Genomic DNA, 110489 nt, shown 5'->3' on the forward strand with positions numbered 1-110489 from the left:
CGCGATGAAGGTGCACGGGGACTTCAGCGCCGCTTTTCCCCAGCATGGAAGCGCACCAAGGTCCTGAGCCTTGAACTCAAAAACCATCCAGCCGTCACTCAACTCTGAATTAACAGACGGCTGCTTTCTGGATAATGCCCGCGCAGGCTGAATGGCGAGTATGGGGCGCGTAGCGGACGTGTGACAATGTTCCCGCTCCGAGCCGCAATGACCCAGGTAGCCAAGGCACCATTTCCTCATAACCAGTAATTTCGCGAAGTGGTCGATTTTGCCGTCTTTCGTGGCAATCTGATTAGTTCACTTCTTATGGGGCGCGAAATTCACCTCTTATGGGCGAAACGACAATCGAAGGCGCGGATCAGAAAGATGCGGATGATGGTGCCCGGGGACGGAGTCGAACCGCCGACACTGCGATTTTCAGTCGCATGCTCTACCAACTGAGCTACCCGGGCACGGGATGAAGGCGCGCTCTTAGTCGCGGGGTTGACCGCTGTCCAGCCCGCTTTGCAATTCTTCAGGATCGGCGGGGCGGCCGGGAATGCGATAGCCTTCGCCCAGCCATTGCAGCAGGTCGCGGTCCTTGCAGCCGCGGCTGCAGAATGGCTTGAACTCGGGCGCGGGCTTGGCGCCGCAGATCGGACAGATTGCTTTCATGTCGCTTCCACAAAACGGGTGCGCCCGCCGGTGCGGCGGTGGAGCTGTGCGATCCAGTCGGGCTCGCGCTCGATCCGGCGCAGCAGCGGCGCGGTGACAATATGGGTATCGGGTGCCGGCGGGGGAAGGCGTTCGAGCCGGCGCAGCTCCGCCCGCAGCGCCGCACCGACGGGATCGGCGGCGATCAGTTCGGGCAGCGACATGCGCGTCTTGCGCCGCACGATCTGGAGAAAGCCGAAGCCGTTCATCGCGGTGCGCTCGAACGGTTGTGGCAAGGCGGCGTCGATCGCCTCCCCCACCGCATTGCGTTCATGCTTGTTGGCGAGCGTCGGGAAATCGACCCCGACCGACCCGGCAATGTCGAGCCGCTCCATGGCCGCCGCAACGGCATGCGCGGCGTCGATCGACAGCGGGCCCAGCGGCGGGCCGCCATCGACATCGAACAGGTTCATCGCCGGGGTGAGCGACAGCAGCAGCGCGCCGCTGGCAAAGCGGATCTCGCCGGTGCGCGCTTCCTCCAGTACTTCGGACCAGCCCGCTTCCTCCAGCGCATCGGGTTCGTGCGGGTGACAGTGGCGGACGGGAAGGCCAGTGGCGGTGATGCGCGCGAGCAGATCTCGGCCGGGCGCGGGCGCGCTGTCTGGTGCGGGGACGGCCTTGGGCAGCTTGATCCGCCCGCGTTCGGCAACCGATTCGCGCACGATGCGGACGGCGAAGGACGCGCCCTGCGTCACCCCCTTGGGCAGCGGATCGCACAGCGCCTCCCCGCCATCGGGCAGCATCACCTTGCCGGTGCTGCGGTCGATCAGCTTGGCGATGGCGATCGTGTCGGCGCGCAGCCCGGGCAGTTCGATCCGCGCCTTGCGGATGGTGCCGCGCGCGACCAGCGCAGCGCGGTTCTCGCCGATTCCGGCCTCGTACAGCCACTCAGCCAAGCGGGTATCCAGCGCTCTCCAGCGACACGCGCGTGTCGTAGAGCGGCAGCCCGACCACGCCCGAATAGGTGCCGGAGATGAAGCGCACAAACGCCTCGGCACGCCCCTGAATGGCATAGCCGCCCGCTTTGCCCAGCCCCTCACCGCACGCGATATAGCGGTCGATCTCGGCTTCGCTCAGCCGCTTGAATGCAACCACCGTATCGGACAGGCGCACGCGGGCGCGGCCATCGAGGCCGATCAGGCACACCGCGGACAGGCAATGGTGGCGACGCCCCGACAATGCGGTCAGCAATTCGCGCTGCACCTGTTCGGTCTCGGCGGGCGGCAGGATGCGACGGCCGAGCGCGATGGTGGTGTCGCCCGCCAGCACGATTTCGTCATCGGCCCGCGCCACCGCGCGCGCCTTCGCCTCGGCCAGCCGCAGCGCATAGACGCGCGGCAGCTCGGCCTTCAACGGGTTCTCATCGATATCGGGAGCCGCCACGCGATCCGGCACGACGCCGATCCGCGCCAGCAAATCGCGTCGGCGCGGCGAGGTGGAGGCGAGGACGAGCCGCACAGGCCCGCCCTTATTTGAAGCGATAGGTGATGCGGCCCTTGGTCAGGTCATAGGGCGTCAGTTCGACGAGCACTTCGTCGCCCACCAGCACGCGGATGCGGTTCTTGCGCATCTTGCCGGCGGTGTGGCCGAGAATTTCATGGTCATTCTCGAGCTTCACACGGAACATCGCGTTGGGGAGGAGCTCCACAACGCGGCCGCGCATTTCAAGCAGTTCTTCCTTGGCCAAACAAACCTCTTGGTACGGATCGGAAAAGTCGCGGTGCCTTACTCTCCCCGCGCACAAAAGGAAAGCGCGGCGATGACGACGCGTGGAGCTGGGCAACAAATGGTTTCCCGCTGTTCGCTTGATGCGACGCGCGTTCGTCGCCAAATGGGGTCCATGCTGATCGAAACCGAACTGACGCCCAACCCGGCGACACTCAAATTCCTGCCCGGCCGCACCATGATGGACAGCGGCACGCGCGACTTTGCCACGCCTGAAGAAGCGGAGGTATCGCCGCTGGCCGATGCGCTGTTCCGCCTTGGCGATGTCACGGGCGTGTTCTTTGGCCGCGACTTCATCTCGGTCACCGCCGCGCCGGGCGTCGACTGGCCGGGGCTGAAGCCCGATGTGCTCGGCATCCTGCTCGACCATTTCAGCGCCGACATGCCGCTGTTCCGTCAGGGCAGCGCCGGGTTCAGCGTGCCGCCGCCCGAGTCCGACTTCACCGATGATCCCGAAGACGCCGACATCGTCGCACAGATCAAGGACCTGATCGAGACGCGCGTGCGCCCGGCCGTCGCCAATGACGGTGGCGACATCGTCTATCGCGGCTTCGACAAGGGCAAGGTGTTCCTGCAGATGCAGGGCGCCTGCGCCGGCTGCCCCTCCTCGACCGCCACGCTCAAGAACGGGATCGAACAGTTGCTCAAATATTATGTCCCCGAAGTCACCGAAGTGCGGGCCGTCTGATGGGCGCCCCGATCGACGACGCCGCGCTCGACACGCTGTTCCGCACCGCGCGCACCTATAATGGTTATCTGCCGGGCGAGGTGACACCGGCGGATATCGAGGCGATCTACGATCTGCTGAAGATGGGACCGACCTCGGCCAACCAGCAGCCGGCGCGCTTCCATTGGTGCCTGTCGCAAGAGGCGAAGGACACGCTCGCCGATTGCGCGACGGGCACCAATCCCGACAAGATCCGCGCGGCTCCGGCGGCAGTGGTGATCGGCATGGACCTCGATTTCCACGAAGAACTGCCTTGGCTGTTCCCGCATACCGACGCCAAGAGCTGGTTCGAGGGCCCGCAGGAAAAGCGGCGCGACAGCGCGTTCCGCAACGGCACTTTGCAGGGCGGCTATTTCATCATGGCCGCACGCGCGCTGGGCTGGGACACCGGGCCGATGTCGGGGTTCGACGCGGCCAAGGTCGAGGCCGCGTTCTTCGCCGACCAACCCTCGGTGCGGGTCAATTTCATCTCCACCCTTGGCAAGGGCGACCCCGCGACCATCTTCGGCCGCTCGCCGCGTCCGGATTTCGGGAAGTTCAACAAGATTGGCTAGAACGCTCGTCATCGAAACTGCCACCGCCGCCTGCTCGGTCGCATTGATCGAGGGCGGCGCGCTGATCGCCGAAGAACATGCCGAGGTCGGGCGCGGCCATGCCGAACGGTTGGTGCCGATGATCGCCGACCTGCCCGATGGCGGGCGCGCCGAGGCGATCCTGGTCGATTGCGGCCCGGGCAGCTTCACCGGCATCCGCGTCGGTATTGCGGCGGCGCGCGGACTGGCGTTTGGCTGGGGCGTGCCGGTCCATGGCTTTTCCTCGCTGCCCTTGGTCGCGGCGGGTGCGTTCGCGCGCAATCCGGGTATCGATGCACTGGCTGTAGTGCTCGAGGGAGGGCATGGTGAAGTATTCATGGCCGCCTATGACCGCCAACTCGCGCAGATCGCGCCCTTTGCGTCGCTGAAACCTGACGCCGCGCTGGCGCAGCTTGGCGACCGCGTCGCGATTGGCAATGGCGTCCGCCACCTGGCCGCGCTGCGCGACGATCTCGACCTGCGCGAGGCGCTGCCGCGCGCGGCGGATGCGCGCTTGCTTCCCGCTGCGCTCACCACATTGCCGCCGCGCCCGATCTATGGCCGCGCGCCGGACGCCAAGCCCAAGGCAGCATGAGCACCGCGCCCTGGCCGATCGAGATCGTGCACGGCCAGCCGGCCGATCTGCGTGCCGTGAATGCGATCATTTCCGAAGCGTTCGACCCCCGATTTGGTGAGGGCTGGACCCCCAGCCAGTGCATGGGGATGCTGGCGCTGCCGGGCGTGTGGTTCACTTTGGCGTGCATCGACGGGCGGCCGGTCGGCTTCGCGCTCGCGCGGACGATCTTGAACGAGGCTGAACTGCTATTGCTCGCCACCCTGCCGTCGATGCGGCGGCGGGGCATTGGCGGAGCATTGTTGCGCGCCGTAATGGCCGATGCACGCGATCGCGGCGCCGATCTGCTGCATCTTGAAGTGCGCGCGAACAATGATGCGGTCCAGCTCTATCGCAACGCGGGCTTTAGCAAGATTGGTGAACGTCGCGACTACTATCGCGGAAATGACGGCAAGGTGTTCGACGCGCACACATTTTCCAGATCGCTCGACTGATCATACCAAAAATCGGACGGAATGACTTGCAAAGCGCGGTGTGTGGCGTGATAGCGCCTGCGGCGGCACGTAATCTTATCGCCGCCGCGTTTATGTGAAAGGACGAAAATGGACACGCAGAATGACCTGCAGGAAACGCTGATCACGCTCACTGCGGATATTGTTGCCGCGCATGTGAGCAATAATAGCGTGGCGGTGTCTGATCTTCCGTTGCTCATTGCTAACGTTCATGGCGCGCTTACCAATTTGGGTAGTGCAAAGCCGGAACCCGAAGTGAAGAAGCAGGAACCGGCAGTGTCGATCCGCTCTTCGATCAAGCCGGACTATATCGTCTGCCTTGAAGACGGTAAGAAGCTCAAGATGCTCAAGCGTCATCTGATGACCCATTATCAGATGACCCCGGAAGATTATCGCGCCAAGTGGAACCTGCCGGCCGATTATCCGATGGTCGCCCCCAACTATGCCGAACAGCGCCGCACGCTGGCCAAGAAGATCGGCCTGGGGACCAAGCGCCGCAAGCGCTGAGCATGTTTGCCGGATGCGCTGCCGCGCGTCCGGTCGACGGCGCCGGCCTGCGCCCCACCGGCCACCCATGGAAACGAACTTCATCGGGTGGCCGGGGGGTGGTGCGGCGGAGCGTCCCGAGGCTTCCGCGGTGCGCGGCATCGACGGACCGGCGGCGCAGGGTGGTGCCGCAAGCGCATTCGGGTGCATCAAATTCCCGCCATCCCTTTTCCCCGGCGTCGCTTGACGCTACATCATCGCCATGAACCGCAAGATCGACCTTGAAGCGCTGTGTCATGAAAAGGGCCTGCGCATTACCGAACAGCGCAAGGTGATCGCGCGCGTCCTGTCCGAAGCGGACGACCATCCCGACGTCGAAAAGGTCTATGCCCGCGCATCGGCGATTGACCCGGGCATCTCGATCGCGACCGTCTATCGCACGGTCCGCCTGTTCGAAGAGGCGGGCATCCTCGACCGCCATGATTTCGGCGACGGCCGCGCCCGCTACGAACCCTCGCCCGAGGCGCATCACGACCATCTGATCGATGTCGAGACCGGCAAGGTGATCGAGTTTGTCGATCCCGAGCTGGAACTGCTGCAGAAGCAGATCGCCGAACGGCTGGGCTTCCGCCTGGTCGATCACCGCATGGAGCTGTACGGCGTCGCGCTTGAGCGCAAGCCCTGAGGCGATGCGCGACGGCGTCGATCCGCGGCGCCACGACGCCGCCCTTGGGCTGCCCACCCGGCTGACCGCCGCAGAGAGCTTTCGCTTCTGGCGGCGCGTCGGACTGTTGCTGCTTGCGGTGCTGACGCATGTGCCGATGCACTATTCGTGGCGGCTGTTGCGCCTGTCCTCGCCCTGGCCCCGTTGGTTCCTATGGCGCGCGGGGCGTATCGCTGGCGCACGCATTGAGGTGGTCGGCACACCGTTGCGGCGCGACGTATTCTATGTATCCAACCACTTGTCCTGGATCGATATTCTCGCGCTGGGTGGGTCGAGCGGGACCGCATTCGTCGCCAAGGCCGAGATCGGTGCCTCACCGGTGGTGGGCTGGCTCGCCGGTCTCAACCGCACCGTCTATGTGAAGCGCGAGAATCGCATGGGCGTGGCCGAGCAGATCAACGCGCTGCGTGACGCGCTTACCGAAAACTGGGCGATCACCGTGTTCCCGGAGGGGACCACCACCGACGGCAAGTCGCTGCTGCCCTTCAAGACCCCGATGCTGCGCGTGCTCGAACCGCCGCCGCCCGGCGTGATGGTTCAGCCGGTGCTACTCGATTATGGCGCCGTCAGCGAAGAGATCGGCTGGGTCGGCGACGAGGGCGGGATCAACAATGCCCGCCGCATCCTCTCGCGCAAGGGCAGCTTTCCGCTGCGCATCCACTATCTCGACCCGTTCGACCCGCATGACTTTCCGGGGCGCAAGGCGATCGCGGCGGAGAGCCGACGACGGATCGAAGATGCGCTGGTCGCGGCGCTGGGTGGGCCGTTGCGGCCGTTCGCCTGGACCGTTGCCCCGGTGAATTATAGGGGACCCGCTGAGTCCGCATAATCCGTCACCGCCGTCGCCGGCCCGTCTTCTGCACCACTGGCTCCATCGGCGCGAACACCACGCCTTCGGGCGACACCGACTGCGCGCCGGTCGATACCGGGATGATCACGTCGTTGCTCGACGTCACCACATCATAATCACCCGTGCGGAACGCGGCGAGATCGGCGCGCAGGAACGGCGGGTCGGCCCGCTTCGCCATCTGGGTCGGCGGCAGGCGGGGCACACCGCGACGGACGCGCGGATCGACGATCTCGTAATCCACCACCGACACGGCGGTGCCGAGCGCGGTCACCTCGAACAGCCGCCGCGCAAATTCGCGCGGAAAGCGGATACAGCCATGCGATGCGGGATAGCCGGGAAGTTGCCCGGCATGCAGCGCGATGCCCGTCCAGGTCAGCCGTTGCATGAACGGCATCGGCGCGTTGCTGTAGATATTGGAGCGGTGATGCACCCGTTTCTGCAGGATCGTGAACTCGCCCACCGGCGTCGCCTTGCCCGGCTTTCCGGTCGATACGGTCGAGGCCGCAATCAACACCCCGTCGCGATAGACATAGGCGACCTGGCCCGGGATGCTGATCAACAGGGTGACCCCGGACGCTCCGCCGGTCGGCTGAAAGGCGGCATCCTCGATCCAGGTCCATTGGCCGTTGCGCAGCAGAATCTCGTCCGCACCGCTGGGCATCACCTGCTGGGCCGCCGCCGGAAGCGGGACGCATAGCGCCAGCCCGATCGAAACCGCCCGCATTGTCCGCGCCACCGCAGACGCCATCCCTACACTCCATTGTTACGCGGGCGACTGCGCCTACTATCTATGGTTAACGCGGGCAGGACAAGGTGGTGCCATGCCGCTTTTTGCCGGTGCGCAGCGGTGCATGCGCTCACGGTCCGCTCGCTCCCGCACAGGATCGGCATTGCATCTGTGGCAGGGTGCGACATTATGCAGTGAAATCGGGGGGATAAGATGCGTCATTTCGTTGCTCCGCTGCTGGTCGCGGCGATGTTCGGGCCGCTGCCAGCATTGGCTCAGGCGGATGGAGTCGGGCGCGGCCCCGTCCCGGATTGGGTTGCGCCGTCCGCGCCCATGGCGGTTCCGGAAAATCCCGGCGGGCTGATCTTCGTGCGGCGACAGGATGTGCTGGTACGATTGGACGCAAAGGGACTGCACCAGCATTTCGGCTATCATTTCCGCATCCTCCACCCCAATGCGCTGCAGGCGGGAAATCTGTCGATCGCGTGGAACCCCGCGCATGGCGCACCCACCGTCCACATGATCCGGGTGCATCGCGACGGTCAGGTCATCGATGTGCTCAAAACCACCAACTTCGAGGTGTTGCGGCGCGAGGACCAGCTTGAGGCGATGATGCTCAACGGCGTCCTGACGGCAGTGCTGAAGGTCGCGGATCTGCGCGTCGGGGACGAGCTGGAAGTGGCCTTTACGACGCGGGTCAACGATCCGACGCTGGCGGGGCAGGATGCCGGATTGCTGATGCTCGGGCCGAACCCCGCGCCGGGGCGCTACCGGCTCGGGCTGAGCTGGGACAAGGGGCAGAAGCCTGCAATCAAGCTGACGCCCGACGTGACCGATATCGCGCAGCTGAGCGAACAGGGGCTTGAGCTGAAGTTCGACAACCCGCCTTTGATGGTGCCGCCAAAGGATGCGCCGGCCCGGTTCCAGTGGCAGCGGATCGTCGAGTATAGCGACTTTGCCGACTGGCAGGCGATCTCCCGCCATTTCGCGCCGCTTTACGTCAAGGCGGCGACGCTGGCCGATGGATCGGCGCTGGCGCGCGAAGCCGACCGCATCGCTGCGGCGCATTCCGATCCGCTGGAGCGGGCACGCGCGGCGCTGAAGCTGGTCCAGCAGGATGTCCGCTATATCTATGTCGGGCTCGACAGCGGCAATCTGACCCCCGCCACGGCCGAGGAAACCTGGCAGCGGCGCTATGGCGATTGCAAGGGCAAGACGGCCATGCTGCTCGCCCTGCTCGCCCGGCTCGGGATCGCGGCAGAGGCCGTTTTGGCCAATAACAGCGGCACCGATGACGGGCTCGACGCACGGTTGCCGAGCCCGCGCATGTTCGACCATGTGCTGGTCCGCGCGCGGATCGGGGATGGCGTTTACTGGATGGACGGCACCTTGCCGCCGGCCGCACCTCCGTCGACCACGCCGGTGCTGCCCTATCGCTGGGTTCTCCCGCTCAGCTCGGCGGGAAGCGGGATCGAGGCGCAGTCATGGTCGCCAGCGCAAACGCCGGATGAAATTCAGCTCGTCGATCTCGACGCACGCGCCGGATTCGACGCGCCCACCCGCGTCACCACGACCTCCATCGTGCGCGGCATCAAGGGCCTCCAACAACAGGTCCAGCTTTCGGGCCTGACCCCGGACCAGCTCACCGAAGCCTTTCGCCAGGAGATCATCGGCGACACCTGGCAAAGCGTCGAGGATGTCAAATGGCGCTATGACACAAAGGCCGGGGCCAGCGTGCTGACGATATCAGGGACATGGGCCCCCGATTGGGACGATGACGGCGGCGGCGAGCGATCCATGGCGCTGCCCGGCGGTGGCTTCAGTCCCCCCGAACGGCGGGTCCGCGCCGCGCAGCAGGATCAGACAATCCCCTTCTACAAGGAGCCAAGCTTCACCTGCCATGTCACGACGGTGCGCGTCCCCACATCGGCGCGGACCGGTGCCTGGACGACACGAGCGGGGTTCGACACGCGCATGTTCGGGATGAACTATTATCGCGCCTTCGACGTGCGCGGCGATACGATCCGCATGGTGCGCGGATTGCGGGTGGAACAGCGCGAGATCGACGCGGACGTGGCGCGCAAGGACAATCAGCGCATTGCCGGTTTCGACAACAGCATGGCCTGGATCACCTATACGCCCGGTGCCGCAAAGACCGCGCCGGTCACGAAAACCAAAGTGCCCGCGACCGACGAGATAGATTGGGTCATGGATTCGAGGGCATGTCTGGCGCCCGCCACCCAGCTCTGATTTCGGTGCGTTGCGGTCCCGATTTGCGACAGGCTTCGACCAGCCGCACCAGGTCTGCGGCGAACCGACGCCGAACTGTGGACTCCCTTAGGACGAATCGGCTGCGACCTGCGCTATAGTGGCTTTTACGGATAGCGAAGTTTGTGGGGGCACAGAGGACGCATGGACACGATCACCGACGCCGTGGCTTCGCGCCGCGCTTTCCTGAAGTCCGCCGGCATGATTGCCGGCACGGGCCTGCTCGCCGGCTGTGCCGCGCGCAGCGTGACGACTGCGGCGCTTCCCGCCGCCCCGGTTGCCGTCCCGCCGCCGGTCGCGGTGCCGGTTCCGGCGGCTCCGCGGTCGGTCAGCGCTCCACGCGGTATCCGCCCCGAATTGTTCCAACGCGCCGTCGCCGCGCTCCAGCTGCATTCCAGCCGCATCCGTCAGCAGGACCGCATCGCGATCGCCGATTTCTCGCTGCCCAGTTCGCGGCTGCGCTTCCATTTCGTCGATATGATCAACGGCGCGACGCGGTCGATGCTGGTCAGCCATGGCATCGGGTCCGACCCCGAACATACCGGCATGCTCCAGCGCTTTTCGAACGAGGTGAATTCGGAAGCGACGTGCGAGGGGGCGTTCCTTGCCGCCAACTATTATGTCGGCAAGCATCAGCTGTCGCAGCGGCTGATCGGCCTCGATCCGACCAACTATAACGCACTGGACCGCGCGATCGTGGTGCATGGCGCCTGGTATTCGAACCCCGACATGATCGCCAAGCACGGCAAGCTTGGCCGCAGCCAGGGCTGTTTCGCGGTGGGTGAGCGCGATCTCGACACGTTGTTCGCGCTGCTCGGCGAAGGGCGGATGATCTACGCGACCAAGGTCTAGGAGCAAGGATTGCTCCCCGCGCGTTGATCCCTCCCACAATCGGGAGGATCGCATGACCGAAACGCTGTACCCGGTGCTGCCCGACGACATCGACCGCGCCGCGCGCGACGTGTTGCAGGCTGCCTGCGACGCCAAGCTCAGCCTCGCCACCGCCGAAAGCTGCACTGGCGGCATGCTCGCCTCGCTGCTGACCGATGTTGAGGGGGTCAGCTCCGCCTTCGAACGCGGATTCGTCGTCTATTCGAAGGACGCGAAATGCGAGCTGCTGCATATCGCGCGCGATACCGTCGAGCGCTGCAACGCAGTCAGCCGCGAGGTCGCGGTGGCGATGGCGGACGGCGCGCTAAAGGCCAGCCATGCCGATATCGCGCTCGCCATCACCGGCTTTGCCGGACCCGGCGGACCGGATGACGAACCCGGCCTGGTCCATTTCGGCTGCGCCCGCGCCGGACGCGCCACTGCCCATCGCGCCGAACATTTTGGCGATATTGGTCGCGGACCGACCCGAATTGCCTGTATGCGCGTCGCACTGGAGATGATCGGCGAGGCAATCGACTAGTGGCAAAGCAGCGGTTCAATTCGATCCACGCGCATGGAATGGTGCGTGTCGGCGCCTGCACCCCGAGCGCGAGCGCGGGCGATATCGTCGCGAATACCGCATCGCACATCGCGCTGGCGAAACAGGGCGATGCGGCGGGAGCGGACCTGCTGCTGTTTCCCGAACTCGGCATCACCGGCTATGCGATCGACGACCTGCATTTGCAGGACGCCGTGCTGCGCGCCACCCTGCAGGGTCTGGCCGAACTGATCGCGGCGAGCGCGAAGCTCAAACCCGTCCTGCTGGTCGGCGCGGCGCTGGAGCGCAACGGGCGGCTGTACAACTGCGCGGTCGTCATCGCGCGCGGGCGCGTGCTGGGCGTCGTGCCGAAGAGCTATTTCCCCAATTACCGCGAATATTATGAGAAGCGCTGGTTCGCTTCGGGCATCGGCCTGTCGGGGACGATCGAGATCGCCGGGCAGACCGTGCCGTTCGGCACCGACCTCATCTTCGCCGCCAGCGACTTGCCCGATTTCGTGTTCCATGCCGAAATTTGCGAGGATTTCTGGGGTCCCCTGCCCCCGTCCACCTTTGGCGCGATGGCCGGGGCGGTGATCCTGTGCAACCTGTCCGCCAGCAATATCGTCATCGGCAAGGCGCGTGAGCGGGCGATGCTGTGCGCCGCGCAATCCGCGCGGACCGCCTCAGCCTATCTCTTCTCCGCATCGGGACCGGGCGAGAGCACCACCGACCTTGCCTGGGACGGCCAAAGCCTGATCTACGAACTGGGCGAACTGCTCGCCGCATCGGGCCGGTTCGACCTTGAGGACGAACTGATCACCGCCGATATCGATGTCGCGCGGCTGCGGCAGGAGCGGATGCGCTTTGGCACGTTCAACGACAATGCCGCCGCTGCGGGCCATCCCGAACAGCGCTTCCGCCGCATCGCGTTCGAGCATGCGGCGGGCTTCGCCGATATCGGGCTGCACCGCGCGATCCGTCGCTTTCCGTTCGTGCCGAACGCGCCCGAAAAGCTGGACGAGGATTGCTACGAAGCGTTCAACATCCAGGTCGAGGGGCTGCGCAAGCGCATGGTCGCGACCGGCAATGGCAAGCTGGTTATCGGCATTTCGGGCGGGCTCGATTCGACCCATGCGCTGATCGTCGCGGCCAAGGCGATGGACCGGCTTGGCCGGCCGCGTAGCGACATTCTGGGCTTCACCATGCCCGGCTTTGCCACCGGAGAGGGGAGCAAGGCCAATGCCTGGGCGCTGATGAAGGCGCTGGGCATCACCGCCGAAGAGATCGACATCCGCCCCGCCGCGCGCCAGCTGCTGACCGACATGGGCCACCCCTATGCCGATGGCGAGCCGGTGTACGACATCACGTTCGAGAATGTTCAGGCCGGGCTGCGCACCGACTATCTCTTCCGCCTCGCCAATCAGCGCGGCGGGTTCGTGGTCGGGACGGGCGACCTGAGCGAACTCGCGCTCGGCTGGTGCACCTATGGCGTCGGCGATCACATGTCGCATTATGCGGTCAATGCCGGCGTACCCAAGACGCTGATCCAGTTCCTGATCCGCTGGTGCGTCGCCACCAACCAATTCGATACTGAAACCGACGCGGTGCTCGAGGCGATCCTCGCGCAGGAAATCTCGCCCGAACTGGTCCCCGCCGATGCCAGCGGCGCGATGCAGAGCACCGAGGCGAAGATCGGGCCCTATGCGCTGAACGATTTCTTCGTGCACTATGTCGTGCGCCACGGGCTCGCCCCGTCGAAGATCGCGTTTCTGGCGTGGCATGCGTGGAAGGATGCCGATGCGGGCGAATGGCCGCTGGGCGTGCCGTCGCACCAGCGGGTCGCCTATAACCTCCCCACGATCCGCCACTGGCTGGAGAAATTCCTGATCCGCTTCTTCGCGCAGAGCCAGTTCAAGCGCAGCGCGATCCCGAACGGGCCAAAGGTCTCTGCAGGCGGCGCGCTGTCCCCGCGTGGCGACTGGCGCGCGCCGTCGGACGGGGTGGCGGGGCCGTGGCTCGATGAGCTTGAGGCGAATGTGCCGAAGGGATAATATGCGGCCATGAAAACCTTCCTTTGGGGCTTTCGTAGCGGCTGGCGGAATGTCGGGCAGCGACAACTGCACACGGCCCGGGTCGCCGGCTTCGTGCTCGGCGGCGGCGTCGCGATCTTCTGTCTTCTGGCTTAGGTCGCCAGCCGCTCCAACCCCGCGATCGTATCCGCTTCGTGCGCAGGCTTGTCGGTGCGGATGCGGCTGATCCGGGGGAAGCGCATCGCCAAGCCTGATTTGTGCCGCTTCGACGCATGGATCGAATCGAACGCGACCTCCAGCACCAGCGTCTTTTCCACCTCCCGCACCGGCCCGAACCGCGCGGTGGTATGGTTGCGCACGAAGCGGTCGAGCCATTTCAGCTCTTCGTCGGTGAAGCCGAAATAGGCCTTGCCCACCGGCAGCAATTCGCCGCCCTCGGTCCATGCACCGAAGGTGTAATCGGAATAGAAGGACGAGCGCTTCCCGCTCCCGCGCTGGGCATACATCAGCACGCAATCGGCGGTGAGCGGATCGCGTTTCCATTTATACCACAGCCCGACGCGGCGCCCGGCGACATAGGGGGAATCGCGCCGCTTGAGCATCACCCCCTCGATCGCCGCATCGCGCGCACCGGCGCGCAGTTCCTCCAGCGCGGCGAAATCCTCCGCTTTGATCAGCGCGGAGACATCGAAGCGTTCCGGGTCGAGCGGCGCGGCATAGGCCTCCAACCGCCCGCGGCGCACATGCCAGGGCAGTTCGCGCAGATCTTCAAGTCCGTCGAACAACAGGTCATAGAGGCGCACGAACGCCGGAAACTCAGCCAGCGTCTTGGCCGACACGACCTTGCGTCCCAGCCGCTGCTGCAAAGCGTTGAAGCTGCCCGCTTCGCCCCCCTGCGCCTCGCCGCGCACCAGCAGCTCGCCGTCGAGCACGCCGGGGGTCGCAAAGGCGCTCGCGACATCGGGGAAGCTGGCGGTAATGTCGTCGCCCGCCCGGCTGTAGAGCCGCGTCTCGCCCGCGACATGGACGATCTGGACGCGGATGCCGTCCCATTTCCACTCGGCGGCATAGTCGGCAAGATCGACCTGCGTTTCCTCCAGCGGATGGGCGAGCATGAACGGGCGGAACACCGGCACGTCGGTCGTGGTCGGCTGCGGCCCGCGCCCCTCGCCCCAGTCGAACAGTGGCGCATAGGGCGGGGTGAGGCCGTGCCACACCTCCTCCACCGCATCGACATCGACTCCGAACGCCTCGGCGAACGCGGTTTTGGCGAGCCGCGCCGACACGCCGACGCGCAAGCCCCCGGTGGCGAGCTTGAGCAAGGCATAGCGTTCGTCCGCCGCCAGCCGATCGAGCATCGCACCCAGCGCGGCGGGTGCGTCGGAGCGCGACAGGCTGGCGAGCCGGTCGACCACCGCGCCCAATGTCAGCGGTTCGGACTCGGGCGGCGGCGTCAGCGGCTCGGGCCAGATCAGCGCGACCGTTTCAGCGGTGTCCCCGACGAAATCGCGGCTCAGCTGGAAAAGGACCGGATCGACCCGCTCGCCAACCAGCGCGCGGATCGTCGCAGGCTTGACCGCTGGCAGGTCGAGCGTGCCGGTCAGCGCCGCCAGCCCCCAGCCGCGATCGGGGTCGGGCGTCTCGCGCAACCACGCGCCGATCAGGCGCAGCTTCGCATTGCGCGATCGCGTATAGATCAGCCGGTCGAGAAGGTCGGCAAAGGCGCGCATGGCACGCTCAACATGGCGTCGCGCCAACGGTTCCGCCAGCCCGTTCCCTCTCGCGCACATGTCCGGTTCACGCTAGCGTCAACATACCGGAAAGGTCGGCCCGCGATTCGCGCGCGCCGTGGGAGGGAATGTTTCGATGAAGACCCTGTTGCTTGCCGTCGCTCTGTCGGCCCTGCCGCTCGCCCCCGCTTCGTTCGCGCAAACTGCGCCGGCGCCGGCCGCCGCTGCCGCGAAGTATAATCTCGACACGCCGATTCAGGACATTGTCGCCGATCCGGCGGCAAAGGCCGCATTCGACGCAGCCCTGCCCGGCGTTTCGACGCATGAGAGCTATGAGATGTTCAAGACGATGAGCCTCAACCAGCTCAAGACCTACGCCGCCGACAAGCTGACCCCCGAAGTGCTCGCCAAGGTCGAGAAGGACCTCGCCGCGGTGAAGTGACTTTTTGATCCTCCCCCGCCAGGGGAGGTGTCAGCGCAGCTGACGGAGGGGAAGGACGGCTTCGAACCATCTCGGGCGGATACCCTTCCGCCCCCTCCGTCGCCTTCGGCGCCACCTCCCCCTGGCGGGGGAGGATTTTCCCGAAGCTCAATCCTCGCGCGTGATGTTGAGCGAGCGGGTTACGCGATAGTCGAGCACGCCGACCACGAAATAGACCGCCGCCTGAATCATTCGCGTCCAGAACCCGGTCCGCGCGCGGTGCAATTCCCGCGTCACCTCGAGCGAGCGCGCTACCTCTGCGTCGACATAGCTACGGACATGCGCCGCGAATGCCGCATCGTCGATCCGCAGCATCACCTCCAGATTGAGGAACAGGCTGCGCATGTCGAAATTGGCCGATCCGATCTGCACCTTGTCGTCGATCACGAACAATTTGGTGTGCAGCTTCGCCGGCAGATATTCGAATATCCTGACACCGCGCCGCAGCAGCCCGCGATAGGTAAATCGCGCGGCGTGCAGCGTCAGGTGGTTGTCGGTGATCGACGGCACGACCACGCGCACCTGCCCGCCGCGCCGCGCCACGCGACCGAGGCGCAGCAGCATCGCGGGGCTGGGAAAGAAATAGGCGGCGAGAATGTCGATCGCGCGCGCGTTCTTCATGTCCCGGCGCACCGCGCGCGCCCATGGGCTCAGCCGCCGCGTCGGCCCGCCGAGCAGCCAGCGCAACTGCCCCTCCGGCTCGCTCCATTGCTTGAGCGCGCGGCGCAGCGTGCGCATCGGCGCGCGCGGCCGCTTCGCCCAGCGCCATAGCGCATCGAAATAGCCGGTCATCCGCGCCGCCGCCGGCCCCGCGACCATCAGCCCCAGGTCGCGCCACCCGTCGCTGCCCGGCGCGCCGAAATAATCGTCCTGGATGTTGAAGCCGCCGATGATGATCCGTGCATCGTCGCTCTCGCCATCGGCCAACGCGATCTTCTGATGGTTGCGCAGCAAATAGCGCCGCCCCAGTCGCGGCTCGAAGAAGCACACGCGCCCGCCCGCCTCACGCAGCGGCGCAAAGAAGTCGCCATCATAGGCCGGGTCGCTGCCCAGCCCATCGACGATCAGCGTCACCTCGACCCCACGCGCGACTGCGGCGATCATCGCGTCGCGCACCCGCGCGCCCACCGCATCGTCGGTGTAGATATAATAGAGCAGCCGCAGCGAACTGCGCGCCCCGGCGATCAGCCCGAGCAGCGCGTCGAGCCGGCGCGGACCGGTATCGAGCAATTGCAGGCGATTGCCCGCGATCGCGAAGACCGGCTGGGGCGGCGGTTCGGGGGGCAGGCCCGCAGCAAAACCGGGCGGTGGATCGGTGGCCAGCTCCATCGCGCCGGGATTGCACGCTTTGCCGCCGCCGCGCCAGCCCGCACTGCATCGGGCGATTTCCTTGACTCGGCGGGGGACACCAACTAGATGGCCCCCTTTCCTGTATCTCTGCCCAAAGGAAGCGTTCCATGGCGCGCGTCACTGTCGAGGATTGCGTCGACAAGGTTTCGAACCGTTTCGATCTCGTGCTGCTGGCGGCCCAGCGCGCGCGTCAGATCTCTGGCGGCGCGGAGCTGACCATCGATCGCGACCGCGACAAGAACCCGGTCGTCGCGCTGCGCGAAATCGCCGAAGAGACGGTGCGTCCCGACCATCTCGAGGAAGCACTGGTCGGCAGCCTGCAGCGTGTGCAGATCGACGATGAGGAAGCGCCCGATGAAGTCGGCAGCCTCGCCGCATCGGCCGAGGCGCTGCGCCTCACCGCCGCTGCGCCGCCGCGCAACCAGAATCTGGGCGCCGATTACGACGGCTAAGCCGCGCGTTTTCGATGCCAGACGAAAGGCCGCTGCCCCACCGGGCGGCGGCCTTTTCGCGTTTTATAGTCGTTTTCGGCTAGGCGGCACCGAGCGGGCCGGTGCCAATTCAGCTCTGCTGAAAACGACTCTAGCGCGTGTCTTTGCTCCACTATGGCGCAAGCCGTTGAGTTTACGCTTGCCCCCTGTCGATCCGAATCGGACAGTATCGTGTCCGAATCGGGGGAGTCGGAAGGGTGGGCCAGACGATCCTGTTCGCAATCGACGGTATCGCACGCGAAGCGATGCTGTTCGCCGCGATCGGATTCCTGATCGGCGGGATCGACGACCTGCTGATCGATCTGGCCTATGGCATTGCCCGCATCCGTGCCCGGTTGCGGGGCGAAGGATCCCGCATCCTGGCCGTCTCGCCCCAGCCGATGGCCCTGTTCATTCCTGCCTGGGACGAGGCAGCGGTGATCGGCGCGATGCTGCGCGCGACCCTCACCCGCTATCGCGGCGCCGATTACCGCATCTATGTCGGCACCTATCCCAACGATTCCGCGACGATCGCGGCGGTGGCGGAGGTCGCAGCGTCCGATCCACGCGTCCGGTTGGTGATCGGCCCGACCCCGGGACCGACCACCAAGGCGGATTGCCTCAATGCGCTGTGGCGCGCGCTGCTGCGCGACGAGTCCGCGGGAGAGCCCTGCGCCGCGGTGGTGCTGCACGATGCCGAGGATCTGGTCCATCCCGATGAACTGGCGGTGTTCGCCGCCTGGCTGACCGACTATGACGCGGTTCAGTTGCCCGTCCAGCCACTGGCCGACGCGCACTCGCCATTGGTCGCCGGACACTATCTCGACGAGTTCGCCGAGAGTCACGGCAAGAACCTGGTCGTGCGCGAGGCATTGGGCGCGGCGATCCCGTTTGCGGGAGTCGGCTGCGCGATCCGCCGTGTGATGCTTGGCCGGATTGCCGACAGCCGCGGCGGGCAGCCCTTCGACGCCGCCAGCTTGACCGAGGATTATGAGCTGGGCCTGACCGTCGCCGCGTTGGGCGGGCGTACCCGCTTCGTCCGCGCGCGCGATGCAGCGGGAGGGCTGATCGCGGTGCGCGCCTATTTCCCGGCCAGCCTCAACGCGGCGGTGCGGCAAAAGGCGCGCTGGCTGACCGGCATCGCACTTGCCGGGTGGGACCGAGTCGGGTGGCAACGCGGTGGATTGATCGGCGAGCATTGGATGCGGATGCGCGACCGGCGCGCGACACTTGCGATTCCGGTACTCGCCATTGCCTATCTGGCGCTGGTCGCCTGGGGCGTGTCGCTGGTCGGACATTGGCTGGCCGGAACGCCGAGCCCGACACCAGATGCGCCGGTCGGCTGGCTGTTGGCGGTCAATGCCGGGCTGCTCGGTTGGCGGGTGGCGATGCGGGTTGCGTTCACCGGGGCTGCACACGGGCCGGTTCAGGCGCTGCTGGCCATCCCGCGCGTGCTGGTCGCCAATCTCATCGCGCTGCTCGCCGCGCGCCGGGCTATCGCGATCTATTGGCCCACGCTGCGCGGAGTCCCGGCGCGCTGGGACAAGACCGCGCACCACTTCCCCGACTCGAACAAGAACGCGGCGTGACCGCAGACACGCTGCCCGGCCGTGGTCGCCCACTGCGCTTCATCGCCACCGTGGCGGTCGGCTGGGCGGCACTGCGCGTCGCGCTGCTATGGCCCGAAGGCGCGAGCCTGCCCGAAGCGATCGAGGCGGCGATGCCGCTCCGGCCCGCTGCCGCAGCACCGGCGGTCGGCGTCCCCCACCCAGCGCCCCCGATGATCGCGCCGCGCCCGGTCCCGTTGCAGCCGGCGGTCGCGCACGTCGCCATCGACACCACCGCCACGATCGCGCCGTCGCCTCAGGCCAGCTTCGCGATGCTGAATCTGGTGTCCTTCGGCCCCGAGCGGGCCAGTGCGGGCACGGTCGCGCAGCTGCCGCGCATCCCTGCCCCGCCCGCGATGCTCGCACCCCGCGCGACGCCCGACCGCTGGCAGGCCAGCGCATGGCTCGCCACCCGACGCGGGGCGGGCGTGGGCGGAGCGCAGCTGGGCGGCGACCAGGCGGGGCTGCGCGTCGCGCGCACGCTCGACCGGCGCGGGCAGCTGGCGCTTTATGCGCGGGCGAGCACACCGCTTGCGGGAGCCGGGCGCGAGCTGGCACTGGGCGTGGAGTGGCGTCCGTGGCGCGCGCCGATGCGCTTCCTGGCCGAACAGCGATTTGCGCTGGGCGGCGGCACGTCCGGCCCCGCCGTCGCCGTTGTCGGCGGGGTCAGCGGCGTCGACCTGCCCTTTGCCTTCGCGCTGGAAGGCTATGCGCAGGTTGGCGCGGTCAAACGCGCGCGGGTCGAGCCGTTCGCCGACGGCGCGTTGCGCGTGACCCGCGCGGTAGCCGCTGCAGGCGAGGCGCGGCTGGCGCTGGGGGCCGGTGCCTGGGGCGCGGCGCAGCGCGACGCAGCGCGCATGGACATCGGCCCGACCGCCGTCACCACCGTGCCGATTGCCGGACAGTCGCTGCGCATTGCGCTGGACTGGCGCGAGCGCGTCGCCGGCGATGCCCGACCGGGTTCCGGCCCGGCGCTGACGCTCGGCGCGGATTTCTAGAGTTGGAATCAGCTTCGCTGAATTGCGGCACCAGCCCACAGCCGTTTCAGCCTTGCTGAAACAAACTATCCGCCGCGCGGCCTTCCGCAGTGCCGCGTGAGGGGCTAGGCAGAACATCCTCATGGACCTTTACCTTCCCATCGCAAGTCTGTCGGTCAACGCGCTGGTCATCGTGTTGCTGGGGCTTGGCGTCGGGATGTTGTCGGGCATGTTCGGGGTGGGCGGCGGTTTCCTGACCACCCCGTTGCTGATCGTCTATGGCATTCCCCCGACCGTCGCCGCAGCATCGGCAGCCAGCCAGGTCACCGGCGCGAGCGTGTCGGGCGTGTTCGCGCATTTCCGTCGCAACGGCGTCGACCTGCACATGGCATGGGTGCTGATCGGCGGCGGCGTGCTCGGCTCGGGCGCAGGCGCACTGCTGTTCCGCCTGCTTCAGGCGAGCGGACAGATCGATACGGTGATCGCGCTGCTGTATGTCGTGATGCTCGGGTCGATCGGCTGGCTGATGCTGTCCGAATCGCTGGGTGCGATCCGCTCGGCGCGGACCGGCGTAGCGACGCGCGCGCGACGGCGGCGGCATCACCCGATGGTCGCCGCGCTCCCGCTGCGCTGGCGCTTCTACCGCTCGGGGCTGTACATCTCGCCGCTCGCGCCGTTGCTGCTCGGCTTTGCCACCGGCATTTTGACGATGCTGCTGGGCGTTGGCGGCGGGTTCATCCTGATCCCGGCGATGCTCTATCTGCTCGGTATGCCGGCACAGGTGGTGGTCGGCACGTCGCTGTTCCAGATCCTGTTCGTCAGCGCGGCGGCAACGCTGGTCCATTCGGTGACGACCAAGGCGGTCGATATCGTGCTCGCCGCGTTGCTGCTGTTGGGTTCGGTGGTCGGCGCGCAGCTCGGTGCCCGCTTTGCCGCCCGCGCACGGCCCGAATATCTGCGCCTCGCCCTTGGTGCGATGGTGCTGCTCGTCGCATTGCGCATCGTGCTTGGCCTGGCCTGGCAGCCCGACGAAATCTACTCGGTGGAACTGGGGTGAGACTCCCGGCCCTCCTCCTCGCACTTGCCGCGCCGCTGCTGCTGGGTCAGGCCAAGCCGATCCTGGTCCCCGACGTGTCACAGCGCGAGATCGAGATCATCTACTCCTTTACCGGCGCAGAGCTGCTGCTGTTCGGCGCGATCGTTCAGCCGGGCAACACCGCCCCGCGCCCCGGCGACCCGCCCACCGACATCGTGGTGGTGGTCAAGGGACCGACCGAATCGGTGCTGGTGCGCGAAAAGCAGCGGGTCGCGGGCATCTGGGTCAATGCCGACCGCACCCGCTACCGCTCGGCCCCGTCCTTCTACGCCATTGCCTCGTCGCGCCCGATCGACCGGATCGTCGATGCGCGCACCCGCGCCATCTACGAACTCGGGCTCGACAGCCTTCAGCTCTCCCCGGCATCGGGCGCGGCCCCGGCGGTCCAGTCGCGCTTCGATGCTGGCCTGGTCGATCTGAAGCGCCGCGCGGGCCTCTATTACGAAGCGCCGGGCACGGTCGAGATCACCGACAATGTCCTCTATCGCGGGCGCATCCAGATTCCGGCGCGCGTGCCGGTAGGGCGCTTCACCGCCGAAACCTTTCTGATCCGCGACGGTCGCGTCCTTGCCGCTGCGGTGCGCGAGATCGACATCCGCAAATCGGGCTTTGAGCGCTGGGTTGCGCGCGCGGCCGATCACCATGCCGTTCTTTACGGCATCGCCGCCGTGCTGCTGTCGATCGGCTTCGGCTGGGCTGCGGGTGCGATCTTCCGCAGATTCTGAGCTTTTGGTTGGTGTGGCACCGGCGCACCAACCACTTCTTTACCCCCCTTCAGTAGAAACACCGTGTTTTGCAGGGGGAGCAGCTGCGCGTGATGAGTGAAGACATGGGCGGCCAGCGATTCGACCGCATCCGTCCGGCCAGTGAGGCCAGCGGGCCATCCGGTGCCGCGACGGCACATGGCATCGGCGCGGTGTCGGCGATCGGCGGCGCGTCGAGTGAGGTGGTGTTCGACATGGCCGCGCTCGAAACGCTCGCCACCAGTGCCGATCCGGCGATTGCCGGTGCGGGAACGGTCGGCAGCCAGATCAAGCTGCGTGTGGGCAGCAGCTGGCTGATCGCCAATGTCCGCACCCTGCGCCTCGACGACCATAGCGGCGCGGTGATCGCGCAGGTAGATTTTCTGGGTGAGGGCGACGAGGAAAAGCTGACCGGCAAGCTCTACAGCTTCCGTCGCGGCGTCACCCGTTATCCCGTGCCCGGCACCCCGGTCTTCCCGGTCTCGACCGCCGACCTGAAGCAAATCTACGCCGCCGACGACCGCGCGCATATCGAGGTCGGCAATGTCTATCCGACCAAGGATATCCGCGCCGCGCTCTATATCGATGCGATGCTGGGCAAGCATTTCGCGCTGCTGGGATCGACCGGCACCGGCAAATCGACCGCCGCCGCGCTGATCCTCCACCGCATCTGCGAGCTCGCGCCGCAGGGCCATGTCGTGATGATCGATCCCCACGGCGAATATTCGGCGGCGTTCAAGACCAATGGCGCGCTGTACGACGTGTCGAACCTGGCCATGCCGTACTGGCTGATGAACTTCGAGGAACATTGCGAGGTGTTCCTGACCACCGAGGGTTCCGACCGGCAGGTCGATGCCGACATCCTCGCGCGCTGTATCCTGATGGCCAAGCAGAAGAACCGGCTCGCCGCCGAATTCGGCAAGCTGACCGTCGATGCGCCGATCCCCTATCTGCTGTCGGACCTCACGCAGATCCTTCAGCTCGAAATGGGCAAGATGGACAAGGCGACCGACACCGCCCCCTATCTGCGCCTCAAGGGCAAGATCGACGAGATCAAGGCCGACCCGCGCTACACCTTCATGTTCAGCGGCATGCTGGTGTCGGACACGATGGCGAGCTTTATCAGCCGCATCTTCCGCCTGCCCGGCGACGGCAAGCCGATCTCGATCATCGACGTGTCGGGCGTGCCCAGCGAGATCACCAGCGTCGTCGTCGCGGTGCTCAGCCGCATGGTATTCGACTATGCGATCTGGTCGCGCGGCGAGGCGCAACGCCCGATCCTGCTGGTATGCGAAGAGGCGCACCGCTACGTCCCCAATGAGCGCAACGCCGACGGATCGTCGGTCGGCCGCATCCTCAGCCGCATCGCCAAGGAAGGCCGTAAATATGGCGTGTCGCTGGGCCTGATCACCCAGCGCCCGTCGGACCTGGCCGAAGGCGTGCTGTCGCAATGCGGCACGATCATTTCGATGCGCCTCAACAACGACCGCGACCAGGCGTTCGTGCGCGCCGCCATGCCCGAAGGCGCACGCGGCTTCCTCGACGCCATCCCTGCGCTGCGCAACCGCGAATGCATCATGGTCGGCGAAGGCGTCGCCACCCCGGTCCGCGTCGCGTTCGATGCGCTGGAGGAAAACAAGCGCCCGGCATCGGGCGACCCGCTCTTCTCCGAACTGTGGCGGCACATGGGCGGCGAGGAACAGATGCTCGACCGCACCATTCGTCGTTGGCGCGCGCAGGGGCGGTAGACTGTGGCTGGCGCAACCCTAAGTCCGTTTGTGCTGAGCTTGTCGAAGCACCGCAGCCTGCGCTAGCGGCCCTTCGACAAGCTCAGGGCAAACGGGGGTTGGGGATTTTCAGGACGTAGTCGCGCGGCTCAAGCGCCACCCCCCGAGTAAACGCCGCGCTGCGCACCGCGCCGTTGAACGGGTTAACCGCATTCATCCGCATCCCCACCGACGCCACACCCGGCGCCTGCGGCACAAAGGCCAGCTCGGCGCGCGCCTGCTCCACCCCGTTGACGAAGGCGCGATAGACCCGCCCGTCATAGCTTTGCGCGACATGGTGCCAGCGCCCGACCGGCCAGCGCTTGGTCGCGTCGATCAACGGCGCGCGATAGCCGGGCCCGAGCAGGAAGGTGTCGAGCCACCACTCGCCCCCTTCCGTGCGGATTTCGAACAGCATCCGCTGTCCGTCCTTCGCGGTCGCGGCCGAGCCGTCGCCGCTCTCCAGATGGAACCAGCGCTGTTCGAACGCGCCGCCATCGGGGCGAAACAGCGCCTCGAACGTAAAGCGCGGCGTACCTGCGAGCGGATGGCGCGGAATCAGCAGCTGATCGCTCACCCCGTCGAACAGCATTGCCTTGCCCAACGGGCTGTCGATCAGCTGCGGCGCGCCGATGATGCGCGGCGTCAGCCCGCCGATGCGCTTGAGCGAATCGAATTTCCAGAGTTCCGCGCGGCGTTTGGCATATGCAGGCGCCGCGCACGCAAACGCCGCCCCGGCAATCAGCGCGCGGCGGCCAATCACTCCGCTTCGTCGGTCTTGGCGGGCTTGCCCCGCGTGCCGCCGACCGGCACCGCGAGCAGCTGCGCCAGCTTCGACTTGAACGCGCGCAGATCATTGCCGCCCAATTGCTGGACGACCGAGAAGCTGACCGAACGCGGGTTGATCGCCACGCCGTTGCGATAGAGTTCGTAATGGAGGTGCGGCCCGGTCGAAATGCCGGTCGACCCGACATAGCCGATCACCTGTCCCCGGCTGACCCGCTGGCCGCCGCGCACCGCGATCCGGCTCATATGGCCATAGCCGGTGCCCATGCCGCCGCTATGGTTCAGCCGCACGAAATTGCCATAGCCGCCATTGCGCCCGGCAAATGCCACCACCCCGTCATTGGCCGCGCGGATCGGCGCGCCATGCGGTGCGGCGATATCCAGCCCCTTGTGCATCCGGGTGAAGCGCAGCACCGGATGGCGGCGCAGCCCGAAGCCCGAGCTGATCCGGCCCGATGCCGGCATTGCCATCGTGCCCTTGCGCTCGCCCGTGCCGCGACCGTCGAACCAGCTGACTTTGCCGCCGTCTTCCCAGCGGACCAGCTGCACCTTGCCCGAGCCGCCGCCATTCAGACCGGCATAGAGCAGGTTGCCCAGCTGCACCTCGCCAGTCGCGGCGCGTGCCTGTTCCACGATGATGTCGAACTCTGCGTCCGATCCGACCCGGCCGATCGGCACGCGCGTGGCGATCGAGCGGATATAGGCCTCGACCGCGCGCGACGGCGCTCCGGCGGCGCGGGCCGAGCGGTACAGGCTTTCCCCGACCCGGCCACGAATGCGCAGTGGCGTATGATCGACCGCGATCGGAATTTCGTTGAGCGCAAGTCCAGTGGGCGTGCGCACGAGCTCGAGGCTGAGGTCGAAGCGCGCACGGAACGCCAGCTTTTCCAGCGGGCGCGGCGCGGACTTGTCGACCCGCCGGCCGAGCGTCAGGTCAAGCTGGGTACCCGACTTCAAGTCGCCCAGCGCCATCGCATCGCCGATCAGGTTGGCGGCGCTCGCCGCCTCGCTCGCGCCGACCCCGGCGCGGGCCAGCGCAGCCTGCAACCCGCTGCCCGACCCCAGGGTTACGCTGTGCTGGATGATCGGCCGTTCGGGCGTGTCGGTCAGCAGCGTCACCAGCCGACTGGCGGCGAGCTTCGTGCCGGTCACCCCGCCCTTGTCGAGCGGCGCGATCGACTGGGCGCGCATCAGGTCGGCGCTGGCGGCATGGGCCGACGGCACACCGCCGAAAATCGGGCGTTCGAAGCCGGGCGAGAGCAGATAGACAAAGGCGCACAGGCCAGCGCAGGTCGCGGCACCGCGAAACCATTCGGGGCTGCCGATGCGCGATCCCAGATCGGGGATCAGTTCGAAATCGGGATAGCGTTCGCGGAATCGCTCGACCATGCCCGGCTTGCGCACGTCGACGCCGCGCCCGAACGACAATGCCGCCGCGCCGCCCGCTTGTTCCGGTCCATGTTCGCTGCGCAGAAACAAGGCGCGCTGCCCCCAGTCACAATCGTTTGAACGAATTGCCGTTCCCCCGGCACCGGCCCGAACGGTTGTGGATAGCAGATGCTAATGTCAAATTAAGCAGGCCGGAGTCGCGATGGTCTTGCGGCGAATCGTGCCGGTGCGGGGACGGGGCGTGTTGTTAACCGAAAACGCTAGGGAAACCCGCGCGTCATGGGTTGCGCTGCCCCCGACTCGGGGCAATCTTGTTCGGTAATGGCGCGTTCCCCGAACAGCCCGGTCACTGCGGTGCTCGGCCCGACCAATACCGGCAAGACGCACCTCGCGATCGAGCGGATGGCGGCGCATTCCAGCGGCATTATCGGCTTCCCGCTGCGGCTGCTGGCGCGCGAAGTCTATGACCGGTTCGTCGCGCTCAAGGGGCCGAAGGAAGTCGCCCTGGTCACCGGGGAGGAGCGCATCGTCCCCCCCGGCGCACGCTGGTTCCTGTGCACGGCGGAATCGATGCCGCTGGACCGCGAAGTGTCGTTCGTCGCTTTGGACGAAGGCCAACTCGGCGCCGATCCCGAACGCGGCCATGTCTTCACCGACCGCATCCTGCGCGCGCGCGGCCGCGACGAAACGATGATCCTGGGATCGGACAGCCTGCGCCCGGTGCTGCGCAAACTCGTGCCGGATGCGGAGATCATCACTCGCCCGCGCTTCTCCACGCTGTCCTATGCCGGCGCGAAAAAGCTCTCGCGCCTGCCCAAACGCTCCGCCATCGTCGCGTTCAGCGCGGAGGAAGTCTATGCCGTGGCCGAGGCGCTGCGGCGGTTGCGCGGTGGCGCGGCGGTGGTGATGGGCGCGCTGTCCCCCCGCACCCGCAACGCGCAGGTCGCGATGTTCCAGGCGGGCGAGGTCGATTATCTCGTCGCCACCGATGCGATTGGCATGGGCCTCAACCTCGACGTGCGCCACGTCGCCTTTGCCAGCCTCAACAAGTTCGACGGCCGCCGCCAGCGCCGCCTGACCATCGCCGAAATGGCGCAGATTGCAGGACGTGCCGGGCGCCACCAGCGCGACGGCACTTTCGGCGCCCTGGTCGAGGAAGGACCGGGCGCATTCACGCCGGAGGAAATTGCAGCGATCGAAGGGCATCGCGTCCCCCCGCTCGAACATCTCTACTGGCGCGAGGGCGAGCCGGACCTCACCAGCATCGACGCGCTGATCGCCAGCCTGGAGGCAAAGCCCGACCTCCCCATGCTGCGCGCCGCGCCCGAGGCGACCGACCTGATGGTGCTCAAGCGCCTCGCCGACGAGGATTGGGTGCGCGAGCGCGTCCGCTCGCCGCGTGCCGTCGCGCGGCTGTGGGCGGCATGCGGCCTGCCCGATTTCCGCAAGCTCGGCCTCGACCCGCATGCCCGATTCGTGTCGCGCATGTTCCGCCATCTGAGCGAGGGGCGCGGGCATATCCCGCACATCTGGTTCGCCGAGGAAATTGCCCGGCTCGACCGCGTCGACGGCGATGTCGAAAGCATCGCCGGGCGCATCGCCGCCGCGCGCAGCTGGGCCTATATCGCCCATCGCGCCGACTGGCTGGAGGATCCCGCGCACTGGGCCGACCGCACCCGCGCGCTGGAGGAAAAGCTCTCGGATGCGCTGCACGCCAGCCTGACCCAGCGCTTCGTCGACAAGCGCACCACCGTTCTGCTGCGCCAGATCGGTGCGGACGCATCGCATCTGCCCGTCGTGATCGGGCCGGAGGGTGAGGTGACGGTCGAGAACCATGTGCTCGGCCAGCTCAGCGGCTTTCACTTTGCGGTATCGCCCGATGCGCGCGCGGGGGACAAGCGCATGCTGCTCGCCGCCGCCGAAAAAGGCCTCGCCCCCGAACTGCGCCGCCGCGCCGCCGACCTGGCGCAAGCGCCCGATGACGCGCTGATGCGGGTCGGTGCGGAGGTGCATTGGCGCGGCGCGCGCGTCGCGCATCTCGACGCCACCGCCAACCCGCTGCGTCCCACGCTGCGCCTGTGCCGCACGCTCGACAGCCTCGACCCGCCAGCGCGCAACACCGTCCGCGCGCGCATCGCCGCCTGGCTCGAGGCGCGGATCGCGGCCGAACTGCCCGATCTCGCCGCGCTCGACGCATTGAGCCGCGACGCGACAGCGGGCAGCCGCGTGCGCGCGCTCGCCGGTCAGCTGGCTCAGGCCGGCGGCCTCATGCCGCGCCGCGCCGCCGGCGCGCTGGTGGAGGCGCTCGACGCCGATGATCGCAAGCGATTGCGCAAGGCGGGGCTGGTGATCGGCACGCTCGACCTGTTCATGCCCGGCCTGCTCAAGCCGCGCGCCGCCGCCGCGCGCCGTGCGCTGCTCGGCCTTGGCGAGGGGCCGACGGAGGGCGCCAGCGTCCTGCCCCGCGCCGCACCCGGCGCGTCGCTCGACCATGGCTATCGCCCGCTCGGGCAACAGGCGGTGCGCATCGATCTGGCCGAGCGCATCGCCCGCGCCGCGCATGATGCGCGCAAGGGTCGCGCACCGTTCGCGCCGGATGCGGCGCTCGCCACTTCGATGGGGCTGACCGCCGACACGCTCGCGCGGCTGATGGCGCAGCTCGGCTTTCAGGCGTTGCGCGGGCGCGAGGGCCAGCCGCAGCGCTGGGTGTGGAAGGGGCTGACGCCGCTCGCCAAACCCAAACCCGCCCCGCGCGACAATGCCTTTGCCGCGCTTGCGGACCTGATCGATGGCTGACGCGATGCGGCTCGACCGCTTTTTGTGGTGGTCGCGTATCTCCGCCTCGCGCAATTTCGCGCGCGCGCTCGCCGAATCCGGCCATTTCCGCATCGATGGCCGCCGGGTCGAACGCGCGCATCTGCCAGTCCGCCCCGGCAACGTCCTCGCCTTTGTCACCCATGGCGGGCGGGTCCGCGTGGTGCGGATCGAGGCGCTGCCGCACCGGCGCGGTCCGCCGGCCGAGGCACAGGGTTGCTATACCGAACTCAGCCCGGGTGCCGTGCCCGCACAAGATTGAGAATGGATCGCATAAAGCGCGTCTAGATTGACCTTGCCGAGCGGCTTGCATAGCAGAAGGCGATGGAACACCGCCCGCCAGGGGCGCATGAGGGGCCGAACCTGCCATGACCTATGTCGTCACCGACGCCTGCATCCGCTGCAAATATATGGACTGCGTCGAGGTCTGCCCGGTCGACTGCTTCTATGAGGGCGAGAATATGCTCGTCATCAACCCCAGCGAATGCATCGATTGCGGCGTGTGCGAGCCCGAATGCCCGGCCGAGGCGATCCTGCCCGACACCGAGAGCGGGCTGGAGCAGTGGCTCGAGCTCAACAACACCTTCTCCGCGCAATGGCCCAACGTCACGCGCAACGCGGGCCAGACCCCCGAAGACGCCGACGCGCACAAGGGCGAAGAGGGCAAGTACGAAAAATACTTCTCGCCCGAACCCGGCAAGGGCGACTGAATTATTGTTTGAGCCGAGCCGACGGTCGGCTGCGGCACCGGGCCGCCGCTCCCCCACCCTCGTAATCCCAATGGATTCCGGTGTGGTAATTTTATTGCATCTGTGTTAAACACCGCGTCGGACGCGAGGAATCGCGTTTCGGTACTGGAGACCGTTGTAGATTTGCCCCGAACCGGCTTCACCCGCCCGGTAACCGCACCGGGCCTGTGAAGCAATCCCTTCAGGGGCGTGAGTTCAAAAGAAAGGCTTCCCGCACATGGCTGCCAAGGCGCTGTCCTTCGATGTCGGCGATTATGTCGTATACCCCAAGCACGGCGTTGGCCGTGTGATCGAACTCCAGAAGCAGGAAATCGCGGGCATGCAGCTTGAGCTGTATGTGCTCCGCTTCGAAAAAGAGAAAATGACCCTGCGCGTTCCGACCAACAAGGCGGAAAGCGTCGGCATGCGCAAGCTGTCGAGCGACAAGACGCTGCGTGAGGCGCTCGATACGCTCAAGGGCAAGCCCAAGGTCAAGCGCACCATGTGGTCGCGCCGCGCCCAGGAATATGAAGCGAAGATCAATTCGGGCGACCTGGTGTCGATCGCCGAAGTGGTCCGCGACCTGTTCCGCGCCGACGACCAGCCCGAACAGAGCTATTCCGAACGCCAGATCTTCGAAGCTGCCGCCTCGCGCCTCGCGCGCGAACTCGCCGCGATGGAACAGCTCGACGAAAAGGCCGCGCTCGAAAAGCTGCTCGAAATCCTGCGCGCCTCGGCCGCGATCTACAACAAGGATAAGGCGACCGCCTGATTGGGCGACGCCGATCCGTTGACGAAGGGGGCGGTCCTGCGGGGCCGCCCTTTTCATTTGCATGCGATATGTCGGACGTGTATTATCGAAACAATACACATGGGAGAGACCCGATGAACCGCTTCCGCATCGCACTTGTCGCCACCGCCGCGCTGTCGCTGTCGGCTTGCAACTTCGCCAATGGCATGAGCGGCGATATCGTCCAGCCGAGCGGCCAGGGCGCGACACGCAGCTTCCAGGTTGCCGACTTCACCGGCGTGTCGCTGCGCGGCGCCGACGATGTCGAGGTGCGCACCGGCGCCTTCGCCGTCACGGCAGAGGGCGACAGCGCGCTGCTCGACCGGCTCGAAATCCGCAAGGACGGCAACACGCTGCGCATCGGGCGCAAGGATGGCGACTGGAACTGGGGCGGCGACAAGGGCGCGAAGATCATCGTGACCCTGCCCGCGCTCGCCAGCGCCGACATCGCCGGGTCGGGCGACATGATGATCGACCAGGCCAAGGGCGATTTCGACGGCGCCATCGCGGGCTCCGGCAACATGACCATCGCCGCGCTGGCGGGGGGCAAGGCCGATCTGGCGATCGCCGGCTCGGGCGACATGACCGTGTCGGGCGGCACCAGCACCGCGCTCGATATCTCGATCGCCGGTTCGGGCAATGTCACCGCAACCGGCCTCAAATCGGCGAAGGCCGACATCTCGATCGCCGGCTCGGGCAATGTCCGGGCGCAGGTCAGCGGCCCGGCGGATATCTCGCTGATCGGATCGGGCGATGTCGAGCTGACCGGCGGCGCGAAATGCTCGGTCAGCAAGATGGGCTCGGGCGACGCGCGGTGTAGCTGAGCGACTATGCTTGCAACGGGCGGGGCATCGGTGCGATGCCCGTCCGATGCGCAGCCTTCTGATCCTTGTACCGCTTCTCGCTATCGGCGCGGCACCCGTTCCGCAGGCGGCGGAGAGCAACAGCGTCATGCTCACCGGCTTTGAACGGCTGCGCGTCGACGGCCCCTTCCTCGTCAAGGTGATCGATGGCCAGCCGCCGAGGGCGGTGATCACCGGCGACCGCCGTGCGCTCGACCGGGTCAGCGTCCGCAACATGGGCGGTCAGCTGGTGATCGGCCCGCGCAACCAGACGTTCGAGGGGTGGAGCGAGACCAGCGGCGCGGTGGCCATCACGGTCGGCGCGCGCGGGCTGCGCGGGATCAATATCAATGGCGGCGGATCGGTCGAGGTCGACCGGATGGGCGGCCAGCGCGTCGATCTGGGCGTCAATGGCGCGGGGTCGCTCAACATCGCACAGCTCGACGCGGACCAGCTCGCGGTCACGCTGACCGGCACCGGCGCGGTTCGGATCAAGGGCGGCATGACCCGCACCGCCCGCTTCGGCAGCTATGGCGCGGGATCGATCGACGCTACGGGCATGCGCGTCAACGACCTGATCATCCAGTCGCAAAGCGCCGGGGACAGCCGCTTCACCGCCCGCTACACCGCACAGATCGCGACGTTGGGCACCGGCGCCGTCCGCGTCACCGGCGACGCCGCCTGCCTGATCAGCGGCCCCGGCCCGGCGAGCTGCACCGGCAAGACCGAACGGCGGAAGTAACGTCCTGAACAACGGCGCGGCGCGCACCGATCCGAGATCGCCTCACCTCCGTTTGTGCTGAGTTTGTCGAAGCACGAGTCCTGAACTCGATCGGTTCAGAATACCGCCCTTCGACAAGCTCAGGGCAAACTCTGTTGGGCAGTTTAACGCAGCAACTCACGCCGCAATCGGAAAGCGCAGCAGCCGGTCCTCCAGCGCCACCAGCGCTTGTGCGCCGCGCCCCACTGCGCGCACGATCTCCGGGTGATCGACGTCCAGCCCGCCGGTCAGCGCGCCGAAGGCCGGGAGGATCAGCTTGGTCCCGCTCGCCACGAAACAGCGCCGCGCCACCGCCCGGCCGCGCGCGCGGATGCGCAGCTTGGGGTGAAAATGCCCCGACAATTCGGGCCGCACCTCGCCCGGCTCGGCTTCATGCCGCAGCAACAGGCCATCGACCTCCGCCTCGATCATCACGCGCCCGCCGCAATGGTCAATCGCCGCCTGTTCGGCGAGCGCCGCATCGTGATTGCCGGTGATCCACGTCCAGTCCAGCGCGTCGGTCAGCGCGCGCAACCGCGTCCGCGCCGCCTCCGGCAAGCGTTCGCACCCGGCCGAATCATGGAAGCTGTCGCCCAGGCACCAAAGCTCGCGCGCCTGCGTCCGCGCGACCAGCGCCGCCAGCGCATCCAGCGTTGCCAGACTGTCATAGGGCGGAAGCAGCTGCCCCCAGCGCGCGAACCAGCTGGCTTTTTCGAAATGCAGGTCGGCGACGATCAGCGCGCGCCGCGCCGGCCAGAACAGCGCCGCCTCAGGCAGCGCGCGCAGATCATGACCGGCGAACGAAAAGGGAACCATGCCCCCGCTATCGCGCCCCCGGCGCGGCGCGTCAACCGATCCGCGAGCCGGTCGGCGGCGTATCACTGCGCGGCATCAGAAAGCGCACGCGGCGCGCGGGAAAATCGATCTCGACCCGACGGAACGCGCGCAGCGCATCCATCCCGAGCATCAGTGCCGGTTCGTCCGCCAGCCCGAAATGCGCAAAGGGCGGCACATCGGCAAAGGCCACCGGCAGGCCGCGCATCACCACCCCGCCAATCTGGACCCGCCCGGCAATGTGATAATTGACCGTCAGCTTTTCCCCGGTCACGCTCGACAGCTCGATCGGCCCTTTCAGCGCGGTCCGCCGCAACCGGCGCTGCAACGCCAGATTGCCCATGCTGACCTGCGACCCGGTGTCGAGCACCACGGTCACGCGATGCCCTTCTAGCTGCGCCTCCGTGACGATCAGCTGGCCCATGCGGTTGCGCGCGATGACCACGATCTCATCCGCGTCGCGCGCAACGCTCCGCGCGCGAGACGTCCCGCGCGATGGGCGCACCGCCATCTCCCGTCGGTCGAAATCGATCGCCACCATATGGTTGCGCAGCTGCTCGACGCCCAGCAGCCCCTGGGCACCAAGATGCCCCGCCTCCAGCGCCGGGGCGTTGAACGCCTGTACGTCGCGCACCGGGCCGACCGACAGCGACGGGACCACCACCGTCTGCACCTGTGCGCTGCCGGTCATGGTCGTCAGCCGCACCTGCGGGCCGGCGGCCAGCCGCAATCGCTCCGCCAATTGGCGCGACACGACCGATCGCTCGGCCCCGGTATCGATCACGAAGGGCTGCGATGCCGCGCCGCCGATCGACACCGGAACGGTCATGCGCGTCGCGAGCGTCCCCAGCGCAACCGTCTCGCCCCCTGTCTCGGCCGCCGCGGGTGGAGGCAACAGCTCATCGGGCGCGGGTTGCGCGCCAAAGGCTGCAAAAAGCGGCATGAGGAAGAGCGACCGCATGGCGCGATCCTACACCCCCCGATGCTGCGCAGCAATTGCCATCGGTCGAAAGCGGATTCCGATCAATCCACCCGCATCGCCTCGACCGCCAGCACCTCGGCCTCGATCAGCATCGCGTCCTCCGCCGCGCCCTGCGCCACGGTCTCGCGCCCGATCATGATCAGCACCGGCACCGCCATCGGGCTGACGCGATCGAGGTCGACATGCACCATCTGCTCCGCCGCGGTATCGAGCAGATGCGCGAGTCGTCCGACATCGGTCATCCGCGCCCGCGCATCGGCCCAGGCCGCCTTGAGCAGCAGATGATCCGGCTCATATTTGCGCAGCACGTCATAGATCAGGTCGGTCGAAAACGTGACCTGCCGCCCGGTCTTCTTCTTCCCCGGCTGCTGCCGCTCGACCAGTCCGCCGATAATCGCCACTTCGCGAAATGCGCGCTTGAGCAACGCCGACCCCTGCACCCAGTCGACGAACTCATCCTCAAGGATGTCCGGCGAGAACAGCGCCGCGGGATCTTCGATCTTCTCCAGCCCATAGACCGCCAGCGCATAGTCGTTCGCGACGAACCCGATCGGCTTGAGCCCCATCGCCTCCATCCGCCGCGTCACCAGCATGCCGAGCGACTGGTGCGCATTCCACCCCTCGAAACTGTACACCACCATGTGATGCCGCCCCTCATGCGGGAAGGTCTCGACCAGCAGCCGCCCCGGCGCGGGCAATTGCGAGCGGCGCTGCTGCACCTCCAGCCATTCACGCACATCGTCGGGGAAGCGCGCCCACTCGGTCGGATCGGCGAGGAACCGCCGCACCCGCTCGGCCAGTGTCGAGCTGATCGACAGGCGCAGGCCGGTGTACGACACGATCCGCGCCGGTTTCGCGGTCGCGCGCACGATCACATCGGTCAGCTCGACCCGCTCGACCTCGACCGCCATTCCCGCGAAGAAGAAGCTGTCGCCGGGCGAAAGCTGCGACCCGAAATTCTCCTCGACCTTGCCCAGCCGCCGCCCATTCTTGAACCGCACGTCCAGCATCGGCGATTCGACGATGATCCCGGCGTTCAACCGGTGCTGCGCAACAAAGGCGGGCTTGGTCACGCGCCACAGCCCGTCGGGCGTGCGCGTCAGCCGCTTGAACTTGTCGTACGCCCGCAGCGCATAGCCGCCATCGGCGATGAAGTTCAGCACCCGGTCGAACGTCTCGGCATCCAGCGCCGAATAGGGCAGCGCGCCCTGCACCTCGCGCAGCAACGCCCCGGCCTCGAACGGCGCGGCGCACGCGACGCCCATCACATGCTGCGCGAGCACGTCGAGCGCACCGGCGCGGAAGATGTCATTGTCCAGCTCGCCCGCCTCGACCGCATCGAGCGCCGCGCGCGCCTCCAGATATTCGAAGCGGTTGCCCGGCACGAGCACCGCCTCGCTCGACTCGTCCAGCCGGTGATTGGCGCGCCCGATCCGCTGCAACAGGCGCGACGATCCCTTTGGCGCCCCCATCTGGATCACGCAATCGACATCGCCCCAATCGACCCCCAGATCGAGGCTGGCGGTTGCGACCAACGCGCGCAGCTTGCCATCCGCCATCGCCTGCTCGGCCTTGCGCCGCGCCTCCAGGCTCAAACTGCCGTGATGCACCCCGATCGGCAGCTGCAGGTCGTTCGCCTTCCACAGATTCTGGAACACCAGCTCGCACAGCCCGCGCGTGTTGCAGAAGACGATGGTGGTCTTGTGCGTCTCGATCTCCGCCATCACCTGCGGGATCGCATAGATGCCGCTATGCCCCGACCACGGCACGCGCCCTTCCGGCAACAGGATCGCGATATCGGGGTCCGCCCCCTTCTCCCCCACCACCAGCTCGACGCTGTCGATGTCGCCATGCGGGGCGAGCCAGGCGCGATAGCCATCGGGGTCCGCCACTGTCGCCGACAGCGCCACGCGCCGCATCTCCGGCGCGATCACCTGCAACCGCGCGAGCGCGAGCGCCAACAGGTCGCCGCGCTTGGCCGTCGCGAAGGCATGAACCTCGTCCACCACGACCGTCTTCAGCCCCGCGAACATCCGGAAACTGTCCTCATAGGACAGCAACAGGCTGAGCGATTCGGGTGTGGTCAGCAGGATCTGCGGCGGCCGCGCGCGCTGGCGCACCTTCTTCTCATGCGACGTATCGCCGGTGCGCGTCTCGACGCGGATGTTCAGCCCCATCTCGTCGATCGGGGTCAGCAAATTGCGCTGCACATCCACCGCCAGCGCCTTCAACGGCGAGATATACAGCGTGTGCAGTCCCTCGGTCGGCGCTTCGATCAGTTCGGTCAGCGTCGGCAGAAACCCCGCCAGCGTCTTGCCCGCCCCGGTCGCCGCAACCAGCAGCGCGTGCTTCCCCGCCCGCCCGGCCTCGAGCATCTCCAACTGATGCCGCCGCGGCGTCCATCCGCGCGCGGCGAACCAGTCGGTCAAGGGCGCGGGAAGGTCGCTCACGCGTCGCGTCTTAGCGCAGGCTTACGGCTCGCGTCGCGTATCCTCTTCATTCTGCGCGTCATACATCTTGCGCGTCGCATCCTCGGTGCGCTGTTCCTCGCGCTTGCTCGTGCGGTTGTTGAAGATCGCCCACAGGATCACCGCCGCCAGAATGATCGGGCCCAGGATCGTCATCACGCCCCACAGGCCGCCGCCGCTGTCCACCATGTCATCATCTCCTTCGCTGCCGCCTCAACGAAAGCGGTCCGCGATTGATCCGGCTGGAACCGAGCGGCCCCCTCGCGCATATCGCTTCCATGGCGTTGGGCGACTGGATCACTCCGCATCCCGAAGGCATCCATGTCCCCGGCCCGGACATCTGGATCGACCCCGCGCAACCCAAGGCCCGCGCCTTCGTCACCCACGGCCATGCCGATCACGCACGCGGCGGGCATGGCGCGGTGTGGGCGACCCCCGAAACGCTCGCGATCATGGACGCGCGCTACGGCCCCCAGACCGCGCACCCGGTCGGCTATGGCGAAACCGTGCGCATGGGTGACGTCGAGATCGGCTTCGTCCCCGCCGGCCATGTCCTCGGCTCGGCGCAGATCGTGCTGGACCATCGCGGCGAGCGCATCGTCGTCTCGGGCGATTACAAGCGCCGCCCTGATCCCACCTGCGAACCCTTTCGCCCGGTCAAATGCGATGTGTTCGTGACGGAGGCGACCTTCGGCCTCCCGGTCTTCCGCCATCCCGAGACGACCGACGAGATCGACAAGCTCCTCGCCGCCCTGCGCGCCGAACCGGAACGCTGCGTGCTCGTCGGCGCCTATGCGCTGGGCAAGGCACAGCGGGTGATCGCCGAACTGCGCGGCATGGGCTTCGACGACCCGATCTACATCCATGGCGCGCTGCAGCGCTTGTGCGACCTGTATATCGACCATGGCGTCGCCCTCGGCGAGCTGCGCCCCGCCACCGGCGTCGCAAAGAAGGAGCTACAGGGCCGCATCATCCTCGCCCCGCCCGGCGCGCTCAACGACCGCTGGTCACGCCGCTTGCCCGACCCCGTCACCGCGATGGCCAGCGGCTGGATGACCGTCCGCCAGCGCGCCCGCCAACGCAATGTCGAACTCCCGCTGATCCTCTCCGACCATGCTGACTGGGACGAACTCACCACGACCCTGCGCGAAATCGCGCCCAAGGAAGTCTGGGTCACCCACGGCCGCGAAGACGCACTGGTCCACTGGTGCCGCCAGCACCAGATCAAGGCGAGGGCGCTGGAGCTCTCGGGCTATGAAGACGAGGATGACTGAAGCCTCCTCTTCTTATCCCCCTCCCGCTCGCGGGAGGGGCTAGGGGAGGGCCTGTCCACACCGGACCAAACGCCCGTTTGCCCTGAGCCTGTCGAAGGGCCGAAGCGCAACAGGTGTTTGGAACCGCCCTTCGACAAGCTCAGGGCAAACGGATGTTGGACGCCCCCGCCCCCTCCCGCAAGCGGGAGGGGAGTGATAGGCTCACCTCATGACCCACCCCCGCAACATCGTGATCCTCACCGGCGCAGGCATCTCCGCCGAATCCGGCGTCGCCACCTTTCGCGGCCCCGGCGGGCTGTGGGAGGGGCATCGCGTCGAGGATGTCTGCACGCCGCAGGCGCTCGCGCACGACCCCGATCTGGTCCACCGCTTCTACGACGAACGCCGCGCCAATCTGGCCAAGGTCGAACCCAACGCCGCGCACCACGCGCTCGCCCGACTCGACGCGCAATGGCCCGGCGAGCTGCTGCTGGTCACCCAGAATGTCGATGATCTGCACGAGCGCGCCGGATCGAAACGCATGCTGCATATGCATGGCGAGCTGAAATCCGCCCTGTGCGCGCTGTGCGGCATTCAGAGCGAATGGCCCGACCCGCTCCCGCCCGGCACCTCCTGCCCGTCGTGCGACGCCCCGGCACTGCGCCCCGACATCGTGTTCTTCGGCGAGATGCCCTATCACATGGAGGTGATCGACGCCGCGCTCGCCCGCGCCGACCTGTTCGTGTCGATCGGCACATCGGGCGCGGTCTATCCCGCCGCCGGCTTCGTCCGCACCGCGCGCTATCACGGCGCCGACACGCTCGAACTCAATCTGGATCGGTCGGAGGGCAGCGCGTGGTTCGCGGAATCGCGCCTCGGCCCCGCCGGAACGCTGGTGCCTGAATGGGTGAACTCGCTGCTCGGCTGACCAGAACAATCCTCCCCCGCAAGGGGGAGGTGTCAGCGCAGCTGACGGAGGGGGCGGAAGGGATTGGACGAGAGGCGATAGGGCACAGCCGTCCTCCCCCTCCGTCGCCTTCGGCGCCACCTCCCCCTGGCGGGGGAGGATTGAATAGCTAATCGACCCAGTCCAGCCCGATCTCACGGTACAGCGACCGATCCTCTTCCCAGCCCGGCCGTACCTTCACATGCAGGAACAGCTGGACCTTGACCCCCAGCAACTCCATCAGCTCGGCCCGCGCGCGCGACCCGATTTCCTTGATCTTGGACCCGCCCTGCCCCAGCACGATCGCGCGCTGTGTCGGCCGCTCGACCAGAATCTGCTGGTAGATCTCGACCGACCCGTCGGGCTTTTCGGTGTAGCGCTCGGTCTCGATCGCCGTCGCATAGGGCAGTTCGGCGTGGAGCAGGTGATAGAGCTGCTCGCGCGTGATTTCTGATGCCAGCATCCGGTCGGTCGCGTCCGACACCTGATCCGCCGGGAAGTGCCACGGCCCCTCCGGCATCCGCTTGGCGAGCTCCGCCTTCAGCTCCGCCACGCCATCGCCGGTCGTCGCCGACACGAAGAACGTGTCCTCGAACTCCGCCAGCTCATTCAGGCTCGCGGCATGGCCCAGCAGGCGCGGCTTGTCGGCGATGTCGACCTTGTTGAGGATCAGGATCTTGCGCTCGCGCCGATCCTTCAGCCCCGCGACGACGCTGCGCACCTTCGGCCCGATCCCGCCCTTGCCATCGACCACCAAAGCGATCAGGTCCGCGCCCTGCGACCCTTCCCAGGCGGCGGCGACCATCGCGCGGTCCAGCCGCCGCGCCGGATCGAAAATCCCCGGCGTATCGACCAGCAGCAGTTGAGTATCATCGGCAATCGCGATGCCCATCAGCCGCGCGCGCGTCGTCTGCGCCTTGGGGCTGACAATCGCCACCTTCTGCCCGACCAGCGCGTTCACCAAAGTCGACTTGCCCGCATTGGGCGCGCCGACCACGGCGATCAGGCCGCATTTCTGTGCTTCGATATCCAAAACCACTCCGTCCAAAAAACCAACGTCACCCCGGCCTTGTGCCGGGGTCCACCCATCCGCCGGCGCATCACTCAATGATATAGCACAGCGGATCAGCAAGCGCCTCAGCCGCCGGATGTGCTGCACCGTCGACCCCGGAACAAGTCCGGGGTGACCACCTTGTCTGGCCTATTTCTGCAGTACCGCCAGCAACGCCGCCGCCGCTGCGGTCTCGGCTTCCTGCTTGCTCGATCCCGTTCCTTCGGCCTCGGCCAGCTTGGCGATCTCCGCCTTCACGCGAAAGCGCGGCGCATGGCCCGGTCCCGAGCGTTCGACCAGCAGATAGTCGGGCGCGCGGCGGTTGTTCGCCGCTGCCCATTCCTGCAGCGCGGACTTGGGATGTTTGGGCGCCGCCGACTGATTGTCGATCCGGCTGTCCCACAGCTGCCGCACCAGCGCGCGCGCCGCGTCGAACCCCTGGTCGAGGAACGTCGCGCCGATCAGCGCCTCCATCACATCGCCCAGCACATTGTCGCTGTCCGACGCGCCATCGTCGCGCGCCTGCTTGCCGAGCTTCAGATGGCGCGGCACGCCGATCTCGCGCGCGACCTCGGCGCACATCTGTCCGGTCACCAGCGCGTTGAACCGCCGCGACAATTTCCCCTCCGGCTCGCCCGGAAAGCGCGCATACAGCCATTCGGCCAGCGTCAGCCCGAGCACGCGGTCGCCCAGAAATTCCAGCCGCTCGTAATTGTCCGCACCCTGGCTGCCATGCGTCAGCGCACGGCGATAAACCGCCAGATCGTCCGGCGCATGGCCCAGCACCCCGGCCAGCCAGCCGGGCAAATCGTCACTCAAAAGCCTTCCCCGATCCGCTCGAAGCGCGCTGCGCTGAACCAGGTCCATGGCAGCACCCAGCTGGCACTGCCATCGGTCGACCAGAAGCTGACCACCGCCTTGCCCTGGATATTCTCCATCGGGACAAAGCGGATGCCGCGCTTGTTCTCGCCATCGACCATCAGCGGCTCGAACCGGCTGTCGCTCGAATTGTCGCGATTGTCCCCCATCAGGAAGACATGGCCGGCCGGCACGGTGAAGATATCGGTATTGTCGCCATCGCTCTGCCCGGCGTCGAGCACATCATAGCTCTTCCCGCCCGGCAGCGTCTCGCGATAGCGCGCAATGCGGCACACCGGCGTGCCGTCCGCCGCCATTTCGATCGTCGGCGCATCGCAATCCGCGTTCGGCGTCATCGGCAGGACAAAGTCCGCCACGCGCTGTTTGGGGATCGCCTGCCCGTTCAGGATCAGCTGGCCGTTCCGCATCTGCACCGTATCGCCGGGCACGCCGATCACACGCTTGATCCAGTCGGTCCGGGCGTCGGGCGGCGCCTTGAACACCACCACATCGCCGCGCGCCGGGTCCTTGGCGAACACGCGCCCCGGAATCAGCGGCAGGCTCCAGGGAAGCGAATGCTTGGAATAGCCGTAATTCCATTTGGTGATGAACAGATAGTCGCCGACCAACAGGCGCGGGAGCATCGACCCCGACGGGATGCTGAACGGCGCGAACACGAAACTGCGTACGATGATCACCAGGATCACCAGCTTCACCAGAAAGCTGATCGTATCCCGCAGCTCGGAGCGCGGCTTGAGGGTCTCGGCGGGGGCGGCGGTCTGCGCCGTGGCGGAATCGTCCATGATGCTGCTGTGCTTTGGGTGTGTGGCATCGTCAAGGCGCCTTTGTTTAGTTTGCGGCACCGGCCCGCTCCCCCACCCGGCCACCCACTCCAGTGTATTCTGATGGGTGGCCGGGTGGGGGAGCGGGCCGGTGCCGCGCTTCGGCAACGCCGAAGCACCAAAACAGAAGCGCACCGCTTTCACTCCCCCACCCATCACGCTACACGCGCCGCGACCCAAAAGGAGACAGGCACATGGCGACCCCCGACTGGAGCGCGATCGAATCGCTGCCGCGCACCCCGCTCAAGGACCTGTTCGCGGGCGATCCCAACCGCCTGGCATCGCTCACCACCGATGTCGCGGGCATCCATTTCGACTTTTCGAAAACGCATCTCGACGGCCAAGCGCTCGACGCCTTCACCGCGCTTGCCAAGGCGACCGACCTTACCGCCAAGCGCGACGCGCTGTTTGCGGGCGATCCGGTCAACGTGACCGAGGGCCGCGCCGCCGAGCACACCGCCGAACGCGGTGAGGGCAGCGAAGACAGCGTCGCGCGTGCCGCCGCCTATCACGCCCGCATGCGCGGCCTGATCGACGCGATCGAGGCCGAAGCGCTCGGCCCCGTCCGCCACATCCTGCACATCGGCATCGGCGGCTCCGCGCTCGGCCCGGAGCTGCTGATCGACGCGCTCGGCCGTGACATGGACCGCTATGACGTCGCCATCGTCTCGAACATCGACGGCTGCGCGCTGGAGGAGGCGATCGACAGCTTCGACCCGCACGCCACGCTGATCGCGGTCGCGTCGAAGACCTTCACCACCACCGAAACCCTGCTCAACGCCACCAGCGCGCTCGACTGGATGCGCGAACATGGGGTCGAGGATCCCTATGGCCGCGTGATCGCGCTCACCGCCGCGCCGGACAAGGCGGTCGAATGGGGCGTCGACGAAACGCGCATCCTGCCCTTCGCCGAATCGGTCGGGGGGCGCTATTCGCTATGGTCGTCGATCGGCTTCCCCGCCGCGATCGCGCTCGGCTGGGATGCGTTCGAAGCGATGCTCGACGGCGCGGCCGAGATGGACCGCCATTTCCGCCTGACCGATCTGCGCAGCAACGCACCCGTCCTCGCCGCCTTCGCCGACCTCTACTATACCCAGAATCGCGGCGCCCAGACGCGCGGCGTCTTCGCCTATGACGAACGCCTGCGCCTGCTCCCAAGCTACCTCCAGCAGCTCGAGATGGAATCGAACGGCAAGTCGGTGACGGCGGACGGCCAGCCCGTCGGCCGCGCCACCGCGCCGATCACCTGGGGCGGCGTCGGCACCGACGCGCAGCACGCGGTGTTTCAGCTGCTGCATCAGGGCACGCACCTGATCCCGCTCGAATTCCTGGCGGTGATCGAGGGCGGCGACACGCTGGCCGAGGATCACCACCGCGCGCTCCTGCTCAACTGCTTCGCACAGGGTGCGGCGCTGATGGCCGGCCGCGCCAATGACGACCCCGCCCGCGCCTATGCCGGCGACCGCCCGTCGATGACGCTCCTGCTCGACGAACTCGACCCGCGCACCTTGGGCGCGCTGATCGCCTTCTACGAACACCGCATTTTCGTCAGCGCCGCACTGCTCGGCATCAACCCGTTCGACCAGTTCGGCGTCGAACTCGGCAAGGAAATGGCCAAGGCCGCCGAGCGCGGCGGGCAGGCGTTCGACCCCTCCACCGACGACCTGATCCGGAGAGCCTTCGCATGAGCGACGACGAATACGTCTATGACGAGGCCAGCGGCGAATGGGTCCCCGCCTCGCAAGTGGCTGCGGCTCCGGCGGAGGATGCGGTCGAAGTCCGCGACTCGGTCGGCAATTTGCTCGCCGACGGCGATCAGGTCACGTTGATCAAGGATTTGACCGTCAAAGGCGCAGGCCAGACCCTCAAACGCGGCACCCTGATCAAATCGATCCGCCTGACCGGCGACCCACAGGAAATCGACTGCAAGTTCGACGGGATCAAGGGCCTGGTGCTGAGGGCGGAGTTTGTGCGGAAGCGGTAGGCGTCTGCAATTGGGTGGAAAGCGGTCGTGCGCTAATCGGTGATGGATACGTTCGAGATCGGCGTTCCGACCGGTAACCCTCGAACCTGAGCCAGCATCTGTGCAGCCATGGACCAGTAGACACCAAAGTCGCAGGCTTCGAGGTTGGAAACGTCGTCTGACCCGCCAAGGTAGAGCGGGCGCTTGTATCCGATGCATTGCTCGTACTCGGGGCGCACTCCGCCAGCCGCGAGCCACTGCTCGAAGAACGTGTAGGCCGCTGCCGCGTCAGGCTCGTCCACTAACTCCTCGGAATGGAAGGCCCCACGGTTTACGGGTATCTCCAGAGCCTCTCCGGTGCCCGGTTCGAGCATGAGGACCTGCGGCTCCCCTCCAACCACGCGACCTTGATCTGTAGCGAATTGGCGGCCCAGCCAATCAGCACCGAAACATACAATCCTGTCAGCGAACTGCGGAAATGCTTCAGCTGCTAGAGCAGTGAAGCGGACCACGTCCTCGGGCCGATGTAGCCGATATGCGCCGTTAAGATAAGTCAGATCTTTGTCAGCCATGCGAACAGCGTAGCCCATCCCCCAACGTCCGCAATGGGGTCGTTAGCCAACTGTCCGCTTCGAAGCCGCTCCTCCGTTGGCAATCCCGCCCCTTGCCCCTATCTCCCCGCTCCGACGACCCAACAGGAGCCCCCAATGCCCGATTACGACTACGACCTCTTCGTCATCGGTGCAGGCTCCGGCGGCGTCCGCGCCTCCCGCGTCGCCGCCGCGCACGGCGCAAAGGTCGCGATCGCCGAGGAATATCGCGTCGGCGGCACCTGCGTCATCCGCGGCTGCGTGCCCAAGAAGCTGCTCGTCTATGGCGCGCATTTCGCCGAGGATCTGAAGGACGCGCGCCGCTTTGGCTGGAACGTGCCCGATTGCGACTTCGACTGGGCGGTGCTGCGCGACAATGTCCTGTCCGAAGTCGACCGGCTGAACGGCGCCTACACCAACACGCTCGACAGCCACGGGGTCGAGATCGTCCACGAACGCGCCACCGTCTCCGGCCCGAACGCGGTCACGCTGGCGAGCGGCCGCACGATCACTGCGGCCAAGATCCTGATCGCGGTCGGCGCGCGCCCGCTGGTCCCCGCCTGCCCCGGCCACGAACATGGCATTACCTCGAACGAGGTGTTCCACCTCGACGCGCTGCCCAGGCGCGTGCTGATCGCGGGCGCGGGCTATATCGCCAATGAATTTGCCGGCATCTTCAACGAATTCGGCAGCAAGGTGACGCTGATCAACCGCAGCGATGTGATCCTGCGCGGCTATGACGAACAGATCCGCGACCGGCTGCTGCAGATTTCGATGACCAAGGGCATCGACTTCCGCTTCCACGCCGAATTTCGCGGGATCGAGAAGCAGGCCGATGGCACCCTCAAGGTCAGCATGACCAACCATGACGATATGGAGGTCGACTGCGTCCTCTTCGCCACGGGCCGCGTCCCCAATACCGATGGCCTGGGCCTCGCCGAAGCCGGGGTCGAGCTGGATGCCAAGGGCGCGATCGTGGTCGGCGCGGACAACAAGTCGAGCGTCGAGTCTATCTACGCCGTCGGCGACGTCACCAACCGCGTCCAGCTCACCCCCATCGCGATCCGCGAGGGACAGGCGTTTGCCGACACCGTGTTCGGCAACAAGCCGACCATTGTCGACTATGGCTGCATCCCCTCGGCCGTATTCAGCCACCCGCCCATCGCCGGCGTCGGCATGACCGAGAGCGAGGCCAAGCAGAAATTCGGGGCGGTGAAGGTCTATACCTCCGACTTCCGCGCGATGAAGAATGTGCTGGCGAACCGCAACGAACGCGCGCTCTACAAGATGATCTGCGAGCCGAACTCCGGCAAAGTCCTCGGCCTCCACATGATCGGCCCCGACGCCCCCGAAATCCTTCAGGCGGCGGCAGTGGCGGTCAAGGCGGGCCTGACCAAGGACGATTTCGACCAGACCGTGGCGCTGCACCCGAGCATGGCGGAAGAGCTGGTACTGATGAAATAGGCTCGATGTGGAGCGTCAGGCGTAGGTCTTGTTTCCCAATGCGGCGTTGGTGATCGATTCCAGCATTGCATGGCTCATTCCGGTGCCGCCGCCGAAGTGCCACCAATTCAGCCCCGCGATCCGCCCGAAATCCCGCCAGCCTGCCAGAAACTCGTCCAGCTTCGCCTCCGCGGTCGCCTGACTGAACCCGCTCTCCCCCCAATAGGCCTGGCCCGTCAGGATCAGCGGTTTGGGCGACGTCGCCGCCAGCCGCGCCCAGCGGTCCAGGCAAAGTTCGGCATAGCCATGCGCCTTGCCGATCGGATAATCCGTGCCGTCAGGCCGCTTGAACTGCTGCACCATCTTGGCGTTGGGATAGTTGAACCAGTAGATTTGCGGCGCGAACGCGTCGACATAGGGCAAGGCTGCGGACATCAGCTGCGGTTCGTGCCAGTCGACCAGCGCGAATGAAGACACAGCAAAGGATCCGACGACCCCCTTGCGCACCGCCGCGCAAAAGGCATCGACCTCCAGCGAGGTCCAGACCGAGTTGTTATGCCCCGGTTCGATGTCCGCGATATAGTCTTTCAGGCCATAGGTGTTCAGCGCCTTCAGCGCGATTGCAGCCTCCGCTTTGGGATCTTCGCCCTGCACCCAGCCCCAGCCGGCGACCGCGATACCCGCACTCTGCAACGCCGCAATCAGCGACTTGCTCGCGGCCTGCGTCGACGCGGCATCGGCCTGCCGCCCGTGGATCCGCACCCAGGCGTGGGACATCCCCGCGCGCACCATGGCAGCCGCGACATTCGCCGGACTGCCATAGTCGGCGATCGTCGCGGCGGAATTGTAGATGAAGGTGCCATGCTTCCGGAACGCCTTGGCCAGCCCGCCCGTGACCGCCTCCGTCAGCGGATCCGCATCGCCGGCATCGCCCTTCAGCGTCTCGATCACGCAGATATAGGGATTGGCCGCACGCTGCCTCACCAGTCCCGCCGCCGTCAGTTCGACCTCGGTGCGACCGACCGAATTGCCTTCGTTGCCACCGACCGTAACGGCATATGTCTTGCCGTTGCGCCGGACCAGATCGACGACGATCGCGCTGTGCGACGAATAATTGTCACTGGCCCGCGCATCGGCAAAACTCTTTTTTCCACCCAATCGGTTGGCGACGATCAGGTCGCCGATTTGCGGCGGCCGCGCGTCGATCGGTCGCCCCCGGAATACGCCCGTGCCCGCATCGGCGTTCAGGATCGCGCGTTGCGTAAACACCGCGTGCCGAATCGAAAAGTCGAACTCGGCCGACGTCGCGCCCGCGCGCAAGACGCACCACGATACGAATGTGGCAGACCAGGCCCAGCTCGAAATATCCTGAGACATCTTCCAGCCGAGCTTGTCGGCGGGGTCCGCGACGGCAAGGTCCGCCAGATAGGTTTTGTAAATCCGATCGCGCAGTCGCTTGTCGGATTCAGGAACGCCGCCATAATCCTGATATTCGCGGCGCGCGACCGATGCGAGCATTTGTGCATAAGCTGTCGATGGCATCGCTTATCCTCTCCGTAAAAGAACAGATACGCATACCAACTATCGATCAAAGCACGCACGCTGCGAAATTTGAACGCGACATCTGAAAAAGTCGCATCCGAATCTGCCGGACTTGATGACTATTACTAGGGTCGAAACGATTTTGAAAGCGATCAAACACCCTCGCGCAATAACGCATCCGCCTCGCTGTCCGCCTCACCCTCGCCGGCAATCGCCCGCGTCGCGCCGACATCCATCGCGACATTGCCCAAAGTGCGGAAGATATCGGGGATCGTCTCGACCGCCACCAACAGCCCGAGTGGCGCGATCGGCACGCCCATCGCGATCGCGATCGGGGCGATCGACGACACGAAGCTGATCGTCCCCGGCAGTCCCACCGCGCCCATCGTCGTGATCGCCGCCGCCGCCCAGCCCGCGGCGATCTGTCCTGCGGTCAGCTCGATCCCGAACCAGTGCGCGACATAGATGGCGACCGCAAAGTTCATCGCCGGGCCGGTCCAGCGGAACAGCGCAACGGCAAGCGGCAGCACCACGCCCGCACGCGCCACCGGCACGCCGAGCGCTTCGGTCGAGCGCAGCATCGCGGGCAGGCTGGCGAGCGAGCTTTGGGTCGACGCCGCGACCACCTGGCTCGGCACGATCGCGCGGATGAACCGCCCTGGCGCCACCTTCGCTACGCCCCAGGCAAAGGGCACGGCGAGCAGCCACAGCACGATGCCGACGGTGCACAGGATCGCGACATAATGGAGCAGCGCCCCGAATGCCGCCGTCCCCGCCCGCGCGCCCACGACATAGGCGAGCGCCCCCACGCCGATCGGCCCCAGCCACAGCACCCAGTTGATCACCACCAGCATCGCATTGCCGATCGCCTGGAAAAACCCGGTCAGCCGCTCGCGCTCCTCGGCCGGCAACCGCGTGATTGCAAAGGCGAACACGGTGGTGAACAGGATCATCGGCAGGAACGCGTCATTGACCGCCGACGCGATCGGGTTCGACGGCACCAATGCAACGAGGAAGGCGGAGAAGGGCGGAATCTCGCCCGTCGGCGGCGCCGTGCCCAATGCCTCGCTCAACGCGGTGCCAAGATCGGCTCCCAGCGGAAACGCCGACAACAGCCCCAGCGCAATCGCCCCGCCCAGCGCGGATGAAATCCACAACAGTATGATGAAGGTGATGAACGCCCGCGTCGCCAGCGTGCTCGCCCGCGCCGCCTCCGCCGTCGCGGCGATGCCGGTGATCAGCAGCGACACGACCAACGGCACGATCGTCATCTGCAACGCGTGTAGCCACATCGTGCCGATCGGCTGAACCCAATCGGCGGCGACCAGCGCGCGTTCGGGCGCCAGCGCGGCAGCGATCACGCCGATGGCAAGTGCCAGAATGAGTGCAACGAAAATACGGGTTGCTTGCGACATGCTCGCCCTTGCGAAAAAGCGGCGCTATGACCGCGCCACGGGAATTGGCTTGTATCGAGATTCAGTTCAGGCTGAGCCGAAAGTGGTGGTTCTGTACGACCCGGAGCGCAGCGTACTCAAGGTACGTGAGCACCGGAAGCGTGCAGAGCCGCCACTTGCAGGCCAGCATGGACTGAAGGTCGATGCAAGCCGGGGCAACGTCGCAAAGCGGGCAGATATGGCAAGAAAATATTTCGGCACTGACGGAATCCGCGGCAAGACCAATGCCGGGCACATGACTGCGGCGATGGCGATGAAGGTCGGCATGGCGGCCGGCAAGCATTTCGTGCGCGGCGATCACCGCCACCGCGTGGTGATCGGCAAGGACACCCGCCTGTCCGGCTACATGATCGAAAACGCCCTGGTCGCAGGGTTCGCCAGCGTCGGGATGGACGTGACGCTGGTAGGACCGATGCCGACTCCCGCGGTGGCAATGCTCACCCACTCGATGCGCGCCGACCTTGGCGTGATGATCTCTGCCAGCCACAACCCCTATGCCGACAATGGCATCAAGCTGTTCGGCCCCGATGGCTACAAGCTGTCGGACGCGGACGAGGCGGCGATCGAGGCGCTGATCGACGCGGAGATCGACCTCGCCCCCTCGTCCGACATTGGCCGCGTCCGCCGCGTCGACGACGTCAAGGGCCGCTACATCCACTTCGCCAAGGCAACCTTCCCTGAGGATCTCAGCCTCGACGGGCTCAAAATCGTCGTCGATTGCGCCAATGGCGCCGCCTATCAGGTCGCACCCTCGGCGCTATGGGAATTGGGTGCCGAAGTCGTTGCGATCGGCGTGTCGCCCAATGGCAAGAATATCAACGATCAGGTCGGCTCCACCGCCCCGCTTACCCTGTGCGAGACGGTAGTCGCGTCGGGCGCGCATATCGGCATTGCGCTGGACGGCGACGCCGACCGTCTGATCGTCGCGGATGAGCGCGGACAGGTGGTCGATGGCGATCAGCTGATGGCGGCAATCGCCGGCGGCTGGGCGCGCCAGGGACGGCTCGCCGGCGGCGGGCTGGTCGCGACGGTCATGTCCAATCTCGGCCTCGAACGCCATCTCGCCGCGCAGGGCCTGGGCCTCATCCGCACCAAGGTTGGCGACCGCCATGTCCTCGAAAAGATGCGCGCCTCGGGCTATAATGTCGGCGGCGAACAGTCCGGCCACATCATCCTGTCCGACTATGCCACTACCGGCGACGGCCTGATCGCCGCGCTGCAGGTGCTCGCCGAAATCGTCCGCGCCGGTGCGCCCGCGAGCGAAGTGCTGCACCGGTTCGAACCGCTGCCGCAATTGCTCAAGAATGTCCGCTTCTCGGGCGGCAAACCGCTCGAACATGGCGCGGTGCAGGAGGTGATCGCCGCTGCCGAGGCCGAACTGGCCGGTACCGGTCGCCTTGTCATCCGTCCGTCGGGCACGGAACCGGTGATCCGCGTGATGGCGGAGGGCGAGGACATGGCCCAGGTCGAGGCGGTGGTCGATCGCATCTGCGACGCGGTGCGCGCGGCGGCTGCGTGACTGCGGCGGCCGACCCCATCGCCCCCGGCACCGCGCATGCGGTGTCGAGCGATGTCGCGGCGGCTCTGCGCGCGGACGCTGACCTGCTGGCGCGATGGGACGGTCTCACGCCGCTCGGTCGAAACGAATTTCTCTGCTGGATCGAGGAGGCACAGCAGGCGGCGACCCGTGCACGGCGCATCGAGCGGATGGGCGAGGAACTGCGCGCGGGCAAGCGCCGCCCATGCTGCTGGGCCGGCTGCATCCATCGCACCGACAAGCCACCGGGCACATGGCAACAGGCCGTGCTGATCGACGGAAAGGCGAAGAAGCGACCGTGACCGAGGCGCGCGACGGCTCCACGTTCTAAATTCCCCTCCCGCTTGCGGGAGGGGCTAGGGGAGGGCATGTCAAACCTCCCGAAAGCCGGGAGGACAGCTCCTCCCCCGCCCCTGCCGGAAGCGGGAGGGGAGAAGGAACCTCAAATGCTCGAAATGCGCCCCGATTGCGAACGCTGTGGCACCGAACTCCCCGCCGATCAGGGCGGTGCGTTCATCTGCTCGTTCGAATGTACCTTCTGCGCCAGCTGCGCGGATGATCTTGACGAGACCTGCCCGAACTGTGGCGGCGAACTGCTCGACCGCCCTGCGCGGGTCGGTGACGCGCTCAAGAAATATCCGGCGAGCACCGCGCGGCGCTTCAGCGGCAACGACAATTGACCCGCATCGCCGTCGTCGGCACCGGCGCGGTCGGCGCCAGCATCGCCGCCTGGCTGATCGCCGCGCCGATCCATGACGTCACGCTGTGCGCGCGCACGCCGTTCGCCACGCTGCGGGTCGAAACGCCCGAGGGCGTGCTCGAAAGCACCCCGCACCTCCTGACCGATCCTGCCAGCGCCAGCCCGGTCGATTGGGTGCTGGTGGTGACCAAGACCTATGACGCCCCCGGCGCGCAAACGTGGCTCGACCGGCTGGTCGGCCCGGGCACCTATGTCGCGATCCTGCAAAACGGAGTCGAGCATTACAGCCGCTTCCCCGGCCTCGACCCGGCGCGCATCGCGCCCGTCATCGTCGACATCCCCGCCGAACGCCGCGCGCCCGGCCAGGTCGTTCAGCGCCGCAACGGCAGCCTCACCGTCCCCGATGATCCCGCCGGTCGCGCCTTCGCCGCACTGTTCGCGCACTGCCCGATCGAGACCGTGCTGACCGACGACTGGTTGACGGCTGCCTGGCGCAAGCTCGCGGTCAATTGCGCCGGCGCAGTCAACGCCCTCACCCTCCAGCCGGCCGGCATCGCCCGCGACGATGAAGCAGCCGACCTGATGCGCGCGCTGATCCGCGAATGCATCGCGGTCGGTCGTGCAGAGGGCGCGACGCTCCCCGATGACCTGACCGAGCAGGTGGTCGAGGGCTATCGCAATGGCCCGGCGGACTCGATCAACTCGATCCACGCCGACCGCCTCGCCGGCCGCGCGACCGAGGCTGACGCCCGCAACGGCGTGATCGCGCGGCTGGGGGTAAAGCACGGCATCGACACCCCGCTCAACCGCATGGCGGATGTGGTGCTGAGGAAGAGTGGACCCGACAACTAGGAGGCGGAGCAATTCCTCCCCTGCCGCGCAGGGGAGGTGGCAGCGAAGCTGACGGAGGGGCCGCCCCGTAGAGGGCGGAATTTTGCCGAGCTGTTCCCGGCCGTCTGCGCGGCCGCCCCTCCACCACCGCCTCCGGCGGCGTCCCCCTCCCCTGAGACAAGCTCAGGGGAGGAATAGCGACCCACCCTTTCCTACAGCCCCCCGCCTGTGTCATGGCTTGACCGCAATGTACGCGACCATCCAACCTCGACTCCATCGGCCTGACGCCCGCGTCGCGGCTCGGTCGCGTTACTGTCCAGCGACGGTCGCCTCCCCGACACGAACCGGTCGCCCTCCCGTTGTCAGCCTGTCGCGTCGCCGTCGCGCATCTGTCGTCCGGATGTCGCGCCGGTGTCGCGTCTGTGTCGCGTCGCAGGCGCGAACCCGCCCGCTCGCAGTCGCTTCACCCGTGCACACCCCCATTGTTGTCAGCATCGTCCGGACCGTCGCCCCATGAGCATCCCCCGCATTCTCATCATCGCCGGCTCCGACTCCGGCGGCGGGGCCGGGATCCAGGCCGATATCCGCACCGTCACCATGCTCGGCGGTCATGCGACGACCGCAATCACCGCGATCACCGCGCAGAACACGCTCGGCGTCACCGCCATCCACCCGGTCCCGGTCGAGATCGTCCTGGCGCAGATCGACGCCGTGACCTCCGACATCGGCTGTGACGCGGTGAAGATCGGCATGATCGGGTCGGCAGAGATCGCCCATGCCGTCGCCGACCGGCTAGAAGCGCTCGACTGCCCGATCGTGTTCGATCCGGTGATGATCGCCACCAGCGGATCAGTGCTCGCCGACCCCGAAACCATCGCCGCGTTCGAACGGCTGATGACGATCGCCTCGGTCGTCACCCCCAACCTCCCCGAACTCACCGCGCTCGGCGGGCGACAGGCGGTGCTCGCCTATGGCTGCCACCTCGCCGAAAAGGGCGGGCACAAGGAGGGGCCGACGATCCTTGACCAGCTCTATGCGCCGAAGGACCGGCTGGTGATGGAGATCGAGGCGGAGCGGATCGACACCCCCGACACGCACGGCACCGGCTGCACCTTCGCCGCCGCGCTCGCCACCGGGCTCGGTTCGGGCCTGGCGATCGGGGAAGCGTTCATTCAGGCGGTGCGCTTCGTGCGCCTTGCCATCCTCAACGCCCCCGGCCTTGGCGAAGGCCATGGCCCGGTCGGCCATGCGCTCGGCATGGTGCCGTTCGACGTCGTGGATGAGGACGGTGGCGATGCCTGACCTGAGCTACGAACTGCGCCACGCGATGCGCGGTCCGGTGGCGGGGGTGGACGAAGCGGGTCGCGGCCCGCTCGCCGGACCGGTGGTCGCCGCCGCCGTCATCCTAGACCCCGCCTGCATCCCCGACGGCATCGACGATTCAAAGGCGCTGACCGCCGCAAAACGCGCCGCGCTGTGCGAAGCGCTATTATCCTGCGCCCGGATCGGCATCGGCATCGCCAGCGTGGAGGAGATCGACCGGCTCAACATCCTGTGGGCAACGATGTTAGCGATGACCCGCGCCGTCGCCGCGCTCGACCTGCCCCCGGCCTATGTCCTGGTCGACGGCAATCGCTGCCCCGACTGGCCCCACGCCAGCGAGCCGGTGATCGGCGGCGACGCGCTGTGCCTGTCGATCGCCGCCGCCTCGATCGTCGCCAAACACCGCCGCGACTGCATCATGGCCGAACTGGACGCGCTCCACCCCGGCTATGGCTGGGCCAGCAACAAGGGCTACGCCGCCCGCGCCCATCAGGAAGCGCTGCGCAATCTAGGCCCCACCCCCCACCACCGCCGCAGCTTCGCGCCGGTGGCACAGGCGGAACTGAATTTCGGGCCAGTGGTCCACGCTCTTTGACATGAGGGAAAAGGCCCGCCGCCGCACCTGAGTGCAACGACGAGCCTCCTTTCCTCCCCAGGAAATGGTGACGGCGATTACGCCGCGAACTGATTCATCGTGTTGTGGGCCCCGCCAGCCTTCAGCGCGGCCTCGCCAGCGAAATACTCCTTGTGGTCATCGCCAATGTCGCTGCCCGACATGTTCTGGTGCTTCACACAGGCAATGCCCTGCCGGATCTCCTGCCGCTGCACGCCCTTGACGTAGCCCAGCATCCCCATCTCGCCGAAATACTCCCTGGCGAGATTGTCGGTCGACAGCGCCGCGGTGTGATAGGTCGGCAACGTGATCAGGTGATGGAAGATGCCGGCCCGCGCCGCCGCATCCTTCTGGAAGGTGCGGATCTTCTCGTCCGCCTCGTCGGCCAGCTCGGTCCCGTCATAGTCGACACTCATGAGCTTGGCCCGGTCATAGGCCGAAACGTCCCGACCCGCCTCCGCCCAGGCATCGAACACCTGTTGCCGGAAGTTCAGCGTCCAGTTGAAGCTCGGCGAATTGTTGTAGACCAGCTTGGCGTTGGGAACGACCTCGCGGATCCGGTCCACCATCGACGCGATCTGCTCGATATGGGGCTTTTCGGTCTCGATCCACAGCAAGTCGGCGCCATGCTGCAGGCTGGTGATGCAATCGAGCACGCAGCGATCGGCCCCAGTCCCCTCACGGAACTGGAACAGGTTGCTGGGCAGCCGCTTCGGCTTCATCAGCTTGCCGCCGCGGTTGATGACGACATCGCCATTGACGCCCGACAGGTCGGTGACCTCCTCGCAATCGAGGAAGGCGTTATACTGGTCGCCCAGATCGCCCGGCTCCTTGGAGTAAGCGATCTGCTTGGTCAGCCCCGCGCCGAGCGAATCGGTCCGCGTGACGATGATCCCGTCATCGACGCCCAGCTCCATAAACGCGTAGCGACAGGCGCGGACCTTCGCCAGGAAGTCTTCATGCGGCACCGTGACCTTGCCGTCCTGATGCCCGCACTGCTTCTCGTCGCTCACCTGATTCTCGATCTGGAGCGCGCAGGCCCCCGCCTCGATCATCTTCTTGGCGAGCAGATAGGTCGCCTCGGCATTGCCGAAGCCCGCATCAATATCGGCGATGATCGGCACGACATGCGTTTCGTAATTGTCGATCGCATTCTGGATCCGCGCCGCCTCGACTTCATTGCCGGCATCCCGCGCCGCATCGAGATCGCGGAACATCATCCCCAGCTCGCGAGCATCGGCCTGTTTGAGGAAGGTGTAGAGCTCCTCGATCAGCGCCGGGACGCTGGTCTTTTCATGCATCGACTGGTCGGGCAGCGGCCCGAAATCGCTGCGCAGCGCCGCGACCATCCAGCCGGAGAGGTAGAGGTAGCGCCGCTTGGTGCTGCCGAAATGCTTCTTGATCGCGATCATCTTCTGCTGCGCGATGAAGCCGTGCCAGCAGCCGAGCGACTGAGTGTAGGCCGCCGGATCGGCGTCATAGGCCGCCATGTCGCGGCGCATGATCCCCGCCGTGTACTTCGCAATGTCGAGCCCGGTGCGGAACCGGTTCTGCAATCGCATGCGCGCCACCGATTCGGCATCGATGCCGTCCCAGCGGCCCTGTTGTGCGTCGATGGGCTTGGCGGCCCGGGCGATCTCGTCTTGATAGGTCATTGCGGCACCTCGCTTGGATTGCGAGTGTGACTATTCACTTGTTTCGACGATTGCCGGTCAAATCACGCGCTCAACCGGTCGCGACGTGCTGATTGGCACCTGAGGACCTGTAGATTTGTAAATTTGTGACAGGGACAATGCGCCAGAATCGTCATCGCCGAGTCTTTTTCGCCACACCCCAAACCTAGTGCCTGTGGATAACTTCCGGACTCAACATGTGGATAAGTCCCGAAATGTTCCGGCAAGTTAACGGAATCCCAAGCCTTTTCGTTAACCAATGTTCGCTTGACGGAGTCCTGAGTTCGTGGCGTTTCACCGGTTCAACGGGGTTTGGAGTGGTTAATGGGGGTCATCGAAAAGGTCGCTGAGGCGACACAAGCAGCGGTCGAGGTGCGCACCCGCAGCTGGGTCGACGTGCTCCCGCTCGATTCGATCATCCAGCAGGATTGCATCGAGGCGATGCGCGCCCTTCCGGCCGCATCGGTGGACATGATCTTCGCCGATCCGCCCTATAATCTCCAGCTCGGCGGCGACCTCAACCGCCCCGACGGCAGCCATGTCGACGCCGTCACCGACGACTGGGACAAGTTCGATTCGCTGTCGGCTTATGACGCCTTCACCCGCGCCTGGCTGGCCGAGGCGCGCCGCGTGCTCAAGCCCAATGGCACGATCTGGGTGATCGGCAGCTACCACAATATCTTCAAGGTCGGCTCGGCTATCCAGGATCTGGGCTTCTGGATCCTCAACGACATCATCTGGCGCAAGGCCAACCCGATGCCCAATTTCAAGGGCACGCGCTTCACCAATGCGCACGAAACGCTGATCTGGGCGTCGATGGGCGAGAAGTCGAAATACACCTTCAACTATCGCAGCATGAAGACGCTCAACGACGAGCTTCAGATGCGCAGCGACTGGGAATTCCCGATCTGCGGCGGGCAGGAGCGGCTGAAGAAGAACGGCACCAAGGTCCACCCGACCCAGAAACCCGAAGCGTTGCTCTACCGCGTGATGCTCGCCTGCACCAAGCCGGGCGACATCATCCTCGACCCGTTCTTCGGCACCGGCACCACCGGCGCAGTGGCCAAGCGCCTGCGCCGTCACTGGATCGGGATCGAGCGCGAAGGCAATTATGTCGAAGCGGCGCAGGAGCGCATCGCCGCCGCGCTGCCGCTCGACGAGAGCGCTGTCACCACGATGATGGCGCCGCGCCAGGCCCCGCGCGTCGCGTTCGGCACGCTGATCGAAACCGGCTATCTCAAGCCCGGCACCGTGCTGAGCGATGCCAAGCGCCGCTGGCGCGCGGTAGTCAAGGCCGATGGATCGCTGCTCACCGATTGCGGCGTTGCCGGGTCGATCCACAAGGTCGGCGCGACGCTGCAGGGCGCACCGTCGTGCAATGGCTGGACCTTCTGGCACCATGAAGGCGGCGAGCGGCTTCAGCCGATCGACAGCCTGCGCCAGACCTATCTGCTCGCGACGCAGCCCTGATCCGCGCTAGAGGGGGAGCATGACGATCTCCCCCGCTGCCCGCCTCTATCTCCGCCCCGTCGCGCCGGTCGACAGCCCGATCGGCTATGACGGCCAGGTGGCGCGTCTCGCCGGGGGGCTGAGCTGGTTCGCGGCTTACGAACTGATCGCGACCGAGGGCGGCCGCCGCGTGGCGCAGCAGCTGGTGCCGGTCGAGCGCCTGCCCGGCCTGCTCACCCAGCTTCCCGACCCACAGGCCGAACGGCTCCGCACCCTCGCCGCCGCCATCTCCGCGCCACGCCCGGTCATCCGCGCGGGCGAGCGGACGCTGCGGCTGGACCAACCGCTGGTCGCCGGCATCCTCAACGTCACCCCCGACAGCTTCTCCGATGGCGGGAAGCACGGCGACGACGCCGAAGCGATTGCGCAGGCCGGGTTCGACATGGGCGTCGCTGGCGCATCGCTTGTCGATGTCGGCGGCGAATCGACCCGCCCCGGTGCAGAGCCGGTGTGGGAAGGCGACGAGATCAAGCGTGTCGTCCCGGTGATCGAGCGGCTCGCGGCTTCCGGCGTCCCCGTGTCGATCGACACGCGCAAAGCGTCGGTGATGGAAGCCGCGCTCGCCGCGGGCGCGCATATTGTCAACGACGTCGCCGCGCTCGCCTATGATCCGCGCGCGATCGACGTGGTGGCAAAGGCGGCGTGCCCGGTGATCCTGATGCACTCGCCCGACCCGGCGCAATCGCCGCATGGCGGCAGCGGCTATCGCGACCCGCTGATCGAGGTGTTCGATTGGCTGGAGGCGCGGGTCGATGCCGTCGTTTCTGGCGGCGTCCAGCGCAGCAACATCCTGATCGACCCCGGCATCGGGTTTGGCAAATCGCTGGCCGACAATCTTGCGCTGATGAACGGGCTCACCCTGTTCCACGGGCTCGGCCTGCCGATCATGCTGGGCGCGAGCCGCAAGCGGATGATCGGCGCGCTGGATCATGAGGCGCCAGTCCAACGCCGGCTTGGCGGATCGCTCGCGCTGGCACTCAAGGGCGCGGGGGCGGGTTGCCAGCTGTTGCGCGTCCACGATGTTGCCGAAACCGTCCAGGCGGTGCGCGTCTGGCGCGGCATGACGGACCACGGGCTGGTCGGCCAGCCCCGCTGACCCTCAATTCAACGGTCCGGGCCGGGTGCGCTGATCGACATACGTGCGCTGGACCGTGAACGGGCTCACCCGTCCATCGCGAAAGCGGTCGCGGCGACGCTCAGCCTCGGCCCCGATCTTTTCGAGGCTGTCGACCAGATCGTCGAGATTGCGGCGACGCTCGACCGGGGTCGCGTCGCGGCACTCGTCCATGCAGGCAGCGACCAGATCGGGCACGCGGCGGCGAACCACATTGGCCCAGTCGACCGCGTCGGTTGCCAGCGGATCGCTCTCGGCAATCGCGATCAACCGCGCACAGCTGGTCCGCGCCGCCGCCACCCGGCTTACTGCCCAATCAGCCTCGGCGGCGGCGAGGGTCCACGCTGCTTCGAGCGGATCGCCCGCATCGGCCGTCTGCCCGCGCCGCAGCCGGTAGCGATCAAGCTTGGCGCGCAGCCGGCGGATGCCGAACCAGGCACCGAACGCCGCCGCACCCGCAGTGACCAGCAGCACGGCGAATACCGCCAGGGCAAGAAAGGCGGCGACGAAGACAAGGAAGCGCAGCATGCCCGATTATATGGGATCGCCCGCCCGCTTCGCCAGACTCACAGCGTATATCCGCCGTCTGCCAGCAAGGTGGCCCCGGTCATCAACGCGCTCTGCTCGCCCAGCAGGAAGGCGATCTGCTCCGCCACCTCCTCCGCCTTGGCATAACGGCCCAGCGGCGTGCCCAGCGCCGCGAGCTCGGCAAAGGCAGCATCGCGCCCGATCTGCGCTACCCAGTCCGCGAACATCGGCACCGCATCCCATACCGGCGTCTCGACCCCGGCGGGCGCGATGGCGTTGACCCGGATGCCGTCCGCCGCCCCTTCCTTCGCCGCGACCTTGGCAAGGTGGAGCAACGCCGCCTTGGAACAGCCATAGGCAGCGACGCCGGGCTCCGCCTTGATCCCCGCCGCCGATGCGGTCAGCACGATGCTGCCCCCGCGCTGTTCGGGATTGGCCGCCATTGCACGCATCGCCGCGCGCAGCGTCAGGAACGCGCCATCTAGATTGACCGACAGGATGCGCCGCCACTCGGCGAAAGCGAGCGCGGTGATGGCACCAGCACCCGCCACCCCGGCATTGACCAGCGCATGGTCGAGCCCGGTCAGGTCAACCTTATCCCACAGCGCCTCGTCCGCGACATCGCCGCAAAGGCGGGTCGTCTCCGCATCGATCCGCACCGCTTCAAGCGCGGCCGCGTCACGGTCGATCAGCACGAGCCGCGCGGCACCCTCCGCCGCCAGCAGTTGCGCCACAGCCAGCCCGATCCCCGATGCAGCACCCGTTACGAGTACGGAACGTCCTTCAAATCGTCTCGTCATCGGACTAGCATAGCGCCAACCGGCGGTTCGACGAAACGCCCTGAGCGGTGGAGGCCAGCATGAACACGTCCGCAACGCGCTACTCGGGCGGAGCAATCCTGCTCCACTGGCTGATCGCCGCGCTCCTTCTCGCCAATGTCGTGATCGCCTTCACGATGGAGGATGCGCGGGGCCTGATGCCGCTGCATAAGTCGATCGGCATCACCGTGCTGCTGCTGACGCTGGTGCGGATCGGATGGCGGCTGACCCATGCCGCCCCGCCATTGCCCGCGTCGCTGGCGTCGTGGGAGCGGACCGCCGCGCGCATCACCCATGCAGCCTTCTATCTGCTGTTGCTGGTCATGCCGTTGCTCGGCTGGGCGGCCTCGTCATCCGGCTCACGCGGTACCGGCGCGCTGTTCGGGGTGGTCCCGTGGTTCGATCTGCCGATCGGCAAGTCGCATGACCTGCATGAAGCGCTGGGTGAAGCGCATGAACTCGCCGCCTATCTGACGATCGCGCTGATCGTGCTGCATGTCGCCGGCGCGCTCAAGCACCAGTTCGTCGACCGCGACGGCACGCTCAGCCGGATGCTGCCTGGCCGCAAACCCTAAGCCGCATTCTGGTCGATGCCCAGCTCGCCAAGCTTGCGGTAGAGCGTCGAGCGGCCGATGCCGAGGCGGCGGGCCACTTCGGTCATCCGCCCGCGATAATGGCCGATGGCGAGGCGGATCACGTCCGCTTCGATCTCTTCCAGTGCACGCAGATTGCCGTCGGGCTTGAAAAGGGTCACTCCCGCCCCCTGCGCCGCGCCGCCATGCGATTGCCCGTTCCCTGCCGGACGCCCCCCGGCGAGCTGCGCGATCTGCGGGAAGTCGGCGCGGGTCAGCGCGTCGCCGTCGCACAGCACTGCGGCGCGGAACAACGCATTCTGCAGCTGGCGCACATTGCCCGGCCAGTCATAGCCGCCGAGCAGCGCCAGCGCGTCATCGGTGATACCCAGCGGCCGCAACCCCGGCTGTTCCGCGATCCGCGCGAGCAGATGACGCGCGAGCGGCGCGACGTCTCCGGCGCGGTCACGCAACGGCGGGATCGTCACCTGGACGACATTGAGCCGGTAATAGAGGTCCTCGCGGAAGCGGCCTTCCTCCACCTCGGTCAGCAAAGTCTTGTTGGTCGCCGCGATCACACGGACATCGACCTGCGATGCGTGGCGGGCGCCGATCGGCTGGACCTCGCCCGACTGGACCACGCGCAGCAGCTTGACCTGCGCTTCCAGCGGCATCTCGCCGATCTCGTCGAGGAAGATGGTGCCGCCATCGGCCTCCTGAAAGCGGCCGATCTTGCGTTCGAATGCGCCGGTGAAAGCGCCCTTTTCGTGCCCGAACAGTTCGGATTCGACGAGGTTCGCGGGGATCGCTCCGCAATTGACGCGGACGATCGACTTGGTGTGGCGGGGCGAGGCTGCGTGGATCGCCTCGGCCACCACTTCCTTGCCGACCCCGCTCTCACCCTCGATCAACACCGGCACGCGCGCGCGCGCCGCCTTGGCAGCGATGGCCAGCGCAGCGCGGAATTGCGGCGCCGACCCGACGATCTCGTCGAACGCCAGATGCGCGGACATCTTCTCGGTCAGCGGACGCAGCTCGCCCGCAACCTTTGCGCCCACCGCGCAATCGAGCGCGGCGAGCAGCCGTTCCGCGGCCAGCGGCTTCACCAGGAAATCGGTCGCCCCCGCGCGCATCGCGCTGACCGCCGCAGCGACCGATCCATTGGCGGTCAGCAGCAGGATCGGCAGCATCGGTCGGTTGGCGCGCAGCTCGGCGATCAGCGAAGCCGCGTCGAAATCGGGTGCCCAGTGATCGAGGATGATCGCATCGAGCGCCATGCCGTCCGGCGTACCCAATGTCGCCACCGCCGTTTCATGGTCGCTGGCAAAGATCGTGCGCCAACCACGCCGCGCGGCAATCGCGGCGATCAACCGGCGCTGGGCCGGTTCTTCGTCGATCAGCATCAGCTGGCGCTGTCCGTTGCGCGTCATCTCAAATCCCCCAACCTGTCTCGGCTGTCCCTAATTCGGTCACCCTGCATAAGACGGTCGGGTAAAGACGGGCTTAAGCCTGCCTAAAGCGCACAGGGGTTGAGGGGCGCGCGACCGCTGTCTAAGACAGGAACCATAACAGCGTTACGAGGGGAAGACGCATGGCCCAGAGCGGCGACATGAAGGCACATGAAGCGACCTATGGCGGATTCATGCGGCTGTTGAAGGTTGGTACGATCGTCAGCGTCATCGCCGCTGCGTTCGTCATCTGGCTGATCGCAGCCTGACGTGAAGATCGCCGTCCTCAAGGAGACCGCCGCTGGAGAGCGGCGCGTCTCCGCGACGCCGGAAACCGTCAAGAAGTTCGTCTCGCTGGGTGCCGCTGTCGCGGTCGAACTCGGGGCGGGTGACACCGGTTTCCTATCTGATGCAACCTTCGAAGCCGCCGGCGCGACAATCGGCACGCGGGCGCAAGTGCTGGCCGATGCCGACATCGTGCTGGGCGTGCAGGGTCCCGACCCGACGACGCTGGCCGGGATCAAGCCCGGCGCCTGGCTGGCTGCGGGCCTCAATCCATTCGGCGAGCGTACGCGGGTCGATGCCTATGCCGCGCTCGGGATCGAGGCGCTGGCGATGGAGTTCATGCCGCGCATCACCCGTGCCCAGTCGATGGACATCCTCTCCTCCCAGTCGAACCTGGCGGGGTACAAGGCGGTGCTCGACGCCGCGTCCGAATATGGCCGCGTCTTCCCGATGATGATGACCGCAGCGGGCACCGTGTCCGCCGCCAAGGTGTTCGTCATGGGCGTCGGCGTCGCCGGGCTTCAGGCCATCGCCACCGCCCGCCGCCTCGGCGCGCAGGTATCGGCGACCGACGTGCGCAGCGCGACCAAGGAGCAGATCCAGTCGCTCGGCGCCAAGCCGATCTTCGTCGAGAACGTCGCGGGGATCGAGGGCGAAGGCTCGGGCGGCTATGCCACCGAGATGAGCGACGAATACAAGGCCGCGCAGGCCGAACTGGTGTCGTCGCACATCGCCAAGCAGGACATCGTCATCACCACCGCACTGATCCCGGGCCGCCCCGCGCCCCGGCTGATCAGCGACGCACAGATCGCGTCGATGCGTCCGGGCAGCGTCATCGTCGACCTCGCGGTCGAAGCCGGCGGCAATGTTGAAGGCGCGGTCGCGGGTGAGGTGGTCGAGAAGCACGGGGTCAAGATCGTCGGTCACCGCAACGTATCGTCGCGGCTGGCGAGCGACGCCTCGGCCCTGTTCGCGCGCAACCTGTACAACTTCCTCTCGGCCTTTTGGGACAAGGAAGCGGGGAAGCCGGTGCTGGACGAGGAAATCGGCGATGCGATCCGGCTGACGCAGGGCGGCAAGGTGGTGAATGCGAGGTTGCTCGGGTGAGGGTGGCGGTTCTGGTCGCCGTCCTACTATCGGCGTGCGGATCAGCCACCAGCGACTTTGACCCCAAATCCGGAGCGGAGTTTCGATATCTCGCTCGCGAAGTGATTGATGGCGTCGACCCGATATGTCCCATGTCCGAAAAGCCAGAATTGCTGGAAAAGTACGAGCCGATCCGGCAACGGCTCGAAAAGTTGGAAAGCAAGATATCGGGAACTCGACTGTCCACTGACTTCGCCACTGCAGAAGCTGATCAAGCGTTTCTCCGCTCGATCACGTTGGTCGAATGCGCTGAAGCGGACACGCCGGAAACCGAGCGTTACATAACGAACATAATCAAAACGATGTCAGGCCATTTGGAAAAGATGGAAGCCATCGCCCAAAAGGGGGGAGCCGAATAAATGGACTTCATCTCGATCCTGTCGATCTTCGTGCTGGCGTGTTTCGTCGGCTATTATGTCGTGTGGTCGGTCACGCCGGCGCTGCACACGCCGCTGATGGCGGTCACTAATGCGATTTCATCGGTGATCATCGTCGGCGCGCTGATCGCGTCCGCCGCTGCAGGCAGCCCGACCGCCAAATGGCTGGGGCTGATCGCGGTGGCGCTGGCCAGCGTCAACATCTTCGGCGGGTTCGCCGTGACCGAGCGGATGCTCGCCATGTACAAGAAGAAGGGCTGAGCCGATGCACGAGGCCACACCGCTCAACCCCTGGGTTGCGCTCGCCTATCTGATCGCGGGCGTGTGTTTCATCGTCGCGCTGCGCGGCCTGTCCTCACCCGCGACCAGCCGTCGCGGCAACCGCTTCGGCATGGCCGGCATGCTGATCGCGGTGGTGACGACGCTCGTCACGCACGAGATCGCGTCTTTGCCCGAGATTATCGGCGCCATCGCCATTGGCGGCGGGTTCGGCTGGATCGTCGCGCGCAAGATCAAGATGACCGACATGCCGCAGCTGGTGGCGGGCTTTCACAGCCTCGTCGGCCTTGCCGCGGTGCTGGTCGGCGTCGCCGCCTATCTCAACCCCGAAGCGTTCGGCATCGTCTTTCCCGAAGGATCGCCCAATGCGGGCCTGATCCTGCCGGTCAGCCGGATCGAGCTGGGTCTGGGCGTCGCGATCGGTGCGATCACCTTCTCCGGATCGGTCATCGCCTTCCTCAAGCTCAACGGCAATATGGGCGGCGCGCCGATCATGCTGCCGGGGCGGCACGTCATCAACCTTGGCACGCTCGCCGCGATCCTTGGCCTGATCGCGTTCCTGACGGTCGAGCTACGCGCGCCCGACTGGGTGTTCTGGACCGTGCTGGTCCTGTCCTTCGTCATCGGCTTCCTGCTGATCATCCCGATCGGCGGCGCGGACATGCCGGTGGTGGTGTCGATGCTCAACAGCTATTCGGGCTGGGCAGCGGCGGCGATGGGCTTCACGCTCGGCAACACCGCGATGATCATCACCGGCGCACTGGTCGGCAGCTCGGGCGCGATCCTCAGCTACATCATGTGCAAGGCAATGAACCGCAGCTTCATCAGCGTGATCGCAGGCGGCTTTGGCGGCGACAGCGGCAGTGGCGCTGCGGCGGCCAAGACCGATCGCCCATGGAAGCGCGGCAGCGCCGAGGACGCCGCGTTCCTGATGCAACAGGCCGAACAGGTCATCATCGTCCCCGGCTACGGCATGGCGGTGGCGCAGGCACAGCATGTGCTGCGCGAGATGGGGGACAAGCTCAAGGAGCATGGCGTCCGCGTGAAATACGCGATCCACCCGGTCGCGGGGCGCATGCCCGGCCATATGAACGTGCTGCTCGCCGAGGCGAACGTCCCCTATGACGAGGTGTTCGAGCTGGAGGACATCAACAGCGAGTTCGCCCAGACCGACGTCGCCTTCATCATCGGCGCAAACGACGTGGTGAACCCGGCCGCGAAGACCGACAAGTCCTCGCCCATCTATGGCATGCCGGTGTTCGACGTGAACAAGGCCAAGACGGTGCTGTTCATCAAGCGCAGCATGGGCGGTGTCGGCTATGCCGGCGTCGACAACGACGTGTTCTATCAGGACAACACGATGATGCTGCTCGCTGATGCCAAGAAGATGGTCGAGGAGATCGTCAAGTCGCTCGACTGACCGCGTCCCGGTTCATGCGACCGTAATCGCTTGATATCCGGGCGCGACCGGGACAGCATCAGCCTTGCAATCATGGGGGTGAGCAATGCTGAGCGTCGGGCGGATTTTGGAGGGCGCGTTCGGGCTGGTGCGCGAACGGTATGTGGCGGTCGCGGTGTGGGCCGGCATCTATCTGGCTGCCAATATCGCATTGGCCGTCGCAATACGTCCGCTGCTTGGGCAGTCGATGTCTCCGGCCATGACGCCGAATGTGGCCGACATGTTCGTTGCATCGGGCCCGGTCTTCCTGGTCGCCCTGTTCTTCGCCGCATTCGGATTCGTCATTTATGCCGCCGCAATGCGCGCGATATTGCGCCCTGAAGCGAGCGGCGTCGCGTACCTCCGCCTCGGCATGGACGAGCTGCGCCTGTTCGGGGTGGCGATCCTCTTCACCGTGGGCGGGACGATCCTGTTTCTCATTGTTACGTTCGCGTTCGGCCTCGTCGGCGTGGGCATCGCCGCCAGCGGCGATCCTGGTATCGGCTCTGCGTTGTTGGGATTGCTGTTCATTCTTGCCCTGTTGGCAGTCGTTGTCTTTTTCATCGTCCGTTTTTCGCTCGCCTTTCCGCTGACGCTGTACCGGCAGCAGATCGTGATCGGCGAATCGTGGACGCTGAGTCGTGGTCATTTCTGGTCGCTGTTCGGCGCAGCGCTCGTCATCACGCTCATCCTCATGGTCCTCAACATCGCGGTCTCCGCTTTCACGATGGGCAGCTATATGTCCGACCTGATGAGTGCGGCGGGGAATCCCGAAGCGCTCGCCCGGGCGGCGGAGGCGCAGCAGGAAAGCTATTCACAGCTGGGACCGGCGATGATTCTGGCTTCGCTGGGCGGCGCGGTCGCCGCCGCGTTGGGCGCCGCGCTCACCGGGGGCAGCGTCGCCAGCGCCGCGAAGCTGTTGCTGCATGACGAAATGAACGATGCCGAGGACGTGTTCGGCTAACGCGCTTGCCATAGCGCGTCCATTCTGGAGATAATGTACGGCAGACCGGTTGAATTCGGAGCTGCCTTTTGCTGACGCGCCGCCACTGCCCGCGATTACATCCGCATTACAGCGCAAAGCGGAGGGATTGCGATGAATGACGCCATGCCGGTTGCCGGGATTACTGCCGACGCCGCCCGCGTTGTCATCGTGGCCCCGGCGGCGGCGCAGGAGCGGCATGACGCTGCGGTTACGGCAAGCGGCGCGCGCGTGCTGGGCATGGTTGCGCCGGATGGAGTCGATGCGGCGCTCGACTCGCTGATCGCAGCCGATCTGATCGTGATCGACGGGACCGGCGTCGATCCCGATCGGATCGCGGCGAGCGCGGAGCGGATTGCCGACTGGACCCGCGACGGTGACTGCGGGATCGTCGCATTGCTCGATGCGCAGGCGCTCGACCTCGCCGCTCCGCTGCTGATGGATGCCGGTGCGACGCTGCTCTGCAACCCTTCGGCGGCCGACTATGCTGCGGCGCTGGTCCGGGCGGTGACCCCGCCCGGGGCGCGGCTGCACGATGCGACGCGGGAGCGCGAGGCGGAACGGGTGCGCCTGCTCAATGAAGAGGTTGCGCGGCTCGCCGCCGTGCTGTCCGACTTCGCCGCCGATCCGGTGCGGCGCGAGCTGCGCGAACCCGGGCGTGGCTATCGTTCCGAACCCAGCAGCGAACCCGATCCGGCGCCGCGCACCGTCCGTGCCGTGATCCGCGCTCGCCGGTTGCGCGACCAGCATTTCACGCCCGAACTCTTTGCCGACCCCGCCTGGGACATGCTGCTCGACCTCTATGCCGCACGGCTGGAGCACAGTCGGGTGTCGGTATCGAGCCTGTGCATCGCCGCCTCGGTGCCGCCGACCACCGCACTGCGCTGGATCGGGACGATGCACGATGCCGGGCTGTTCGAACGCGAGGCCGATCCAGGGGACCGGCGTCGCGCGCATATCACCCTGTCGACGCGCGCGGCGGAGGCGATGCGCGGCTATTTCGCCGCGGCCGCGCGGCTGGGGATGATGCCGATTTGAGGTGGTGAGCCCTGATGGATTCGAACCATCGACCTACTGATTAAAAGTCAGTTGCTCTACCGACTGAGCTAAGGGCCCCGATGCTGGGTCAGGCGCTGCACCTAGGCGGCGATCCGCTGCGGGTCAACCGGGCAGGCGGGCCACGAGTTGACGGATCGTGCGCCCGGTGAGCGGATCGCGCCAGTCGGGGACGATGCCGGCCAGCGGGCGCAGCACGAAATCGCGCTGGCGGAACAGCGGGTGCGGGACGGTGAGGCCGGGGCTGCTCCATGCGCCGCCCGACCACAGGATCAGGTCGAGATCGATCACCCGCGCGTCCCAGCGGCGACCACGCCGACGGCCGAAGCTGCGCTCGATCTGCTTGAGGCGGGCGAGCAGCTCCGGGGGGGATTCGGCGCTTTCGATCAGAATCGCGGCATTGGCGAAACGGCGGCGCGAGGGGCCCAGCGGGGCGGTTTCGATTGCCCGCGATTGCGCGACCACACCGTCGATCGCTGCGACCGCCGCCGCCAGTTCTTGGCGCGGCGAGCCATGGCGGCCGCGCCGGTTCGATCCCAGCGCGATGGCATAATGGTGGGTTGAGGCGCTCACCCGCCCCGCCTATCCCGGCTGGATGATCCCGCCAAGTCCGTTGCCCGATACCGAGCCACCCCGCGATTGCCCCCGCTGCCCGCGCCTCGTCGCGCTGCGGCAGGAACTGCGGGCGGAATATCCCGACTGGTGGAATGCGCCGGTGCCGGCGTTCGGCGACCCGGAGGGCTGGCTGGGCATTGTCGGGCTGGCCCCGGGCAAGCATGGCGCGAACCGGACCGGGCGGCCCTTTACGGGCGATTTCGCGGGCGATCTGATGTTCGCGACGCTGGCCAAATTCGGGTTCACCAGCGGGACGTATGAAAGCCGCGCCGATGACGGATTGCAGCTGAACGGCGCGATCATCATCAATTCGGTCAAGTGCCTGCCGCCCGAGAACAAGCCGACGCCGGAGGAGGCGCGGACCTGTCGCCCCTTTGCCGAGGCGCAGGTCGATGCGCTGCCCAATGCGCGGATCTTCATCGCTCTGGGGCAGATCGCGCATCAGAGCGCGGTCAAGATCCTGGGCGGAAAGCTGCCCAAATGCCGCTTTGGGCATCTCGCCGAGCATCGCATGCCCGACGGGCGGGTGCTGATCGATAGCTATCACTGCTCGCGCTACAACCAGAATACCGGGCGGCTGACGGCGGAGATGTTCGAGGCGGTGTTTGCCCGGGCGCTGGAGCTGCGCGGGACTGTTTGAGCGTCCGACGAAGCTGACGTTTTTGATGGGGTTTCGGGGCGAAGCGACCGCGAGGCGACCGGTTTGCGCCTGCGACGCGACACCGACGCGGCAGTGTCGCGACGCCGGGTGGCGGGGTGTCAGGCTGCTCTCGAAGGGCATGAGGGTTGTCCCGATCGGTCGAGGGGACGGTTGAGATATGCCTGATCGGGGTCTGTAGGAAAGCGGATTCGGCCTTCGATCCTCCCCCGCAAGGGGGAGGTGGCGCCGAAGGCGGCGGAGGGGGCGGAAGCACGTCGGCAAGAGGCGATAGGACATCGCCGTCCTCCCCCTCCGTCAGGCTGCGCCTGCCACCTCCCCCTGGCGGGGGAGAATTATCGGGTCAAACGTCCTCGACCATGCGCCGGTAGAGCTCTGGGCGGCGGTCGCGGAAGAAGCCCATGCCGGCGCGGTGCTTGCGCGCGCGGTCGAGGTCGAGGGTCGCGGTGAGCACGCCGGTTTCCTCGGCGCCGAATTCGGCGAGGATGTCGCCCCATTCGTCGCAGATGAAGCTGTGGCCGTAGAAGCGCTGGTCGCCCTCGGTCCCGATACGGTTGCTGGCGATCACGGGGACCACGTTGGACACGGCGTGGCCGATCATCGCGCGGCGCCACATGCGGCTGGTGTCGAGATCGGCGTCATAGGGCTCCGACCCGATCGCGGTGGGGTAGAAGAGCAACTGCGCGCCCATGAGCATCATCGTGCGCGCGGTTTCGGGATACCATTGGTCCCAGCAGATGCCGACGCCGAGCGCCGCGTCGTCCGCGGGGCCGTCCCACACCTTGAACCCGGTATTGCCGGGGCGGAAATAATATTTCTCTTCATAGCCGGGGCCGTCGGGAATGTGGCTCTTGCGATAGACGCCCGCGACCTTTCCGTCGGGGCCGATCATCGCGAGGCTGTTGTAGAAATGCGGGCCGTCAGCCTCGAAGAAGCTGGTGGGGATGTGGATTTGCAGCTCCGCCGCGAGGGCCTGCATCGCGGTGACGGCGGGGTGGCTGGCGAGCGGCTTCGCGGTCGCGAACAGCGCCTCATCCTCGACCCGGCAGAAATATTCGCCTTCGAACAATTCGGGGGGCAGGACGACTTGTGCGCCCTTCCCCGCCGCCTCACGCACGAGGTCGGTGACATTGGCGATGTTCTGCGCCGTGTCGGTGGTGAAGGCGAGCTGGAGCGCGGCGACGGTGATCTGGGTCATGTGTGGGTATTTAGGGGGTAGGCTTCCCTTCGTCACCCCGGACTTGTTCCGGGGTCCACGGGGCGGCGGGCGCATCGGCATGACGGTCAGCGGTGCGCTGGCGGCGGGGTGGACCCCGGCACGGGGGCCGGGGTGACGGGTGTGAGGAGGGCCGCCCTCTACCCTCGTCGTCCCGGGCTTGACCCGGGACGGGGCTGTTCTTTTCTGCCGTTGCCAGAGGAAGCCTTGGCCCGGCTCAAGGCCGGGCTGACGTTGGGGGGTGAGGCAAGCTGGTGGCTCACGGACACGAAGACGAAGACGAAGACGAAGAAGACCCTCCCCAACCCCTCCCGCGAGCAGGAGGGGCTTAAGAAGGGCTCGGACCGCTACTTCGGAATCTGCTGGCTGATGCAGTGGAAGCTGCCGCCCCCGGTCAGGATATGGTCCGCGCGCAAGCCTACGGCTTCGCGGCCCGGGAACAGCGCGCCGATCGTTTCCACCGCCTTGCGGTCATTGGGCTGGCCGTAGACCGGGACCACCACCGCGGCGTTGCCGATGTAGAAGTTCATATAGCTTGCCGGGACGACCTCGCCCCCCTGGATCACGCGGCCGGGTGAGGGGATCGGGACGACTTCGACCCCGAACGCCTCGGCGCGGCGTTTGGCGTCGGCGTAGACCAGCCAGTTGGGGTCGTTTTCCTCCGGCACGGGAATCGCGAGCCGGTTTTCGCCGACGAAGCGGGCGAGGTTGTCGACATGGCCGTCGGTGTGATCGTGGGCGAGGCCGTTGCCGAGCCACAGCACGCGGTCGAAGCCGAGATCCGCGCGCAGCCGCCGCTCCGCCTCACCCGGGGACAGGCCGGGGTTGCGGTTGCGGTTGAGCAGGCATTGTTCGGTGGTGACGACGAGGCCGGTGCCGTCCCAGTCGATCGATCCGCCCTCAAGCACCCAGTCATGGTCGACCGTGTCGATGCGGCGCTTCGCGGCGAGGCGGCGGCCGATATCCTCGTCGCCATCATATTCATATTTCCCGCCCCAGCCGTTGAAACCGAAGGCGTGGCCGATCCCGGCGCTGTCGACGATGACGCCGGTGTCGCGCAGCCAGATGTCGCCGAACGGGGCGACCACCACCTTGGCCGTGTCACCGACGAGCAGCGATGCCGCGCCGGCGGCTTCGTCATCGGCGGCGACCAGCAGCACCTGCTCCCCCGCCCCCCCGGCATGGACCGCGCGGGCGAAGGCGGCGACCTCGGCCCGGGCGGCGCCGAGCGAGTCCCAGAGGTCAGGATGGCTGGGGAAACCGATCCAGACGGCCTTGTGCGGCGCCCATTCGGGGGGAAGGTGCGGGGTCGTCACGGTGTTACTTGGCTCCTGCGCGGGATTTGTCGCGGGCGGCACGGAATTCGTCGCCCTCGACCCAGTTCGGCCATTGGGTGGTCATCGCGAGCATGCGGCCGACGGCGTAATAGACCTGAAGATCCTTCTCCGCGCCCGCCCAGTTCCAGTTGGGGTCGAACTCGTCCTTCGGGCCGTGGTACTTGTTCTTCTCATAGTCGGCAGCGGCAGCACGACCGGCGGCGCGGCCACCCTCGATCAGATCGTCACCGGCGTCGAAATAGAGCATCGGCACGCCATGCTTTGCCAGCATGAAATGGTCGGAGCGGTAGTAGAAGCCCTTTTCCGGGGTCGGTTCGGCATTGGCCATGCGGCTTTGTTTGACGAGCGCGGCCTTGAGATAGGTGTCCAGCTCCGACTTGCCCATGCCGACGACGACGACGTTCTTCGCCGGCGGCGTCAGGTTCATCGCGTCGATGTTCACCCCGCCGACGGTCTTGGCGAGCGGATAGACCGGGTTGTCGCCATAATATTTGGAGCCGAGCAGGCCCGATTCCTCGGCCGTGACGGCGAGGAAGACGAGGCTGCGGTCGGGGGCGCCGGCGTCCTTGTTCGCCTTGGCGATCGCGATCAGCGCGGCGGTGCCGGTGGCGTTGTCGACTGCGCCGTTGCAGATATCGTCGCCATCGGGTGCGGCCTGGCAGCGGCCGAGATGGTCCCAATGCGCGGTGTAGAGGACGTATTCGTCCGGCCGCTTGGCACCGGGGAGGATGCCGATGACATTCTTCGACGCGTGCTTGCGGATCGTGTTGTCGAAGCTGACCGATGCCTTGACCTGACCCAGCGGGACGGCCTTGAAGCCCTTGACCTTGGCGGCGGCGGAGAGCTTGTCGAAATCCTGCCCAGCGCTGGCGAACAGCGCCTTGGCCTTGTCGAGCTGGATCCAGCCATTGGCGGCGGTCTGGTCGGCATGGCCGTTGGCGGCGTCGGCCACCTGCTGCTCGCCGGTCCAGCTCGACTGGACGACGTTCCAGCCATAGGCGGCGGGCTGGGTATCGTGGACGATCAGCGCGGCGGCGGCACCCTGACGTGCGGCCTCCTCATATTTGTAGGTCCAGCGGCCATAATAGGTCATCGCCTGGCCGTTGAACTCGCCCTGAAGCCCCGCAGTCTCCCAGTCGGGATCGTTTACGAGGATGACGACGGTCTTCCCCTTCACGTCCACGCCGGCATAGTCGTTCCAGCCCTTTTCCGGGGCGTTGATGCCGTAGCCGACGAACACGACCGGGCTGTCCTTGACCGCGATGTTCGGGGTCACGCGATAGGTGCCGGCGACGAATTCGGGGCCGTAGTTGAGCGACATCGGCTGGGTGCCGCCGGTGAAGGTCAGCGGCGAGACATTCTGTGCGGTGATCGCGACCAAAGGCACGTCCTGGAACCAGCTGCCATTATTGCCGGGCTGAAGCCCCGCCTTTTGAAACTGGTCGACGAGATAGGCGAGCGTCTTGGCCTCACCCGGCGTGCCGGGGGCGCGGCCCTCGAACGCGTCGGAGGAGAGCGTCTGCGTCGCTTCCTTCATCAGGTCCATCGGCATGGCGGGGAGCGCGACGTCGGGCACCGCAGCGGTGTCGGAAGCGGTCGAGCAGGCGGCAAGGCCCAGCAGGGCGAGCAGCGCAAGGCGCATGGGGCATCTCTCCAAAGATGTGATGCCGCGACTATTGGCAGCGGGTGGGACAAATGAAAAGGGCGGCCCCGCAGGACCGCCCTTTCGCATTTCGACCGGAAGCCGGTGCCTTAGCGCGAATAGAATTCGACGACCAGATTCGGCTCCATCTTCACCGGATAGGGCACTTCGTCGAGTGCCGGCACGCGGGTGAAGGTGATCTTCGATGCGCCGTCGGGCGCGATGTAATCGGGGATGTCGCGCTCGGCCAGGCTCTGCGCTTCCATCACCAGCGCCATCTCGCGCGCCTTGCTGCCCAGCTCGACCGTCTCGCCGACCTTGATGCGGCGCGAGCCGATATTGCACTTCTCGCCATTGACCTTGACGTGGCCGTGGTTGACCAGCTGGCGCGCGGCGAAGATCGTCGGCGCGAACTTGGCGCGATAGACGATCATGTCGAGGCGCATTTCGAGCAGGCCGATCAGGTTCTGACCGGTATCGCCCTTCATCTTCGACGCGTCTTCATAGGCGCGCTTGAACTGCTTTTCGGTCACGTCGCCATAATAGCCCTTGAGCTTCTGCTTGGCGCGCAGCTGGATGCCGAAGTCCGACATCTTGCCCTTGCGGCGCTGGCCGTGCTGACCGGGGCCATATTCGCGCTTGTTGACGGGCGATTTGGGGCGACCCCAAATATTCTCGCCCATCCGGCGATCGAGCTTGTACTTGGCGCTGGAGCGCTTCGACATAGAAAATTCCTAACAATTGCAACGACGTTGACCCGGCCAGACGGCCTGATCGCGATTCCGGTATCGCCTGTGCATGCGCACAGGGCCGCTGCTTCACCGGAGTGCAGGGCCGATTGCGAAGGCGCGCGCCTAGCGGGGCGGGCGCGCTGAGTCAAGGTGACGGCGCGCGTTCAGTCGCGCGCGCCCTCCTCGCCGCTGACGCGCTGGACATTGTCCATGGTCCGCGACGATGCCGCGCCGGCCTCGCGCTTTTCCCACTGATCGGCGGTCAGGCAGATGCGCGGCGCGAGACGCGATCCGACCACCGTATCGTCGCGGCGGCAGATCTTCTTTTCCTTGACCGGCTTGGCGGTCGGCGCCGCCGTTTCCTGCGCCACGGCGGGAACGGCGATCAGCAGGGACGCCGCGGGCAGCGCGGCGAAAGCAAGACGGAACTGCATGACGAATCCTAACCAGTTGACGTCCGAGGATGCCGCGCCAACCCATTCTGAACAAGTGCTATCTTTACTCAGACGCGGTTGCGCTTCTTGCCCTCAAGCGCCGAGAGCACGCCGCGCAGGGTGCGCAATTCCTGGCTGGTCCAACCCGGCTTGGTCAGCAGGTTGCGCAGCGTCAGCTTGGTCGTCGGCACGCGATCGGGGGGGAAATAATAGCCGGTGTCCTCCAGCAGCGTATCGACATGGCCGATCAGCCCCTCCAGCTCCGCTTGTGGCGCGGGGGGATCGAGGTCGGTGCGCGGCGGCTGGGCGAGGCCCTGCTGCTTCGACCATTCATAGGCGACGAGGATTACCGCCTGCGCCAGGTTGAGCGAGCCGAATTCGGGATTGATCGGCACCGTCAGGATCGCGCGGGCGAGTGCGACATCTTCGGTCTCCAGCCCCGAACGCTCCGGGCCGAACAGGATTGCCGAGCGGCCGACCGCGCCATGAATTTCGGCCGCGGCCTCGACCGGGGTCACCACCGGCTTGGTCACGCCGCGCTTGCGCACGGTGGTGGCAAAGACGTGCGGACAATCGGCGACGGCCTCGGCGACGCTCTCGAACACCTGCGCTTTCTCGAGCACGATGTCCGCGCCGCTCGCCGCGGGGCCGGCCGAGGGATTGGGCCAGCCGTCGCGCGGGGTCACCAGCCGCATTTCAGTGAGCCCGAAATTGAGCATCGCGCGCGCGGCCTTGCCGATATTTTCGCCCAATTGCGGGCGGACGAGAACGATGACCGGCTTCACTGCTTGCCGACCTCGCTCACATTGCTGGCGAATTCCTCGAAATCCTTGGCCTCGCGGAAGTCGCGATAGACGCTGGCGAAGCGGATATAGGCGACCGAATCGAGGTGCTTGAGCCCCTCCATCACCATCTCGCCGATCTGCTTGGTCGGCACTTCGGTTTCGCCCAAGGTTTCGAGCTGGCGCTGAATGCCCGAGACGAGCTTTTCGACCTGGGTCGCGTCGATCGGGCGCTTGCGACAGGCAAGGCTGACCGAGCGGATCAGCTTGTCGCGGTCGAACGGCTCGCGCTTGTCCTCCGACTTGAGGACGAACAGCTCGCGCAGCTGGATCCGCTCGAAGGTGGTGAAGCGCGCGGCGCACGCCTCGCACTGGCGACGGCGACGGATCGCCGCCCCATCTTCTGTAGGGCGGCTATCCTTTACTTGTGAAGCTTCATGGCCACAGAAGGGGCAGCGCATTATTCGGCGCCCTCACGGGCGCGCGGCGCCAGCCCGCTCCCCCACCCGGCCACCCATAGAATACCCTTCCGGTGGGTGGCCGGGTGGGGGAGCGGGCTGGTGCCGTTCAACTTTACGCCTCCGGGTAAATCGGGAAGCGTTCGCACAGCGCGCGGACGCGGAGCTTGACCGCGGCTTCCACTTCGGGGTCGCCGGCTTCGCCCTTGGTGCGCAGCCCTTCGAGGACATCGGCGATCATGTTGCCGATCTCCCGGAATTCGGCGACGCCGAAGCCGCGCGTGGTGCCGGCGGGCGAGCCGACGCGGATGCCGCTGGTCTTGGTCGGGGGCAGCGGATCGTTGGGGATGCCGTTCTTGTTGCAGGTGATGCCGGCGCGCTCCAGCGCCTCGTCCGCATCCTTGCCAGTGACGCCGAGCGGGGTGAGGTCGATCAGCGCGAGGTGGGTGTCGGTGCCGCCCGAAACGACCGCCGCGCCGCGTTCCTTGAGCGTTGCCGCCAGCACCTTGGCATTTTCGACCACCGCCGAGATATAGCCCTTGTAATCGGGCTGCAGCGCTTCGCCGAACGCCACCGCCTTGGCCGCGATCACGTGCATCAGCGGGCCGCCCTGCATGCCGGGGAACACCGCCGAGTTGAACTTCTTCGCCAGCGCCTCGTCATTGGTGAGGATCATGCCGCCGCGCGGGCCACGCAGCGTCTTGTGCGTCGTCGTCGTCGCGACATGCGCGTGCGGGAAGGGCGAGGGATGCTGGCCGGCGGCGACGATGCCGCTGAAATGCGCCATGTCGACCATGAACAGCGCGTCGACCTTGTCCGCGATCGCGCGGAAGCGGGCGAAATCGATCACGCGCGGATAGGCCGAGCCGCCCGCGATGATCAGGCGCGGCTTGTGCTCGAGCGCCAGCGCCTCGACCGCGTCATAATCGATCAGATGCGTGACCGGATCGACACCATATTGGATCGCGTTGAACCACTTGCCGCTCATCGCCGCCTTGGCACCATGCGTCAGGTGGCCGCCGGCATCGAGGCTCATGCCCAGGATCGTGTCGCCCGGCTTGACCAGCGCCAGCATCACCGCGCCATTGGCCTGCGCGCCCGAATGCGGCTGGACGTTGGCGAAGCCGCAGCCGAACAGCTGCTTGGCGCGCTCGATTGCCAGCGTCTCGACCGTGTCGGACGGGTGGCAGCCCTGATAATAGCGCTTGCCGGGATAACCCTCGGCGTATTTGTTCGTGAACACGCTGCCCTGCGCTTCGAGCACCGCTTTCGACACGATGTTTTCCGAGGCGATCAGTTCGATCTGATATTGCTCGCGCTCCAGCTCTTCGCGCACGCCGGCGAACACCGCCGGGTCGGCATCGGCGAGATTGCGGGTGAAAAAGCCGTCGGGCTGAACCTGGGCGAGCGTCTGGGGATTGGTGCTCATCGCGCGGATCCTTTATCTGGTGGCCGCCGACGGGCAGGTGCGGGCGACCTGTCGCGCACGCCCTTATGCGCTTGGCCGCGATTAGGCCAGATGCGATTGTTGCATGCCGCCCCAAGAAGCTGTTGAAAGCGGTCATGGCCGATCCCGACTCCCCCGCACTTCCCGCCACCGCCCGCCTGCTGGGACTGAGCGGCCTGTTGCCGCAGCTTGCCGCGCTGGGCGCGGTGCTGGTCGGACCGGAGGCGTGGTTCTTTCCGGCGCTGGCGAGTGGCTATCTCTATGCCGTACTGATCTTCAGCTTTCTGGGCGGCACCTGGTGGGGGCTGGCGGCGCGGAGCGCGCGACCGCCGGTCTGGGCCTATGTACTTGCCGTGCTGCCGTCGCTGATCGCGCTGGCGAGTGCGGTGCCGTGGATGACGGGCGATCCGTGGCCGCAGCCGTCGCTGATGCTGATCGGCACGCTGATCCTGCTGTCGCCGCTGGTCGACCGTGCGCTGACGCGGGCGGGGATGGCGCCCGGGTGGTGGCTGGGCCTGCGCGTGCAGCTGTCGGTGGGGCTGGGCCTGACGACGCTGGTGCTCGGGCTTATTCCTTCGCCCTATTAAATCTCCGGCGCGGTAAGCTTGTCGACGCGGCGCTGGTGGCGGTCGCCGCCGAATTGCGTGGCGAGGAAGGCGGTGATGCACGCCTTGGCCATTTCGATCCCGATCAGCCGCGCGCCCATCGCGATGACATTGGCGTCATTATGTTCGCGCGCGAGGGTGGCGGAGAGCGGCTCGGACACCAGGGCGCAGCGCGCGGCGGGGTTGCGGTTGACCGCGATCGAGATGCCGATCCCGCTGCCGCACAGGGCGATGCCGCGCTCCGCGCTGCCGTCCGCAATCGCGGTGGCGAGCTTGTAGCCATAATCAGGATAGTCGACGCTGGCGCTGCTGTCGGGGCCGAGATCGGCGACGTCGTGACCGGCATCGCGCAGCCACTCGGCCAGCGCCGCCTTGAGATCGATCGCGGCGTGATCGGAGGCGATGGCGATGCGCATGGGGAGTGGTTCCGGCGTTGAGATGAATCGAAGCCGCTCTCTATTGCAGCCGCCACCGAATGGCTACACCATTGGCGGAGCATGACTTGAGTGGAGTATCCGCGTGCGCGTGATGATGGTGGTTGGTGCGGCGGCATTGCTGGCCGGATGCGGCGCGAAACTGGACAATGCACAGGAAGCGGCCTTGGTCCAGAACGCCATCGCCAATGCCGAGGCGGCCGCCGAAAACGTGACGCGTGAGGCGCGCCGCGAGGTGCTGGCAGAACGCGCACCCGAGCGCGATGCATGGGTCGGCAAGTGGATCGGCGTCGAAGGGCTGGTGCTGGAGATCGCCAAGGGTGCCGAACCCGGCCGCTATCGCATCACCAACACGTGGAACCTCGATCAGGCCGAACCCGGTACGTATGACGGGCGGGCGAGCGCGCGCGGCATCGTGTTCCGGCGCGGCGATGCGCGGATCGAGCTGGTCGCGGGTGACGGCGATGCCACTGGGATGAAGTGGCTGGCGGGCAAGAAGGATTGCCTGATCGTCGCCCCGGGCGAGGGCTATTGCCGGGACTGACCGCCTAATCCTCCTCCGCCAGGCGGAGGATATTGGAGGCCGCGACTGATTCATGACGCTTGCGTGACGCCTGGCGTCACGCAGCTGACACGCAACCGCCATATGCGCGCCGCCAGGGAAGCCGATTTCCCCGGGAGCCGATCGCATGGGTTCGAATGCCAGCCAGCCGCGTAACGGGGCTGTCCGCAATGCCGTCCACCGCCACGAGCATCTGAGCAAGGAAGGGCTGCTGGAGCGCGCCTTTACCTTCGCGTTCCGGGGGCTGGTCTATGCGCAGATCTGGGAAGACCCGGAAGTCGATATGGAGGCGCTGGCGATCACGCCCGATTGCCATATCGTCACGATCGCGAGCGGCGGGTGCAACGTCCTGTCGTACCTGACCGCGAACCCGGCGAAGATCACGGCGGTCGATCTGAACACCGCACATATCGCGCTGAATAAGTTGAAGCGCGCGGCGGCGATCCATCTGCCCGATCATGCGGCATTCCACCGGTTTTTTGCGCAGGCGAACCGTCCCGAAAATGTCGCGGCATATAAAGAGTGGCTGCGCCCGCATCTCGATGACGCGACGCGGCGCTATTGGGAGGGCCGCGATCTGGCGGGGCGGCAGCGGATCAAGGGCTTTGCCGGGGGCTTTTACAAGCGCGGCCTGCTCGGCGGGTTCATCGGCGCGGCGCATCTGCTCGCCAAACTCTATCGCATCGACCCGCGCGAGCTGCTCGCGGCGAAGAGTGTGGAGGAGCAGCGCGAAATCTTTGAAACGCGGCTGGCGCCGGTGTTCGACAAGAAATTCGTGCGCTGGCTGATCGACCAGCCGGCGTCGCTGTTTGGCCTCGGCATCCCGCCCGCGCAATATGAGGCGCTGGCGGGCGACGATCCGCGCGGGATCGGCGCGGTGCTGCGCGGGCGGCTGGAAAAGCTGGCGTGCGATTTCGACCTGTCGGACAATTATTTCGCGTGGCAGGCGTTCGGGCGCGGCTATGGCGAGGGTGCCGACGCGCCGCTGCCGCCCTATCTGCGCGCGGCGAATTACGACATGGTCCGCGACCGCGCGAGCCGCGTCGAGGTGCGGCACCAGAATTTCGTCGAGTATCTGGACTCGATGCCCGACGAGTCGCTCGACCGCTATATCCTGCTCGACGCGCAGGACTGGATGACCGATGCGCAGCTGACGCGGCTGTGGACCGCGATCACGCGCACCGCAAAGCCGGGTGCGCGCGTGCTGTTCCGCACCGCCGCCGCGCCGACGCTGTTGCCGGGGCGCGTGCCCGACGCGATCCTGGATCGCTGGGACTATGCCGAAACCGAGTCGCTGGACTTTACCGCGCGCGACCGATCCGCCATTTATGGCGGCGTGCACCTCTACCGCCTCAAGCCGTGACAGCGGATTCCGGTCATGCCCGGCGCATGGACGCGGTCTATGCAGCGCAACGGCACATCTATGACGCGACGCGCAAATATTATCTGCTCGGGCGCGACCGGCTGATCGATGAGCTCGCGCCGCCCCCGGGAGGCGCGGTGCTGGAGGTCGGGTGCGGCACTGCGCGCAACCTGATCCTTGCCGCGCGGCGCTGGCCGCAGGCGCGCTTCTATGGCGTCGACATTTCCGAAGCGATGCTGGAGACCGCGCGCGCGAAGGTGGCCAAGGCCGGGCTGTCCGACCGGATCGCGCTGGCGCAAGGCGATGCCACGGCGTTTGATCCGCAGACGCTGTTCGGCGTTGCGGCATTCGACCGGGTGTTTGCGAGCTATACGCTGTCGATGATCCCCGACTGGGTCGGCGCAATCGCCCAGGGCGCGCGCGTGCTGGCGCCGGGCGGGGTGCTGCACATTGTCGATTTCGGGCAGCAGGAGCGGATGCCGCAGTGGTGGCGACGGATGTTGTTCGGCTGGCTCGACCGGTTCCACGTTACCCCGCGCCGCGAGCTGCCGGTGGCGCTGCGCCATGTCAGCCGCGAGCAGGGGCGCGAGTTCGGGTTCGAGACGCTGCTACGCGGCTACGCCTGGGCCGGAACGATCCGGGCCTAGTCCTTCCAGCCCCATGGCAGCGGCGGCGTATCGATCGGCTTGGTCAGGTCGAACTCCACCCGGAAATGGCGGCCGGGTCGGCGCAGCTCATAGGCAAAGCGCGTCGGCGTCACCTCCATCGCCCAGACATTGGTGACCGATACGGCGCGATCATTGGCGCGGAACAGCGCGATCGAATCGGCGTCGACCGGGAAATCCTGCCGCTCCGCCGTCCCGGGCGTGGCGGTGTCGCCGCCATACATGGTGAGGACATCGCTGGTGCCGTCCTGATGCCGGTGGTCGTGCTTCAGCCGGACGCCGGTCGCAGTACGGGTGAGCACCCAGGTGCGCGAGCGATCCTCGCCGACATGGAAGGGGATACGCACGCGGTCGGACTCGCACGCGGCGACATGCATCACCAGCGGCTTGCCCGCGAAGTCCGCATCGGCAGCGTCGGTGGTGACGACGCGCCCGGCATAGGCCTTGCCGCAATGCGTCGCGATCGCCTGCATGAAGCGGTCCTGCGGGTCGGGCGCGCGCCCCTGCCCGGCGCAGCCGGTGAGTGCGAGCGCGGCGGTGGCGCAGAGCAGGACTCTCATTTGCCGCCCCGCGCCTGTTTGCGCATCGACCCGCGCATGAAGCGCGATGCGAACCACATGCGGCGCGCGGTCTTGCCGACCAAGGTGTGGAGCCGGTCGCCATGCACCGCTTCCCAGGCGAGCCGCGCTGCTTCCTCCACCGGGGTGAATTCCAGCCGGGCCGCCTTCACGCGTTCGCGCATCGTCGAATTGCTGCCCACCGGCAGGCCGTCGAGGATCGCGGTGTCGATGAAGCTGGGCAACAGCGCGCGGACGCGGATGCCGTCGGCGACCCATTCGGCGTCGAGCGATTCGGTAAAGCCGCGCACGGCGAACTTGGTCGCCGAATAGATCGCGACCCCGCCCGTGCCATAGATGCCCGCCGCCGAGGCAGTGTTGAGCAAACAGCCGCCGCTGGACTTCAGATATTTATGCCCGGCATGCGCGCCCCACACCACACCCATCAGGTTGATGTCGACGCAGCGTTGCAGTTCATCCACCGGCGTGTCGGCGAACACCCCGCCGACGCCGATCCCGGCATTGTTGAACAGGACGTCGATGCGCCCGGCGACCGCCGCGAACTCGGCAAGCGCGACGTCCCAGGCCGCGCGGTCGCGCACGTCGAGCGTGTGCGTCGAAACCGGCGCATCGCCGAGCAGCGCGGCGGTTTCCGCCATTCCCGCTTCGCTGATGTCGGCAAGCCCGACGCGCCAGCCCTGTGCGGAAAAGTAGCACGCGACCGCACGCCCGATTCCCGAACCGCCGCCGGTGATGAAGATCGCCTGCATGGCGTCCCCTCCTGTATATTTTTGACCTAGCGTGGATCATTCCTCACAATGCGCGCCGATGCCAGCGCAAACCGGCCCCGCCATCGCCCTGAGCGACGTTTCCAAGGCATTTGGCGCGACGATCGCGCTCGATCGCGTGTCGCTGAATATCGCGCCGGGCAGCTTCATTGCGCTGGTCGGACAGTCGGGATCAGGAAAATCCACGCTTCTCAAGACGATAAACCGGCTGGTCGCGCCAGACCATGGAACGGTGACGATCGATGACGCGGCCGTCGACCGGGACGCACCGCATCTGCTTCGCCGCCGAATCGGATATGTATTTCAGTCGATTGGGCTGTTTCCACACATGACTGTCGCGGAAAATATCGCGATCGGGCTGCGTATCGCAGGCGCGCGCGACGCGGACGCCCGAGTCGCGGAGCTGTTGACGCTGGTCGATCTGCCCGGCGATGTTGCGGCGCGCATGCCCGATCAGCTGTCGGGCGGGCAGCGCCAGCGCGTCGGCGTGGCGCGCGCGCTGGCCACTGCGCCGGGATGCCTGTTGATGGACGAACCGTTCGGTGCGCTCGATCCCGTCACGCGCGATGAGCTCGGCCGGGCGGTGCGCGCGCTGCACGACCGGCTGGGCCTCACCACGGTGATGGTGACGCACGACATGGCCGAGGCACTGTTGCTCGCCGACCGGGTGCTGGTGATGCAGGCGGGGCGGATCGTCGCCGATGCGACCCCGGCGGCATTGGCGCGCGGCGAAGGCGGGCCGGAGGCGCAGGCGCTGATCGCCGTGCCGATGCGCCAGGCCGATGCGCTGGAGGCGCTGAAGGCATGAGCACCGCCTTTAGCCGCGTGCCCGAATTGATGGCGAGCCATTTGCTGCTGGCGATGGCGGCGATGGCGCTGGGGATCGCGATCAGCCTGCCGCTGGCGGTGGCGGCGGCGCGCAACGCGACGCTGGGGCGGATCGTGCTCGGCGCGGCCAGCCTGATCCAGACGATTCCGTCGCTGGCGCTGCTTGCGTTGTTCTACCCCGTGCTGCTGGCGCTGCGCGGTCTGGTCGGCGACTGGCTGCCGGCGCTCGGCTTCCTCCCTGCTTTGCTGGCGCTGACGCTGTATGCGATTTTGCCGGTACTGCGGAATGCGACGACGGCGCTGGTGACGCTTGACCCGGCGTTGCGCGAGGCGGCGGACGGGGTGGGCATGACCGCATGGCAGAAATTGCGGCTGGTCGAAGCGCCGATCGCCGCACCGGTGGTGATGGCGGGCATCCGCACCGCCGCAACCTGGACGATCGGGGCGGCGACGCTGTCGACCACCGTGGGGCAACCGAGCCTGGGCGACCTGATCTTTGCCGGATTGCAGACGCAGAACTGGGCGCTGGTGCTGGCGGGGTGCATCGGCGCGGCCGCACTGGCGCTGGGCGTGGACCTGATCCTGAGCGTGGCCGAGGGCGGGATCCGTGAACGCAAGCCGATGCTGGTGCGGATGAGCGCAGGGACACTGCTCGCAGCACTCTGCGCCGCCGCTTTCGCGCTGGCCCCGGCGGCAGGCGGCCAGACGGTGGTGGTGGGCGCCAAGGGCTTTTCGGAGCAATTCATCCTGGCCCGACTGATCGGCCAGCGGCTGGAGGCGGCGGGTTATCGCGTCGAATATCGCGAGGGGCTGGGGTCGGCGGTGGCGTTCGGAGCGCTCGCGGGGGGCGATGTCGATGTCTATGTCGATTATTCGGGCACGATCTGGACCAACCAGATGAAGCGCAGCGACGTGCCGCCGCGTGAGGCGATCGTGGCGGGGGTCGGTGACTGGGTGAAGGCGGAACATGGCGTCGGCATGCTGGGGTCGCTCGGCTTCGAAAATGCCTATGCCTTTGCGATGCGCGGCGACGACGCGCGGCGGCGCGGAATCGCGACGTTGGCCGATCTGGCGGCGCAGGCACCGCAGCTGGACCTGGCCACCGATGTCGAATTTCTGGAGCGGCCCGAGTGGCGCGCGGTGCGCGATGCCTATGGCCTGCGTTTCAAGTCCGCGCGGCCCTATCAGCCGACCTTCATGTACCGCGCGCTGGCGAGCGAGCGGGCGGATGTGATCCCGGCCTTTTCCTCCGACGGGCGGATCGCGGCGGACAAACTGGTCGTGCTGGACGATCCCAAGGGGGCGATCCCCGGCTATGACGCGATCCTGCTGGTCGCGCCGGATCGGGCGGAGGATGCGCGGTTTCAGGCGGCACTGCGTCCGCTGGTCGGCAAGATCCCGGTCGAAGCGATGCGCGAGGCGAATTTGATGGTCGACCGGGACGCGGACAAGAAGTCGCCGGATGAGGCGGCGCAGTGGTTGGCGGCTAAGGTCGGGCTTTAATCTACCAGTGCGTCGATCGCACGGGCCATGTCGATGTCGCGGCCCGACAGGCCGCCGGCGTCATGCGTGGTCAGCAGGATGTCGACGCGGTTCCAGACGTTCGACCATTCGGGGTGATGGTCGGCCTTTTCGGCGAGCAGCGCGACTTGCGTCATGAACGCGAAGGCCTGGCTGAAATCGTCGAAGGTGAAGCTGCGCGTGATCGCGTCGCGGCCGGTGTCGTGATCCCATTCCGGCAGCCCTTCGAGCGCGTCGTCGCGTTCCGCCTGGCTCAGTTGTTCGACCATTCTTCCCCTCCGCAGTTCAGTGCGGCATAGCCGGGGCCATGACCGCTGTGACCGAGACCTTTGCGCCAAGTGCCGAACAGATGGAAGCGCTCGCGCGCGCGGCGCTGGCGCGGATTCCCGAGCCGTTTGCCAGTCACCTGCCCGACATCGTGCTGATCGTCGAGGACTTCGCGGACGAGGACGTGTTGCGCGAGATGGGGATGGAGGATCCGTTCGAGCTGACCGGCCTCTATTCGGGGCGGCCGGTGGGCGAGAAGGAGGGGTTCGCGATCGGCGAAATCCCGCAGCCCGACACGATCCACCTCTACCGCGTCCCGCTGCTCGCCGAATGGGTCGAGACCGGCGTGAGCCTGGAGGCGCTGGTCACGCATGTCGTGGTGCATGAGGTGGGGCATCATTTCGGACTGAGCGACGACGCCATGCACGCGCTGGAAGACAGCGTCGCGTGAGCGATTGCGGCGTCCGGCTGGAGGGCGTGGCGTGTGCGCGCAGCGGGCGGATGCTGTTCGAGGGACTCGATCTGAACCTTGAGCCGGGTGGCGGATTGCTGGTGACCGGGCCGAATGGCGCGGGCAAGTCGAGTTTGATCCGCATCCTTGCGGGGCTGTTGCGGCCGAGTGCGGGGCGGGTTTCGGTAACCGGCGAGCGCGCGCTGCTGGCCGAGGCGGCGGGGCTGGACCCGGAATTGCCCGTTGGCGAGGCGTTGCGGTTCTGGGCCGGGCTGGATGGGCGGCGCGATGCGGTCGCGGGGGCGCTAGAGGCGGTCGGACTGCCGCACCTCTATCCGGTACCCGTGCGCATGCTGTCGACCGGGCAGCGCAAACGCGTCGGGATTGCGCGGGTGGTGGCGAGCGGCGCGCCGATCTGGCTGCTCGATGAGCCCGCCAATGGCCTGGATCATGGCGCGATCGGGGTGCTGGGCGGGCTGATCGCGGCGCATCGTGCGGCGGGCGGGATCGCGGTGGTGGCGACGCATTTGCCGATCCGGATGCAGGGCGCGGGCGAAATCGTGATCGGGGGTGGCGCGTGAGCGGGTTCGGCGCACTGGTCGCGCGGGAATTGCGCCGGGCATGGGCGGCCGGGGGCCTGACGCTGCCGATCGCCTTTTTCCTGCTGGTCGCCGTGTTGTTTCCGTTCGCGGTTGGGCCGGAGCCGAAATTGCTGGCGCGGATCGGCGGCGGGGTGATCTGGGCGGCGGCGCTGCTCGCGGCGCTGTTGCCGGTCGAGCGACTGGTGGCGCCCGATCTGGAATCCGGCGTGCTCGATCAGCTTGCGGTGCGCGGCTGGAATGACGCGAGCGTCGCGGCGGCGAAGATCGTCGGGCATTGGCTGGGCTTTGCCCCTGCCCTGCTGCTGGCATGCGCGGTGGCGAGCGGGTTGCTGAACCTGTCGCTGGAACAGGCGCTGGCGGCGGGGCTCAGCCTGCTAATCGGCACGCCGGGGCTGGCGGCCTTGGGCGTCGCGACTGCCGCACTGACGGCGGGGCTGCGCGGCGCGGGCGCGGTGGCGGGGCTGGTGATGCTCCCCTTCGCGGTGCCGCTGCTGATCTTTGGCGCGGGGGCGATGGGGAATGATCCGAGCGCGGTGAAGCTGCTGGGCGCGGTGAGCTTGTTGCTGGTGGCAGGGTGCCCGTTCGTGGCGGGCGCGGCGATGCGGATGGGGCGGGGGTAAGTGGCGAATTTCATCCCAACCAACTGCATGATCGGCGGCAGAAAGGACCGCCTGGCTCTTCGCAAGCGCTTCTGTGCTCGTAACCGACTGCTCCTTGAACCGGTGAACCGACGGCCGAGGTTCGGGTACGTACACTACAAGGTCAGGATCCCCGCGGGATTGCCCAAAGAGCGCGCGCTTCGGATCGCGCGCGCAATGAAGGCGCGCCGTACGCAGTTGAAGTTGACGCACGTGGCGAACGCGCTGTGCAAATATGCTGGGCGCCCTATCGGACCAAAGGCGAAGCGCCTCCGGTAATCACCGGCTCCACCGCGCAAAGATCGCAGTCGGGAGCACCAGCCCCCGAGCCTCCTCCCGCACACCAAGCTCCCCGCATTCCACCTTGCCGCCGAGGTCGGCGAAATGCTGGTTGAGCAACTCGCCAATCGCCAGCGCCGACATGCGAATCGCGTAGACGGTGAGGAACAGGAAGCGCGAATCACCGTCGAGCAGCTGGCGGCAATCGGCGATCAGGCCGGGGAGGTCGCGTTCGAGTTGCCACACTTCGCCGGTCGGGCCGCGGCCATATTTGGGCGGGTCGAGCAGGATGCCGTCATAACGGCGGCCGCGGCGTACCTCGCGTGCGACGAACTTGGCGGCGTCGTCGATGATCCAGCGCACCGGCTTGTCGGTCATCCCCGATAGCGCGGCGTTGCCCTTGGCCGCCTCGACCGATTTCTTCGACGCATCGATATGGACGAGTTTCGCGCCCGTTGCCGCCATCGCCAGCGTGCCGACGCCGGTATAGCCGAACAGGTTCATGACCTCGGGCGCGTCGACCCCTGCGGTCTGTTCGCGCATCCAGCTCCACACCGGGGCCATGTCGGGGAAGAAGCCGAGATGGCGGAAGGGGGTGGTTTGGGCTGTAAACTTCGCCTCGTTCCAGGCGAGCGGCCAGCCTTCGCGCGGGACGGGTTTGGTGAACACCCAGCGGCCGCCACCCTCGTCATCGGGCGCGGGCATGAATTCGCCATGCGCGTCCCAGTCGGGCGACGCGGGCGCCCACATCGCCTGCGGCTCGGGGCGGATGAAGCGGTAATCGCCATAGCGTTCGAGCTTGCGGCCATGGCCTGAGTCGACGAGGCCGTAATCGGCCCAGGGCTCGCCGGTGAGGGTGATGAGGTTCATGGCGTGCCCCATAACCATTCCTCCCCTGCAAGGGGAGGGGGACCATGCGAAGCATGGTGGAGGGGCCGCCCCGCAGAGGGCGGAATTTTGTCGAGCTGTCCACGGCCGTCTGCGCGGCCGCCCCTCCACCACTCGCTTCGCGAGCGGTCCCCCTCCCCTGAGCAAGCTCAGGGGAGGAATGGATCAGGATTTGGGCGTCGCCCGCTCCGCCACGTAAGCGGTGATCGCGTCGAACGTCGCGGGGAGGACGTCGTAGCGTTCCTCACGGTCGAACAGGTCGCCGACGCGGGGGGGCAGGGTCGGGCGGATGCCGGTGGCGCGCTCGACCGCGTCGTCGAACTTGGCCGGGTGGGCCGTCGCGAGGGTGACGATCGGCACGTGCGGCGGGAGCGCGACGCGCTGCGCCGCGGCGAGGCCGATGGCGGTGTGGGGGTCGAGGACCTCGTCGGCGCGGGCATGTGCCCAGGCCATGGCGCGCGACATGTCGTCGGCCTCGATCCGGTCGCTGGCGAAGAGCGATGCCGCGCCCTGTTGCTGGGCGTTGGTCAGGCGCATCGCCTTGCTCGATTCGAATCCGGCCATCTGCGCCGCGAGCGCGGGGCCGTCACGCCCGGCCAGGTCGAACAACAGGCGTTCGAAGTTCGAGCTGACCTGAATGTCCATGCTCGGCGCGGCGGTCGGGGTGACGGTGCCGGCGGAATAGTCGCCGCTCGACAATGCGCGGTGGAGGATGTCGTTGACGTTGGTCGCGACGATCAGCTTGGCGACCGGCAGCCCCATCTTGGCCGCGACGTACCCTGCGAACACATCGCCGAAATTGCCGGTGGGGACGCTGAACGCCACTTCGCGTTGCGGCGCACCCAAGCGGACGGCGGCGTAGAAATAATAGACCACCTGCGCCATCAGCCGCGCCCAGTTGATCGAATTGACCGCGGTGACGTGGAAGCGGCCCGAGAAGCCGGGGTCGTTGAACATCGCCTTCACGAGGCGCTGGCCATCGTCGAAGCTGCCCTCGATCGCGATATTGTGGACGTTCGGCGCGAGCACGGTGGTCATCTGGCGGCGCTGGACGTCGCTCACCCGCCCTTTGGGGTGGAGCATGAAGATGTCGATCCCCTCACGCCCCGCCACCGCGTCGATCGCCGCGGAGCCAGTGTCGCCGCTGGTCGCGCCGACGATGGTGAGGTGCCGGTTGGTGCCGGTCAGGAACTTTTCGAACAACAGCCCGAGCAGCTGGAGGGCGACATCCTTGAACGCGAGCGTGGGGCCGTGGAACAGTTCCAGCAGGAAATGGCGGTGGTCGAGCTGGACCAGCGGGGTCACCGCATCATGGCTGAACCGGCCATAAGCGCGGGTGCACAGGTCGCGCAGCTCGGCTTGCGTCAGGCTGCCCGCGACGAACGGGGCCATGACGCGCACCGCCGTCTCGACGTACGACAGGCCCGCCATGTCGGCGATCTGGTCGGCGGTGAAGCGCGGCCATTCGACGGGAATGTAGAGGCCGCCGTCGCTCGCAAGACCAGCGAGGGTGACTTCACGGAAATCGAGTTCGGGCGCGGTGCCGCGCGTGCTCTGGTAGCGCATGGCGGGGGAACTAGCCCCCGCGCTGGCATGCGGCAAGAAAGACTAGCTTTGCGGGGGCGCGGGTGGCGATGCGGCGCGACGCGCGCGAAGGCGCAACGCGAGCAGATAGATCACCACCGCGATGCCCGCGAACAGGAACCACTGCACCGCATAGGCCAAGTGGTTGTTCGGCACGCTCGACGGGTCGGGCGGGGCGCTGGCCGACAGGCCCGGCGCGGGGGCGTCGGCGACGAGCATCAGGTTGCGGGGCGGGCGCTTGGTGAACAGCGATGCCAGCAGCGGCGTCGAATCGGGGGCGTGGGTGATGGTTCCGGTGACCGGGCCGCCCTTCCATGCCGGCTTCACGCCGGGGGCGCTGCTGACGCCCAGGTCGACCTTGACGCTCATCCCCTCGGCCCCGGTGCGGCAGTCGGCGAGGTGGCGCCAGCCGCTCTTGCCGCTGGCGTCGCGCCCGGCCTGTTCGGTCCAGCCGGCGACCTCGAGGCACATCAGCCCGGCGCGGCGGAACAGGTGTTCGTCCCCGACCGGTGGGCTGGGGAAGGCCATTGCGGGCAGATCGCGGTTGGCGGCGAGGCGGGAGATCAGCGCCTCTTTCTCCCCGCGCCGGTCGAGCTGCCAGATGCCGAGGCCGATCATCGCCGCGACGGCTAGGCCGACCAATATCGTGGGGAACAGCGGCAGTTTCACGCCTCGGGGCCCTTTAGCCGCCCTTCACGCGCGGCGTTGCGATATTCGAGCGCGAGCAGCGCGCCCTTGGCCCAGCGCAGGCTGAAGATCACCAGCAGCAGGGTGAGCGGGGGCCAGATCAGCAAATGCAGCCATAACGGCGGTTCGGCCGCGAGCTCGAGCCACACCGACAGGACGACGATGATCGTGCCGACGATCAGCGTCAGGAACGCCGCCGGGCCATCGCCGACGTTGAAGGCGGCATAGTCGAGCCCGCACTTCGGGCAGCGATCGGCAAACTTGACCCAGCCCGCAAACAGAGAGGGCGCGCCGCATTGCGGACACGCCCCCTTGAATGCCGACTCCGTCACCGGAGGTGCGGTGTGGTCCATCAGCCGTGAACCGGCGCGCCCCAGCCGCCCCACACATAGACGGCAACGAAGAGGAACAGCCACACGACGTCGACGAAGTGCCAATACCACGCCGCCGCTTCGAACCCGAAATGCTGGCGCGGGGTGAAATCGCCCTGATAGGTGCGCAGCAGGCAGACCATCAGGAAGATGGTGCCGACGATGACGTGGAAGCCGTGGAACCCGGTCGCCATGTAGAAGGCCGACGAATAGTTCGACTTGCCGAACACGAACGGCGCATGGGCATATTCGTAATATTGGATATAGCTGAAGATCAGGCCGAGGATGATCGTCAGCCACAGGCCCTTTTTGACCACGTCATCCGCACCCACGCCGATCGCGCCCCACAGACCCTTCATCGCGCCGCCGCGCTGATTGTGGATCAGGCCGTGATGCGCCCAGGTGATGGTCGTTCCCGACAGCAGCAGGATGAAGGTGTTGAGCAACGGCAGCTGGAACGCGTCGAGCACTTCGATGCCCTTGGGCGGGAATTGCGCGGCAATACCCTGCGCGATTTCGACCACCCCGGCGGGCTCGCCTGCGACCTGCTGCAGTGCGACCGGGAACAGCGCGAAGTCGAACCATGCCCAGAACCAGCCGACGAAGAACATCACTTCCGACGCGATGAACAGGATCATGCCATAGCGCAGGTGGAGCTGGACAACGGGGGTATGGTCGCCGGCCTTTGCCTCGCGCACCACTTCGACCCACCACGACGCCATACAGAACAGGAGGGCGGCAAGACCCGAGAGCATCACCCACAGACCGGTCGGGTTTTCCTCAAAGTTCATTTTCATGAACATGAGCCCGCCGACGGCCAGCCACAGGGCGGCGAACGATGTGAGCATCGGCCACGGGCTGGGCGGGAGAATGTGGAAATCGTGGTTCTTGGCGCCTGCCATCGTCCGTCCCTGTTCGTTTCTGGCGTTGTTCGTCGGCTTCCCTAGCCCTTGGGCTTGGCGGAATCCACTGGGTAAAATGTGTAGGAGAGCGTGATCTTTTGAATGTCCTTCGTATCCGGATCGGTCATGATCTTCGGATCGACGAAATAGATCACCGGCATGCGCACCGTCTCACCGGGCTTGAGCGTCTGTTCGGTGAAGCAGAAGCACTGGATCTTGCTGAAATATTTGCCCGCGGCCTCGGGCGTGACGTTGTAGGTCGCGGTGCCGGTGATCGGCACGGTGCCGGTGTTGGTCGCGGTGTAGAACGCCATGTCGCGCGCGCCGATCGAGATCGTGTCGGACGCGAGTTCGGGCTTGAACTTCCAGGTCAGCGCCGGGCTCACATTGGAATCGAACGCGACGGTGATCTTGCCGTCGACCGCGCCGGGGGCGGCATCGGCGCGCATCGTCGTGCCGCCAAAGCCGGTCACCTGACAGAAGAGCCGGTAGAGCGGGACGCTGGCAAAGGCGAGGCCGGTCATGAAGAGAACGCCGAGCACCGCCAGCATTGCGGTGCGTAGTTTCCGATCCTGGGGGAGGGCTGCGATCATCTGGCTCTCACTGCGCGCGAAGGGGCATGCCGGCCTGAATCTTCACGATGCTGATCGCGAAGACGAGGATGACGAAGGCGAACAACAGGATCGCGAGTATGCGGGCACGCGATTTCTGGCGGGCCTGGATCAGCTCTTGGTCGTCGGGGGTCATGCCATGATCCTATCGGCGGCAACCGCGCCGAACAAGATGAAGAGATACGAGATCGAATAGGCGAAGAGCCGCTTTTCGGGCTTCATCGCATCATTGTCGGTGGCCATGCGGGTTGCGACATGGAGCGCGAGCAACCCGAACAAAACGGTCGTGGCGATCGAGACGATGCCATAGAGGCTGCCGGTCAGGCCGAGCGGCCAGGGCGCGATCGCCGCGACCGCCATCGGAATGGTGTACAGCCCGATCTGGACCCGCGTCGCCTTCTCTCCCGCCACAACGGGCAGCATCGGGACGCCGGCATTGGCGTAATCGGTCTTCACGAACAGCGCGAGCGCCCAGAAATGCGGCGGGGTCCAAAGGAAGACGAGGCCAAACAGCAGCACGGGCAACAGCGCGACATCGCCAGTCGCCGCGGCCCAGCCGATCAGGGGCGGAAACGCCCCGGCCGCGCCGCCGATCACGATATTCTGGGGCGTGCGGCGCTTGAGCCAGACGGTGTAGACCAGCACGTAGAACAGGATCGACAGCAGCAGGATGCCGGCCGCGACATAATTGACCGCAAGCCCCATCAGGATGACCGACAGCGCCGCGACGCCGACGCCGAAATGGAGCGCCGACTGGCGGTCCATGCGCCCGGCGGGAAGCGGGCGGCTCTGCGTCCGCTTCATCTTCGCGTCGAGATCCGCCTCATACCATTGGTTGAGCGCCCCGGCCGCGCCGGCACCCAAGGCAATGCACAGGATCGCGGTGAAGCCGATCACCGGATGAATCGCGACGGGTGCCGCGAGCATGCCGCACAGGCCGGTGAACACGACGAGGCTCATCACGCGCGGCTTGGTCAGCGCAAGGAAATCGCGCCAGTCGGCGGGGATGGTCAGGGCGTGGTTGGCGACGGACATTTGTGGGGGGCTATAGGCGCGGTTGGAGCGCGGGGGAAGGGTCACGGCAACACAGGTTCGAGCTTGCCCCGACGTCCCACCATGCCGGCCGGAGTTCGGATGTCCCACGCGAGGCCGAGACGCGCGAGGAGAAGGATGAACATATAGCCCCAGTCGCTCTGACCGGGGTGGATGCCAATCCGCGCCGAGCCCGGAAACGCATGGTGATTATTGTGCCATGCCTCCCCCATTGTCGGGATCGCCGCCCAGGGCACATCATGCGCCTGAACCCCGGCGTCGCGCACCAGCCAGCTTTGCGGCCCGCGGCGATGGGCAAGATGGCCGACGAACCAGTGGCCGCTGACACAGACACTGACTCGCAGACAGACGCCCCAGATCACCCACGCCCACCCGCCGATTGTGAACAGCACGAGAGCGAGCGGAAGCTGTTGGCAGCGCCAAGTACGTTCGAGCCAGCGATAGGCACGACTCTCGCCCGTCGCGCCGGGATCGAAGCCGGGCGGGTGATCGAGGACGAGGCGGCAGTGAAGCTGCCACCATGCATCCTTGAGCATCGATTCGCGGTGGGCCAGATAGGGATGGCAGTCAGGCTGACGCTGTGCCCAATCGCGCAGGTCGTGCGTGCGGAGCATGCCGATCGGTCCGGCCAGACCCACCAGAACACCCGCATACACCAGCGCGAACTCAAGCCATCGGGGGCAGTCGAAACTCCGATGAATCAATCGGCGGTGCATTCCGACGCTATGTCCCGCGAGCAACGTCGCCCCCGTGAGCACGACGAAGATGGCAACGGCACTCCAACTGACCGTTAGAGGGACCCCGACAAGCGCGATGCCGAGCATGCCTCCGTTCCAGATCGAGGTCTCGGGGTCCCACCGCACGACGCCTGAAACTGGAGAGCAGCCGGGCACTTCAACGATGGAGCGCACCGGTGGATCATCGTCAAACACGGTCATGGCGGCCGACTCTCAATTAATTAGGTAATAGCTTAATTATCTAAATGCCGTTGTCAATCGCCGCAGGAACCCATAGGTTGTCAGCGATGCAGAAGGTATTCGAAGCGTTGGCGTCGGCACCGCGCCGCAAGATTCTCGCCTATCTTTCCGAGGCGGAGCTCAGCGCGGGTGAAATTGCCGCGCGGTTCGACATGTCGAAGCCAGCGGTATCGCAGCATCTGTCGATCCTCGAGAACGCCGGACTGATCAGCAGCGAGAAGCGCGGGCAATATGTCTATTACCGGCTGATCCCGGACGCGCTGGCAAACACGTTGAATGGCTATGTGCAGCAGGTGTGCCCGGTGTCGCGCCCGCTGAAAGCGGAGAGTGCGCGGATCGCACGGGATCGCGAACAAGACACCGACTAGTCTGACACACGACCGCAAAAACAAAACGCCCCGGAGTTTCCTCCGAGGCGTTTTGCATTTCAGCCGTCGCCGACCTCAGTGATGCTTGTCGTCATCGATGATCGGCAGGGTTTCGAACTGGTGGAACGGCGGCGGGCTGGACAGGGTCCATTCCAGCGTCGTTGCGCCCTCGCCCCAGGGATTGTCGGGCGCCTTCTTGCCGGCGGCGAGCGACCAGAACAGGTTGACGAAGAAGATCGCCATACCCGCCAGCATGATCACATAGCCCCAGCTCGAAATCTCGTTCCAGTACGCGTAGGCGTCCGGATAGTCCGGATAGCGGCGCGGCATGCCCTGCAGGCCCAGGAAGTGCTGCGGGAAGAACAGCACGTTCACGCCGACGAAGAACACCCAGAAGTGCAGCTGGCCGAGCAACTCGCTGTACATCTTCCCGAACATCTTCGGGAACCAGTAGTAGAAGCCCGCGAACAGGCCGAACACTGCGCCCAGCGAGAGCACATAGTGGAAGTGCGCGACCACGTAATAGGTGTCGTGCATGTAATCGTCGACGCCGCCATTCGCGAGCACGACGCCGGTGACGCCGCCCACGGTGAACAGGAAGATGAAGCCGATCGCCCAGACCATCGGGGTCTTGAAGCTCATCGACCCACCCCACATCGTCGCGATCCACGAGAAGATTTTGATGCCGGTCGGCACCGCGATGATCATCGTCGCGGCGGTGAAGTACATCTTCACGTTCACGCTCATGCCGGTGGTGAACATGTGGTGCGCCCACACCACGAAGCCGACCACGCCGATCGCGACCATGGCATAGGCCATGCCGAGATAGCCAAACACCGGCTTGCGGCTGAAGGTCGACACGATCTGGCTGACGATACCGAAGCCCGGCAGGATCATGATGTACACTTCGGGGTGACCGAAGAACCAGAACAGATGCTGGTACAGCACCGGATCGCCGCCACCCGAGGGATCGTAGAAGGTGGTGCCGAAGTTACGGTCGGTCAGCAGCATCGTGATCGCGGCGGCCAGCACCGGGAGCGCGAGCAGCAGCAGGAAGGCGGTGATCAGCACCGACCACACAAACAGCGGCATCTTATGCAGGGTCATGCCCGGCGCGCGCATGTTGAAGATGGTGGTGATGAAGTTGATCGCGCCGAGGATCGAGCTGGCACCGGCGAGATGGAGCGACAGGATCGCCATGTCGACCGCCGGCCCGGGTGCGCCATAAGTCGAAAGCGGCGCATAGACCGTCCAGCCCACGCCTGCGCCGCCCTCAAAAAAGGGCGAGGCCAGCAACAGCAGGAATGCCGGAACGAGCAGCCAGAAGGACAGGTTGTTCATGCGCGGGAACGCCATGTCCGGCGCGCCGATCATGATCGGCACGAACCAGTTGCCAAAGCCGCCGATCATGGCGGGCATGACCATGAAGAACACCATGATCAGGCCGTGGGCGGTGATCAGCACGTTCCAGAAGTGGAGCGATTGGTCGAAGGTCTGCGGACCGCCATGGACGATTTCCGCAATCCAGCCGAGATGCTGGATGCCGGGTTCAGCCAGCTCGAGGCGCATCACGCCCGAGATGGCACCGCCGATGATCCCCGCGATGATCGCGAAGATCAGGTACAGCGTGCCGATGTCCTTGTGGTTGGTCGACAGGAACCAGCGCGCAAAGAATGCGGGCTTGTGATCCGCGTCGTGATGGTGGTCGTCATGTGCCTGAAAGGCGTGCGCGTCGCGTGCTGCGTCGGTCATGCTCAATTGTCCGTGTTGCCGGTGGCGGCTTGATTGGTGGTCGCGCCCGCGGCGGTCGCGTCGACGGTGGCGTTGCCAGCGGGAACGATGCCGTTCGCCGGAGTCGCGGTGTCGTCGGCGGCATCGCTACCCGGCTGAGCCGGCGTGGCGGCAGAGGGCTTGTTGGCCGACGGCATGGTGCCGCCCTTGGCCGCGATCCACTGCGCGAAGACCTCGGGGCTCACCGCCTCGACCACGATCGGCATGTACGCGTGACGCGCGCCGCACAGCTCGCTGCACTGGCCGAAATAGACGCCGGGCTTGTCGACGGTGAAGCTGGTTTCGTTGAGGCGGCCGGGGATCGCATCCATCTTGATCCAGAAGGCGGGAACCGCCCAGCTGTGGATCACGTCATTGGCGGTGGCGATCAGGCGGATCGGGGTGCCGACCGGCACGACGATGCGATTGTCGACCGCGAGCAGGCGCGGGCCGTCGACATCGGTGCGGAAGCGCTCGCCGGCCTTAACCTCGCTCTGTTCCTTGAGCATGTTGGCGGTGATCGAAATGCCGCCATGGTCGGGATATTCGTACGACCAGTACCACTGATTGCCGATCGCCTTGATCGTCACGGCATTGTCGGGCGCGGGCTTGAACTGCTTGGCGAGCAGCGCGATCGACGGCCAGGCGATGAAGGCGAGGATCAGCACCGGCACCGCGGTCCAGATGATTTCGATCATCGTGTTATGGCTGGTCTTCGACGGGACCGGGTTGGCCTTGCGGCGATAGCGAACGATGGTCCAGACCAGCAGGAACAGCACGAAGATCGAGATCGCGGTGATGATCGGGAGCAGGATGTTGTTGTGGAAGCCCGCCGCGCTCTCACCCAGCTTCGTCGCCTGCGGCTGAATGCCGAGCTTGCCGTCGACCGGCATGCCGATGCCGGCGACCGGCCCATTTTTATGCGTGCCGTCGGGGTTGAGCGTGGGGTCGGCGACCTTCGCCGGAGCCGGAGCCGCCGCATCGGCGGGGGCCGTCGCAGCGGGTGCCTCCGCCGGAGTCGCTGCCACTGCCTCTGGCGCGGCGGGCGCGGTCTGTGCTTGGGCCATGCCCCCGGCGAGCGCGAGGCCCGCAGCCAGCACGATCGCCTTCAATCCATGCATGCGCATCGTCTCAATAAACCCCTGTCCTTCTGGCCCCTGTACGGGGGCGCCGGCTTTTCCGGTCGCGCGGACGCAATTCGCCCGTCGAGGCTGGCCTATAGCACCTCGCGCGCACGCCTCAAGCTGTCCGCCGCTCTTTTTGATACCGTAGTTGCGGGGGGACTGCCCGGACCCTAGATGCTCGGCCAACGACAAGAGCGGGGATGACGGCGTGACCGAAGACGAGGTGCTGGGCGAATTCCGGGTGGCAGAGGCGCTGCTGGAAGGGCATTTCATCCTGTCATCGGGGCTGCGCAGCCCACGTTACCTGCAATGCGCCCGCGTGCTGATGAACCCGCGCCGCGCCGCGCGACTGGCACAGGCGGTGGCGGCGAAGATTCCCGCCGAGCTGCGTTCGCGGATCACCGCGGTCGTGTCCCCGGCGATGGGCGGGGTGATTGCGGGACAGGAAGTCGCCCGCGCGCTCGATGTCGACGCGATGTTCGTCGAGCGGCCCACCGGCACCTTCGAGCTGCGGCGCGGTTTTCGCCTGACCCCGGGGCAGCAGGTACTGATGATGGAAGACGTCGTCACCACCGGCCTGTCATCGCGTGAGGCGATGAAGGCGATTGCGGAGGCCGGGGGCGAGGTGATCGCCGCCGCGTCGCTAGTCGATCGCTCCAACGGCACCGCCGATCTGGGCGTCCCCTTCTTCCCGCTGATCCGCCTCGACGTGCCGAGCTATGCGGCCGACGCGCTCCCGCCCGAGCTGGCGGCGATCCCGGCGATCAAGCCGGGCAGCCGGGCGGCCGTATGATGGGGCACCTGCGCCTTGGCGTGAACATCGACCATGTCGCCACGGTGCGCAATGCGCGTGGGAGCGGCTATCCCGATCCGGTGCGGGCGGCGCTGCTTGCGGCAGAGGCCGGGGCGGACGGGATCACGGCGCATCTGCGCGAGGACCGGCGGCACATCACCGACGACGATATCGCGCGGCTGGCGGCGGAGCTGACCATCCCGCTCAACCTGGAAATGGCGGCGACCGACGAGATGCTGGCGATCGCGCTGCGCCATCGCCCGCACGCCGCGTGCATCGTGCCCGAGCGGCGCGAGGAGCGCACGACCGAAGGCGGGCTGGACGCGGCGGGGCAGCATAATGTGCTCGCGCCGATGGTGAGCGAACTCAAGGGGGCGAATATCCGTGTGTCGCTGTTCATCGAGCCCGATCCGGCACAGATCGAGGCGGCGATCCGGCTGGGCGCGCCGGTCGTGGAATTGCACACCGGCCGCTATTGCGAGCTGGAGGGTGAGGCGCAGACCGCCGAGCTGCGCCGCATCGCCGATGCCGCGGCGCTGGCGGCGAAGAACGGGATCGAGGTGCATGCCGGGCATGGCCTGACGTTCGACAATGTCGTGCCGATCGCGGCGATCCCACAGCTGGCCGAACTGAATATCGGGCATTTCCTGATCGGCGAGGCGATCTTTGAGGGGCTCGCCCCGGTGGTGAAGCGGATGCGCGACCTGATGGATGCTGCGCGGTGAGTAGCGGCAGCCTTTCCCCCCTCCCGCTTGCGGGAGGGGTCGGGGGAGGGCCTGTCCTCCTCCACCCGGCGCGCGGCATGTTGACAGGCCCTCCCCCAGCGCCTCCCGCAAGCGGGAGGGGAGCTTTATGATCATCGGCATCGGATCGGACCTGTGCAACATCGAGCGGATCCAGAACTCGCTCGACCGGTTCGGGATGCGGTTCGAGCAGCGCGTGTTTACCGAGGTCGAGCTGCGCAAGGCGGCGCGGCGGCCAATGAACTATGCCGCAACGCTCGCGAAACGTTTTGCTGCCAAAGAAGCTTTTTCGAAGGCGGTCGGGACCGGTTTCAAGTCTGGCGTGTTAATGCGCGATATCGGCGTGGTCAACGCGCCGTCGGGTGCGCCGACGCTGGCGCTGACCGGGGGTGCCAAGGCGCGGCTTGACGCGATGACGCCACCGGGTCACGTCGTGAAGGTGCATCTGACGCTGACCGACGACCACCCCTGGGCACAGGCGCTGGTGATGATCGAGGCGCTGCCCGTTGCGGGCGAGTAGAGGGACGGGAATGGCCGAACATCTGGCGGCGACGGGCGAGCAGGAGCAGCAGCGCAGCGGCACCGATTGGTGGGGCGAGGCGCGCGGCATCTTCTGGCTGGTGCTCGCCGTGCTCGGCTTTCACAGCCTGGTCGCCAAGCCATTCTATATTCCGTCGGAATCGATGATGCCATCATTGCTGGTCGGCGACCGGCTGGTAGTGAGCAAATATCCCTATGGATACAGCTATGTCACCCCGACCTTCCACATCCTGCCGTTCATCCAGGGGCGGTTGTTCGGGAGCCTGCCCGAGCGCGGCGACATCGTCATTCTGACCCCGACCGACGCGCGATCGGACTATATCAAGCGGGTGATCGGCCTGCCCGGTGACACGGTCGAGATGTATGGCGGCATCCTGTATCTGAACGGACGTCAGGTGCAGCGCGAGAAGCTCGGCATCCGCGCGCTCAAGGTCGATGGCAATTTGACCTGCGACAAGGATCATTATCCCGGCGCGCTGGGGCGCAACGCGGTGGGCGAGCTGGTCTGCAATGTCGAGATCGTGCGCGAAACGCTGCCCAACGGCAAAAGCTACGACACGATCGACATCGGGCCGACGCGCGCCGACAATTTTCCCGCCGTGCGCATTCCCGCCGGTCATGTCTGGCTGATGGGTGACAATCGCGACAACAGCGCCGACAGCCGGATGTCGCAGGCGCAGCTGGGGCTGGGCGGCGCGGTTCCGGTGGAGAATATCGGCGGCCGGGCGGAGTTCATCACCTTCAGCCTCGACGGCAGCGCCAGCTGGAACCCGCTCAGCTGGGCAGGCTCGTTCCGGTCAGGCCGCGCGGGCACGTCGCTGCACCCCGATAGCGCTGCGCAATAAGCCGATGGCCAGCGCCGCCGACGAACGCGTCGCCGTCACCCAGGCACCCGGCCCGAACGAGATGCGCGACCCGGTCATGCGCGCCGAATTGCGCCGCGCATCGGTGTGGTTCGCGCTCGCCGCCGCCGCCGCGCTGGTGGTGCTGCTGATCCAGCCGCTGCTGCTGATCTTTGCCGGGTTGGTGGTCGCATCGATGCTGGATGGCGGGGCGCGGTTGATCCGGCGCGCGGTGCCGATCCCGCGCGGACTGGCGCTGACCATCGTGGTGATCGGCGTAATCGCCTTCATCGGCGGCGTCATCTACCTCACCGGCGTCGAGATCGTCGCACAGGCCGAACAGCTGCGCATCACGCTGGAAACGCAGGCGATGCGGATCAGCGGGTGGTTGAGCGGCCTTGGCCTGATGCCGCAGGCGTCCGACCTGAGCGGGCTGGCCAAGGAAGCGCTGGGATCGGTCGGACGACTCACCTCGTTCATCGGCGGGGCAATCGGGGCGATCGGCAGCTTCTTCCTGATCCTCGTCATCGGCCTGTTCGTGGCGATGGAGCCGCGCCTGTACGAGCGCGGGCTGCAATGGATGGTGCCGATGGCGTCGCGTGACCAGTTCGCGATCACGCTGGCACGGATGGCGCGGACGATGCGCGTGCTGCTCGCCGGGCGGCTGCTGGGGATGGTGTTCGAAGGGTTCGTGACGTGGATCCTGCTGTCGATCGCGGGGGTGCCGATGGCGCTGCTACTCGGCATCCTGACCGGCATGCTTGCGTTCATTCCCAATATCGGGGCGTTCATATCGGGCGTGTTGATGGTCGCCGTCGGGTTCAGCGCCGGGCAGAGCGAAGGGCTGTGGGCGATCGCCATCTATTTGGGGGTGCAGACGTTCGATGGCTATGTGCTGTTGCCGCTGGTGGCCAAGCGCACCGTCGACATGCCGCCGGCCCTGACGGTGTCGTCGCAGATTTTGATGAGCACCCTATTCGGCTTTCTCGGCCTCGCACTCGCCGATCCGATCGTGGCGATGATCAAGGTGGCGCTGGAGCGGCGGTCCGAACAGGCGATTGAAGCGGGCTATGGCGCGGACGATGCGACCGAGATTCAGGGTGAATTGACGTGATTCTGTATGATTATTTCCGGTCGAGTGCCGCCTATCGCGTGCGCATCGCGCTCAATCTCAAGGGCGTGGCGCATGAGCGGCGCGAGGTGCATCTGGTCGAGGGCGCGCAGCGCAGCGACGCGCATCTAGCGCGCAACCCGCAGGGCTTTGTCCCCGCGCTGGACATTGGCGATGGCCGCATCCTGACGCAGAGCCTGGCGATCATCGAATGGCTGGATGCGACCTATCCCGAGCCGCGCCTGATCCCGGCCGATCCGGTCGCGCGCGCCGATGCGATGGCACAGGCGCTGCTGATCGCGGCCGACATCCACCCGCTCAACAATCTGCGCGTGCTGCGCGCGCTCGAGTCGCGGTTCGGCGCGGATGAGGCGGTGAAGGGCGATTGGTATCGCCACTGGATCGTCGAAGGCTTTACCGCGCTTGAGGCGCTGGCGGCGGCCAAAGCGAGTGGCGGGCCGTTTCTGGGTGGGGCAGCGCCGGGGATCGCCGACGTGATGCTGGTGCCGCAGATGTATAATGCGCGGCGATTCGACACGCCGCTCGACGCGTTTCCGACCTTGCTGGCTGCCGACGCCGCCGCCTGCGCGCTGGAGGCATTTGCAGCCGCCAGCCCCGAGCGGGCCAAGCCGGCATGAGGGGCGCTGCCCCGCTGCTGCTCCTTGCCCTGCCCTTCCCGGTTGCCGCGCAAGAGATCGTGATCGTCGGACAGGGGCTGGACGCGCCGCCGGGCGAAGCGGCGCTCGCCACGGTCGAGATCGATCGCGAACGGCTGACCGACAGTGCCAGCGGACGCCTGGAGGATGTGCTGCGCGATGTTGCCGGCGTTGCGCAGTTCCGCCGCGCCGATTCGCGATCGTCGCACCCGACCGCACAGGGGCTTACCCTGCGCGGGTTGGGCGGCAATGCGTCGAGCCGGGCGCTGCTGCTGCTGGACGGCGTGCCGCAGGCCGATCCGTTCGGCGGCTGGGTGCCCTTTCCCGCGACGCTGCCGCAGCGGCTGGCGCGGGTGCGGGTGACGCGCGGCGGGGGCAGCGGCTATCATGGCGCAGGTGCGCTCGCCGGGACGGTCGAGCTGTTCAGCGCCGATGCGCGCACGCTGGGGCCGGTGGCGCTCACCGGATTTTACGGCAGCCGCGACTCGGTCGATCTGGTGGCGACCGGCGGCGCGAAGCTGGGCAGCGGCGAGGTGACGGCGGCGGCGCAATATGCGCGCGGCGATGGCTTTGTGCCGATCGTGGAGGGGCAGCGCGGTGCCGCAGATCGTGCCGCACCCTATGAACAGGCGAGCGTGGCGCTGCGTGGGGTGGCACCAGTTGCGGTGGGGATCGAGCTGCAGGCGAACCTGTCGGCCTTCACCGACCAGCGCGATCGCGGGACGGATTTTACTCCGGTCAACAGCCGCGGGGCGGATGCCAGCTTGCGCCTGATCGGCAGCGGGCGCTGGCGCTGGGCGGCGACCGGCTGGTTGCAGCACCGCGATTTCGCCAGCGGCTTTGCCAGCGTCAACGCGGCGCGTAGTGCTGCGAGCCCGACGCTGGACCAGCATATTCCCGCAACCGGCACCGGGCTGCGCATCGAGATCGAGCCCCCGCTTGGCAGCGGATGGACGCTGCGCACGGGCGGCGACCTGCGCATGGTCAGCGGGCGGACGAACGAACTCTATAGTTTTGTCGCGGGCACCCCGACACGCCGCCGCGTGGCTGGGGGCGAGAGCAGCACCGCCGGACTGTTCGCCGATCTGAGCCTGGAGCGCGGCGCGCTGACGCTGACGGCGGGCGGGCGCGCCGACCGCTGGACGATCCGCGACGGTCGCCTGTTCGAGGCGCTGCTGGCCGGTGGCGCGCCGCTGACCGACAGCCGCGCGCCGAATCGCGCCGGGTGGGAGGGCAGCGCGCGGCTGGCGGGCGCGTTGCGCGCCAGCGACGCCATCACCGTGCGCGGCGCTGCCTATAGCGGGTGGCGGCTGCCCACGCTGAACGAGCTGTACCGCCCGTTCCGGGCCGGGGCGGATGCGACCGCCGCCAACCCGCAGCTTGCGCCCGAACGGCTTCGCGGGGTGGAGATCGGGGTCGATTTGACCCCCGCATCCGGCTTCAGCCTGCGCGCGACCGGGTTTCTCAGCCAGCTCGACGATGCGATCGGCAATGTGACCCTGGGCAGCGGGCCGGGGACGTTTCCCGGCGTCGGATTCGTCGCGGCGGGCGGCGTCTATCGCGTGCGGCAGAATTTCGATGCGATCGAATCGCGCGGGGTTGAGATTGACCTGGGCTGGCAGGCCGGGCCGTGGCGGGCGGGGGCGTCCTGGGCCTATACCGATGCGCGGGTGGAGGCGTCGGGCAGCGCGGCGCCGCTGAACGGACGGCGCCCGGCACAGACCGCGCCGCATCAAGTCTCCGCGCATGTCGGTTATAGCGGCGAGCGGCTGAGCGTTTCCGGGACCGCGCGCTATGTCGCGGCGCAGTTCGAGGACGACCTCAACGTGCGTGCGCTGGCGGACGCGCTGACGTTCGACGCCGTTCTGCGCGTACCGCTGGCAAAGGGCTTTGCGATCAAGGCGCGGGCCGAGAATTTGACCGATGCGCGGATCGAAACGGGGGTCAGCGGCACCGGCGTCGTCGAACGCGCCAGTCCGCGCACGTTGTGGATCGGGTTCAGCTACCGCCTGCGCTAGCCTTTGTCCGGCTCCGCTGAAGCGGCACCAGCGGTCGCTATTTCAAACGCTGAGCGACGAGGCGATCGAACAGGTCGAGATACGCCGCGATTGGTTCCGGCCCGTCCTCAACCAGCGGCTCGGGCCGTGTCCGCCCAGGCATCAGCCAATGGTTGAGCGCACCGACCAGCCGCGCGCGATCCCCCGGCGGCACGACCGATCCGCGCGAGGCGCAGTTGATCAGTTCATGAATCGCGACGCTCGAATCGGTGGCGACGATCGGGGTGCCAGCGGCCAGCGCCTCCCGCACCACGCCCGGCACGCCTTCGAATTCGGAGGTCAGCGCGACGACATCGGCGCGGGCGATCACCGGCAGCGGGTCGGGCGCATGGCCGGGCATCGACACACGGTCCGCCAGGCCGAGTCGCTCGACCAGCCGTTCGAGCTGTTCGCGCTCCTCACCTTCGCCCAGGATGAGCAGCTTGACGGTTGGATCTGCAAGACGCGGTATCGCCGCGATCAGCCGTTCCCATTTCTTTTGAGGTGCGAGCCGCCCGACGCCGAGGATGAAGCGCCCCTCCGGCAACTGCGGCAGCGGTGCGCCGGGGATCGGCACGGCTGGCGGATTGGGAATGACGACCACCCGCGCAGGGTCGATGCGCATCTCCCGCACCGCCTCTGCCCCCGTCGCCGGGGTCATGGCGACGACCGCGTCGAGGAAGGACGGGTGCATGCGCAGCCACAGCGCATAGCCAAGCCCCACCGCGCGCGGCAGATCGGGGCGGATCAGCGTATTGGACACCTGTGCCGCCATCGGCGGGCACGCCTTGCCCAACCGGCGCTTCAGCCAAAAGGCCGCGGCCGTATAATGGTTGCCGGGGCAGAAGATCGCATCGGGCCGCACCTCCCGCACGATGTCGGCAATCCCGAACATCGCCCGATAGCGCGCGTCACCCAGTTCGCGCACCTCGACATTGGGCGGAATCTCATGTGCCAGCGCACCGCGCGCATCGCCGATCACCAGCGTCACGCGCCGACCGGCCTCGGCCCAACCGTTCGCCATGCGCATCATCGCACGCTCCACCCCGCCCCCTTTCAGGGTCTGGGCAAAGCTGAGGATATGGGTGGCGGTTTGATTTGGTTGGGGCATGGGCTTGCAGCGTGCCTTGTTAAAGCCCAAATCACCCCGCGTTGAAACCATAATCTCGGGCCATTCCGCCCCCACTTGCATAGCGGCCACCTTTCCGAGACATGTTGCACTGTGAACGGGCTACGAGCAGGGGTTGCCTGATTGGCTGATGTGGAACCGCCAGGAGCGCAATCCTTGACGACCGATACGCTTCCCGGTGCGGCGCCCAAGCCGGTCGTCGCGGAACTGGCCGAACTCGAACCGATCGCCAAGATCCGGCGGCGCTGGCCGACCTGGCTGGGTGCGGTGCTGTCGATCCTGATGGTGGTCGGGATCGGTCATGAACTGCTGGACCAGGGGCTGGCAGGGCTGACCCGCACCGCGCCGGCCAGCTGGCTGTTCTACCTGATCTTCGTCCTGCGCTACATGGTCGGACCGACCTTTGACTTCATCATCTATCGCCGCCTGTGGAATATCCCGTGGTCGGGCATGATCGCGCTGAACCGCAAGCGGATCGCGAACGATGTCGTGCTCGGCTATTCAGGCGAGGCCTATTTCTACGCCTGGGCGCGGCAGCGGACCAAGATGGTGGCGGCACCGTTCGGCGCGGTGAAGGACGTCTCGATCCTGTCCGCACTGGCGGGCAATGCGATCACCTTGCTTCTCGTCGCCATCGCGCTGCCGCTGGCGACCGAGATGCTGAGCCCGGCGGAGTTCAAAACCGGAGTGATCTCGGCCGCCGTGGTACTCGGCATGTCGCTGCCGTTCCTGTTGCTGTCGCGCCGCGTCTTCTCGCTCGGCCGCAAGGAGCTGTGGCAGGTGTTCGGAATCCATGTCGCGCGCCTGCTTGCCGACTCGCTGTTGATTGCCGTGGCCTGGGCCGTGGCGCTGCCCGGTGTCGGCTTTGGCACCTGGGTCCTGCTGGCGGCCGCGCGCATGCTGGTGTCGCGCCTGCCGCTGATCCCCAGCCAGGACGTGGTCTTTGCGAGCTTTGCCATTTTGCTGATCGGACGCGGCGACGCGCTGACCGAGATGCTGTCGTTCATGGCAGCGCTCACTTTGCTGTTCCATGCTGTCCTGATCGCAGGATTCGGCCTGCTTGGTTTGTTTAGGAAGGACCTATGACCATCCCCCGCTTCGTCCGTCTCGCAGCCCCGGTTTCGCTCGCCCTGATCGCGGTATCGGCCTGGCCCAGCGCTGCGTCGGCGCAGGCCGCGATCGGTGAGGATGCCGCCGCCTGTGCCGCCGGCAACGTGCCCGCGCTGCGCGTGAACGTGCAGGGGATCAAGGATCGCACCGGGCGACTGAAGCTGGAACTCTATCCGGCGGTCGAGGGCGATTATCTGCGCGACGACCATGTGCTGGTGAAAGAAGGCAAGCTGTTCCACCGCAGCTTTGCCACGACCCCGCAGTCGGGCAATATCGTGCTGTGCATCCGGGCGCCGCGCCCGGGCCGCTATGCGCTGTTCCTGACCCATGACCGCGATGGGGCGAACAAGTTCAATATCTGGAAAGACGGGGCGGGTGTGCCCAGCAACCGCAAGCTGGGGCGCAGCAAGCCCAAGCTGGCCGACGGCATCGTCACGGTCGGCGCGACCGCCACGCCGATCACGATCAAGCTGCAATATGTGCGGGGTCTGTCCGGCTTTTCCCCCAGCGGGGGCTGACCCCCTGTGCGGATCGTCGACGTCAACGAATATTATTCGCCGACCGGCGGCGGCGTCCGCACCTATCTCGACCGCAAGGTGCGGATCATGGCGGAGCTGGGCCATGAACTGATCGTCATCGCCCCGTTCCACGAGGACCGGATCGAGGACCGCGCGGATGGCGGGCGCATCTATTGGGTCAAGTCGCCGCCGCTGATCCTCGACCGCAATTATTGGCTGTTCAACGATCCGGGCGCGGTCACCCGACTGCTCGACGAGATTCGGCCGGACGTCGTGGAGAACAGCTCGCCCTGGCGCCCCGCCTGGTTCATCGGCGACTGGCAGGGCGAGGCGCTGAAGATCTTTTTCGCCCACAACGACAATATGGGTGCCTATCCGCACCGCTGGCTGGAGGGCGTCGCCAGCCCCGAGCGGATCGAGCGGATCTTCGGCTGGTACACCCGCTATATGGACAAGTTCCTGGGCAAATATGACGCGTTCGTCACCAACGGCCCGGCGCTGGCCAAGCGGTACCGCGCGCGCGGATTGCAGGTCGACGCGGCCATGCCGCTCGGCATCGATCGCAACCATTTCTCGCCCGACCTGCGCGACGAGGCGCTGCGCGCATCGATGCTGGCGCAGCTCGACCTGCCGCCCGAGGGGCATTTGCTGATCGGCCTGGGGCGCCATCACAAGGAAAAGCGCTGGCCGCTGGTGATCGACGCGGTGCAGGCGGCGGGGGCGGAGGTTCCGGTCGGGCTGATGCTGCTGGGCCAGGGGCCGCAGAGCGAGGCGCTGGAGCGGCAGATCGGCGGCAACCGCCATATCCGCCTGTTCCGCCCGGTCTATGACCGCGACCGGTTCAGCCGCATCCTCGCCAGTGCCGACGCGTTCATCCATGGATCGGATCAGGAGCCGTTCGGGCTGGTGGCGAGCGAGGCGCTGGCGAGTGGCCTTCCGCTGATCGTGCCCGACGAAGGGGGCTGTGCCGAAGTCGCGGACCCGGCCTTTGCCGAAACCTATCGCGCGCGCGACGCACGCTCCTGTGCCGATGCGATCCAGCGCCTGTTTGCGCGGGATCCGGTGACGCTGCGCGCCGCCGCGCGACAGGCGGCGGGCGAGGTTCTATCCGACCGCGACCATGCGATTGCGCTGGTCGAGCTTTATTCGCGCTGGCTGGCCGAGCCGCCGCGCGGCATCAGGGCGTGACGGGCGCGAACACGTCGGGGCGACACGCGCTCAGATCGACGGGCCAGGCTTCGCGCTTCAGGCGATAGATCACGCGCGTGCGGTCGCGGGTCGCGACGCACAGGACCGGTCGATAGCGCTCCGTCACGACCCGATGCAGCAGCGCGCGCGTCTCCCGATTGCCGAGGCCATAGGGCGGGAAGGTATCGACAATCGCGTCAGGGCTGGCGTCGAGGATCCGGCGCGTCTCGACCAGCGGATCGACGCCGAGCGCGCGGGGATTATTCTCGTCCTGCGCGTTGAAATGCCCGGGGAAGGACCAACGCGACGGCATCGGCGATCCGGTCATCATGTAGAGGCCGGGATAACCGTTATAGACGAAGATGAAGCTATCCTTCGGCTTGGCCGCCGCTGCGACCGCGCGCATCGCGTCGTTGCCGCCCTTGATCGCGATCAGGTGGATCTGCACGATCTGGCCGGCGACCAGCACGATCAGCGCAATCGCGGTGCCGAGCCAGCGCCGCGCATCGAGCGCCGGGGCGAGCAGCAGGCAGAAGGGCAACAGCAGGGGAATCGCGTAATGCGGGCTGTTGAAGCGCCAATAGACGAGGACACCGAACGCAGCGGTCACCACCCATAGGCGAAGCATGCGCGAGTCCGGGCGGAGCAAGTCGGTCCGCAACGCACCCCGGCCAAACCACGCGATCACGCCCAACGGCAGGAACAGCGCGCTGACCTCGGCCAGCTTGGGCAGCTGCACCGCCATCGATCCCTTGCCCTGACCGAAGATCGACAGGAAATTGGCGAAGATAAACGTCTCGGCCTCCCCCACTGCCCAGAAATAGAGGAGAACGAGCGCGGTCGGGAGCAGCGCCAGCGCGACCATGGCGGCGGCAAAGGCGACGAGCCGACTCCACACCATGCGCTGCTGCCAGGCAAGCCATAGAAAGGCGAGGCCGAAGAACATGCCTTCGAACACGACGGTATATTTGATCTGGAGCGCGAGGCCGATCAGCAGCAGCGCGAGCGCGCCACGCGGGACCAGCCGATCGGGCGCGCGCATCGCCGCGAACAGCTGCCACGCTGCGGCGATCACCAGCAGATTGTAGAAGACCGGGGTCTGCCCGCCCTCCCCCTCCATCAGGTTGAGCCACAGGATATAGAGCGCGGCGGCAAGACCCGCGCCCCAGCGCTCGGCGCGCTGACGCGCGAGCAGGTAGATCAGCCACGCCGTCGCGATCACGAACAACGTGGCGACCAGCTTGTACTGGACGAACCCTTCCCCACCGAGCCAGCGGATGCCGGCATAGATCAGGAAGATGCCGATCGGCTTTCGGTCGAAGATGTCGACATAGGGCAGCTCCCCCTGAACCATGCGGTCGCCAACGAGCAGGTAGAATTGCTCGTCAAAGCCCAGCGCGGGATTGCCATAGGTAACGAACCGCACCGCGACGGCAAGGATCGCGAGAAGCGCCAGCACCATGCGGTCCGACCCCATGAACCCCTGAATCCCACCCGGCGCGGTCGCCGCGCGCGAAACCTGGCTGACCGCCACTGAACCCCTTTCCTGACTATGCCATGCGGCAAGCGCGCCGCCCTGCCCCGACTGGCTCCCGCCTGGCAAGCGCAGTGCGGCCCAGCGTTATACCCGGTCCGGATAGACCGGACGGATATCGACCGGAATCGCGGACATCGACGCGATCACGCGCTTCGCCGGATCGTCGAGTACGGCCCACTTGGCCATGAACGCCTTGGTCCCGGCATAATCGCCATTGTGCTGAAGCACGATCATCTCGCGCAGCAGATCGCGTAGCGCCGCTTCGAACTTGGCATTGTCGATGCGATAGCGCCCGGCGCTCTCGTCCCAGACAAAGGCGCCCTTCGCTTTCATATAGCCATATTGCATCGCCGCGCCGCGCCCATGCGCCTCCTCGATCCCGAAGCGCATCGAGCGGAAGGTGCCGGCGAGATAGGTGGCGAACAGCTGTGACTTCTCGGCGGCAGAAATCTCGCCCTTGTCCATCATGAACAGGATGTTCCACGCGCCCATGACATCGGCCTTGGCTTCTTCGATTGCCGATGCCTGATCCTTCAGCGCTTCGCTGACCGTCGTCTTTTTGCCCGCGACGGTGATCGTTCCCGGCCCTAGGCTGTGCGACAGTTCGTGGAACAGCGTGCCGAGCTGCATATATTTCTTCACCACCAGCTTCGACTGGTCGGGCACCAGCACCAGCGGGGCCATGGGCGCGAGGATGCGGTCGTACTTCGCGCCGAGAACGTTCGACAGGATCACCTTCTTCGCGCCCTTCGCCTCACGCACGCGCTCGTCATTGGGCAGGTTGAAGGCGATGGTCTGGACCCCGGGGACATTGTCGCCGCCGCCGCGAATCTGTTCCGCCACCGCGATCGGCGATTCGAAGCCGCGCTGGAAGTTCTTCAGCCCCTCCTCAACCGGAAGGTTCGCCTCCATGTCGCGCAGATAGCGCTTGTACTTGTCGAGCGCGGCGGACTCCTTGGGGTCCTTGAGCGTCACGAAGCTTTCGAACGCGGTCTTCTGGCCGTGGAGCCGGTCGGTATAGACCTCGTACGGCCCGATCGCGACTTCGATCGGGGTGTCCTTGAGGTCCATCCACGCCAGTTCCGACTCGTAATAATCGTCGGTCAGGAACGCCTTGGCGCGCAGCGACAGGAATTTCTTGAGGCTGGGGTTGGTGGTGATCGCCGCAGCTTCGTTGAGCAGTCTCGCCGCCTTGGTCAGCTCGGGCTTGTAGGCGACCGAATAGGGGATCGCCTTGAGTTTCGCGCCGTCGCGCACCACGACGGTGTAGGGGCTGGTCAGCGCCGCCTTCTCCCCCGGATTGGCCGCGAGATAGGCGTCGAACGCCTCACGCGTCAGATCGGTCGGGTAGAAGCCTGCGCCTTCGGGCATCGACCCGCTGCCCCAGAACGCGCGCTTGTCGGCCAGTTCGTCCCATGGCCCGAAATAACGGTCGACCATCTCCAGCTTGAGCGCATCGCCTTCCTTGGCGACCGCCGCACGGGTTTCGCGCCAGTTGGCATCGCGCTGAGCGCGATAGATGTCGGACATGACGTTCGACGCCTGGATCAGCAGATTGACCACCTGCCGCTCCTCAGCGGTGAGAAAGCTGGTGTCGGTCTGCATCTGGATGACCGCGAGCTTCGCCTTTTGCGCGGCAAGGTCATAGCTTTCGTCCTGCGTAACACTCTGGTTGCCCTCCGGCGTGCCGCCACAGGCGGTCGTTGCGAGAAGCAGGGCGGCGAGCGCGAGTCGGCGCATAGGGTCACTCCGGATACGATCAGGTGGGTCGGGTCTAGACCGGGGAACATGAACTGTCACGAACCGGACATGCACGCGCGCCAAGGGGCGAACATCCTAGGGAGACCGCCATGACATTTCGCATCGACCGCCGCTCGCTGATCCTCACCGGCACGCTGGGCCTCGGCGCCTATGCGATCCCCGGCTTTGCCGCGCAGGGGCCCAACTGGATCGTCGACGGCTTCACCCACAATGTCGCGAGCGGAGAGCCGTCGGCGACGTCGATGCTGTTGTGGACGCGCTATGTCGCCAAGGGCGACTCCGCGAAGCTGCGAGTAGAGGTTTCTGCGAGCGCGGACTTCGCCAAGGTCGTGGCGGGCGGCGAAGCGATCACCGGCCCGTGGCGCGACTGGACGACTAAGATCACGGTGACCGGCCTCCAGCCCGGAACGCGCTATTTCTACCGCTTCGTCGCGCCCGATGGCAGCTTTTCCCCCGTCGGTCGGACCAAGACGCTGCCGCTGGGCAGCGCGGCGCGGTTCGGGATCGCGGTGTTTTCCTGCTCCAACCTGCCTTATGGCTATTTCAACGCCTATGGCCATGCCGCGGCGCGCGACGACATCGACCTCGCCGTCCATCTCGGCGACTATATCTATGAATATCAGAAGGGCGGTTATGCGCCCGCATCGGGTGCCGTCGGTGGCCGCTGGCCGTTGCCCGATGGCGAGATCATCCACCTCGCCGACTATCGCCTGCGCTATGCCAGCTATCGCGCCGACCCGGACCTGGCCGCGCTGCATGCCGCCAAGCCGATGATCGTGCAGTGGGACGATCATGAATCGACCAATGACAGCTGGGAGGGCGGCGCGCAGAACCACCAGGCGAACGAAGGCGACTGGAGCATCCGCAAGGCTGCCGCCTTCCAGGCGTGGCGCGAATGGATGCCGGTGTCGGACGAGCCGTGGAAAACCTATGCCATCGGATCGCTGGCGACATTGTTCCGCACCGAAACCCGGATCATCGGTCGCACCAAGCCGCGCGAAGCCGCCGCATTGTTCATGGCACCCGATTCCGCCGCCGCCATCGCCGCTTTCCGCGACGGTCCGTGGCAGGACAAGGCGATGACGATGATGGGCTGGGAACAGGAAGCCTGGCTCGCCGCCGAAATGACGCGATCGGTCAAGGCCGGGACACGCTGGCAGATGGTCGGCTTCGGCACGATCATGGGCAAGACCATGACCCCGCGTCAGGCCGGCGAATGGCTCGCCC

General features: G+C 66.6%; 118 protein-coding genes and 2 tRNA genes (1 of these 120 cut by a window edge). 68 read left to right on the forward strand and 52 right to left on the reverse strand.

What is annotated here, in order from left to right; genetic code table 11:
* Positions 1-376: 376 nt before the first annotated feature.
* From ACRYLO_RS14405 to infA, 5 genes are all read right to left on the reverse strand, one after another.
* Positions 377-452, reverse strand: a tRNA-Phe gene (locus ACRYLO_RS14405).
* Positions 453-471: 19 nt separating this feature from the next.
* Positions 472-654 carry a DNA gyrase inhibitor YacG gene (locus ACRYLO_RS14410; RefSeq protein WP_066662133.1) on the reverse strand — a complete coding sequence of 61 codons (183 nt, stop codon included), beginning with the start codon at positions 652-654 and terminating at the stop codon, positions 472-474.
* Positions 651-1589 carry a ribonuclease gene (locus ACRYLO_RS14415; RefSeq protein WP_482660796.1) on the reverse strand — a complete coding sequence of 313 codons (939 nt, stop codon included), beginning with the start codon at positions 1587-1589 and terminating at the stop codon, positions 651-653. The genes ACRYLO_RS14410 and ACRYLO_RS14415 overlap by 4 nt, the downstream gene beginning before the upstream one ends.
* The gene (locus ACRYLO_RS14420; protein WP_482660797.1) at positions 1582-2151 is read right to left on the reverse strand and encodes a Maf family protein; all 570 of its coding nucleotides are present in this window, start codon (positions 2149-2151) and stop codon (positions 1582-1584) included. The genes ACRYLO_RS14415 and ACRYLO_RS14420 overlap by 8 nt, the downstream gene beginning before the upstream one ends.
* A gap of 10 nt (positions 2152-2161) precedes the next feature.
* Positions 2162-2380 carry a translation initiation factor IF-1 gene (gene infA, locus ACRYLO_RS14425; RefSeq protein ID WP_033923152.1) on the reverse strand — a complete coding sequence of 73 codons (219 nt, stop codon included), beginning with the start codon at positions 2378-2380 and terminating at the stop codon, positions 2162-2164.
* Between the two features lie 153 nt (positions 2381-2533).
* On the opposite strand from infA, the gene ACRYLO_RS14430 reads away from it, so the two are divergent.
* The 7 genes from ACRYLO_RS14430 (at position 2534) to ACRYLO_RS14460 (ending at position 6842) form a co-directional block, all read left to right on the forward strand.
* Entirely contained in the window at positions 2534-3106 is a 573-nt protein-coding gene (locus tag ACRYLO_RS14430; RefSeq protein WP_482660798.1) for a NifU family protein, read from the forward strand.
* Positions 3106-3699, forward strand: a complete 594-nt coding sequence (locus ACRYLO_RS14435; RefSeq protein ID WP_482660799.1) for a malonic semialdehyde reductase — start codon at positions 3106-3108, stop codon at positions 3697-3699. The genes ACRYLO_RS14430 and ACRYLO_RS14435 overlap by 1 nt, the downstream gene beginning before the upstream one ends.
* Positions 3692-4312: a tRNA (adenosine(37)-N6)-threonylcarbamoyltransferase complex dimerization subunit type 1 TsaB gene (gene tsaB / locus ACRYLO_RS14440; RefSeq protein ID WP_482660800.1), complete on the forward strand. Its 621-nt coding sequence runs from the start codon at positions 3692-3694 to the stop codon at positions 4310-4312. The genes ACRYLO_RS14435 and tsaB overlap by 8 nt, the downstream gene beginning before the upstream one ends.
* Positions 4309-4785 (forward strand): GNAT family N-acetyltransferase, encoded by a 477-nt coding sequence (locus ACRYLO_RS14445; RefSeq protein WP_482660801.1) that lies wholly within the window; start codon positions 4309-4311, stop codon positions 4783-4785. Before tsaB ends, ACRYLO_RS14445 begins: the two co-directional genes overlap by 4 nt.
* A gap of 108 nt (positions 4786-4893) precedes the next feature.
* Positions 4894-5310, forward strand: a complete 417-nt coding sequence (locus tag ACRYLO_RS14450; RefSeq protein WP_294015308.1) for a Ros/MucR family transcriptional regulator — start codon at positions 4894-4896, stop codon at positions 5308-5310.
* Positions 5311-5551: 241 nt separating this feature from the next.
* Complete coding sequence (locus tag ACRYLO_RS14455) at positions 5552-5974, forward strand: Fur family transcriptional regulator (RefSeq protein ID WP_066657248.1); 423 nt, start codon at positions 5552-5554, stop codon at positions 5972-5974.
* A gap of 4 nt (positions 5975-5978) precedes the next feature.
* Positions 5979-6842, forward strand: a complete 864-nt coding sequence (locus tag ACRYLO_RS14460) for a lysophospholipid acyltransferase family protein (protein WP_482661751.1) — start codon at positions 5979-5981, stop codon at positions 6840-6842.
* A gap of 4 nt (positions 6843-6846) precedes the next feature.
* Here ACRYLO_RS14460 and ACRYLO_RS14465 read toward each other — a convergent pair whose 3' ends face one another.
* Positions 6847-7611: a L,D-transpeptidase family protein gene (locus tag ACRYLO_RS14465; RefSeq protein ID WP_482660802.1), complete on the reverse strand. Its 765-nt coding sequence runs from the start codon at positions 7609-7611 to the stop codon at positions 6847-6849.
* A gap of 192 nt (positions 7612-7803) precedes the next feature.
* On the opposite strand from ACRYLO_RS14465, the gene ACRYLO_RS14470 reads away from it, so the two are divergent.
* The 5 genes from ACRYLO_RS14470 to ACRYLO_RS14490 all read left to right on the forward strand — a co-directional run bounded on the left by ACRYLO_RS14470 (position 7804) and on the right by ACRYLO_RS14490 (position 13455).
* Positions 7804-9840 carry a DUF3857 domain-containing protein gene (locus ACRYLO_RS14470; RefSeq protein ID WP_482660803.1) on the forward strand — a complete coding sequence of 679 codons (2037 nt, stop codon included), beginning with the start codon at positions 7804-7806 and terminating at the stop codon, positions 9838-9840.
* A gap of 162 nt (positions 9841-10002) precedes the next feature.
* Entirely contained in the window at positions 10003-10710 is a 708-nt protein-coding gene (locus ACRYLO_RS14475) for a murein L,D-transpeptidase catalytic domain family protein (protein ID WP_482660804.1), read from the forward strand.
* A 52-nt stretch (positions 10711-10762) separates the two neighbouring features.
* Positions 10763-11269: a CinA family protein gene (locus ACRYLO_RS14480; RefSeq protein ID WP_482660805.1), complete on the forward strand. Its 507-nt coding sequence runs from the start codon at positions 10763-10765 to the stop codon at positions 11267-11269.
* A complete protein-coding gene (locus ACRYLO_RS14485; protein ID WP_482660806.1) occupies positions 11269-13320 on the forward strand; it encodes an NAD(+) synthase in 2052 nt (683 codons plus the stop codon). Before ACRYLO_RS14480 ends, ACRYLO_RS14485 begins: the two co-directional genes overlap by 1 nt.
* A gap of 9 nt (positions 13321-13329) precedes the next feature.
* On the forward strand, positions 13330-13455 hold the full coding sequence (locus ACRYLO_RS14490) for a hypothetical protein (RefSeq protein WP_482660807.1): 126 nt from the start codon (positions 13330-13332) through the stop codon (positions 13453-13455).
* Here the strand turns inward: ACRYLO_RS14490 and ACRYLO_RS14495 are convergent.
* Positions 13452-15029, reverse strand: a complete 1578-nt coding sequence (locus tag ACRYLO_RS14495; RefSeq protein ID WP_482660808.1) for a cisplatin damage response ATP-dependent DNA ligase — start codon at positions 15027-15029, stop codon at positions 13452-13454. The two genes, ACRYLO_RS14490 and ACRYLO_RS14495, sit on opposite strands and share 4 nt — an antisense overlap.
* A 136-nt stretch (positions 15030-15165) precedes the next feature.
* On the opposite strand from ACRYLO_RS14495, the gene ACRYLO_RS14500 reads away from it, so the two are divergent.
* Entirely contained in the window at positions 15166-15471 is a 306-nt protein-coding gene (locus tag ACRYLO_RS14500; protein WP_422055804.1) for a hypothetical protein, read from the forward strand.
* 147 nt (positions 15472-15618) lie between these two features.
* On the opposite strand, the gene ACRYLO_RS14505 is transcribed toward ACRYLO_RS14500, so the two are convergent.
* Positions 15619-16839, reverse strand: a complete 1221-nt coding sequence (locus tag ACRYLO_RS14505) for a phospholipase D-like domain-containing protein (protein WP_482660809.1) — start codon at positions 16837-16839, stop codon at positions 15619-15621.
* Positions 16840-16967: 128 nt separating this feature from the next.
* Here ACRYLO_RS14505 and rpoZ point away from each other — a divergent pair, with 128 nt between their 5' ends.
* The 6 genes from rpoZ (at position 16968) to ACRYLO_RS14535 (ending at position 23501) form a co-directional block, all read left to right on the forward strand.
* The gene (gene rpoZ / locus ACRYLO_RS14510) at positions 16968-17312 is read left to right on the forward strand and encodes a DNA-directed RNA polymerase subunit omega (RefSeq protein WP_294015319.1); all 345 of its coding nucleotides are present in this window, start codon (positions 16968-16970) and stop codon (positions 17310-17312) included.
* A gap of 236 nt (positions 17313-17548) precedes the next feature.
* On the forward strand, positions 17549-18919 hold the full coding sequence (locus tag ACRYLO_RS14515; RefSeq protein WP_482660810.1) for a glycosyl transferase family protein: 1371 nt from the start codon (positions 17549-17551) through the stop codon (positions 18917-18919).
* Positions 18916-19935, forward strand: a complete 1020-nt coding sequence (locus ACRYLO_RS14520) for a hypothetical protein (protein ID WP_482660811.1) — start codon at positions 18916-18918, stop codon at positions 19933-19935. The genes ACRYLO_RS14515 and ACRYLO_RS14520 overlap by 4 nt, the downstream gene beginning before the upstream one ends.
* 121 nt (positions 19936-20056) lie before the next feature.
* Complete coding sequence (locus ACRYLO_RS14525; RefSeq protein ID WP_482660812.1) at positions 20057-20971, forward strand: sulfite exporter TauE/SafE family protein; 915 nt, start codon at positions 20057-20059, stop codon at positions 20969-20971.
* The gene (locus tag ACRYLO_RS14530; RefSeq protein ID WP_482660813.1) at positions 20968-21735 is read left to right on the forward strand and encodes a TIGR02186 family protein; all 768 of its coding nucleotides are present in this window, start codon (positions 20968-20970) and stop codon (positions 21733-21735) included. The genes ACRYLO_RS14525 and ACRYLO_RS14530 overlap by 4 nt, the downstream gene beginning before the upstream one ends.
* A gap of 92 nt (positions 21736-21827) precedes the next feature.
* Entirely contained in the window at positions 21828-23501 is a 1674-nt protein-coding gene (locus ACRYLO_RS14535) for an ATP-binding protein (protein ID WP_482660814.1), read from the forward strand.
* A gap of 82 nt (positions 23502-23583) precedes the next feature.
* Here the strand turns inward: ACRYLO_RS14535 and ACRYLO_RS14540 are convergent, their stop codons facing one another.
* Positions 23584-24282 (reverse strand): LamG domain-containing protein, encoded by a 699-nt coding sequence (locus tag ACRYLO_RS14540; protein WP_482660815.1) that lies wholly within the window; start codon positions 24280-24282, stop codon positions 23584-23586.
* Complete coding sequence (locus tag ACRYLO_RS14545; RefSeq protein ID WP_482660816.1) at positions 24279-25784, reverse strand: peptidoglycan DD-metalloendopeptidase family protein; 1506 nt, start codon at positions 25782-25784, stop codon at positions 24279-24281. Before ACRYLO_RS14545 ends, ACRYLO_RS14540 begins: the two co-directional genes overlap by 4 nt.
* 231 nt (positions 25785-26015) lie before the next feature.
* Between ACRYLO_RS14545 and ACRYLO_RS14550 the strand changes: the two genes are divergently transcribed.
* The 6 genes from ACRYLO_RS14550 (at position 26016) to ACRYLO_RS14575 (ending at position 31610) form a co-directional block, all read left to right on the forward strand.
* The gene (locus tag ACRYLO_RS14550; protein WP_482660817.1) at positions 26016-28490 is read left to right on the forward strand and encodes a helicase-related protein; all 2475 of its coding nucleotides are present in this window, start codon (positions 26016-26018) and stop codon (positions 28488-28490) included.
* Positions 28483-28770, forward strand: coding sequence for a S4 domain-containing protein (locus tag ACRYLO_RS14555; RefSeq protein WP_482660818.1), 288 nt, complete (start codon positions 28483-28485; stop codon positions 28768-28770). Before ACRYLO_RS14550 ends, ACRYLO_RS14555 begins: the two co-directional genes overlap by 8 nt.
* A 106-nt stretch (positions 28771-28876) precedes the next feature.
* On the forward strand, positions 28877-29218 hold the full coding sequence (gene fdxA / locus ACRYLO_RS14560) for a ferredoxin FdxA (protein WP_257843706.1): 342 nt from the start codon (positions 28877-28879) through the stop codon (positions 29216-29218).
* Between the two features lie 256 nt (positions 29219-29474).
* Positions 29475-30008, forward strand: a complete 534-nt coding sequence (locus ACRYLO_RS14565; RefSeq protein ID WP_482660819.1) for a CarD family transcriptional regulator — start codon at positions 29475-29477, stop codon at positions 30006-30008.
* Positions 30009-30121: 113 nt separating this feature from the next.
* Positions 30122-30850: a head GIN domain-containing protein gene (locus tag ACRYLO_RS14570; RefSeq protein WP_482660820.1), complete on the forward strand. Its 729-nt coding sequence runs from the start codon at positions 30122-30124 to the stop codon at positions 30848-30850.
* Positions 30851-30896: 46 nt separating this feature from the next.
* Positions 30897-31610, forward strand: coding sequence for a GIN domain-containing protein (locus ACRYLO_RS14575; protein WP_482660821.1), 714 nt, complete (start codon positions 30897-30899; stop codon positions 31608-31610).
* A gap of 156 nt (positions 31611-31766) precedes the next feature.
* Here the strand turns inward: ACRYLO_RS14575 and pdeM are convergent, their stop codons facing one another.
* The 4 genes from pdeM to ACRYLO_RS14595 all read right to left on the reverse strand — a co-directional run bounded on the left by pdeM (position 31767) and on the right by ACRYLO_RS14595 (position 36101).
* Complete coding sequence (pdeM, locus tag ACRYLO_RS14580; RefSeq protein WP_482660822.1) at positions 31767-32444, reverse strand: ligase-associated DNA damage response endonuclease PdeM; 678 nt, start codon at positions 32442-32444, stop codon at positions 31767-31769.
* A gap of 31 nt (positions 32445-32475) precedes the next feature.
* On the reverse strand, positions 32476-33423 hold the full coding sequence (locus tag ACRYLO_RS14585) for an aspartyl protease family protein (protein ID WP_482660823.1): 948 nt from the start codon (positions 33421-33423) through the stop codon (positions 32476-32478).
* Between the two features lie 62 nt (positions 33424-33485).
* Positions 33486-35894: a ligase-associated DNA damage response DEXH box helicase gene (locus tag ACRYLO_RS14590; protein ID WP_482660824.1), complete on the reverse strand. Its 2409-nt coding sequence runs from the start codon at positions 35892-35894 to the stop codon at positions 33486-33488.
* A gap of 21 nt (positions 35895-35915) precedes the next feature.
* Entirely contained in the window at positions 35916-36101 is a 186-nt protein-coding gene (locus ACRYLO_RS14595) for a hypothetical protein (protein WP_482660825.1), read from the reverse strand.
* A gap of 89 nt (positions 36102-36190) precedes the next feature.
* Between ACRYLO_RS14595 and ACRYLO_RS14600 the strand changes: the two genes are divergently transcribed.
* Together ACRYLO_RS14600 and ACRYLO_RS14605 are read left to right on the forward strand one after the other, a co-directional pair.
* Positions 36191-37186, forward strand: a complete 996-nt coding sequence (locus ACRYLO_RS14600) for a ligase-associated DNA damage response exonuclease (protein WP_482660826.1) — start codon at positions 36191-36193, stop codon at positions 37184-37186.
* Between the two features lie 208 nt (positions 37187-37394).
* The gene (locus ACRYLO_RS14605; protein WP_482660827.1) at positions 37395-38093 is read left to right on the forward strand and encodes an NAD-dependent deacylase; all 699 of its coding nucleotides are present in this window, start codon (positions 37395-37397) and stop codon (positions 38091-38093) included.
* A gap of 148 nt (positions 38094-38241) precedes the next feature.
* Here ACRYLO_RS14605 and era read toward each other — a convergent pair whose 3' ends face one another.
* The 3 genes from era to lepB (ACRYLO_RS14620) form a co-directional block, all read right to left on the reverse strand.
* Positions 38242-39138: a GTPase Era gene (gene era, locus ACRYLO_RS14610; RefSeq protein WP_412103468.1), complete on the reverse strand. Its 897-nt coding sequence runs from the start codon at positions 39136-39138 to the stop codon at positions 38242-38244.
* A gap of 174 nt (positions 39139-39312) precedes the next feature.
* A complete protein-coding gene (gene rnc, locus ACRYLO_RS14615; protein ID WP_482660828.1) occupies positions 39313-40029 on the reverse strand; it encodes a ribonuclease III in 717 nt (238 codons plus the stop codon).
* The gene (lepB, locus tag ACRYLO_RS14620; protein ID WP_482660829.1) at positions 39978-40823 is read right to left on the reverse strand and encodes a signal peptidase I; all 846 of its coding nucleotides are present in this window, start codon (positions 40821-40823) and stop codon (positions 39978-39980) included. The genes rnc and lepB (ACRYLO_RS14620) overlap by 52 nt, the downstream gene beginning before the upstream one ends.
* A gap of 233 nt (positions 40824-41056) precedes the next feature.
* On the opposite strand from lepB (ACRYLO_RS14620), the gene pgi reads away from it, so the two are divergent.
* Together pgi and ACRYLO_RS14630 are read left to right on the forward strand one after the other, a co-directional pair.
* Positions 41057-42550, forward strand: a complete 1494-nt coding sequence (pgi, locus tag ACRYLO_RS14625; protein ID WP_482660830.1) for a glucose-6-phosphate isomerase — start codon at positions 41057-41059, stop codon at positions 42548-42550.
* Positions 42547-42846 (forward strand): alkylphosphonate utilization protein, encoded by a 300-nt coding sequence (locus ACRYLO_RS14630; RefSeq protein WP_224921727.1) that lies wholly within the window; start codon positions 42547-42549, stop codon positions 42844-42846. The genes pgi and ACRYLO_RS14630 overlap by 4 nt, the downstream gene beginning before the upstream one ends.
* 32 nt (positions 42847-42878) lie before the next feature.
* On the opposite strand, the gene ACRYLO_RS14635 is transcribed toward ACRYLO_RS14630, so the two are convergent.
* On the reverse strand, positions 42879-43397 hold the full coding sequence (locus tag ACRYLO_RS14635; RefSeq protein WP_482660831.1) for a T6SS immunity protein Tdi1 domain-containing protein: 519 nt from the start codon (positions 43395-43397) through the stop codon (positions 42879-42881).
* Between the two features lie 135 nt (positions 43398-43532).
* On the opposite strand from ACRYLO_RS14635, the gene gorA reads away from it, so the two are divergent.
* On the forward strand, positions 43533-44879 hold the full coding sequence (gorA, locus tag ACRYLO_RS14640) for a glutathione-disulfide reductase (RefSeq protein ID WP_482660832.1): 1347 nt from the start codon (positions 43533-43535) through the stop codon (positions 44877-44879).
* Between the two features lie 15 nt (positions 44880-44894).
* Here gorA and ACRYLO_RS14645 read toward each other — a convergent pair whose 3' ends face one another.
* Positions 44895-46400: a DUF2272 domain-containing protein gene (locus tag ACRYLO_RS14645; protein ID WP_482660833.1), complete on the reverse strand. Its 1506-nt coding sequence runs from the start codon at positions 46398-46400 to the stop codon at positions 44895-44897.
* A gap of 152 nt (positions 46401-46552) precedes the next feature.
* On the reverse strand, positions 46553-47815 hold the full coding sequence (locus tag ACRYLO_RS14650) for a dicarboxylate/amino acid:cation symporter (RefSeq protein WP_482660834.1): 1263 nt from the start codon (positions 47813-47815) through the stop codon (positions 46553-46555).
* Positions 47816-48032: 217 nt separating this feature from the next.
* Here ACRYLO_RS14650 and glmM point away from each other — a divergent pair, with 217 nt between their 5' ends.
* The 6 genes from glmM to ACRYLO_RS14680 all read left to right on the forward strand — a co-directional run bounded on the left by glmM (position 48033) and on the right by ACRYLO_RS14680 (position 52840).
* Positions 48033-49373, forward strand: coding sequence for a phosphoglucosamine mutase (gene glmM, locus ACRYLO_RS14655; protein ID WP_482661752.1), 1341 nt, complete (start codon positions 48033-48035; stop codon positions 49371-49373).
* Positions 49370-49693, forward strand: coding sequence for a YdeI/OmpD-associated family protein (locus ACRYLO_RS14660; protein ID WP_482660835.1), 324 nt, complete (start codon positions 49370-49372; stop codon positions 49691-49693). Before glmM ends, ACRYLO_RS14660 begins: the two co-directional genes overlap by 4 nt.
* Before the next feature lie 144 nt (positions 49694-49837).
* Positions 49838-50071 carry a DUF1272 domain-containing protein gene (locus tag ACRYLO_RS14665; protein ID WP_482660836.1) on the forward strand — a complete coding sequence of 78 codons (234 nt, stop codon included), beginning with the start codon at positions 49838-49840 and terminating at the stop codon, positions 50069-50071.
* Entirely contained in the window at positions 50068-50943 is an 876-nt protein-coding gene (locus tag ACRYLO_RS14670; RefSeq protein WP_482660837.1) for a 2-dehydropantoate 2-reductase, read from the forward strand. The genes ACRYLO_RS14665 and ACRYLO_RS14670 overlap by 4 nt, the downstream gene beginning before the upstream one ends.
* 492 nt (positions 50944-51435) lie before the next feature.
* Positions 51436-52224 carry a bifunctional hydroxymethylpyrimidine kinase/phosphomethylpyrimidine kinase gene (gene thiD / locus ACRYLO_RS14675; RefSeq protein ID WP_482660838.1) on the forward strand — a complete coding sequence of 263 codons (789 nt, stop codon included), beginning with the start codon at positions 51436-51438 and terminating at the stop codon, positions 52222-52224.
* Positions 52217-52840 (forward strand): ribonuclease HII, encoded by a 624-nt coding sequence (locus tag ACRYLO_RS14680; RefSeq protein WP_482660839.1) that lies wholly within the window; start codon positions 52217-52219, stop codon positions 52838-52840. The genes thiD and ACRYLO_RS14680 overlap by 8 nt, the downstream gene beginning before the upstream one ends.
* A gap of 77 nt (positions 52841-52917) precedes the next feature.
* Here the strand turns inward: ACRYLO_RS14680 and ACRYLO_RS14685 are convergent, their stop codons facing one another.
* Positions 52918-54513 carry an isocitrate lyase gene (locus tag ACRYLO_RS14685; RefSeq protein WP_482660840.1) on the reverse strand — a complete coding sequence of 532 codons (1596 nt, stop codon included), beginning with the start codon at positions 54511-54513 and terminating at the stop codon, positions 52918-52920.
* Between the two features lie 342 nt (positions 54514-54855).
* On the opposite strand from ACRYLO_RS14685, the gene ACRYLO_RS14690 reads away from it, so the two are divergent.
* Both ACRYLO_RS14690 and folP read left to right on the forward strand, forming a co-directional pair.
* On the forward strand, positions 54856-56001 hold the full coding sequence (locus ACRYLO_RS14690) for a site-specific DNA-methyltransferase (protein ID WP_294015376.1): 1146 nt from the start codon (positions 54856-54858) through the stop codon (positions 55999-56001).
* A gap of 19 nt (positions 56002-56020) precedes the next feature.
* On the forward strand, positions 56021-57136 hold the full coding sequence (gene folP, locus ACRYLO_RS14695) for a dihydropteroate synthase (protein ID WP_482660841.1): 1116 nt from the start codon (positions 56021-56023) through the stop codon (positions 57134-57136).
* 3 nt (positions 57137-57139) lie between these two features.
* On the opposite strand, the gene ACRYLO_RS14700 is transcribed toward folP, so the two are convergent.
* Positions 57140-57682, reverse strand: a complete 543-nt coding sequence (locus ACRYLO_RS14700) for a hypothetical protein (RefSeq protein ID WP_482660842.1) — start codon at positions 57680-57682, stop codon at positions 57140-57142.
* A gap of 38 nt (positions 57683-57720) precedes the next feature.
* Entirely contained in the window at positions 57721-58482 is a 762-nt protein-coding gene (locus ACRYLO_RS14705) for an SDR family NAD(P)-dependent oxidoreductase (protein WP_482660843.1), read from the reverse strand.
* A 59-nt stretch (positions 58483-58541) separates the two neighbouring features.
* Here ACRYLO_RS14705 and ACRYLO_RS14710 point away from each other — a divergent pair, with 59 nt between their 5' ends.
* Positions 58542-59075, forward strand: coding sequence for a cytochrome b (locus tag ACRYLO_RS14710; protein WP_482660844.1), 534 nt, complete (start codon positions 58542-58544; stop codon positions 59073-59075).
* Here the strand turns inward: ACRYLO_RS14710 and ACRYLO_RS14715 are convergent.
* On the reverse strand, positions 59072-60502 hold the full coding sequence (locus ACRYLO_RS14715; RefSeq protein ID WP_482660845.1) for a sigma-54-dependent transcriptional regulator: 1431 nt from the start codon (positions 60500-60502) through the stop codon (positions 59072-59074). The two genes, ACRYLO_RS14710 and ACRYLO_RS14715, sit on opposite strands and share 4 nt — an antisense overlap.
* 161 nt (positions 60503-60663) lie before the next feature.
* Between ACRYLO_RS14715 and ACRYLO_RS14720 the strand changes: the two genes are divergently transcribed.
* From ACRYLO_RS14720 to ACRYLO_RS14750, 7 genes are all read left to right on the forward strand, one after another.
* Complete coding sequence (locus ACRYLO_RS14720) at positions 60664-60789, forward strand: aa3-type cytochrome c oxidase subunit IV (protein WP_482660846.1); 126 nt, start codon at positions 60664-60666, stop codon at positions 60787-60789.
* Position 60790: 1 nt separating this feature from the next.
* On the forward strand, positions 60791-61912 hold the full coding sequence (locus ACRYLO_RS14725) for an NAD(P) transhydrogenase subunit alpha (RefSeq protein WP_482660847.1): 1122 nt from the start codon (positions 60791-60793) through the stop codon (positions 61910-61912).
* Between the two features lie 2 nt (positions 61913-61914).
* Complete coding sequence (locus ACRYLO_RS14730; RefSeq protein ID WP_482660848.1) at positions 61915-62310, forward strand: hypothetical protein; 396 nt, start codon at positions 61915-61917, stop codon at positions 62308-62310.
* Positions 62311-62589 carry an NAD(P) transhydrogenase subunit alpha part 2 gene (locus ACRYLO_RS14735; protein WP_066579070.1) on the forward strand — a complete coding sequence of 93 codons (279 nt, stop codon included), beginning with the start codon at positions 62311-62313 and terminating at the stop codon, positions 62587-62589. It abuts the gene before it with no gap.
* 4 nt (positions 62590-62593) lie between these two features.
* A complete protein-coding gene (locus ACRYLO_RS14740) occupies positions 62594-64027 on the forward strand; it encodes an NAD(P)(+) transhydrogenase (Re/Si-specific) subunit beta (protein ID WP_482660849.1) in 1434 nt (477 codons plus the stop codon).
* 85 nt (positions 64028-64112) lie between these two features.
* Entirely contained in the window at positions 64113-65009 is an 897-nt protein-coding gene (locus tag ACRYLO_RS14745; RefSeq protein ID WP_482660850.1) for a hypothetical protein, read from the forward strand.
* Between the two features lie 132 nt (positions 65010-65141).
* Entirely contained in the window at positions 65142-66065 is a 924-nt protein-coding gene (locus ACRYLO_RS14750) for a hypothetical protein (RefSeq protein WP_482660851.1), read from the forward strand.
* 2 nt (positions 66066-66067) lie between these two features.
* Here the strand turns inward: ACRYLO_RS14750 and ACRYLO_RS14755 are convergent.
* Together ACRYLO_RS14755 and folK are read right to left on the reverse strand one after the other, a co-directional pair.
* A tRNA-Lys gene (locus ACRYLO_RS14755) sits at positions 66068-66143 on the reverse strand.
* A 45-nt stretch (positions 66144-66188) separates the two neighbouring features.
* Positions 66189-66656 (reverse strand): 2-amino-4-hydroxy-6-hydroxymethyldihydropteridine diphosphokinase, encoded by a 468-nt coding sequence (gene folK, locus ACRYLO_RS14760; protein WP_482660852.1) that lies wholly within the window; start codon positions 66654-66656, stop codon positions 66189-66191.
* Between the two features lie 22 nt (positions 66657-66678).
* On the opposite strand from folK, the gene ACRYLO_RS14765 reads away from it, so the two are divergent.
* Positions 66679-67338 carry a uracil-DNA glycosylase gene (locus ACRYLO_RS14765; protein ID WP_482660853.1) on the forward strand — a complete coding sequence of 220 codons (660 nt, stop codon included), beginning with the start codon at positions 66679-66681 and terminating at the stop codon, positions 67336-67338.
* Between the two features lie 361 nt (positions 67339-67699).
* Here the strand turns inward: ACRYLO_RS14765 and aguB are convergent, their stop codons facing one another.
* The 8 genes from aguB to glyA form a co-directional block, all read right to left on the reverse strand.
* The gene (gene aguB / locus ACRYLO_RS14770) at positions 67700-68554 is read right to left on the reverse strand and encodes an N-carbamoylputrescine amidase (RefSeq protein WP_337847949.1); all 855 of its coding nucleotides are present in this window, start codon (positions 68552-68554) and stop codon (positions 67700-67702) included.
* A gap of 365 nt (positions 68555-68919) precedes the next feature.
* Positions 68920-69888 carry an agmatine deiminase family protein gene (locus ACRYLO_RS14775; protein ID WP_482660854.1) on the reverse strand — a complete coding sequence of 323 codons (969 nt, stop codon included), beginning with the start codon at positions 69886-69888 and terminating at the stop codon, positions 68920-68922.
* A gap of 4 nt (positions 69889-69892) precedes the next feature.
* Positions 69893-71551 (reverse strand): M28 family metallopeptidase, encoded by a 1659-nt coding sequence (locus ACRYLO_RS14780; protein WP_482660855.1) that lies wholly within the window; start codon positions 71549-71551, stop codon positions 69893-69895.
* Positions 71552-71661: 110 nt separating this feature from the next.
* A complete protein-coding gene (rpsD, locus tag ACRYLO_RS14785) occupies positions 71662-72276 on the reverse strand; it encodes a 30S ribosomal protein S4 (RefSeq protein ID WP_327516997.1) in 615 nt (204 codons plus the stop codon).
* A gap of 170 nt (positions 72277-72446) precedes the next feature.
* Positions 72447-72716 carry a hypothetical protein gene (locus ACRYLO_RS14790; RefSeq protein WP_482660856.1) on the reverse strand — a complete coding sequence of 90 codons (270 nt, stop codon included), beginning with the start codon at positions 72714-72716 and terminating at the stop codon, positions 72447-72449.
* Between the two features lie 68 nt (positions 72717-72784).
* Positions 72785-73501, reverse strand: a complete 717-nt coding sequence (locus tag ACRYLO_RS14795; RefSeq protein ID WP_294015499.1) for an RNA methyltransferase — start codon at positions 73499-73501, stop codon at positions 72785-72787.
* On the reverse strand, positions 73498-73959 hold the full coding sequence (gene nrdR / locus ACRYLO_RS14800) for a transcriptional regulator NrdR (protein ID WP_482660857.1): 462 nt from the start codon (positions 73957-73959) through the stop codon (positions 73498-73500). The genes ACRYLO_RS14795 and nrdR overlap by 4 nt, the downstream gene beginning before the upstream one ends.
* A 112-nt stretch (positions 73960-74071) precedes the next feature.
* Positions 74072-75385: a serine hydroxymethyltransferase gene (gene glyA, locus ACRYLO_RS14805; protein ID WP_482660858.1), complete on the reverse strand. Its 1314-nt coding sequence runs from the start codon at positions 75383-75385 to the stop codon at positions 74072-74074.
* 134 nt (positions 75386-75519) lie between these two features.
* Here glyA and ACRYLO_RS14810 point away from each other — a divergent pair, with 134 nt between their 5' ends.
* The gene (locus ACRYLO_RS14810) at positions 75520-75990 is read left to right on the forward strand and encodes a DUF3429 domain-containing protein (RefSeq protein WP_482660859.1); all 471 of its coding nucleotides are present in this window, start codon (positions 75520-75522) and stop codon (positions 75988-75990) included.
* Here the strand turns inward: ACRYLO_RS14810 and rpiB are convergent.
* Entirely contained in the window at positions 75987-76424 is a 438-nt protein-coding gene (gene rpiB / locus ACRYLO_RS14815) for a ribose 5-phosphate isomerase B (RefSeq protein WP_482660860.1), read from the reverse strand. The genes ACRYLO_RS14810 and rpiB overlap by 4 nt on opposite strands.
* Positions 76425-76527: 103 nt before the next feature.
* Between rpiB and ACRYLO_RS14820 the strand changes: the two genes are divergently transcribed.
* From ACRYLO_RS14820 to ACRYLO_RS14830, 3 genes are all read left to right on the forward strand, one after another.
* On the forward strand, positions 76528-76986 hold the full coding sequence (locus tag ACRYLO_RS14820) for a hypothetical protein (protein WP_482660861.1): 459 nt from the start codon (positions 76528-76530) through the stop codon (positions 76984-76986).
* A 145-nt stretch (positions 76987-77131) separates the two neighbouring features.
* Entirely contained in the window at positions 77132-78367 is a 1236-nt protein-coding gene (locus ACRYLO_RS14825; RefSeq protein ID WP_482660862.1) for a BtaA family protein, read from the forward strand.
* A gap of 26 nt (positions 78368-78393) precedes the next feature.
* Positions 78394-79014 (forward strand): class I SAM-dependent methyltransferase, encoded by a 621-nt coding sequence (locus ACRYLO_RS14830; protein ID WP_482660863.1) that lies wholly within the window; start codon positions 78394-78396, stop codon positions 79012-79014.
* Here ACRYLO_RS14830 and ACRYLO_RS14835 read toward each other — a convergent pair.
* Together ACRYLO_RS14835 and ACRYLO_RS14840 are read right to left on the reverse strand one after the other, a co-directional pair.
* Entirely contained in the window at positions 79011-79592 is a 582-nt protein-coding gene (locus ACRYLO_RS14835) for a hypothetical protein (protein ID WP_482660864.1), read from the reverse strand. The two genes, ACRYLO_RS14830 and ACRYLO_RS14835, sit on opposite strands and share 4 nt — an antisense overlap.
* Positions 79589-80359 (reverse strand): SDR family oxidoreductase, encoded by a 771-nt coding sequence (locus tag ACRYLO_RS14840; protein ID WP_482660865.1) that lies wholly within the window; start codon positions 80357-80359, stop codon positions 79589-79591. Before ACRYLO_RS14840 ends, ACRYLO_RS14835 begins: the two co-directional genes overlap by 4 nt.
* A 58-nt stretch (positions 80360-80417) precedes the next feature.
* On the opposite strand from ACRYLO_RS14840, the gene ACRYLO_RS14845 reads away from it, so the two are divergent.
* Together ACRYLO_RS14845 and ACRYLO_RS14850 are read left to right on the forward strand one after the other, a co-directional pair.
* The gene (locus ACRYLO_RS14845; RefSeq protein WP_482660866.1) at positions 80418-81185 is read left to right on the forward strand and encodes an ATP-binding cassette domain-containing protein; all 768 of its coding nucleotides are present in this window, start codon (positions 80418-80420) and stop codon (positions 81183-81185) included.
* Positions 81182-82708: an ABC transporter permease/substrate-binding protein gene (locus ACRYLO_RS14850; protein WP_482660867.1), complete on the forward strand. Its 1527-nt coding sequence runs from the start codon at positions 81182-81184 to the stop codon at positions 82706-82708. Before ACRYLO_RS14845 ends, ACRYLO_RS14850 begins: the two co-directional genes overlap by 4 nt.
* Here the strand turns inward: ACRYLO_RS14850 and ACRYLO_RS14855 are convergent.
* Positions 82705-82995 (reverse strand): 4a-hydroxytetrahydrobiopterin dehydratase, encoded by a 291-nt coding sequence (locus tag ACRYLO_RS14855; RefSeq protein ID WP_066660334.1) that lies wholly within the window; start codon positions 82993-82995, stop codon positions 82705-82707. The genes ACRYLO_RS14850 and ACRYLO_RS14855 overlap by 4 nt on opposite strands.
* A 38-nt stretch (positions 82996-83033) precedes the next feature.
* On the opposite strand from ACRYLO_RS14855, the gene ACRYLO_RS14860 reads away from it, so the two are divergent.
* From ACRYLO_RS14860 to ACRYLO_RS14870, 3 genes are read left to right on the forward strand one after another with little or no spacing between them, the layout of a single operon-like run.
* On the forward strand, positions 83034-83444 hold the full coding sequence (locus ACRYLO_RS14860; protein WP_482660868.1) for a metallopeptidase family protein: 411 nt from the start codon (positions 83034-83036) through the stop codon (positions 83442-83444).
* Positions 83441-84025, forward strand: a complete 585-nt coding sequence (gene ccmA / locus ACRYLO_RS14865) for a heme ABC exporter ATP-binding protein CcmA (RefSeq protein ID WP_482660869.1) — start codon at positions 83441-83443, stop codon at positions 84023-84025. The genes ACRYLO_RS14860 and ccmA overlap by 4 nt, the downstream gene beginning before the upstream one ends.
* Complete coding sequence (locus tag ACRYLO_RS14870) at positions 84022-84666, forward strand: heme exporter protein CcmB (protein ID WP_482660870.1); 645 nt, start codon at positions 84022-84024, stop codon at positions 84664-84666. The genes ccmA and ACRYLO_RS14870 overlap by 4 nt, the downstream gene beginning before the upstream one ends.
* A 297-nt stretch (positions 84667-84963) precedes the next feature.
* Here the strand turns inward: ACRYLO_RS14870 and ACRYLO_RS14875 are convergent, their stop codons facing one another.
* From ACRYLO_RS14875 to ACRYLO_RS14915, 9 genes are all read right to left on the reverse strand, one after another.
* A complete protein-coding gene (locus ACRYLO_RS14875; RefSeq protein ID WP_482660871.1) occupies positions 84964-85833 on the reverse strand; it encodes a class I SAM-dependent methyltransferase in 870 nt (289 codons plus the stop codon).
* A gap of 183 nt (positions 85834-86016) precedes the next feature.
* On the reverse strand, positions 86017-87417 hold the full coding sequence (gene thrC / locus ACRYLO_RS14880; protein ID WP_482660872.1) for a threonine synthase: 1401 nt from the start codon (positions 87415-87417) through the stop codon (positions 86017-86019).
* Between the two features lie 42 nt (positions 87418-87459).
* Positions 87460-88053: an SURF1 family protein gene (locus ACRYLO_RS14885; RefSeq protein WP_482661753.1), complete on the reverse strand. Its 594-nt coding sequence runs from the start codon at positions 88051-88053 to the stop codon at positions 87460-87462.
* A 47-nt stretch (positions 88054-88100) separates the two neighbouring features.
* Positions 88101-88475: a DUF983 domain-containing protein gene (locus tag ACRYLO_RS14890; RefSeq protein WP_482660873.1), complete on the reverse strand. Its 375-nt coding sequence runs from the start codon at positions 88473-88475 to the stop codon at positions 88101-88103.
* On the reverse strand, positions 88475-89395 hold the full coding sequence (locus tag ACRYLO_RS14895) for a cytochrome c oxidase subunit 3 (RefSeq protein ID WP_482660874.1): 921 nt from the start codon (positions 89393-89395) through the stop codon (positions 88475-88477). The genes ACRYLO_RS14890 and ACRYLO_RS14895 overlap by 1 nt, the downstream gene beginning before the upstream one ends.
* A 41-nt stretch (positions 89396-89436) precedes the next feature.
* Entirely contained in the window at positions 89437-89988 is a 552-nt protein-coding gene (locus ACRYLO_RS14900) for a cytochrome c oxidase assembly protein (protein ID WP_482660875.1), read from the reverse strand.
* A gap of 7 nt (positions 89989-89995) precedes the next feature.
* Positions 89996-90142 carry a hypothetical protein gene (locus ACRYLO_RS14905; protein WP_294015536.1) on the reverse strand — a complete coding sequence of 49 codons (147 nt, stop codon included), beginning with the start codon at positions 90140-90142 and terminating at the stop codon, positions 89996-89998.
* Positions 90139-91041, reverse strand: a complete 903-nt coding sequence (locus ACRYLO_RS14910) for a heme o synthase (RefSeq protein ID WP_482660876.1) — start codon at positions 91039-91041, stop codon at positions 90139-90141. The genes ACRYLO_RS14905 and ACRYLO_RS14910 overlap by 4 nt, the downstream gene beginning before the upstream one ends.
* Before the next feature lie 41 nt (positions 91042-91082).
* Positions 91083-91997 carry an acyl-CoA desaturase gene (locus tag ACRYLO_RS14915; protein WP_482660877.1) on the reverse strand — a complete coding sequence of 305 codons (915 nt, stop codon included), beginning with the start codon at positions 91995-91997 and terminating at the stop codon, positions 91083-91085.
* 86 nt (positions 91998-92083) lie between these two features.
* On the opposite strand from ACRYLO_RS14915, the gene ACRYLO_RS14920 reads away from it, so the two are divergent.
* Positions 92084-92404, forward strand: coding sequence for a metalloregulator ArsR/SmtB family transcription factor (locus ACRYLO_RS14920; RefSeq protein ID WP_482660878.1), 321 nt, complete (start codon positions 92084-92086; stop codon positions 92402-92404).
* Positions 92405-92479: 75 nt separating this feature from the next.
* Here the strand turns inward: ACRYLO_RS14920 and ctaD are convergent, their stop codons facing one another.
* Together ctaD and coxB are read right to left on the reverse strand one after the other, a co-directional pair.
* The gene (gene ctaD, locus ACRYLO_RS14925) at positions 92480-94156 is read right to left on the reverse strand and encodes a cytochrome c oxidase subunit I (protein WP_482660879.1); all 1677 of its coding nucleotides are present in this window, start codon (positions 94154-94156) and stop codon (positions 92480-92482) included.
* Between the two features lie 2 nt (positions 94157-94158).
* Positions 94159-95301, reverse strand: coding sequence for a cytochrome c oxidase subunit II (gene coxB / locus ACRYLO_RS14930; RefSeq protein ID WP_482660880.1), 1143 nt, complete (start codon positions 95299-95301; stop codon positions 94159-94161).
* Positions 95302-95506: 205 nt separating this feature from the next.
* Between coxB and pyrE the strand changes: the two genes are divergently transcribed.
* From pyrE to ACRYLO_RS14965, 7 genes are all read left to right on the forward strand, one after another.
* A complete protein-coding gene (gene pyrE, locus ACRYLO_RS14935; RefSeq protein ID WP_482660881.1) occupies positions 95507-96091 on the forward strand; it encodes an orotate phosphoribosyltransferase in 585 nt (194 codons plus the stop codon).
* Positions 96088-96816: a pyridoxine 5'-phosphate synthase gene (locus tag ACRYLO_RS14940; protein ID WP_482660882.1), complete on the forward strand. Its 729-nt coding sequence runs from the start codon at positions 96088-96090 to the stop codon at positions 96814-96816. The genes pyrE and ACRYLO_RS14940 overlap by 4 nt, the downstream gene beginning before the upstream one ends.
* A 127-nt stretch (positions 96817-96943) precedes the next feature.
* A complete protein-coding gene (gene acpS, locus ACRYLO_RS14945) occupies positions 96944-97354 on the forward strand; it encodes a holo-ACP synthase (protein WP_482660883.1) in 411 nt (136 codons plus the stop codon).
* Between the two features lie 10 nt (positions 97355-97364).
* On the forward strand, positions 97365-98219 hold the full coding sequence (gene lepB, locus ACRYLO_RS14950) for a signal peptidase I (protein ID WP_482660884.1): 855 nt from the start codon (positions 97365-97367) through the stop codon (positions 98217-98219).
* Between the two features lie 4 nt (positions 98220-98223).
* Complete coding sequence (locus ACRYLO_RS14955; RefSeq protein WP_482660885.1) at positions 98224-99330, forward strand: AI-2E family transporter; 1107 nt, start codon at positions 98224-98226, stop codon at positions 99328-99330.
* Entirely contained in the window at positions 99321-99965 is a 645-nt protein-coding gene (gene maiA, locus ACRYLO_RS14960) for a maleylacetoacetate isomerase (RefSeq protein WP_482661754.1), read from the forward strand. The genes ACRYLO_RS14955 and maiA overlap by 10 nt, the downstream gene beginning before the upstream one ends.
* Positions 99962-102001 carry a TonB-dependent receptor gene (locus ACRYLO_RS14965; RefSeq protein ID WP_482660886.1) on the forward strand — a complete coding sequence of 680 codons (2040 nt, stop codon included), beginning with the start codon at positions 99962-99964 and terminating at the stop codon, positions 101999-102001. The genes maiA and ACRYLO_RS14965 overlap by 4 nt, the downstream gene beginning before the upstream one ends.
* Before the next feature lie 37 nt (positions 102002-102038).
* Here ACRYLO_RS14965 and ACRYLO_RS14970 read toward each other — a convergent pair whose 3' ends face one another.
* Positions 102039-103130, reverse strand: a complete 1092-nt coding sequence (locus tag ACRYLO_RS14970) for a glycosyltransferase (RefSeq protein WP_482660887.1) — start codon at positions 103128-103130, stop codon at positions 102039-102041.
* 174 nt (positions 103131-103304) lie between these two features.
* Between ACRYLO_RS14970 and ACRYLO_RS14975 the strand changes: the two genes are divergently transcribed.
* From ACRYLO_RS14975 to ACRYLO_RS14985, 3 genes are read left to right on the forward strand one after another with little or no spacing between them, the layout of a single operon-like run.
* Positions 103305-104234 (forward strand): hypothetical protein, encoded by a 930-nt coding sequence (locus ACRYLO_RS14975; RefSeq protein ID WP_482660888.1) that lies wholly within the window; start codon positions 103305-103307, stop codon positions 104232-104234.
* Positions 104231-104776 carry a DUF2141 domain-containing protein gene (locus ACRYLO_RS14980; protein WP_482660889.1) on the forward strand — a complete coding sequence of 182 codons (546 nt, stop codon included), beginning with the start codon at positions 104231-104233 and terminating at the stop codon, positions 104774-104776. Before ACRYLO_RS14975 ends, ACRYLO_RS14980 begins: the two co-directional genes overlap by 4 nt.
* Before the next feature lie 6 nt (positions 104777-104782).
* Positions 104783-105964, forward strand: a complete 1182-nt coding sequence (locus ACRYLO_RS14985; protein WP_482660890.1) for a glycosyltransferase — start codon at positions 104783-104785, stop codon at positions 105962-105964.
* Here ACRYLO_RS14985 and ACRYLO_RS14990 read toward each other — a convergent pair.
* On the reverse strand, positions 105954-107498 hold the full coding sequence (locus tag ACRYLO_RS14990; RefSeq protein WP_482660891.1) for a glycosyltransferase family 39 protein: 1545 nt from the start codon (positions 107496-107498) through the stop codon (positions 105954-105956). The two genes, ACRYLO_RS14985 and ACRYLO_RS14990, sit on opposite strands and share 11 nt — an antisense overlap.
* Positions 107499-107585: 87 nt before the next feature.
* Positions 107586-109241, reverse strand: a complete 1656-nt coding sequence (locus tag ACRYLO_RS14995; protein ID WP_482660892.1) for a dipeptidyl-peptidase 3 family protein — start codon at positions 109239-109241, stop codon at positions 107586-107588.
* A gap of 110 nt (positions 109242-109351) precedes the next feature.
* Between ACRYLO_RS14995 and ACRYLO_RS15000 the strand changes: the two genes are divergently transcribed.
* Positions 109352-110489, forward strand: the 5' portion of a protein-coding gene (locus ACRYLO_RS15000) for an alkaline phosphatase D family protein (RefSeq protein ID WP_482660893.1). The gene runs 488 nt beyond the window's last position; the window shows 1138 of its 1626 coding nt (coding positions 1-1138); the start codon lies at positions 109352-109354; the stop codon falls past the right edge of the window.

It is taken from the genome of Sphingomonas sp. SDUR79, from assembly GCF_056821745.1.

Excerpts from the sequence above, each read along its gene's own strand:
- ACRYLO_RS14410 (WP_066662133.1), bottom strand. The coding sequence starts at position 654 with ATGAAAGCAATCTGTCCGATCTGCGGCGCCAAGCCCGCGCCCGAGTTC.
- ACRYLO_RS14430 (WP_482660798.1), top strand. The coding sequence starts at position 2,534 with ATGCTGATCGAAACCGAACTGACGCCCAACCCGGCGACACTCAAATTC.
- ACRYLO_RS14435 (WP_482660799.1), top strand. The coding sequence starts at position 3,106 with ATGGGCGCCCCGATCGACGACGCCGCGCTCGACACGCTGTTCCGCACC.
- ACRYLO_RS14445 (WP_482660801.1), top strand. The coding sequence starts at position 4,309 with ATGAGCACCGCGCCCTGGCCGATCGAGATCGTGCACGGCCAGCCGGCC.
- ACRYLO_RS14450 (WP_294015308.1), top strand. The coding sequence starts at position 4,894 with ATGGACACGCAGAATGACCTGCAGGAAACGCTGATCACGCTCACTGCG.
- ACRYLO_RS14455 (WP_066657248.1), top strand. The coding sequence starts at position 5,552 with ATGAACCGCAAGATCGACCTTGAAGCGCTGTGTCATGAAAAGGGCCTG.
- ACRYLO_RS14460 (WP_482661751.1), top strand. The coding sequence starts at position 5,979 with ATGCGCGACGGCGTCGATCCGCGGCGCCACGACGCCGCCCTTGGGCTG.
- ACRYLO_RS14465 (WP_482660802.1), bottom strand. The coding sequence starts at position 7,611 with ATGGCGTCTGCGGTGGCGCGGACAATGCGGGCGGTTTCGATCGGGCTG.
- ACRYLO_RS14470 (WP_482660803.1), top strand. The coding sequence starts at position 7,804 with ATGCGTCATTTCGTTGCTCCGCTGCTGGTCGCGGCGATGTTCGGGCCG.
- ACRYLO_RS14475 (WP_482660804.1), top strand. The coding sequence starts at position 10,003 with ATGGACACGATCACCGACGCCGTGGCTTCGCGCCGCGCTTTCCTGAAG.
- ACRYLO_RS14480 (WP_482660805.1), top strand. The coding sequence starts at position 10,763 with ATGACCGAAACGCTGTACCCGGTGCTGCCCGACGACATCGACCGCGCC.
- ACRYLO_RS14490 (WP_482660807.1), top strand. The coding sequence starts at position 13,330 with ATGAAAACCTTCCTTTGGGGCTTTCGTAGCGGCTGGCGGAATGTCGGG.
- ACRYLO_RS14495 (WP_482660808.1), bottom strand. The coding sequence starts at position 15,029 with ATGCGCGCCTTTGCCGACCTTCTCGACCGGCTGATCTATACGCGATCG.
- ACRYLO_RS14500 (WP_422055804.1), top strand. The coding sequence starts at position 15,166 with ATGAAGACCCTGTTGCTTGCCGTCGCTCTGTCGGCCCTGCCGCTCGCC.
- ACRYLO_RS14505 (WP_482660809.1), bottom strand. The coding sequence starts at position 16,839 with ATGGAGCTGGCCACCGATCCACCGCCCGGTTTTGCTGCGGGCCTGCCC.
- rpoZ (WP_294015319.1), top strand. The coding sequence starts at position 16,968 with ATGGCGCGCGTCACTGTCGAGGATTGCGTCGACAAGGTTTCGAACCGT.
- ACRYLO_RS14525 (WP_482660812.1), top strand. The coding sequence starts at position 20,057 with ATGGACCTTTACCTTCCCATCGCAAGTCTGTCGGTCAACGCGCTGGTC.
- ACRYLO_RS14535 (WP_482660814.1), top strand. The coding sequence starts at position 21,828 with ATGAGTGAAGACATGGGCGGCCAGCGATTCGACCGCATCCGTCCGGCC.
- ACRYLO_RS14550 (WP_482660817.1), top strand. The coding sequence starts at position 26,016 with ATGGCGCGTTCCCCGAACAGCCCGGTCACTGCGGTGCTCGGCCCGACC.
- ACRYLO_RS14555 (WP_482660818.1), top strand. The coding sequence starts at position 28,483 with ATGGCTGACGCGATGCGGCTCGACCGCTTTTTGTGGTGGTCGCGTATC.
- fdxA (WP_257843706.1), top strand. The coding sequence starts at position 28,877 with ATGACCTATGTCGTCACCGACGCCTGCATCCGCTGCAAATATATGGAC.
- ACRYLO_RS14565 (WP_482660819.1), top strand. The coding sequence starts at position 29,475 with ATGGCTGCCAAGGCGCTGTCCTTCGATGTCGGCGATTATGTCGTATAC.
- ACRYLO_RS14570 (WP_482660820.1), top strand. The coding sequence starts at position 30,122 with ATGAACCGCTTCCGCATCGCACTTGTCGCCACCGCCGCGCTGTCGCTG.
- ACRYLO_RS14575 (WP_482660821.1), top strand. The coding sequence starts at position 30,897 with ATGCGCAGCCTTCTGATCCTTGTACCGCTTCTCGCTATCGGCGCGGCA.
- pdeM (WP_482660822.1), bottom strand. The coding sequence starts at position 32,444 with ATGGTTCCCTTTTCGTTCGCCGGTCATGATCTGCGCGCGCTGCCTGAG.
- ACRYLO_RS14585 (WP_482660823.1), bottom strand. The coding sequence starts at position 33,423 with ATGCGGTCGCTCTTCCTCATGCCGCTTTTTGCAGCCTTTGGCGCGCAA.
- ACRYLO_RS14595 (WP_482660825.1), bottom strand. The coding sequence starts at position 36,101 with ATGGTGGACAGCGGCGGCGGCCTGTGGGGCGTGATGACGATCCTGGGC.
- ACRYLO_RS14600 (WP_482660826.1), top strand. The coding sequence starts at position 36,191 with ATGGCGTTGGGCGACTGGATCACTCCGCATCCCGAAGGCATCCATGTC.
- ACRYLO_RS14605 (WP_482660827.1), top strand. The coding sequence starts at position 37,395 with ATGACCCACCCCCGCAACATCGTGATCCTCACCGGCGCAGGCATCTCC.
- rnc (WP_482660828.1), bottom strand. The coding sequence starts at position 40,029 with ATGGACCTGGTTCAGCGCAGCGCGCTTCGAGCGGATCGGGGAAGGCTT.
- lepB (WP_482660829.1), bottom strand. The coding sequence starts at position 40,823 with ATGGACGATTCCGCCACGGCGCAGACCGCCGCCCCCGCCGAGACCCTC.
- pgi (WP_482660830.1), top strand. The coding sequence starts at position 41,057 with ATGGCGACCCCCGACTGGAGCGCGATCGAATCGCTGCCGCGCACCCCG.
- ACRYLO_RS14630 (WP_224921727.1), top strand. The coding sequence starts at position 42,547 with ATGAGCGACGACGAATACGTCTATGACGAGGCCAGCGGCGAATGGGTC.
- ACRYLO_RS14635 (WP_482660831.1), bottom strand. The coding sequence starts at position 43,397 with ATGGCTGACAAAGATCTGACTTATCTTAACGGCGCATATCGGCTACAT.
- gorA (WP_482660832.1), top strand. The coding sequence starts at position 43,533 with ATGCCCGATTACGACTACGACCTCTTCGTCATCGGTGCAGGCTCCGGC.
- ACRYLO_RS14645 (WP_482660833.1), bottom strand. The coding sequence starts at position 46,400 with ATGCCATCGACAGCTTATGCACAAATGCTCGCATCGGTCGCGCGCCGC.
- ACRYLO_RS14650 (WP_482660834.1), bottom strand. The coding sequence starts at position 47,815 with ATGTCGCAAGCAACCCGTATTTTCGTTGCACTCATTCTGGCACTTGCC.
- glmM (WP_482661752.1), top strand. The coding sequence starts at position 48,033 with ATGGCAAGAAAATATTTCGGCACTGACGGAATCCGCGGCAAGACCAAT.
- ACRYLO_RS14665 (WP_482660836.1), top strand. The coding sequence starts at position 49,838 with ATGCTCGAAATGCGCCCCGATTGCGAACGCTGTGGCACCGAACTCCCC.
- thiD (WP_482660838.1), top strand. The coding sequence starts at position 51,436 with ATGAGCATCCCCCGCATTCTCATCATCGCCGGCTCCGACTCCGGCGGC.
- ACRYLO_RS14680 (WP_482660839.1), top strand. The coding sequence starts at position 52,217 with ATGCCTGACCTGAGCTACGAACTGCGCCACGCGATGCGCGGTCCGGTG.
- ACRYLO_RS14685 (WP_482660840.1), bottom strand. The coding sequence starts at position 54,513 with ATGACCTATCAAGACGAGATCGCCCGGGCCGCCAAGCCCATCGACGCA.
- ACRYLO_RS14690 (WP_294015376.1), top strand. The coding sequence starts at position 54,856 with ATGGGGGTCATCGAAAAGGTCGCTGAGGCGACACAAGCAGCGGTCGAG.
- folP (WP_482660841.1), top strand. The coding sequence starts at position 56,021 with ATGACGATCTCCCCCGCTGCCCGCCTCTATCTCCGCCCCGTCGCGCCG.
- ACRYLO_RS14700 (WP_482660842.1), bottom strand. The coding sequence starts at position 57,682 with ATGCTGCGCTTCCTTGTCTTCGTCGCCGCCTTTCTTGCCCTGGCGGTA.
- ACRYLO_RS14705 (WP_482660843.1), bottom strand. The coding sequence starts at position 58,482 with ATGACGAGACGATTTGAAGGACGTTCCGTACTCGTAACGGGTGCTGCA.
- ACRYLO_RS14710 (WP_482660844.1), top strand. The coding sequence starts at position 58,542 with ATGAACACGTCCGCAACGCGCTACTCGGGCGGAGCAATCCTGCTCCAC.
- ACRYLO_RS14715 (WP_482660845.1), bottom strand. The coding sequence starts at position 60,502 with ATGACGCGCAACGGACAGCGCCAGCTGATGCTGATCGACGAAGAACCG.
- ACRYLO_RS14720 (WP_482660846.1), top strand. The coding sequence starts at position 60,664 with ATGGCCCAGAGCGGCGACATGAAGGCACATGAAGCGACCTATGGCGGA.
- ACRYLO_RS14735 (WP_066579070.1), top strand. The coding sequence starts at position 62,311 with ATGGACTTCATCTCGATCCTGTCGATCTTCGTGCTGGCGTGTTTCGTC.
- ACRYLO_RS14740 (WP_482660849.1), top strand. The coding sequence starts at position 62,594 with ATGCACGAGGCCACACCGCTCAACCCCTGGGTTGCGCTCGCCTATCTG.
- ACRYLO_RS14745 (WP_482660850.1), top strand. The coding sequence starts at position 64,113 with ATGCTGAGCGTCGGGCGGATTTTGGAGGGCGCGTTCGGGCTGGTGCGC.
- ACRYLO_RS14750 (WP_482660851.1), top strand. The coding sequence starts at position 65,142 with ATGAATGACGCCATGCCGGTTGCCGGGATTACTGCCGACGCCGCCCGC.
- ACRYLO_RS14765 (WP_482660853.1), top strand. The coding sequence starts at position 66,679 with ATGATCCCGCCAAGTCCGTTGCCCGATACCGAGCCACCCCGCGATTGC.
- aguB (WP_337847949.1), bottom strand. The coding sequence starts at position 68,554 with ATGACCCAGATCACCGTCGCCGCGCTCCAGCTCGCCTTCACCACCGAC.
- ACRYLO_RS14780 (WP_482660855.1), bottom strand. The coding sequence starts at position 71,551 with ATGCGCCTTGCGCTGCTCGCCCTGCTGGGCCTTGCCGCCTGCTCGACC.
- rpsD (WP_327516997.1), bottom strand. The coding sequence starts at position 72,276 with ATGTCGAAGCGCTCCAGCGCCAAGTACAAGCTCGATCGCCGGATGGGC.
- ACRYLO_RS14790 (WP_482660856.1), bottom strand. The coding sequence starts at position 72,716 with ATGCAGTTCCGTCTTGCTTTCGCCGCGCTGCCCGCGGCGTCCCTGCTG.
- nrdR (WP_482660857.1), bottom strand. The coding sequence starts at position 73,959 with ATGCGCTGCCCCTTCTGTGGCCATGAAGCTTCACAAGTAAAGGATAGC.
- glyA (WP_482660858.1), bottom strand. The coding sequence starts at position 75,385 with ATGAGCACCAATCCCCAGACGCTCGCCCAGGTTCAGCCCGACGGCTTT.
- ACRYLO_RS14810 (WP_482660859.1), top strand. The coding sequence starts at position 75,520 with ATGGCCGATCCCGACTCCCCCGCACTTCCCGCCACCGCCCGCCTGCTG.
- rpiB (WP_482660860.1), bottom strand. The coding sequence starts at position 76,424 with ATGCGCATCGCCATCGCCTCCGATCACGCCGCGATCGATCTCAAGGCG.
- ACRYLO_RS14825 (WP_482660862.1), top strand. The coding sequence starts at position 77,132 with ATGGGTTCGAATGCCAGCCAGCCGCGTAACGGGGCTGTCCGCAATGCC.
- ACRYLO_RS14830 (WP_482660863.1), top strand. The coding sequence starts at position 78,394 with ATGGACGCGGTCTATGCAGCGCAACGGCACATCTATGACGCGACGCGC.
- ACRYLO_RS14835 (WP_482660864.1), bottom strand. The coding sequence starts at position 79,592 with ATGAGAGTCCTGCTCTGCGCCACCGCCGCGCTCGCACTCACCGGCTGC.
- ACRYLO_RS14840 (WP_482660865.1), bottom strand. The coding sequence starts at position 80,359 with ATGCAGGCGATCTTCATCACCGGCGGCGGTTCGGGAATCGGGCGTGCG.
- ACRYLO_RS14845 (WP_482660866.1), top strand. The coding sequence starts at position 80,418 with ATGCCAGCGCAAACCGGCCCCGCCATCGCCCTGAGCGACGTTTCCAAG.
- ACRYLO_RS14850 (WP_482660867.1), top strand. The coding sequence starts at position 81,182 with ATGAGCACCGCCTTTAGCCGCGTGCCCGAATTGATGGCGAGCCATTTG.
- ACRYLO_RS14855 (WP_066660334.1), bottom strand. The coding sequence starts at position 82,995 with ATGGTCGAACAACTGAGCCAGGCGGAACGCGACGACGCGCTCGAAGGG.
- ACRYLO_RS14860 (WP_482660868.1), top strand. The coding sequence starts at position 83,034 with ATGACCGCTGTGACCGAGACCTTTGCGCCAAGTGCCGAACAGATGGAA.
- ACRYLO_RS14875 (WP_482660871.1), bottom strand. The coding sequence starts at position 85,833 with ATGAACCTCATCACCCTCACCGGCGAGCCCTGGGCCGATTACGGCCTC.
- thrC (WP_482660872.1), bottom strand. The coding sequence starts at position 87,417 with ATGCGCTACCAGAGCACGCGCGGCACCGCGCCCGAACTCGATTTCCGT.
- ACRYLO_RS14885 (WP_482661753.1), bottom strand. The coding sequence starts at position 88,053 with ATGATCGGCCTCGGCATCTGGCAGCTCGACCGGCGCGGGGAGAAAGAG.
- ACRYLO_RS14890 (WP_482660873.1), bottom strand. The coding sequence starts at position 88,475 with ATGGACCACACCGCACCTCCGGTGACGGAGTCGGCATTCAAGGGGGCG.
- ACRYLO_RS14895 (WP_482660874.1), bottom strand. The coding sequence starts at position 89,395 with ATGGCAGGCGCCAAGAACCACGATTTCCACATTCTCCCGCCCAGCCCG.
- ACRYLO_RS14900 (WP_482660875.1), bottom strand. The coding sequence starts at position 89,988 with ATGATCGCAGCCCTCCCCCAGGATCGGAAACTACGCACCGCAATGCTG.
- ACRYLO_RS14905 (WP_294015536.1), bottom strand. The coding sequence starts at position 90,142 with ATGACCCCCGACGACCAAGAGCTGATCCAGGCCCGCCAGAAATCGCGT.
- ACRYLO_RS14910 (WP_482660876.1), bottom strand. The coding sequence starts at position 91,041 with ATGTCCGTCGCCAACCACGCCCTGACCATCCCCGCCGACTGGCGCGAT.
- ACRYLO_RS14915 (WP_482660877.1), bottom strand. The coding sequence starts at position 91,997 with ATGACCGTGTTTGACGATGATCCACCGGTGCGCTCCATCGTTGAAGTG.
- ACRYLO_RS14920 (WP_482660878.1), top strand. The coding sequence starts at position 92,084 with ATGCAGAAGGTATTCGAAGCGTTGGCGTCGGCACCGCGCCGCAAGATT.
- ctaD (WP_482660879.1), bottom strand. The coding sequence starts at position 94,156 with ATGACCGACGCAGCACGCGACGCGCACGCCTTTCAGGCACATGACGAC.
- coxB (WP_482660880.1), bottom strand. The coding sequence starts at position 95,301 with ATGCGCATGCATGGATTGAAGGCGATCGTGCTGGCTGCGGGCCTCGCG.
- ACRYLO_RS14940 (WP_482660882.1), top strand. The coding sequence starts at position 96,088 with ATGATGGGGCACCTGCGCCTTGGCGTGAACATCGACCATGTCGCCACG.
- acpS (WP_482660883.1), top strand. The coding sequence starts at position 96,944 with ATGATCATCGGCATCGGATCGGACCTGTGCAACATCGAGCGGATCCAG.
- lepB (WP_482660884.1), top strand. The coding sequence starts at position 97,365 with ATGGCCGAACATCTGGCGGCGACGGGCGAGCAGGAGCAGCAGCGCAGC.
- ACRYLO_RS14955 (WP_482660885.1), top strand. The coding sequence starts at position 98,224 with ATGGCCAGCGCCGCCGACGAACGCGTCGCCGTCACCCAGGCACCCGGC.
- ACRYLO_RS14965 (WP_482660886.1), top strand. The coding sequence starts at position 99,962 with ATGAGGGGCGCTGCCCCGCTGCTGCTCCTTGCCCTGCCCTTCCCGGTT.
- ACRYLO_RS14970 (WP_482660887.1), bottom strand. The coding sequence starts at position 103,130 with ATGCCCCAACCAAATCAAACCGCCACCCATATCCTCAGCTTTGCCCAG.
- ACRYLO_RS14980 (WP_482660889.1), top strand. The coding sequence starts at position 104,231 with ATGACCATCCCCCGCTTCGTCCGTCTCGCAGCCCCGGTTTCGCTCGCC.
- ACRYLO_RS14995 (WP_482660892.1), bottom strand. The coding sequence starts at position 109,241 with ATGCGCCGACTCGCGCTCGCCGCCCTGCTTCTCGCAACGACCGCCTGT.